The organism is Agrobacterium sp. LAD9, assembly GCF_003031125.1.
Classification (GTDB): domain Bacteria; phylum Pseudomonadota; class Alphaproteobacteria; order Rhizobiales; family Rhizobiaceae; genus Agrobacterium; species Agrobacterium radiobacter.
The window spans coordinates 114,531-222,243 of sequence record NZ_PHGS01000018.1; the positions used below are offsets into that span (position 1 = coordinate 114,531).

Here is a 107,713-nt window from a genome sequence, read left to right on the forward strand (position 1 = left end):
CTGGATCAAGCCGAGACCGGCAAGGCAGCAGGCGATATAGGCCTCGGCATTGTTGACGGTGACGCGGCCGCGCATGGAAAGCGAATGCAGCGCCTCGCCTTCCACCCACTCCCAGTTTTCCACCCGCCCGCTGGAGGGCGACGCATAGTTGACCGCCCAATGGCGGGAGAGCTCATGAGGCATTTTCGGCGTTCCATAACGCGCGAGATAAGCGGGGCTTGCGACATTGATCAACGGCAGCTTGCCGATCGGCCGTGCGATCAGGCCGGAATCGCTGAGCGGGCCAACCCGCAGCACACAATCGATATTATCCTCCACCAGATCGACGGCGCGGTCGGTAACGCCTAGACTGATGTCGATCTGCGGATAAAGATCGAGAAATTCCGGTAGCGCCGGCGCGATCACCAGTCGACCGATCCGGCCCGGCACGTCTATCCGCAACCGGCCGGAAGGCTGCGCCGCAGTTTGCCGGAAGAGATTTTCCGCATCTTCGACATCGGCGATCAGCCGCTGGCAGCGCTCGTAAAAAGCCGAACCATCCTCCGTCGGCGAGACCTTGCGCGTGGTACGGTTGAGCAGACGTGCACCAACACGTCCTTCCAGTTCCTGTACGGCTGCCGAAACCGATGAGCGTGGAATGCCGAGCGTATCGGCGGCCCGCGTGAAGCTTGCGCAATCGACAACACGCGTGAAGATGCGGAACAGGTCGATACGGTCCAACCGAAAACACCCTATTGTGCGGATTTTCTGACATGTCATATCAGAATGAGCGCCTTTATCACAAAATGCTAGACGATATCCTGCTGCAAAGAAAGCGGTCACCAGCGTGACCGAGCACGGCAAAAGGAGGCCGACCCATGACAGACCATACTCTCAAGGGCAAAACCGTCATCATCGCTGGCGGCGCAAAAAATCTCGGTGGCTTGATTGCCCGCGATTTTGCCGGCCAGGGCGTCCGCGCCATCGCCATCCATTACAACAGCGCCGCAACCAGGGCCGATGCCGACGCAACCGTGGCCGCCGTGAAGGCGGCCGGCGCTGAGGCCGTCGCCCTTCAGGCCGATCTCACCACCGCAGGTGCGGTTGAAAAGCTGTTTGCCGATACCGTCGCCGCCATCGGCCGCCCGGATATCGCCATCAATACCGTTGGCAAGGTGTTGAAAAAACCGATCCTCGACACATCGGAAGCCGAATATGACGAAATGACTGCCGTCAACGCCAAATCGGCCTTCTTCTTCCTGCAGCAGGCGGGTCGTCATGTCAGCGACAACGGCAAGATCTGCACGCTCGTGACCTCGCTCCTGGGCGCTTTCACACCGTTTTACGCCAGCTATGCCGGCACCAAGGCGCCGGTGGAACATTTTACCCGCGCTGCGGCCAAGGAGTTTGGTGAACGGGGCATCTCGGTGACGGCAATCGGTCCCGGACCGATGGACACGCCGTTCTTCTACGGCCAGGAAACGCCGGAGGCACAGGCCTATCACAAGAGCGCCGCCGCTCTTTCCAGCTTCTCGAAAACCGGTCTCACCGACATCGAGGACGTCGTTCCCTATATCCGCTTCCTTGTCACCGACGGCTGGTGGATGACGGGCCAGACCATTCTCGTCAATGGCGGTTACACCACAAAATAGTCGCCGCCGGATCACGCCGGTGGCTTGATACCGCCCGGCATGAGACGGGTCCTGGAACCACGACGCCAAAAAAACACCAAACGCCATCTGGCCTGAAATACACGCACCGGTGTAAAACCCCGTCATCCTGTTGATGGAAACCGGGGGCATCGGATGAATTCAGGGCGTCGTGGAGTTCTCGCATTTCTGGGCGGCCTTGTGCTGGCAAGGCCGTCTCTCAGCGCAGCATCGAGCAAGCCGGCAGCCTTTGCCGCATCCCGCTCCAGTTACAAGCCAAGGCATATCCTCTGCTTTCTCGGCGTGGAAAATGGGCTGGAGGCGCTCCAGAAGAGCGCCAGCGCCGCCATCAATGATTTTGCGCCGGATTTCAGCCTGGATGATGATTATTCACAGGATGAGCCGGACGACCGAATGGAGCGCTCGTTCAATGTCTGCTGGGATCGCGTCGACCCCGACGCCTACCAGCCGGAGGATGAGGAAGCCGTCGCCGGGCATGGCTCGGTGCTTTACGTGCTCAGCCCGCCCATGGATGCCGAAACAGCCGTGAAGACATCCGCAAATGCCCTCAGATTCGTACAGCACATGCTCGATCACGGCGCTGTCGCCGTGAAGGGTGAAAGTGCGGGCGTCGCCCATGGGGCAAGACGCTGGAAGCAGCTCTTCGAGCGGTCGCGTGGCGAGGCGGCCGCCGATGACGGGATGGCGCTTGCCAGAACCTGCCGCCTGGCTTTCGCACGCCGCCCCATAGGAGACGATGCCGAAGGAATGACGAGCGTCGGGTTTCACCTGATCGGCTTGCCCGATGTGCAGGTCCGCTTCATCAAAAAAGACGAAGATCAGCCATCGACGAACGCCGAACAGTTAAAGATCGCCGCGTTGATGGATGATGTTGCCGAGCAAATGTCGCGTGAAGGCGTTGAAGCGGCCGTGAAGGGCCGTCACGCCACCCTCGCCGACGACGACCGGTATGAGGAAGACGAATATAAGTTCAATCCTTTCGGCGTCGTCAGCATTGACGGCTACAAGCTTTAACGCCCCCCCGCGCAGCGGCCTTATGCGGCGGGGGCAGGATCGCTCTCGCCGGCCACCAGAAGCATGGGCCATACGCAATGGCGAGCCTGATCGGGGTAAAAGGGCGCGTAGGCCGGCATGGTCGATAGTAGCGTCTGGGCGACCGTCACACCGAGATCATGCAGGGACATGCGGAAACTGGTGAGGCGGGGTTCCAGAAACTGACCGCGCGGACCGTCGCGGAAGCCGATGACGGCGAGATCGCGCCCCGGTTTCAGGCCAGCTTCTGCAAGCCGGCGATAAAGACCAACCGCCATCAATTCGTAAATCAGCACGATCGCCGTTGGCCGGGGCCGCATCTGCAGCCATTCGCTGGCGGCGTGATAACCGCCCTGCTCGCTTGATTTCGCCCGGATGACCAGAGAAGAATCGTAGGCGATGCCATTGTCTTCCAGCGCGCGCCTGTATGCCTCCAGAAAAACGTAACCGAGATTGATGTCGCTGTCGGGCACGGCAACCGCGATCGAGCGGTGCCCGGCAGCGGCAAGGCGGTTCACGGCGTTTCTCGCAACTCCCTCGAAATCGAGGTCGATCCAGGCGTGACTGTCGCTGGAAGCGGTGCGTCCGAGCGACACGAAAGGCAAGCGGGTCTGCTTCAGGAAATCCACACGCTTGTCAGTCCGCCGGGTCGCGGAAATGATCATCGCATCCACCATCCGGCGCGCCACCATGCGCTTCAAATATTCATCCGGATCCTCTTCCCCCGGACAAGGCAGAACGATGAGATCGAGATTATGTCCGGAAAACACGCTTTGCAGACCATCCGTCACACCCAGAAAGAAGTTGTCGGAGTTTTCAACAGTCTGCGCGTCGCTGCCGGTCATCAGGCCGATGACATTAGTTGTTCCCTGCCGCAGGCTGCGGCCGGACTGGTTGGCGACATAACCCAGCTTTTCCGCCGCTTCGAGAACCCGCCGCCGCGTCTCTTCGTTCACATCCGGCTTGCCGTTCAGGGCACGGGAAACAGTGCCTATCGATATCTCGAGATAATCGGCAAGCTGACGAATTCCTTTCATGCACTCCCCTCCCAGGCCCGACGCGCAATCGACGCGCCCCTTAACGGTCTTGACATATCTAACATCATTGGCATAGTCTCGTAAACGTTTACGACGCTCTGCGCAAAGAGGAGTTTGCCAAGAGCCCGGGGAGATGAGATGACTTTTAATGCCGTTTTATGCGGGTGCGGAGCCATGGCCAAAGGCTGGTTGCGCGCCATTCAATCAACGCCGGAAATCGCCGGTGCAATCAAAATCGCCGGTCTGGTGGATCTGAACGAGAACACGGCCCGCGCGCTGGCCGAAGAATTCGCCCTCACCGACGCGGTCATCGGCACGGATCTCCGCAGGGTTCTCGCTGAAACGAAAGCCGACATCCTTTTTGATATCGTCATCCCGCAGGCGCGTTTCGCCGTGGTTGAGGCCGGTCTTGAAGCCGGGTGCCATGTGCTCAGCGAAAAGCCGCTTGCCGCCTCGATGGAGGAAGCCGCAACGCTGGTGGAACTGGCGAAGAAATCAGGCAAAATTCATGCTGTGGTGCAAAACCGGCGGTTTGTGGCCGGTATCCGGCGGCTGCGCCGCGCGCTGGAGGACGGCGTTATCGGCGATCTGACGGCCATCCATTGCGATTTCTTCCTTGGGCCGCATTTTGGCGGCTTCCGCGAGGAAATGAAGAACGTCCTGCTTCTCGACATGGCGATCCACACCTTCGATGCGGCCCGTTTCGTCGCCAACGAAAAACCCCTCTCCGTCTTTTGCGTGGAGAAGAACCCGGCCGGTTCCTGGTATGCCCATGGGGCAAGCGCCAACGCCATTTTCGAGTTCTCCAACGATGTCGTCTTCACTTATCGCGGTTCGTGGTGCGCCGAAGGCGAGCGGACCAGCTGGGAAGCGCGCTGGCGGCTGATCGGCTCCAAGGGCATGATCCTTTGGGACGGGGAAGACAATTTCGCCGCCTCCGTGGCCGGCGACGAACAGGGGCTTCTGCGCGGCTTTAAGACCGTAAACGTTTCCGAAACCGTTTCCGAGAAGGACACGCGCGGCCATGCCAGCGTCATTCTCTCGTTCCTCGAATCCATCCGCACCGGCCAGATGCCGGAGACAGCCTCCTTCGACAACATCAACAGCCTTGCCATGGTGATCGGCGCGATTGAAAGCGCCCGCCTCGGCCAGCGTGTTTCAATTGCAGCATAAGGACTGAAAGACGTGAGCAATCCGGCAACATCCATCCGCATCGGCACCATGGTCAGCGCCACCAAGGGCCAGGCGGCCGAACGTATCGGCCAGATCGCCGATCTCGGCTTTGAAAGCTTCGAGCCGTTCTTCTGGCAGACCACCAACGGTCAGGACCTTGCCGAGCTCGGCAAGCGCTGCCTTGACGCGATCGGCGAGCGCGACATCACCATCAGCACGCTCGGCATGTTCGGCAATCCGCTGGAAGAAACCGAGATCGACCTTGAGACATTGCAGGGCTGGAAAGACTGCATCGACAATGCCCACCATTTCGGCGCGACCTGCGTTGCGGGTTTCACCGGCAGGCTTCGCGGCAAACCGCTGCCGGAAAGCCTTCCCCGATATAATGAAATCTGGAGCGAGCTTGCAAAACGCGCCGCCGACAAGGGCGTGAAGATCGCCTTTGAAAACTGCGCCATGGACGGCAACTGGCAGACCGGCGACTGGAACATCGCGCACAACCCTGATGCCTGGGAACTGATGTTCAACGAGACCCCGGACGACCATATCGGCATCGAATGGGAACCCTGCCATCAGATGGTCTACCTGATCGACCCGCTGCCCCAGATCCGAAAATGGGCGGACAAGATTTTCCATGTGCACGGCAAGGACGCGACCATCCGCTGGGACGTCATTCGCGAGCACGGCATTTTCGGCAAGGAAAAATTCGTCTTCATGCGCACGCCGGGCTTCGGCGACAGCAACTGGACGGACATTATTTCCGAACTGCGCCTCGCTGGCTGGTCCGGCTCCATCGACATCGAAGGCTGGCATGACCCGGTCTACCGCGATGCGCTGGAAATGACGGGCCAGGTGCATGGCCTGAACTATCTGAAAAAATGCCGCGGCGGCGATTTCGTCGTCGACCCGACATAACGGAACCCTTTTGGGAGAAGGTTTCCGAGAATTGCAGAGACGATAACCAAGAGGAGGAGATTATGGGTATCGCGAAATGCATGATGGCCGGCGCAATTTTGCTGGCGGGCGTATCCGCCGGCACCATTGCCGCGCAGGCAGAAGATGTGACGTTGACCCTCTGGTCGCTGGATCGAGATATCCAGCCCGCGCCGAACCTCATCAAAGAGTTCAACGCGCTCAATAACGGCATCAAGATCGAATACCGGCAATTGCAGTTCGATGATGTGGTGAGCGAATCCATGCGCGCCTATTCGACCGGCAATGCGCCCGACATCATCGCCATCGACAACCCCAACCACGCCATGTTCGCCGCACGCGGGGCCTTTCTTGATGTGACCGACATGATCGCCAAGTCTGATGTCATCAAGACGGAGAATTATTTTCCGGGGCCGCTGAAATCGGTAATGTGGGACGGCAAATATTTCGGTGTGCCGAAGGCCACGAATACGATTGCGCTTTATTACAACAAGGACCTGTTCAAGGCCGCCGGGCTCGATGCGGCAAAACCGCCGCAGACCTGGGATGAGCTGGTGGATGCAGCCCGCAAGCTGACCAATCCCTCGAAGAACGTCTATGGCATCAGTTTCAGCGCCAAGGCGAATGAGGAAGGCACCTTCCAGTTCCTGCCCTGGGCGCAGATGGCAGGCGCGACCTACAAGCACATCAACACCGAGGGTGCGGTAAAAGCGCTCGAAACCTGGAAGCTGATGCTGGATGAAAAGCTGGCGTCGCCGGATACGCTGACGCGCAGCCAATGGGACTCCACCGCCACCTTCAACGCCGGCAATGCCGCCATGGTCATTTCCGGCCCATGGGAAATCGACCGCATGCTGAAGGACGCCAAGTTCGACTGGGGCGTGGCCCTGCTGCCGGTGCCCACACCCGACGCCCCACGGTCTTCGGCCATGGGCGACTATAACTGGGCGATCTTCTCCAAGACGAAGCACCCGGAAGAGGCCTTCAAGGCAATCGAATTCTTCGCCTCGAAGGACAAGGACATGTTCAAGAACTTCGGCCAATTGCCGGCGCGTTCGGATATTCCGGTTCCGCCCACCGGCAATGCGCTGAAGGATGAGGCGCTGAAGACCTTCGTCGAGCAGTTGAAATACGCCCAGCCGCGTGGTCCCTCACCCGAATGGCCGAAGATTTCCAAGGCCATCCAGGACGCCATCCAGGGTGCACTTTCGGGTCAGATGACGCCGAAGGCTGCGCTTGATCAGGCCGCTGAAAAGATAAAGCTGGTCGAAGGCTGATCCGGGCAGGCGGCCGGGGTTTCTCCGGCCTCCACCCAAGGGTTCCTCCCGGTGGGGCTGCCTGTCGCGACAAGCGGCGGCGGCCCCGACTGGAGCTTGTGAGGATGTTTCATGAAAAAACTGTTTTCCAGCGTCAGTGACGGTCGCGGTTTCGACATCGTCCTTGTCGCCTTTCCTTTGGGCTTCCTGTTCGTCATGGCCGGGCTGCCGCTCATCTACAATATTGTCATGAGCTTTCAGGAAGTCGACATGTTCAGTCTGGGCACCTTCGTGCGCCCCTTCGTCGGCTTCAAGAATTATATCGACCTGTTCCGGCAACCGGAAACATTGCCGATCCTTTTCAACACCGTCACCTTTGTCGTGGCCTCGATTGCCGGGCAGTTCGCGATCGGCTTTGGCCTGGCGCTGTTCTTCTGGGTAAATTTCCCCGGCGCCACCTGGCTGCGCGGCCTGTTCCTCGTCTCCTGGGTCATGCCCGGCCTCGTCGTCGGCGCGATCTGGAACTGGATTCTCTCGGGCGATTTCGGCGTCTTGAATTTCTTCCTGCGGGAAAGCGGCCTGATATCGGGCAATATCTTCTGGCGCTCGGATGCGAATTTTTCGCTCTGGGCCGTCGTCATCGCCAATATCTGGCTCGGCACCTCCTTCAACATGATCCTGCTGTCAGTCGGCCTCGCCTCCATTCCCGGCGACCTCTACGAAGCCGCGGAACTGGATGGAGCCAATGCCTGGCAGCGCTTCTACACCATCACCCTGCCGATGATGCGTTCGACCATCGGCGCGATCGTCTCGCTCGGCCTGATCTTCACGCTGCAGCAGTTCGATCTTTTCGCCGCGATTACCGATGGCGGACCGAACAACAGCTCCAACGTGGCGCAATACTGGGCCTGGGACCTGTCCTTCCGGCAATATGATTTCGGCAAGGGCGCAACGATATCAGTCATCATGATCGTTTTCGTCATGCTGGCCTCCATCGTCTACGTGCGCTCGACACGGCATGAGGTGCGCGGATGAGCATCACCAACCGCAATCGCCTGATGCTGGCAATCGCCATCATTCTCGCCATCATTTACCTCTTCCCGCTCTACTGGATGTATCTGACTTCGCTCAAAAGCGGCTCGGAGATGTTCGCCAATCCGCCGTCCTTCTGGCCCAGCGATCCGCAATGGCAGACCTATGCCTATGTCTGGAACAGCCGCAACATGGGTCGCTACCTGTGGAATTCGGTGCTGATCGCTTCCAGCGCAGTGCTGCTAATCACCGTTCTCGGCGTCGGCTGCGCCTATGTTCTGGCGCGGTATCGCAATGTCTGGGTGGATATCGGCCTGTTCCTCATCCTCATGCTGCAGGTTCTGCCGGCATCGCTGATGATCACGCCAATCTTCGTCGGTTTCTCGCAATTCGGATTGCTGGATTATCCGCGGCTATCGGTCATCCTCGCCATTGCGGCGAAAAGCATGCCCTTCTTCGTCGTACTGGTACGCGCCACTTTCATGGCCGTGCCGCAGGAGCTGGAAGAGGCGGCGCTGGTGGATGGCAATTCCCGGGTCGGGGCCTTCTTCAACATCGTGCTGCCGCTGGCCAGAAACGGTATTCTCGTCAGCGCCATCCTCATCTTCATGCAGGCCTTCGGGGAATTCGTCTATTCGAAATCGATAATCCAGGCGGCCGAATTGCAGCCCGCCAGCGTCGGCCTCAACTCCTTCATGGGCCCCAACACCAGCGAATGGAACAACATCATGGCCTATGCGACCATGTATGTGACGCCCATTCTCGCCCTCTTCATTCTCTTGCAGCGCCGCATCGTATCCGGCCTGACCTCGGGAGCGCTCAAATGACCCTTCAGATCGAACTATCAGGCGTCAACAAATATTACGGCGCCTTCCATGCGCTGAAGAACATCAACCTTTCCATCAAGAAGGGCACCTTCGTGGCACTTGTCGGCCCATCCGGCTGCGGCAAGTCTACCCTTCTGCGCTCACTCGCGGGCCTGGAGACCATATCGGCCGGCGACATGCGCATTGCCGGCACCCTCATGAACGGCGTACCGCCACGCAAGCGCGATGTGGCCATGGTGTTCCAGTCCTATGCGCTCTACCCGCATATGACTGTCGAAGAAAACCTGACCTATTCGCTACGCATGCGTGGCGTGGCCAAGGCCGAGGCCCGCAAGGCGGCGGAAGAGGTTGCGGCCACGACCGGACTCTCCAAGCTGATGAAGCGTTATCCCCGCGAACTCTCCGGCGGCCAGCGCCAGCGTGTGGCCATGAGCCGGGCGATCATCCGCAATCCGCAGGCCTTCCTGTTCGATGAACCGCTCTCCAACCTCGATGCGGCCCTGCGCGTCCATATGCGCAAGGAAATCCGCGCCCTTCACGACCGCCTGCATGCAACTTCAGTCTACGTCACCCACGACCAGATCGAGGCGATGACCATGGCCGATCATGTCGTCGTCATGCGTGACGGCGTCATCGAACAGCAGGGCACGCCGCTGGAACTTTACGACCGCCCGGTCAATCGTTTCGTTGCGGGTTTCATCGGCTCACCGGCCATGAATTTCATTCCGGCGACCGTCAGTCCGGACGGCGCTTCGCTTCTGCTGCAGTTCGGCGAAGGTGATCCACAGCAGCCGATCAGGGCGCCGGCCGCCCTGCCGCCGGGAAAACATGTCATTGTCGGCATCAGGCCTGAACATATCCGCCCGGTGGCGGCAGAGGGGGCGGCATTGACGCTGCCTGTTTCCGCCGTGGAAACAACCGGTTCGGCCACCTTCCTCACGCTTGGCGGCTCCACCGAACTGGTTATCGCGGTACAGGGACGCAGCGCAGTCAAGGCTGGCGAAGCCATTGGCCTCGATATCAACCCGGCCGATATGCACCTCTTCGACGAGGCAACGGGCATTGGCCTTGCGAGACAATAATCCATATCCGTAGAAGGGCTATGCTCGCGGGCCGCATGACGGCCCGCTGTCCTTGCCGGGGCACCAAACCTGTTCTTACCCGGTCCTGCTCTTGCCGTGAGTGGTTTCAGCGCGATTTGAAGATATCGAACAAGCTACGGCGCGCTGTCGCGGAGGTGGCGGTAGCCCGACCAGCCTCGCGGGAGGCGATTGCCGGCGCAGCGGGCCCTTCTATATCCACCCAGCGACCGGCATGATCGGTGGATTGGCGTTTCAGATAGGTATAGGCCGTTTCGTCCCAGCGCAAAACTTTCGCCTTCATATTGTCGAGAATGAAATCTCCCCGATCGGTTCTGACTGTCAGGATGGCGTGGCCCTCTCCCCGTTCGTCTCGCACCACTGTTATCAGGAGATTTGAAACCGCAAAACCGGACTGCATCAGGCGCCTGCGCTTCTCCAGCGCAAGGTCTTCACAGTCGCCCGCACCCTTGTAGGGATATTCCCAATAATCTTCATAACCCCAAACCTCCATGTCGGTGCGCTGGTCGATCTCGACGTTAACGGCATTGTTCACCGAAACAATCGTTGCCCAGGCATCGGGAGTGAGGGTGAGAGACGGCATGGCCGTCACCGGCTGACATTCAACCGAATGCCGCTGGCAGAAATCATAGTGGCCGACAGGCTGCGACGTGATCTTGCCAGTCTGCATGAAAGGAGACGCCTGAACCGGCGTAGCCAGGCAGGTCGCAATCAGAATGAAACAGGCTTGCAGCAATTTGATGGAAAGGGTCATGGTCGTCTCCTGACGACAGACCTATCGGCGGCGATTTGCGTTCACATGAAACAAAAAGCTCGATTTTTAACGAACCGGGGATTTCGGTTTCGATCATGCGGGACGTCGATCAGAACGCGCATCAAACGACGCCCAACGGTAATGTGAGCGATGCGAACTTGTCAGCTATGGCCGGCCTGCCTATGAAGGAGCCGTCGCCGCGATAACAATCCACATTACAGAGAACGCTGCATGAGCCTGTTTGCGAAGACCACCCGCGCAGCCGCCGTCATCCTGACGCTGGCCTCCCTTCCTTCCTACGCGCTGGCGCAGCAGGTGACCGTCGTTCCTCCCGGAAACCGCTCCGCCGAGCAGCCGGAAATACCCAGAGCCTCGGCGATCCGCACCAGGGCCTCGTACACGACATACGACGAAAAGTTCCGCAAGACGGTCGATCTTTTAAACAGCGAGCCCGCCCTTCTCGGCAAGATCAAGAAGGCCGCAGCGGCCTATGGCATAGACCCTGTCCATATCGTCGGCGCCATCGTCGGGGAACATACGTTCAACGTCTCGGCCGTGGATCGCCTGCAGACCTACTACATCAAGGCCATTTCCTACGCCGAACTCGATATAAAGTTCAGCTATGACGGCGTTTCCCTGAAGACATTTCTCCAGCGGCCCGAATTCCGGTCCTGCGAAACGCTTGCCACCACGTCGGAACAATGGAGCTGCCGCGATACCGTCTGGGAAGAGAGTTTCCGCGGCAAGGTGGTGGATGGCGTGAGCTATGAAGCCATCTCCTTCCAGCGCGCTTTCTTCCAGCCCTTTTATGCCGGGCAGACCTTCGGCCTTGGCCAGATCAGCCCGTTGACGGCCCTGCAGGTGACCGATCTCGTCAACAGAACGAGCGGCCTGCCGAAACTGTCGGCGGACAGGCCGAAAGATATCTACCGTGACGTCATGGATCCCGACCGCAGCATCATCTACATCGCTGCCATCCTCAGGGATTCCATCGATGCCTACAGGGAAAAAGGTTTCGACATTTCCGGCAATCCCGGCATCACTGCCACGCTTTACAATGTCGGCCAGCCAAGGCGTCGCGCCGAACGTCTGCGGACTGCCGTGGATGCGGGCGCAAAAAAACTGCTGCCGGTCGAAAACTATTATGGATGGCTGATCAACGAACGCCTCGACGTCCTGAAAAGCATTCTCGACGGCAAGGCCATTGACCAGCGGACGACCTCTGATATCGGCGGAAAAAAGCAATAACGGCTTTCTATCGTCAAAACAATCAGGCAATCGCCCAGATTGCACATCGCGCGCATTTCTCGGGAAATAATCACTTATTTACGCGCAAAGATTGCTCAAACGCATCGTTATGGCATCAAGAAATCGAAAATCGCTTTTCCAGCGACCGGAAATTTGTTAGGTCAACCGGCACAAGAATTTACTGACAGTGGGATAAATCAACCCGATGCCTGACGAAGGCGACAGTACCGACAGTAGTCGACACCGAACGAGGCTGGCTCGCGCAATGCGAAGCCAGCCTCGGATTTTCTTGTTTTCCTCAACGCGACGACTTCCAGCCTCGGATGTTCCATCCGGGGCTTTGCGCGTTCGCACCCATTCCCATAAAGGCTCCTGAACATGGAATTCCTCGCAGATCCGAATATATGGATCGGCCTCGTCACCCTTATCGTTCTCGAAGTCGTCCTCGGCATCGACAATCTCGTTTTCATCGCGATCCTTGCCGACAAGCTGCCGCCGCACCAGCGCCACAGGGCTCGAATCGTCGGTCTGTCGCTGGCGCTGATCATGCGCCTCCTGCTGCTGTTTTCCATCTCATGGATCGTCACGCTGACGCGGCCGCTTTTCACCGTCGCGGATTTTTCCTTCTCGGGGCGCGATCTCATCCTCATCCTTGGCGGCGCCTTCCTGCTCGCCAAGGGAACCATGGAGCTGCACGAGCGGCTGGAAGGTGACCAGAAGCCGAAGCAGGGCAAGGTGGTGCATGCGGTCTTCTGGCAGGTCATCGTGCAGATCGTGGTGCTCGATGCCGTGTTCTCGCTCGACAGCGTCATCACCGCTGTCGGCATGGTCAATAATCTCTGGGTGATGATTACCGCTGTCTGCGTGGCCATGGCCGTGATGATGGCAGCATCCAGGCCGCTGATGGCTTTCGTGTCGAAACATCCGACCGTGGTCATTCTCTGCCTCGGTTTTCTCCTGATGATCGGCTTCAGCCTGATTGTCGAGGGTTTCGGCTTCCATCTGCCCAAGGGTTATCTTTACGCCGCCATCGGCTTTTCCGTGCTTATCGAGGCGGCGAACCAGCTTGGCAGGCGCAACCGTGAAAAGCGCATCACCGCCGGCGATATGCGTGAGCGCACCTCCGACGCCATTCTGCGGCTTCTGGGCGGCCGGGTCGGCGAACAACCATCCCTCGGTGAGACTGCCGACGTCATCGCTGCACAGGCGGCACAAAGCGATCTGTTCAAATCCGAGGAGAAGGACATGATCCGCGGCGTGCTCACGCTTGCCGAGCGTCCCGTCGTCTCGATCATGACGCCACGAACGGAGATCGACTGGCTCGATGTCGACGCCGACCACGACACGCTGAGACACCGCCTGCTGGAACTCGACCATTCCCGATTGATGCTGGCGCAGGGCAAGCTGGATTCATTCCTCGGCGTCGCCGCGACCAGAGACCTGCTGCGCGATCTTCTGCACGACGGAAAACTGAACCTTGAGCGCTCGCTGCGTGAGCCGCTTGTGGTGCATGAAAGCGCCACGGCGCTACAGGTCATGGAACAGCTGCGAAAATCACCCCTGCAGATGGCCGTCATCATTGATGAATATGGCACGTTGCAGGGCATAGCAACGCCGACGGATATCCTCGAGGCGATTGCGGGCGAGTTTCCGGATGAGGGCGAGGAATCACAGATTTCCGAACGGGCGGAGGATGGTTCCTGGCTGCTTGATGGCACTGTGGATGTCAGAAGGGTATCCTATCTCCTGGATATCGATCTGGTGGACGAGGCCGACCGCTACTCCACAATCGCAGGCTACATCCTCTGGCGCCTCAATCGACTGCCCGAGGTCGGCGAACGTATTGCCGGCGATGGGTTCGAGTTCGAGATCGTCTCCTGCTCCGACAGAAACATCGAGAAGCTCCGGGTGTGGAACACCACCCTTTCCGATGAATGATCCCGGCGCGGGAAGTGGCCGGCAGGGGCACCTCCCGCGCAAATGTTGGATTGGAATAGGCGACGCCCTATGGCCTGTGATATCAGACCATGATTCGCAACGGGGGAGTTGAATGGCGAGAGGGTTCGTGACAGCCGAAGAGGTGGCGAAAAAGGCCGGGGTCTCGCGTTCCGCCGTCTCGCGCACCTTCACACCCGGCGGCAGCGTATCGAAGGCGGTGCGGCGCAAGGTGCTGAAAGCCGCACAGGAACTCGGCTACCGCGTCAACCGTCTGGCGCAGGGTCTCAACAATGACCGCTCCAATCTCATCGGCGTCGTCGGCGCCAATCTCAGTTCTCCCTTCATTTCGAAACAGCTGGATCTCCTCAGCATCGGGCTTCTGCGCCGTGGCCTGCAATGTCTGTTGCTGAATGCGGCGGATGCCCGCAAGGACATTGCGCCGCTGATCGAGCGTCTCTTCGAATTCCGCGCACAGGCCATCGTCGTTCTCTCCGGTGAACCACCTGCCTCGATCGTCGACGAATGCATCGCCAATGGCGTGCGCCTCATCCTCATCAATCAGCGTCTTGATCGCACCGATACGAACATGGTGCTGAGCGACGATTCCCGCGGTGCCGATCTTGCCGCCATGCGGCTTGTCCAGGCAAAGTGCAAGAAGGTCGCGGTCATTTCCAGCGGCAGCCAGACGCCGGCACAGTTACGCCGCGCCAGCGCCTTCACCCAGCGCATGAGCATCGAAGGCGTCGAGGTCGTGCCATGGTCCGGCGGGCCGACGAGCTATGACAGCGGGTATCAGGCCGGCCGCGAGTTGCTCACGGACAAGACGATAGACGGCGCCTTCTGCGTGACCGATCTTCTGGCGCTTGGTTTCATGGATGCCGCCCGGCTGGAAATGGGCCGCCGGGTGCCGGAAGATATCTCGATCGTCGGTTTCGACGATATTCCGCAGGCCGCCTGGAAAAGCTACCAGCTGACGACCATTGCCCAGTCCTTCGACGCGCTGACCGAGAAGGTCTTGACCGCGCTCGATAGCGATGAGCCGGAAACCCGGCTTCAGGTCGTGCCCGTTTCCATGGTCGAGCGCATCACCGCGCGCTAGACCAAATCTCCTTCCGGGCAAAACTCTTCAGTTCAAACCGCAACGCGTTCATGGTGCGGCGCGAGCCGAAGCTCCAGATCGCGCGGGCTGCCTTCGGCACGCTCAAGAAACAGGCCGAGTGCTCCGAAGAAGATTTCGAGAAAGCTCTCCACCGAGCCATCGTGATGATCCGGCTCACGACCAAAGCGTTCCGCCAGCGTTCGATAAAGGGAAAGCCGTTGCGGCGCGATATGCGGCAGCGAAAGACCTGCGCCCTGGCGCAGGCAATACCAGTCCGCAATCAGCTCGAACATCGGCAGGTCTGAGGACAGGACAGCATCATCAGACGAGGATCGGTCTTCGCCTTCAAGCAGGTCGAGAACGTCCCGAACGCTTTTGTCGGCGATTGCCCTGACGACCTCGGCCGGCCATTCCCTGGTGAAATAACGATGCCTGATCAGCGCCCTGTTGTGACCCAGCAGAAAATCACCGTAATTACCCGCCGCGAAAGCCCGGTCGTTTTCCTCACCCGCCAGTGCTGTTTCCTGTGCGTAACCATGGCAAATGCGGCCATTGACCGGCAGGGCGGCCATCTCCACCGTCTCGACGCGGATTTCCTGACGCGACGGGTGCACGACCTTGAAGGCGGGCGGAAAGGCGACGAGCGACGGCACGGCGATATTGGTGAGCAAATTTTCGCCCTCACCGCGCCGGGTTACGCCTTCCACATGCAGGTGCCCGCTGAAATGGACGGCAAGCCCGGCCTGCAGCAGCGCATCCTCCACCGCCTTGCGCGGCGTGCGGCGCACGACATTGGTTTTTCCGAACAGGGCGCCTTCCGCACCGCTTGCGCCGTCGAAAGGATCGAGCGCCGGATAGTGGGAAAAGCCGAGCAATGTCTTGCCAAGCGCCTGCGCCCTGCGGCGCACATCAGCGATCCATTCAATGATGAAGGGCTTGCAGCGCAAAAGCGCGTTCCAGCCGCCGGAGGTGCTGTCGGTAAAAGCCGCGTCCTCACCCCTTTCAAACTCGCCATCGAGTGGTTCAAAAATATTGGCGTCGATCATCAGGAGCCAGAGGCCCGGCTCGGGCTCAACCAGATAGGAAGCATCCATCAGGCTATAGACATTGCGCCCATCGGGTGAGCGCACCTCGTACAGCCGGTCTTCCGCCGCATCGGAAAGACCGAAGGGGGTTTCCCAATGCAGATAATCCGGCTGACGGAAATAACCGAAGGCCGCCATCGGGCCAAGGCCCGCCGGATAACCCTCGCAATACATGCGATCGCTGATAATGACGCGCTCGCCGGCCCGCCGTACATCGCTTGAAACGGAAAGGCATCTGCCGTTCTCCGTCAGAAATTCCTTGGTATGGTGCCGGCCACGTGGGCCGAAAATATCGTGATTTCCGGGCAGTGCATAAAAGGCGGTGCCGTGGGCATGGCTGTGGCGCTGCAGAATGCCCTTCAGCGTCTCAGTCGTTTCCCGCTGGCCGTCATCGGTATAATCGCCAAGCAGCACCACGTGGCGAATGCCGCGCTGGCGCACTTCTTCAAGCACCGCGTGCAACGCATCGGTGCTTTCGTTGAAAACCCGGGTGGATTCGCGTGTATCGGACCAGCTGCGCATGGTGATGCGCTGGCCATCGATCTCGATGCCGGGAAACCCGAAATCGGCTGCCGTGTCGTGAAAATGCGCGTCGGCGATGACGGCAACCGAGGGAAGAGTGCGTGTCAGCATGAGTGAGCAGTCTTTCTGCCCTCGACCATGTCGATCCATTCGGAAGCACGGCGAGCGGCGGCATAAAGTATTGGTTTCGGTGTCTCGAACCATTCATCCGGCCGCAATTCCCGTTTCGTGCGGATCACGGCCAGTGCATCGTCGAGGGTGGGATAGAGATCCGGCCGCTGCTTGTGCAGGAAAAGCGCCACCAGTGAAACGGAGCGGCTGCGGCCGCCGCGGCAATTGACGAGCACATTGCCGCCATCGGCAAAGGGATAGGTTTCCCGCTTCGGCATGGTCTGGCGAAGCGCGCCGTCGAGAATGTAGTAGGCGCCCAGCATCATGGTGTCGGGGCTACCCTCGCCATCAATAAGGCCGAGCTTGTAATAACGAATGTCGCCATAACCTACCGCGCGCCTGTCGCCCTCTTCTGCCGTGGCCTGCACGAGATTGATATCCAGATTGACGGCGCAATTAACGACGATGGTGATGCCATGCCGGCGCAGGAGCCCGAGATCACCCGCACCATCGCTGCCGCCAATGTAAAGCGCAGTATTGTGCGGGCCCAGCCCTTCCGCAATCAGGCTGATTGCTGGCCGGGCATAAACGGGTCCATCCATTTCATTCCTCCACATGCACGGAGCCCCCTTTAAAGGGTCTCCGTCATAAATCATCCCGCCGCAGCTACCGCGCGGCAAGGACTATGTTCGACGCCTGGCTGACGCCTTTGGCAACACCGGCGGCTGCAGCCAGCACCGGCCCGCCATCCCGCAAACTGCCGATTTCCAGAAATGGGCACACGTCGCCGCCAGCTTCGCTGACGAGTAGCAGGCCCGCAAGACAATCCCATGAATTCATATGCAATTCGAGATAGCCATCGGAACGGCCATCGGCCACATAGGCAAGCGCCAGAGCACCGGAGCCGGCGCGGCGGACATTCGCGCCCATATCGAGCAGCTTGCTTACCACATCGAGATAGGTGGCATTCGCGACGCGGGTAGACCACCCCATCTCGATCGAAGCCGCATCGAAACGCTCCGTTTCCGACGTCCGGATCGGCTCCCCATTGCGGGTCGCACCTTCGCCCCGGCGGGCGAGATAAAGCTCGCCGAGGGCGGGGTTGTAGATCGCCCCGATTTCGATCCGGCCGTTTTCGACATAGGCGATGGAGATGCAGAAATGCGGAATGCCACGGGCAAAATTCGCGGTGCCATCGATTGGATCCACCACCCAGACGCGCTCACCGATCTCGCCGCCGCCCTCTTCGCCGAAAAAACTGTCATCCGGGAAAGCCGCCGAGATCGCGCCGCGAATATGCGCTTCGGAAGCCGCATCCGTCACCGTCAGAAAATCCTGCGGCCCCTTCATTGAAAAACTGCGCGTGGCCTCGCCCTCGAAGCCTTTCAGCACCAGCTCCCCGGCGGAAAGAATAACGCTGCGGCACAGTTCGGCTCTCGCGGCCAATGTGTCGGGATAGTGGATTGAATCCATGTGTAAGAACCATTTCTAGAAATTTGAACACGCGTTCATAATGCACGCGCGTTCAAACTTTTCAAGGGAATCTAAAAAGGAACTCATGAATATCGAGGGCGAGAAGCCTCATGCTGCCAGGTCAACAGATTTTCCAGGGCGTATGGCAAGAAGCGAAGGGTTTTCTCGCCCATCGGAAATACCAATGCAGGAAACGCTTAATAACGAAAATAATGAAATGTTGCGAAATGCAGCGCCTGCATCTTGCGGTTGATACAGTTTTATGTCGGTTAACCCTGTGCATTTCCAATGATGTAACGGGAATTATGTTACAAATGCCGCTCTGTACTTGAAGAGCCATAAATGAAATTACTGACCGTCACACAAAAATTGCAGGACTTCGTGTCCGTCCGGTCCGACAATCCTGATCTGCTGAAAGCGCAGTACCGCGCTTTCACCCGACAGATGCCGATGATGTATTTCATTCTGCTCTCAAGTACATGGGCGCTTGCCGTGACGCATATGCAGGTGGCGCCGCTCTGGCTCACCGTTGGAATTCCCGGCCTCTTCACCCTCGGCTGCACGCTGAGAGTCACCTTCTGGTGGAGGACGCGTGGTATTGATCCAGCTCCACAAGTGGCTCATGCCGCCCTCCGGCGTACAAACCGCCTGGCTGCCGGCATCGCCATGGCATTCACGCTCTGGTCTTTTTTGCTGGTGCCCTATGGGGATGCCTATACGCGATCCCATGTCGCCTTCTATATGGCGATTACCGTCATTTCCTGCATTTTCTGTCTGATGTATGTGCGCTCGGCCGCCTTCATGGTGACGGTCATCGTCAATGGTGCCTTCATCGCCTTCTTTCTGGCGTCGCGGCAACCGACATTTGTTGCCATCGCCATCAACGTGCTGCTGGTCTGTACCGGTATGATGTCCATCCTGCTGACCAACTACCGCAATTTCGAGCGTATGGTCATTTCACAGCAGCGCACGGAAGCGCTCAGCAATGAAAACCTGCTGCTTGCCAATATTGACAGCCTGACGGAACTGCCCAACCGCCGCGCCTTCTTCGCCCATCTTGAAGCCGAACTCGAAAAGGCCAGGGCCAACGGAACCCGGCTGGCGCTGGGGGTCATCGATCTGGACGGGTTCAAGCCGGTCAACGACCTTTATGGACACTCCGTGGGAGACAGGCTGCTGATCAATGTCAGCAAGCGCCTCACCGCCAATCTGAAGGCCAGCAAGGCGTTTCGACTGGGTGGCGACGAATTTGCCATTGTCGCGCCTATCATACCTGATGATGCGCAACTCGTGGCAAATGCCAATGCGATCTCCGAGCAGCTGAGGGCGCCTTACCATATGCCTGAGGGAACGGTGCATGTTTCCGCATCCATGGGAATAGCGGTCTTTCCACACCTCGCCTCCACGCTCGAGCAGCTTTTCGACAGGGCCGATTACGCCCTTTACCACGCGAAGAAAACCCGCCGTGGCGATGCCGTTCTGTTCGATGCAGAACACGAAAAGCAGATCAACATCGAAGCCCGCATCGAACATCTGCTCAAACAGAGGGATATGGAAAACCAGCTTTCAGTCGTGTTCCAGCCGATTGTCGATATACGCGACGGCAGAACGGCGGGTTTTGAAGCGCTGGCGCGCTGGCACAGCCCGGTTCTCGGGCATGTGCCGCCTTGCCAGTTCTTCTCCATCGCGGAACGGGCCGGCATCGTCAGCTCACTGACACGGCCGCTTCTCAAGATGGCGCTCGCCTCCGCCTCGAAATGGGAACCCTCCCTGCGCCTGTCGTTCAACCTTTCGGCTCAGGACCTCAACTCCCACGAGGGCGTATTATCCCTGCTCGGCATCATTGAAAACAGCTGTTTCGATGCACGACGTCTGGACCTTGAAATTACCGAGACGGCTTTTGCCCATGATTTCGAACAGGTCAGGCAGTCGGTCGAAATGCTGCGGCGTCTCGGCTGCGGCATTTCGCTGGACGATTTCGGCACCGGTTATTCCAGCCTCACCCGGCTGCACGCACTGCCGCTGACCAAGATCAAGATCGACCGCAGCTTCGTCACGGATCTGCACGAAAAACCGGCCAGCTACAAAATCGTAAAGTCGCTTCTCACCCTTAGCCGGGACATGGAACTGGAATGCGTGGTGGAAGGGGTGGAAACACCCGCCGAACTAGCCGCGCTTGAAGGCCTCGGCGCCACGCTGGTACAGGGCTATATCTATGCGCCGCCGCTTAAAGAAGAGGATGTCGATGGGTTTCTTTCGGGACAGGCGCGCGTAAGCTGCGCGTCCATGGGCGAAGTCTAAAGACAGGTTCTGCTAAGCACCTAAGCGAAGCCGTTTCGTGAATTCAGTAGCGCCAAGGCAGCGCATCCGAAGCAACACGCGGGCAAGTCAATGTCTAGGGACCGTGAGGGGTATACCTGGATGTAACAGCTTAACACCTCAGCGCTCGAGCCCATATAAGAAGAAAACTACTCAAATGAAATCCACGAAACGCCCTGAACCAACGAGCCACCATGTGCACAAGGGTCCCCCTGGCGCGCTACCGCCTTGCCATCAATCTTCGCGATGGCGGAGCCGCCTGTAATTCGATCCGATGTCGTCGGCACGCCAGTACAAAGTAAACTGTCTCCTACTGTGGCAATCGGCACGCCCTCGACTGTAACGAAACTTTGCTGTGTCGAGGCAACCGGTCCGCCGACATGCGGCTTAGGCCCTGGATCAATCATGGGGCAGACGTGCATATGGCCTTTAAGAGTAACTGCGCGACCAACCATTGTGAAACCTCATTTTCGCGGAAATATTGATCCTTGCATAAGCCCAAATTGCTGGTTGCCTAAATGGATTGAGTATCAGGCTCTCTCAAGGAGGTTCTGTCGCATAAGAACACAATCCCGCTTTTCTGATGAAACTTGCGGATGCACTCTGTGACGCGGCAGTATTTTCTCGACGTGAAAATCGACCTTTTCAAGCAGACGTATCAATGGCGCAACCTTCGCGTCGATCAACGTCCACGCTTTTGTTAGCCCAAGCTCAGAAATCAGCACACGCATGATCTCTTCCGATAGCCCTTGACCTGAAAAATCATGCATCAAAGCGCCACCAAGCTCTTCATCCGGTCCGATGTTCACAAACCCGATAGGCTCATCCACTAGTTCCTTCCGCACAACGACGTAAGTGTTCAGGCCCTTGTCCCAGCCCTCGTCCCACTCAACGATTATGTGCTTCACGTCAGTCAGTGTGCCGGTAAACGGCACCGGGCTGTAGCGGAAGAGATCCGGATCAGTGAGCATAGCATATAATCTGCCAGCGTCGCTCAGCACCGGTCGCCGGAGCACGAGCCTGGCGGTCGTGATTTTGTCCGGTGCTTGCTGCCGGGCCGACTGTTCAGACATGCCTTACTACTCCAAAACAGAGTGGACGATAAATCGCTCCATCTCTTCCTCTGGGAGATATGGCTTTTCGCGCAGAGTTACAGTTCGGCCCTGAAAACGCTCATCAGCGCCGCTGAGTGTTTGCACACCTGCGGCTTTGTCTGTGACGCAGAAACCGTCAGTCGAAATGGCGAGTTGGTCAAATGCTGCTTCTGTGCTGGCATACCGACCCGGTCTGCCGTTCAGACGTTCCAGTAGCGCCAAAGCCTCAAGCGCGCTCAATGATAATAAGTCGACCCCATCCAGAAGCAGAGGCCGCTGTCCGATTGCTGGCATGATCTCGACAAGTCTCTCAGCTTCATACCTCAGAACCAAGCCGGGTTTGCCCCGCGTTTCCGTGACACTATCTGGAGAGGGGCCGCTCTCTGCATATGCGGCTATGAAAGCCTGCTTCTCCTCTTCGCTCATTGCTCCACCAAATTTCTCCAACGTGTCGCGCAAAAGTCCGTCAGAAGCCCGGTCGCTCCCTCGACCCATTATTGCGCCGTAAGTTTCGGACCAGGCATCGACCTCCGCTGGAGACATGCCAAATTCGAGCCTACCAAGTCCTTTGCGTGGAAAAATCTTCCAGTCATCCCCTGCGGTCATCATGTTTCCATTCCTATTTCATCAATCCGTTTCGTCTCAGGCACTCGGCATAGGCCGTCGCCTGCGCTATGGCCACATCGTACTTCGTTGGGTTCCCCTGCAATGTCGCCACCCTGCGGGCATCTAGGACATCAGCCATAAAGGCGGAGTACGTCTGGCCGCGTGCAAGAAGCCCCCTCTGCAAGGCATAACTTGGTCCATGGACGCGGCTACCATAAGAAGCCGTAAGGCGATGATCAACCGGATCCATTTGTATCGCTGGCCCCACAGGTCTGGGCAATGGTGATTTGGAATCCGCAGGCATATGGTGGCTGTCAAGTCCGTCCCCCAGCGTCTCGGGTGTATCAGTCATGCAGCCGTGGGCTCCGCCTCGGTAGGTGCTGCCAGGCACTCCACAGGCGAGGTATGCGCAGGGATTCTGGGCGCAGCGAGCGCAGGTTACGGTTCGAGTTGCAGGCAGTGCCTGATCCTGTGCCTGTGCTTCAGTTTGGGCGTTTGACATCGCGCCGCTGACGCCGTTAACGATGTCGTCGCCATAGACGATTGCTCCCGTGGTAACGACAGCGCCTCCGAGTAGCCACGCCGCAGTACCTGCAGAAATGGTGGCCCCGCCTGCCGCGGCCGTTCCCCCGCCGGCGAGCGCAAGTCCGCCTCCTACTGCCAGTAAGGGAGGCATCAGCCAGCCCTCCTGTGGACGCGAACAACACTTTTCGTCTTACTGAAAAGGACAGCAAAATTCCGGTCAGGATCACTCGGACCAGACCGGATATATGTGCGAACCTCCGGCGCCTGGCCGCTTTTCTCACCAGAAATTAGCATCAGGAACGCCCATAATTTTCGAGAGTATTCGAGCTTCAATCCAAGTTCCTCCGCCTCAGCATCCTGCCGTCGCACAAGATCGCGCAATTCCATGTCACTCCTTGCGGCGGTGAAGTCCGGTGCGACCTTTTGCAGATAGGCCACGCGCTTGCTGACGACTGTTTCTCGACGCCGATCCTCAATTTCATCGATATTTCTCGTAGTGAAAGTCAGAGGACCCCTTGGCGCACGGGCGGCCCCATCCTTGCGACTGGCCCGCATTATATTGTCGCCCCACTCATCGTCCGGTTGGAAGATGATGGCGTTTGCTGGTCCGAGCAGTCGAAGATACTGACCTTGGCTGAGTGTGGGTATGATCTGAGCCATGACGTTAGGGTCGCTGTGGCGCAGAACGACCCGCTTCATTTGACCAAGCTGTGCAACGGGTCGGTCCTCGTCGGGGCGTGGATCGGCCTCATAGCTTTTGCCTTGATCTACTTGCGCATCCCTCGGAAAGAGCACCATATTGATTTTGCGCAAATGATGATAAAGTTTCTCTCCACCGGCTTCACACTCCCAAAAAACACAGGCGTGTTTGCCATTGATCAAGTCGATCAGCCTATCCAATGAAACTTGATCCACCGGCCTAGCGGTTGCTCCCGAATTTGCACGACGCCCGCGGTCAAGCCATACCAATTGCGGCGCGCACCGGTCCTGGTCCTGGCCCCCTTTCGGAGACGCACGGTAGAGAGATCGATGAAAGAACTCTCCATCAGACAGTGTTGTCGGAAGATCGGGAAATTGCGCGCCGTCAAGGACTGCAAACAACGGCCTTTGCGACCGCAGGAGAATTTCTCGGAGTTTAGCTAGATCAGCCATCGTAACTATCCAACGAACGGCGTTGAAGTTGCCGTCATGTTTCGCAAGCAAGACGGAGCTTCGCCAGGTCCGCCCTTTTTGAAGTTAATCTGATTGCCTTCGATATCGATCTTCAGGGCAAATAACTTAATGCCGCTCTTGGTCAGAGAAATGTATCCACCCGGCGTCGAAAGACGAATTTCATCGTCAGCGAATATTTCCCAGACCTTCGCCTCGCCATGATACTTCTCCTCAGAGACGAGATTGTAGAGCTTGCCGACATTGACGGTGATCTTTTCGCCGACACGCGTGTATTGGCCCGTACCGATCTCGACGAATTGCTCTTTACCGATCGTCAGGTTCTGCTGTTTTCCAACCTGTCGAACTTCCGTCTGCCCGATATTCGTGACCTTGCTGACCCCGACCTGCTCAGCCTTCGCCACTCCAACGGATGTGGATTGAAACGCACCGATAATCGTGTTCATGATGCCCGGCAGCGGAAATAGCCCCGAAGCGTCTGACCCGACGCCCGAGCCGGAGCCGGCGAGCGCCGTACCCGCATCCGCACGCGGGCTCGGGCCGGAAACGACGCCCTCGCGCGAGGAAATACCGCCAGCACCAAGAAAACCGAGCGCGGACGAGGCAAGCGTGGTGGCGAAGGCTGCGACACCCGGGCCACCGCCGCCGGCGATCTGGGCGGCCTGTGAAAGGAGACCCGCTGTCTGCCCGGAGAGCGCCTGCACACCCGCCATGGCCATCATCGCCATCGGCCCCGTACCGCCGACGACGGTGTTCACTGAACCGCCGATCTCGTGTTTCTGGTTGCCGGAAACTTCCACCGCACGGTTGCCGCCGACCGAGGCGACCTCGTGCCGGTCGATGCGTTTGGTCCGGTCGTTCAACACCCGGGTGGTCTGGTCCTTCTGGGCGTGGAAGAACTGGTTCTCCTTGCCGGCCTCATCCTCGAAGGTGATTTCGTTGAAACCGTCGCCCTTGTGACTGTTGGAGCGAAGCACCATGCGCGTCTTGTTGGCGGGCAGATCGTAGGGCACGGAATTGGCGGGATTGTTGACCACGCCTATGACCAGCGGTTTGTCCGGGTCACCGTCGACAAAGGCCACCATCACTTCCATGCCGATGCGCGGGATAACCTGCGCACCCCATGTACCGCCGCCCCATGCCTGACTGACCCGCACCCAGCACGTATCCGTCCCATCCTTCTTCGCCTTGCGGTCCCACGGGAACCACAGCTTGATGCGGCCATATTGGTCAGGGTGGATTTCTTCGCCTTCAGGGCCGGCGACGATCGCCACCTGCGTGCCTTCGATGCGAGGCCTTCTGGTGGCCCGGTGCGGCGTCAGCGGCACACGAGCCGGGATCGCTTCGAAGCGATTACGATATTCCGGCTCGTTGCTGTTTGTCTCATAGGAGAGATCAACAATGCTATGGCTTGCCCTAATGATCACATGCTCTTCATAGGCATGCTCTGGATGGGCAACCTCGAAAGGCGTGAAACGGCGGCCGGCCTCCAGAATGCGCGTGGTCGACGAACCGAACACCCGGTCGTGATCGGCCTCGATGGACTGGGTTCTGAGTTTCTGCGCCCGCTCGGCCTCTTCCACCGTCTTGATGCGGGCCGGATATTCGTAAAGCTCGCGCTTCGTCGCATCCGGCATCTGCACCAGCGATGGCGTCATCGTGCCCGGCACCATGCCCGGCGTCTCGAAATTCCAGTCTGCGCCCGCGCGCTGGCCCGAGACATAGGAGAAACGCCGCGCCCAGTCGTTGATGTGGTTGCGATCCGACGAGCCCTGCGCCAGACGCACTGTCCCCTCACCCTGCGCGGCCGGCGACGGCCCAAGCCAGCCGCTGGCGCTATCGGCCACATGCAGCTTGTGGGAACCATCCTCGTGGCTGAACCAGTAGAACAGGCCGTCCTCTTCGAAACGGCGGGTGAGATAATCGAGATCGGTCTCATTCCATTGAACACTGTAGTGCTGTGCAGGCGGCGGCGAGATGATGCCTGACGTATCGGGTGCGGGAATGCCGTGTTCGGAAAACAGCGTCTCGACGATCTCGACCGCCGTCTTGTCCATCCAGATGCGGCAATCGGAACGGCGTGACAGAAGCCACATTTGCGGGCGGATCGTCAGCGCATAGGAGCGCATGCCGCGTGTGATAGGCGGGCCTTCATGCAGCTCCGTCACCAGGCCGTTGAACGGGCGGCGAACACCGCCGCCGTCACCCTCGCCCTGGCTGATCTCGATGGAGATATCGACCAGCCGTCCGATCAGCTCTTCGGGCTTGACCGCTTCTTTCTTGGCCCGCACGGTCAGGCGGATGTCGAAGAGCTGCGACACGCCCTCCTCGACCGTCAGGCGCTCCGGCAGAAGCTGATCCTCGCCGAGAGGCGAAGACACCTTCAGAACACGGCTCGCCTGAACGAAATCAGAAAAAGACGGCTGGTCGGTCATGGGACACTCCTAATCAGGACCCGCGGCTGGACTGCAGGGGCCAGAACCAGATCGTTTCCGAATTGTAGTAGCAGGCAGATGCGCATTGGGTGGCTTCCGAGCCGCCCCGCACAAGATCGATATGACCGCCGCCGGTGTAGCCGGGGATATTGTTGAACGCCACGACGCCATTGCGCGCGCCGATACCGTTGCGCGCCGTCGCGGGCGTGAAAGGCTCGGGCTCGCCGAGATAGCTCGTCCGCTTCATCAGGTTGGCGAGGCGGCGCATGTTCACCTCTATGCCCTTTCCGGCATAGGGGCCTTTCTGGATGCGGTGCGAGGCAGGCACGATGTTGATGCCCGACTTCACGAAAGCGATGCTGACGCGAATGGCGCAGGTATTGTGATAGTTCGGATTGCCGATGAAATCATCCCAGCCGATTTCCGTGAACAGATCACGCTGGCTGATATAGTTCGGGTGCGACGGGTCGCTGCTCGGATAGTTCTTATAGAGAGTGTCAAAGTTAACACGCATGGTTCGTCCCACTAGTTACTTTTCTGCTCACAGGGAAAGGAGACCTTGAGCGCCTCCCGCACGAGAGTGGCTGCCTGTTCATCCAGTTTTTCCGCAGGAAGATCGCCGAGATAGGTGTAGATCCGGTCGGTGAGTTCATGGGGCGCCACGGCGCCCGCACCACACCAGTCCGATCCGCTTGTCAGATCGGCCACACCGGCGATATAGGCGCTCGATTTTGCAACGGAAACCAGCCGCCGCATTTCCGGATCAGACACCTCAGGGGCAAGTTTGCCCTCGATGGCCTGCTTGAGTTCGGTACCGGAGAATATCCATGTCCGTTCCTCGGCACCGGCCGGTGAAAGACCGGACAGAGCCAGAACAACCGGCACGGAAGCAAAAAACGCATATAGGGAGCGCATGATTAACCCGCCTCGTCCAACGTGGATGAGAAACATCACGACGTGAGCTGCAAAACTGCAATGAAAACGTTCCGGTGCCGGCCGAGGCCGGCACCGGGTCGCGTCGCTATCAAGCGGCCTTCGTCGTCGCCAGATCGTAAGAGGCGATCATCGGAGACTGCGGCGAGTTGTTGTCGTCGAACGGCGTGTACTTCACTTCCATTTTGGTGAAGTTGAGCTTGATGGTTTCCACCGGACGATCACCGCTGGAATCCACCGAGTAGCTGGCGATGAGTGTGTTCGTCAGCAGGTACTCGATATAGGTGTTGCCCGGATTGCCCGTGGTCACCAGATGGATGGTTGCGAGCTTGCCAGTGCGGCCGGCGCAGGCCTCCTGGAAAAGCTTGGTGGAAGAAGAATCGCTGACCTTGGTCAGAATGACTTCCGAAATAGTCGGTTCGGATGCTTCGCGGTTTGCAGCAGAACCAGCAGATGTGTTCATGTTGCGTGCCACGTTCCAGTGAATGGCTTCGATGTCCATCCACTTGCGGTGCTCCTCATGCGTGGCGTCGCCCTGGATACCGTCAATCTGCAGATAAATTGGCATGCTGTAAGCTCCTGTAGCTGAAATGACCTCTTGCTTCGAGGCCGCGTTACCCTTCGTTTAATGCCGCATGCGTCGGGTAGCCCCTTCCGACGCGGCAACTTTATCCACCCCACCCTCTTCGGTTGCGGCGAATTCATCTGGCTCCCCAGCCACTTCGGCACGAATACCGAACCGATTTTCATCAAAATCGACAACGATCTTGCCCACCCGTTCTCCCGCGATCACCTTCTCGAGGAAGAAGCTGGAAAGAGGCGGCAGGAGATCCTTGCCGATCATGATTTCGATGGCGCGTGCGCCAATTTCACTTGCACCGGCGCGCGCCACCAACGCGTCGCGCGCGGCATCGGACAGGGTCAGGTCGGCGCCATATGTTGCCAGAACACGCTCCCTGATCTTGCCGATCTGCATGTCCACGATCCTTGCAAGCTCTTCCGCACCGAGCGGCATGAACGGCAGGATGATCGTACGCCCGAGGAAAGCGGGCTTGAACTGTTTGGTCAGCTCCGGCATCAGCAGCGCTTCCAGCGCCTCGCCGTCCGGCATCGTATCCGGATCGGCCGAAAGCGCGGTCAGCAGTTCCGATCCGGTATTGGCCGTCATGAAGATCGTGGTGTTCTTGAAATCGACGTCGCGGCCTTCGCCATCGCGAAGCACACCCTTGTCGAACACCTGATAGAAAATATCCTGAACGCCGGGATGGGCCTTGTCGATCTCGTCGAGCAGGAGAACGCCGAACGGCCGGCGGCGCACCGCTTCCGTCAACACCCCGCCTTCACCGAAACCGACATAGCCCGGCGGCGAGCCGAGAAGCAGCGAAACCTTGTGCTCCTCCTTGAACTCCGACATGTTGATCGTCGTCAGATGGCTGTTGCCGCCATAGAGCAGATCGGCCAGCGACAGCGCCGTCTCGGTCTTGCCCGTTCCCGACATACCGACGAGAAAGAACACGGCCGGCGGGCGGCGAGGATCGGACAATCCGGCGCGCGCGGTTCGCATGGCATCGGCAATCCGGCCGATTGCGGCATCTTGCCCCACGACCCGCTGGCGCATGCGCGCATCCAGAGTGCGGGCGCTTTCGATCTGGTCGGCCAGAAGTTTACCGAGCGGAATTCCCGTCCACCGCGATACGACGCATGCAATTGCTTCACGATCAACCACCGTCGGCACAAGTCTTTCGGCATTTGCCGGCCTGGTCTCAGCCGCACGCCGCAGGGGCGACACATTCGATGCACCGGTTTCAGCCGGCTGCTCTTCGTTGAGTTCAGCCATTTCCGCATCGTAACGGCTGCGCAGATCGTCAATCCCGCTCTCGAGCTTTTCGACTTCGTCGCGTATCGACTGGATACGACCCTCAATCTCTTCGTCCTGCGGTTCACGCAGAAGCCAGTTCAATTCATCTGACAGAAGACGCCGCTCGCTTTCCATGGCGCGCAGCCGTTCCGGCAGTGTCTGCCGCGCCAGCGAAACGGCAGCCGCGGCCGTATCGAGAAGGCTGACGGCCTTGTCCGGCAATTGCCGCGCCGGCATGTAACGCGCGGATAATTGCACCGCCGCCACGATCGCCTCGTCACGAACGACAACGTTGTGATGGCTGACGAAGCTGTCGGCGACACCGCGCAACATGCGTATCGCGGTTGTTTCATCAGGCTCGCGCACATGCACGGGTTGGAAACGACGCGTCAGCGCCGCATCCTTTTCGAAATATTTCTTGTATTCGCTCCAGGTCGTCGCCGCGACGGTGCGCACTTCACCCCGCGCCAGAGCTGGCTTGAGAATATTGGCCGCATCGCCTTGGCCAGCCGCACCACCTGCGCCGACAAGGCCGTGCGCCTCGTCGATGAACAGGATAACCGGTTCGGCCGAGCGCTTTACGGCATCGATCACACCATGAAGACGGCGCTCGAACTCGCCCTTCACACCGGCGCCGGCCTGCAGCAGCGAAATATCGAGGTTCAGCAGGCGGACGTTGCGCAATTTTTCCGGAACATTCCCGGAAGCGATCTCCAGCGCCAGCGCTTCCGCAACCGCCGTTTTACCGACACCGGCCTCGCCCACGAGAATGGGATTGTTCTGACGACGGCGTGTAAGAATATCAACGAGTTGGCGCAGTTCATCGTCGCGCCCAATCACCGGATCGACCTTGCCGTTCCGGGCATCGGCGGTCATGTCCTGAGTGTAAAGGCGCAGAAAATCGTTCTGGCCGGCGGCTGGCGCTGTACCCGCCGTCGTGGAAGGAACGCCGTTCCCGGCGGTCTCTTCAACGGAACTGCGAAGGCGCTCGAGAGCCGCGCGATCCATCGCCTTCAGCGACGGAAAAGCGGAGCGGACGAAAGAGCGGAGCGAGGTTTCCTCGTCCATCGCCAGAAGCAGGTCGCAGAGCGTCACGCGGTCGCGCGCGGCCTCCAGCGAAGCAAGAACCCATGCCTCGCGGCCCGCCGTCAGAATGTTCTGGGAGAGCGACAAGGCCTCGCCGTCGCCAATCACGGCCTCTTCAAGGCTGCGGCCGATTTCTGCCTGCAACACCGGAAGTGGAATTTTTAATTCCTCGAATGTTTTCGCATAGATGCCGGCATCTACAACCGCCAGCAGCCAATGCGGGATATCCACGTACCTGTGCCCCATACGCACCGCGACAGAAGCCGCAGCTTCAAGGGTGACGCGCAGGTCAGGCTCAAGCGCTTCAACGAGGCGATTGAGATCGATATGCGACATGCAATGAGCCTCCTGCCCGGGTTCATTCCACAACGTGACGTGGAATAACTATGATGATGAAACCGGGTTGTCCACCCCGAAGTTTATTTTTTATCGGGTTAGATTAGACACTAGACGCCACAATTTAGACACATTTTGAATAAGTCTGTCTGATCAATAGCCTCACGTAAGGGAAGTAACTACAAAAAATCCATTACTATTTTCTGGGGATAGACTACCTTTGGATACGAAGCATGTTAAAACAGATGCAGAACTTTTAGGGAATTGCGGAGATAATATCCGCAATGATTCAAGAACGCGTGAACTATACTATAGAATTAAGGATGAAAGAAACCAGGCACGCACAGAAGAGCGCGCCACCTCCCCTCAGGATAACTTAAAGATCTCCAGTAGCTGGGACAGTGTCAGCAATCTTGGATTGCAGATTATATATTCCGAAAGCAAGGACATAGAAATATTGGCGTGGCTTTCCGAAGCAAGCCTGCGGTTGCGCGGCTTTCCTGGACTGCGCGAAATCTATGAGCTTTGTAATGATCTTTTTTACAACCACTGGGACTCATTGCGCTCGATCAGCGACGATAATGATGAGGAAAAATTTGCACCTTTTGCGGGATTGAACGGCATCGGCACCGAAGGAACACTTGTTCAGCCGCTCCGGCTTGCGCCGCTGATCCCCGGAGGGAAATTTGGCGAGCACAGCCTCTGGGATTTCCAGCTGGCGCAGCGGCCAACCGAGAGCAAAAGGCGCGAAGAACTGTATCGGCTGGCATCAGAAGCGGGCGTTGCCGCCATGTCTTCCCATCTGGCCGAGGTCAACGCCTGTCTCTCCAGCTTCGACGCCATCATGGCGGTTCTTTCCGAACGCTGCGGCCAGTTCGCGCCGCCCAGTTCCAATATCCGTAACACGCTCATCGAAGCCGCCGCCGCCATCCGCACGTTGGGCGGGCGCGAGAAGGAGCCGGCACCGGTTGAGCAGGCGGTAACCGCTGTTGCGGGCACTGACGAGAGCGGGCAGTCGGCCGCTCGGGCTCCCGCAACCTCGCCGGAGGGCATATCTTCACGCGATGAGGCATTTGAAACTCTTCTTTCGGTTGCGCGTTACTTTCGCCGGACCGAGCCGCACTCACCGATCTCGCTCTCCATCGAAACACTGGTTCGCAGGGGGCGCATGGATTTTTCGGAACTGCTGGCGGAGCTTCTGCCCGAAACGCAGGCCCGAAACGCAGTTCTGACGGCCGCCGGGATCAAGCCCGGCGGAGAAAACGGAAAATAACGAGCAAGGGACGGGAAACGCCGTCCCCTAACAGTCAGCCATGCCAAGGGGCATCAAGGAGGTTGAAATGGCAAGTGTACATGAAAAGCTGGAGCGGGTTCGCAAGCCCCGCGTTCACATCAAATACGAAGTCGAAACCGAAGGCGCGATGGTGGTCAAGGAACTGCCCTTCGTCGTCGGCGTGCTGGGTGATTTCTCCGGCAATCCCACCCAGCCGCTGAAGCCGTTCGGCGAGCGCAAGTTCGTTCAGATCGACCGCGACAATTTCGACGAGGTGATGCGCCGCATGACCCCGGGCCTCAACATTTCCGTTGCCAACACGCTGCAGAAAGACGGGACGGACATGCAGGTCAATCTGAAATTCGAAAGCATGGACGATTTCGAACCCGGCGCCGTCGTGCAGCAGGTTCCTGCCCTGAAGGCGCTTCTGGACGCCCGCAACGAGCTTCGCGACCTGCTTTCCAAGGCTGACCGTTCTGAAGATCTGGAACGCATGCTGGAAGATATTCTGCAGAACAAGACCGATCTCGCAACGCTGGTTTCCGAACTCAAGGAAAAGAACGGCGCGAGCAAATAATCGCCTGTGCGGAGGAAAACCTCCCCGAACGGCCCCCATTGCGGGGCTTCAACTGTTCAAGCGGCATTTTCCAAAGCCGCATGTGGAAGGACTGAAACATGAGCGCTGAAAGCCTGCTGAAAAACGAAGCACAGGCAACGACCGCCGAAGATCAGGGACTGCTGTCCAGGGTGGTTGCCGCAACCCGCCAGACCGAACCGGACCGCGCGCAAAATCTTCTGCGCACGCTGACCGACCAGGCGCTGAAGGGAACGGTCAAATACGACCGCAACCTCACCGTCACCCTCAACCACGCCATTGCCGAACTGGACCGGACGATTTCCGAACAGCTTGCCGCCATCATGCAGGCGCCGGAATTCGCGAAGCTCGAAGGCACCTGGCGCGGGCTCAACTATCTCGTCAAGAATTCCGAGACGAGCGTCAACCTCAAGATCCGCGTCATGAATTCCGGCAAGCGGGAACTCGCGCGCGATCTGGAAAAGGCCGTGGAATTCGATCAGTCGCGCCTCTTCAAGGCGATCTACGAAGACGAATTCGGCACCCCCGGCGGCGAGCCGCTCGGCGCGATCATCGGCGACTATGAATTCGACAACTCCTTCGATGACGTGCAGCTGCTGCAGGGCGTCTCGTCGATTGCGGCGGCGGCTTTCGCACCGTTCATCTCGGCGGCAAGCCCGCATATGTTCGGCTTCGAGGATTACCGCGATCTCGCCCGTCCGCGCGATCTGGAGAAAATCTTCGATACGGTGGAATATGCCAAGTGGCGCAGCTTCCGCGAGAGCGACGATTCCCGTTTCGTGACACTCGCTTTGCCGCGTGTGCTGGCGCGCATGCCCTATGGCCCCAAAACCAACCCAATCGATGATTTCGCCTATGACGAAACCAAGGGTGCGGTGAATGGCGACCTGCAGCATGACGAATATTGCTGGATGAACGCCGCCTATGTCATGGGCACCAAGCTGACCGACGCTTTTGCAAAGAGCGGCTGGTGCACGGCGATCCGTGGCGCGGAAAATGGCGGCCGGGTGGAAAATCTGCCCATGCACGTCTTCTCCAGCGATGACGGCGATCTCGACCTCAAATGCCCGACCGAAGTAGGCATTACCGACCGCCGCGACGCCGAACTCGGCAAGCTCGGCTTCCTGCCGCTCTGCCACTACAAGAACACGGATTATGCGGTGTTCTTCGGTGCCCAGACGGCGCACAAGCCGAAGCTTTACGACAAGCCGGAAGCAACGGCCAACGCCGCCGTTTCGGCCCGCCTGCCCTACATCATGGCAACATCGCGTTTTGCGCACTATCTCAAAGTGATGGGCCGCGACAAGATCGGCTCCTTCATGGAAGCATCGGATTGCGAAGTCTGGCTCAATCGCTGGATTGCCAACTACGTCAACGCCAATGACGAAGCGGGCGAGGAAAGCCGGGCGAAATATCCGCTGCGCGACGCCAAGGTGACCGTGCAGGAAGTACCGGGCAAACCCGGCGCCTACAATGCGGTCGCATGGATGCGGCCCTGGTTGCAGATGGAAGAACTGACGACGTCGCTACGCATGGTCGCCCGTATTCCGTCCAAGAACTGAACCCGGACCGGGGTGGTCCGGCCACCCCGGCCCCGTTCTTCACCCGGAGCACGCTCATGGCGCATCAGTCCTTTCCGGACGCCCGTATTTTTGCCGACCAGCTCATCGCCCTCATCGACGATGCGCTGACCGGCCAGGTGAACGCCATTCTCCATCACCCTGACTTTCAGGCGATGGAAGCGAGATGGCGCGGGCTTGCCATGGTCGTGCGCGAGGCTGGCCGCGGCACTGACGTCAAGGTGAAGCTGCTGAATGCCAGCTGGCGCGACCTTGCCCGCAACACGGAACGCGCCACCGATTTCGACCAGAGCCATCTTTTCGAAGTTGTCTATAACCGCGAATTCGGCATGCCGGGTGGCGAACCGGTCGGTCTTTTGATCGGCGACTACGAATTTTCCCCTGACGATCTCGAGGGTGCCGATTCCATCACGACGCTGTCGCAGATCGGCATGGTGGCTGCGGCCGCCTTCTGCCCCTTCGTGGCGGCGGCCTCGCCTTCCGCCGTCGGCCTGCAGGACTTCTCGGAGCTCAGCCGGGTCCACGATTTTTCCTGGCTGAAACAGGAGAAATCGCGGCTGCGGTGGAACGCGCTTCGTGCACGTGACGATTCCCGCTTCGTCGGTCTTGTCGCGCCGCGGGTTTTGCTGCGCTCGCCCTACAGGCCCTATGCGCGCGGACGCGATGACGGATTTCCATTCCGCGAGCATGTGGCGGAAAGCGGCGAGACCCTGCTTTGGGGCAACGCCGCCTTCGCTTTTGCCACGGTGGTGGTGCGCAATTTCGTCGATTCCGGCTGGTTTGCGGATTTGCGCGGTGTAACGCAGGACGCCGTGGATGGCGGCATGCTTTCTTCCCGGCAATTGCCGCCGCTTGATCTTGGCATCGAGAGCAACGGCCTTTCCGCGCAGCCGCCCGTCGAGGTGCAGCTGACGACCGGGCAGGAACAGCAATTTTCCGATCTCGGCATCGTGCCCGTCTCCACCACCTATCTCTCCGGCATGGCGATCTTCAACGCCAACCAGTCCCTGCATGCGCCCGGCCACTATTCCAGCGAAGCGGCAAGACAGAACGCCCGCCTCGCGGCCATGCTGCAATATGTGCTGTGCGCCTCCCGGTTCTCGCATTACCTCAAGGTCATCATGCGCGACGATATCGGCCAGCTGAGCGATGCATCGACGATAGAACGCAAGCTGGAAGGTTGGCTTTCCTCCTACACACTCGGCAATGACGATGCGGAATCGGCGCTGCGCACGCGCTACCCGCTGCGCTCTGCCGGGATCAACGTCTTCGAGGTTCCCGGCAAGCCCGGAACATTCTCCTGCACCGTGCGCCTTCAGCCGCATTTCCAGCTCGACGACGTCTCCACGAGCTTCCACCTCATTGCCGAAACCATGATGCCGCCGGCGGCCGCATCCCGATCTTCGGCCGAGCCGCAAAGGATATCCGCATGACGCTGCGCGACGACATTTCCCGCCTTCTCGATGATGACCGGCTGCAAGAGGCGATCGGGCTTGCGCGCGAACACGTCAAAACCAGGCCCACCGACAAGGATGGTCGCCATTTCTATATCGACCTGCTGGTCCTTGCCGGCGACTATGAGAAGGCCGATGCGCAATGCAATCTGGCCGCAACATTCTCACCGCAGGAAAGCGTCGGCTTTTCTCTCTTTCGCCATCAGCTGCGCGCCATGGCCGCACGCAATGCATGGTTCGAAACCGGCGCGGTGCCGGATTTTCCAGGCGGTCCGTCCGAACTCGATCAGCTGGCCATCCGAGCGAATATCGCCGCACGCAGCGGTGACGCGGATGCTGCCAGAACCGCACTGGCTGAACTCGATGAAAAGCGTGGCAATGTGACGATCGGCCATAATGGCAAAAGCGCCGGCGATATTCGCGATCTGGACGACCGGATTCCGCACGCGCTGGAAGTGCTGACCAATGGCGGCCGCTATCTGTGGATCGATTATGGCCGCATCGAGAGCCTCACCATCGACCCCATGAGCCGCCCGCGTGACCTCGCTTTCCGCGGTGCCGAACTGACGTTGCGCGACGGCGCGATCGCATCCGTGCTGCTTCCGGCCATCTATTACGGCGCAAAGGACGATCTCGGCCTTCTCCTTGGCCGGGAAACGCGCTGGAGCGAGGAAGACCAGCCACTGGCGACCGGGCAAGGCCAGCGCTGCCTCCTGATTGGCGACGATGTGGTGCCGTTCCACGAGATCGGCTCCCTCTCCGCCGCCTCCGACGATGAAAGGCAGATCGCCCGTGGTTGATCCGCTCGAGCAATATCGCGCACGGCAGAGAACCCTGTCACGCTCCGTTCTGGACCGGCTGCTCGATGACGCGCCGGATGCGGAAACGGATGCGCTCGTTAGCCTGAAGGATCAGGCACGCGAAATGCGTGAGGTGATCCGCCGCGATCTCGAGGCATTGCTCAATACCCGCCGTAACCCCGCCGGCCCGCCGGTTGCGCTGAAGGAACTGTCCGACGCGCTGGTGAGCTATGGCGTGGACGGTATTCTCTCGGCCAATCTGGTGACGGATGCCTCCAAGGCGCGGCTCGCACGCAGCATTGAACGGCGGATTTCCCTGTTCGAAACCCGCCTTGGCGATGTGCATGTGACAATCCTGAAGAACCGCACGGATGGCGACCGGGCGCTTCGCATGCGTATACAGGCAAGCTTCCGCCTTCAGGAAGGCATGCCGCCAATCAGTTTCGAATCCCGGATCGATCCGTCCACGCAGCGTTTCCTGGTGGAGGCGACGAATGGCTGACGGCTTTCTCGAAAAATACAATGATGAACTTTTTGCCCTGAGAAAGCGGGCATCGCGTTTCGCGGCGGCGTTTCCCAAGATTGCCGGCAGGCTGCGCATGACGGGCGATGTCGCCGACGATCCGCATGTCGAGCGGCTGATCCAGAGTTTTGCCTATTCCGCCGCCCGTGTGCGTCAGAAGCTGGACGACGAGTTTCCGGAACTGTCGGACAGCCTGCTGGAAACGCTCTATCCGCATTATCTTGCGCCGATCCCGTCCATGAGCGTGGTTCAGTTCACCCCAAGCACGGCGCTGGCAACCGTGCAGACGCTTCCGCGGCACAGCGAAATCCTCGCCGAACCCGTCGGCGGTGAAAGCTGCCGTTTTCGTACCACGCAGGAGGTGGCGATTGCGCCGCTGCAAATCGCAGCCGCAACGCTTTCCGGCCAGCCGATCGACGCGCCTTTTTCGGCCTCCTTCGCCGGTGCCGCCAGTTGCCTGCGGCTTTCACTCCGCAGCACGGCGCCGCGCGGCGGCACTTTCCCGGAAATGGGCCTGACGAAACTTCAGATTTTCCTGTCCGCCGCCTGGCAGCAGGCCACGGCGCTTTACGAGCTTTTGACCAACCATTGCGTGGGCATGGCGCTTGCGCGTCACGCCGAGGACAAGGAAGCCGTTTTCCTGCCCGCCGGCAATCTCAGGCCATCCGGTTATACGCGCGATCAGGCCATGTTGCCCTATCCGGCCAACAGTTTTGACGGATACCGGCTTCTCACCGAATTCTTCGCGTTGCCGCAGAAATTTCTCTTTCTCGACATCGACGGGCTGGGCAAATGGAGCGGCGGCGATTGCGAACTTTACATCTATCTGGATGCGGCGGACACGCAGCTTGAGCGCATGGTGTCGGTCCGGGATTTCGTGCTGAACGCCTCGCCGGTCATCAACCTGTTCAAACAAAGCTGCGAACCGTTGAGCCTTGATGGCACGCGCACGGAATACCGCCTTCTGCCGGACGCACGACGGCAGCGGACCCGCGAAATCTATGCTGTCGAAAACGTCCAGCTGACCAGCCGCTCCGGGCAGACCGAAAAGACCTCCCCGTTTTTTGGCCGCACACAGCGCAATAACGGCGCGAACGTGTTCTGGCAGATACAGCGCCGGTTCGATGACGATGGTTCTTCCGATACGGACATCGCCTTCGTGGATCAGAAGCGCGGACCGCTTGGACCGCTCGACATGGTGGCGAGCATCGATACGCTGTGCATCAATCGCGAGCTGCCAAGCCAGCTCCCCTTTGGCGGCGGACACCCGTTCCTGCAGCTTTCGACCGGCAACGAGGCGGTGAAATCCATCCATGCGCTGATGCCGCCGACAGCGGCGATCCGTGTCAACGAGCGTTCGGCGCGTGAATGGCGGCTGATCTCGCATCTCCTCCTCAACCATCTGTCCCTCACCGACAGCGGCGGCGCGCCGCTGAAGGACATCCTATCGCTATATTCCTTCAGGGACAGCCCGGAAACCCGGCAGCTCGTGGAGGCGATCAGCAATGTCGAGGCGCAGAATTCCCATGCCAGGATCGGCTCGGCCATGGTGCCGGGAACTGACATCACCGTGGAGTTCGATCCCGCGCTGATCGCGCGACCTGCCGCATTTGTTTTCGCCAATGTCCTCAACCATTTCTTCGGGCTCTACACCTCGATCAACAGTTTCACGCGGCTGACGGCGACGATGCGGGGCCACTCCAAACCGATTGCCCGCTGGCCTGCCCGTGCGGCCGACCGGCCGCTGCTCTAGGAGACCGGGATGGAACAGCAAACGCCAACCATGAAAGACCGGCAGGCGGCGCTTCTCAGCGACGATCCCGGTCGTTTTGAGCCCGCCACTGCGTTTCGCGTCGCCCAACTCGTTTCCGCGGATGACGGGATCGTCATCGGTGCCCATGGCGGAACACAGCCGACCCCGCTGGCGATCAGCGGTTTCAACCACAAACGCGGCCAGGCCGAACTGAAATCCGCTTTCGCGCCCACCGTCGGGCCGCTCGGTTCGCTGCCGCCGGCCTATGGCGAATTGCTGCAGCGGGAGGAACGCAATCGCTCCGGCGCGCTGGCAAGCTTCTTCAATCTGTTCGCGGCAAGGTTCAGCGAATTATTCGTATCCGCGACGGAAAAATACCGCCTCGCAAGGGGATTGCGCTGGTCGGTCGAGCAGCGGGAGAATGGTTTCCGTAAAACGCTGCTCGCGCTCACCGGTTTTCGCACTGCCGGTCTGGTCGAGAAGGCAGGCGTGAGTGAAGATGCGCTCCTGCGTTTCAGCGGCCTTTTGGCCGGCCGCAACCGCAATGTTTCGGCCCTGACATCAATGCTTTGCGAATTCACGGGACTTCCGGTCAATGTCGAACAGTTTCGCCGGCGGTGGGTGGCTTTGCCGCTTCATGAACAAAGCCAGCTCGGGCAGGCATCCGGACTGAGGCTCGGACAGAACACGACGGCGGGAAGCGCTGTCGAAGATATGAGCGGCGGTTTCCGGGTCGTGATCGGTCCTGTCGCCTATGCGGATTATCTGGCCCTGACGCCCGGATCGAAGCGGCTTGCGGAGATATTTTCGCTGACGCGCCTGTTCGTTGGAAGCGCATTGCATTTCGATGTGCAGGTGATCCTGAAAAAGGAGGACATTCCCTTTTGCCGCCTCGGCCAGTCCGATGCTCCCGCCCGTCTCGGCTGGAACAGCTGGGCTCGTGTGGCGCCCGCCCAAAAAGACAGCGCCGATGCTGTGGTGACCGAGCCGGAAGGCTCGGCGATTTCCGCATGAGGGCATGGATATGAAGCTTGCACTCAGGGACACACAAAATATCGGAGCCACAAGAGCCAACCCATGGAGCTTTGAGCGCGGCCGCCGCGTCATCGGCCGATCTGGCGATTGCGACTGGCAGATCGACGACAATGAGCGGCGCGTTTCCAAGCAGCACTGCACGCTCAGCCGCGATGGTGAAGGTTTTACGATCCTTGACCAGAGCGCGAACGGCACGCTGGTCGATGGCCGCCTGCTGCTCGAAGGCGAAAGCGCGCGTCTCCGGGACGGTTCGCAAATCAATATTGGCGGGCAGATTTTTCAGGTTGCCATCAGCGGTGATGCCGAGCTGGATTTTTCCGATCCCGACGCATCCCTGCGTATGAGTGACGAGCCGCTGACCATTTCGGCGATCCTTGCCGACATCGCCCCGAACGGCCGTTCGGCCGGCGGCGTGATGGGCAACACAGCCGCTTCCGATGAATGGTCCGAAACATGGCGCGAGGGCGCGAACCGGAAGGCAAAATCCATTTCACGAAATGTTGAGATCGGCTGGAGCGAACCGCCTGCGGCGCGTGGAATAGGCACCGTTCTGCCTGATAACTGGGACGACGAGCCGGTTGCAAGCAGCGAGCACGAACATACCGACGCATTGAACACGCCGGTCATGATTTCACGCCCGGTTTCGGCCGCAGGTAGCGAAGATTTCAACAGTGTTTTTCCGGAGGCAAGCGAAGAGCCGACCCTGGAGAAAGCATCAACTGCTGATAATTCGACCGCGCAGGAGATCGGCGATCTTCTGACCACGCTGGAGCGGGAAAACGCCGATTGTCTGGCCATTCTCGACATTGAAAGCGAGCGCGCCGGCCACGGTTCGTCAGCCTCCCTGAGCGAGCGGATGGAAACGCTCATCCGCCAGCAGCGGCGTCTCGCCGCCTCTCTCGAAACCTTGATCCATAACTGCACGCAAAAGCTCGAGCCAAGGCTTCTCGAAGCCTCCGTCGATGCCGGCAACGATCTCCGGGCGAAAATCGGCCGCAGGGACTGGCAGGGCCTGATCATGAAGGCCGATTACTGGTCCACGTACAAAAAGCAATTTGAGGAAAACGGCCGTCCATTGCCGATCAGACAGTTCCTGCAGCGGGCAGCGCGCGGTGAGACCGCGCCTACACGGGAACCTGACGCGATTGCGGCCGATGCAAAGGGGGTAAACAACCACAATGAGACATGAGAACCGTGTTGCCTGGAGCGAGGGCATGTTTCTTCGCGTCCAGCATTTTCAGCAATCCGACCGCTGGACCGAACGCCTGGTGCGCAACACCACGCGCAACCTCTCGCCTTACCCCTGGGGCGTCGCCGAAATCGGCGTGGACCGCAGCGCATTGTCGATAGGGCAATTCGCCCTATCGAACCTGCGAGGCGTCCTTCCCGATGGAACGCCCTTCGAAGCGCCTGAAGATTCCGACTTGCCGCCGCCACTCGATCTCGACGAAAGCGTCAAGAACGCCGTCATCTATCTCGCCCTGCCAGCGCGGCAGCCGGGCAAGGCGGACATGTCCGCCAGCGGCCGCAACGATGCGAATAATGTGCGCTTCACCGCCTCCAGCTATGAGGTCTCCGACACCAATATCGAGACGGATTTCGTGGCCCCCATCGATGTCGGCCGTCTTAGCCTGAAATTCCTCAAGACCGGCGACGATCTTTCCGGTTACGATCTCATCGGTCTGGCACGCGTGATCGAGGTCCGTTCCGACCGCGCGGTCATTCTAGACCCGGATTTCATTCCTCCGAGCCTCAGCTGCGCGGCGGCACCCCGCCTCAACGAATTGCTGACGGAACTTCTGGGGATCGTGCGCCACCGTGCGCAGGCGATTGCCGAACGCATCGGCGACCCGACGATCCGGGGAACCGCGGAAGTAGGCGATTATTTCCTGCTGCAGATCCTCAACCGCGCCGATCCGCTGCTGGCGCATCGCTGCGCCAACGCCACGCGTTTTCACCCCATCCGCTTTTACGAAGACTGCATCCAGCTTGCCGGCGAGCTCGCCACCTTCACCACGGACAAAAAACGCGCGACGGATTTCCCGCCCTATCGGCACGAGGATCTGAAGGCCACCTTCGGCGCGGTTTTTGATGATCTGCGCACATCGCTGTCGGCGGTTCTGGAACAGGCCGCCGTGGCCATCGAACTGGTGGAGCGCCGCCATGGCGTCCGCGTCGGCACCATCCACGATCGCACATTGCTGCGCGATGCCGGTTTCGTGCTTGCCGTGCGCGCGGATATGGCCGCCGAGGACATTCGCCGCCGTCTGCCGGCTCAGATCAAGGTCGGGCCGGTGGAGCGGATTTCCGAACTGGTCAACGTGGCGCTGCCGGGCATTCCCGTGCGCTCCCTGCCGGTTCTGCCGCGGCAATTGCCCTATCGGTCCGGCACCGTCTATTTCGAGATCGACACGCAATCACCACTCTGGAAGCAGCTTGATACATCAGGCGCCATCGCCCTGCATCTGGCGGGAGAATTCCCCGGGCTTGAGATGGAAATGTGGGCGTTACGCGAATGAGCAAGGAAAAGCCCTCCTCCTGGCAGGATTTGCCGACGGTGGTCGAGATCACCGAAGAAAGCCGCCGACGCAACCAGAACGCCCGCAACATGGCGGCTATCCTCGAGGACATTGTCGAAGCCGACGAGCCGGCCGGGCGGCCGAAGGGAAGCGCGGCCGCCATGCCGGTCGATCAACTGCTCTCCGGTTTCCATTTCGGCGGCGACGATGTGCCGACGCTCGTGCAATCGGCCGCCCCCCTTCTCAACCTCGCGCATCTCCTGCGCTTCAGCGATGCCGAGCCGGATCCCGATCAGCTTCGCCGCGCCTGCGTTGAGGCTATCACCCGCTACGAACGCGATCTCGCTTCCGCACGCATCAGCCCCGAACGGGCAAGGGCGGCGCATTATGTCGTATGCGCCACGGTGGATGATGTCGTTCTGAGCAAGCCCTGGGGCGTGCGAGCAGGCTGGGCGCGCTCCGGCCTTGTCTCCACCTTCCACAATGACGTTACCGGCGGCGACCGGGTTTTCGACATTCTCGACCATTTCCACCAGTCACCCGGCGCCAACAAGGATCTGCTGCTGCTGATCTATCTGTGCCTGTCACTGGCTTTCGAAGGACGCACCCGCGTTTCGCCAAAGGGTGCGCTGGAGCTCTCGCGCATCCGCGACAGCCTCTACAAAACGCTGATCGGCCAATACGGCACCTTCGAACGGGAGCTTTCGCCGCACTGGAAAGGCGTCGATGCACGGCATACGCCATTGCGCACGATGGCTGCGCTGTGGACCCTGCTTTCGCTGATGGCGCTTGCCTTCGCGCTTGGTTATCTCTTCTTCACGCTGTCGCTCAACAATGCCTCCGATGTGACCTTCGAGAGGCTCGCCCATCTGCCGCCGAACGAAACACCGAGCGTGCTGATCGCAAACCCGCCGCCACAGCCACCGGCGCAGGTCGAAACGCCCAAGGTCGTGGAACCGCCGAAGACGGAGCCGCGGCAACCGTCCCGGCTTGAAAAGCTGATGGCCTTCCTTCAGCCGGAAGTCGAAAAGAAGCTTGTCACGCTGGCGGATGTGAACGGGCGGCTGCGCGTCCGCATCAACAATTCGGGCCTGTTCTCCACCGGCAGCGCCGATGTCAGTCCGCAGTTCCGCGATCTCATCCAGCGCATCGGCGGGGCGCTTGCGGCTGAAAAATTCCGCGCCGTCGTCATCGGTTATACCGACACCGTGCCGATCAAGACGGTGGAGTTTCCGTCGAACTGGCACCTTTCCGAAGCGCGCGCCAAGGCGGTCGGAGACATTCTTTCACAATTCACCGGCCCGGAAGCGATCCTGACGGAAGGCCGTGCCGACAGCGACCCGATCGCCGACAACAAGACGGAGGAAGGTCGTCAGATCAACCGCAGAACAGAAATCATGGTCCTGACCAATCCCGATGAAAAACTGAGCGACGCCGGCATTCTCTCGCCGACCATCCAGAACAGTTCGGGACAGCAGCCGCGAGAGGTCCAGCCATGAATCCGCTAAGCTATTTTTATACGATCCGCTCCTATGTCGAGAGCTATGCGGCTCTCATCGGCCGCCGGTTCCTGTCGCTGCTGTGGGTGGTCGCGCTCTGCATCGTCATCTGGTTTTACGGCTATCTGGTCGCGCTGGGCGATTTCAAGCCTTTGGGAACGACACAGGCCCGGCTGATCGCCATCGGCATCATTCTGGCGATATGGCTGGTCTATATCGTCGTCACGATTTATCGCGGTCGCAAGCAGGACAAGGAACTCGTCGACAGTATCGAGCGCGAAGCCCTGGCCAACCGCCAGGCCGAAGTCGGCGAAATCCAGACGCGTCTCAAGGAAGCCTTGGCGCTGCTGCGGCGGGTCACGAAAAAGCGTTTCGGTTATATTTACGACCTGCCCTGGTATGTCATCTTCGGCGCACCGGGCTCCGGCAAGACGACGGCGCTCACCAATTCCGGTCTGCAATTTCCGCTTGGCGATGCGCTCGGCGAAAACGCAGTGAAGGGCATCGGCGGCACGCGCAACTGCAACTGGTGGTTTGCCGACGAGGCGATATTGATCGACACCGCCGGCCGTTACACCACGCAGGACGATCTTGATGGCTCATCGAAGGCCGGCTGGGAAGGATTCCTTGGACTTCTGAGACGATATCGCCGCTCGCAGCCGATCAACGGCGCATTGGTGACATTGTCTATCCCCGATCTTCTCACCCGTGATCCCGAGGAACAGCGGCAGGAACTGCGCTCCATCCGCCAGCGGCTTTCGGAACTGGACGAGTATCTGCGTGCGCGCGTTCCGGTCTATATCGTGCTGACGAAGGCGGATCTGCTGCATGGTTTCGTGGAATTCTTCGACGGTTTCAACAAGACCGATCGCCAGCAGGTTTGGGGCACGACCTTCAAGCTGGATGAGAGCTATACCGCCGAGAACCTGCCGCAACGCCTGACGGAAGAGTTCGAGCTGCTGCAGCAGCGGGTCGATGCGATGCTGATCGAGCGCCTGCAGCAGGAGCAGAATGCCGAAACGCGCGGCCGCATCTTCCGTTTCCCGGCTGAACTCGCACGGCTGAAGGACCGGCTCCATGAAGCTCTGACCGAGCTTTGCGCAAGTTCTCCCCTCATCGAAGCCCCACTTTTGCGTGGCGTTTACCTCGCTTCGGGAACGCAGCCGGAAACGGAAAGGTCTCCCGCAGCGTCCCGAACCCGCCGAAGCTATTTCCTGTCGCGGCTGTTCAAGGACGTCATCTTCCCCGAAGCCGCACTGGTGATGCGTGACAAGCGCCTTTCCAGGCGACAATTGCTGGTGCGGCGCATTGCCTATGGCGTATCCGCCGCCGCGGTCGCCATTGTCTTCACCGGCTGGATTTTCACCTATTTCGCCAATACGCAGGCGCTGGCGGAAGCCGATCGCAAACTTGGCGCTTATGAACAGCTCGTTCAGGGCATTCCCGTGCGCGATGTTTCCGACGCCGATTTTCTCCGTATCCTCCCGGCGCTCGACAATCTGCGCGATGTCAATTCCGGCTTTGCCCGCGAGAGAGTGTGGAACGTCAGCTTCGGGCTCGATCAGGAAGACAAGATCGCCGGACGGCAGCGTGACGCCTATCAGCGCGCGCTCAATGCCCTGCTCCTGCCCCGCATGATCGTGCAGCTGCAGAAACAGCTGAAGGACGAAAGGGATGTCACGCGCACCTTCAATTCGTTGAAGTTCTATGGAATGCTCGGCGGCATGGGTGCACTGGACCCCGATTTCCTGACCGTGCAGACGCATCAGATGTTCGCATCCCTTTATCCCGGCGACGGAAGAGCGGCGGCGAGAGAGGCGCTCGACCGGCACGCAAAAGCGCTGGCGAATGGCGTGCTCGCCCCGATCGAGCTCGATGCGCGGCTCATCGCCACCGCCCGCGAAACCATCCGCAACCAGGCTGTCGGCACGCGTGCCTATGATATTCTCGCCGGTCTTCCGCAGGCGCGGGAACTGATGGAATGGACACCCGCCACGGCTTTCGGCCCGCTTGGCGAGCGTGCCTTCGAGCGCCGCAGCAAGGCGCCAATGGCGGAAGGCATCGAAGGTCTTTTCACGGCGGAAGGATATCGCAGCGTTGTCATTCCGCAGGTCGCCCATGCGGCGCGCATCGCGCTTTCCGAAGGGTGGGTGCGCGGTTCCGATGATGCCATCAGGGGCGCCACGGTCGAGCAGGTGGCGCAGGCTGCACTGCAAATCTATTTCGACCGTTTCGAGAAAAAATGGGCCGATACGCTGGCCGACCTTCGGGTCAAATCGTCCCAGACCCTTGGCGACGCGGTGGAAACGACCCGCGCACTTGCCAATGAGCGCAATATCGTGGTGGAAGCTGCCAGATCGATCGCGGATGCGACCGATCTACGTCCCGGAGCAAACCCGGCCACCCTCGCCCCCACCGCGGAAGGCGACGCAACCGCAGCCGTTCTGGCCGCCACGGTGAACGCGGCCGATCCCTATGCGAGACTGCGGGACATGCTGGCGGCGAAAGGCGCGGCCGCAGCAGGCGAGCAGGCCAATGGCGGCAAGGCCGGGGGTTCGCCATCGGAACAGTTGCTCGCGCATTTCAAGATGCTGAACGAGCAGCTTGCCCGCTCGGCAACCACCTCCGACGAAGTCGCCAAGGTGTTCGACGTGGATAGCCAGCTTACCAAAGCAAATCAGGATCTGTTGCAGCAGGCCCGCGATTTGCCGGCGCCGCTGGATGTGTGGGTGGCGGGCGTGGCGGCGGATGTCGGTTCGCTTGCGGTCAAATCCGCACGCAGCCGCATTGCCGAACTCTGGGCAGCCGATGCGGCATCCCTGTGCTCTTCCATCGTGACGGGCCGTTATCCTTTTGACAGGTCATCTTCCCGCGATGTCGCCATCGCGGATTTCACCCGTCTCTTCGGGCCATCTGGTGTTTTCCAGAGCTTCTTCAAACAGCGACTGGAGCCGTTTGTCGACAGGACGACCAACCCCTGGAGCTGGAAAGGCACCTTCGGCGCCGCCGGCATTCCCAGCAGCGCCATTGCCCAGTTCGAAAATGCCGACAAGATTTTGCGCGCCTTCTTCCCGAATGGCAGCGAGACGCCGGCGGTGTCGATCAATGTCAAACCCGTTTCGCTCACCAATGCCTCCAGTGCCGTCATGCTGGAAATCGAGGGTGAGCGGGTCGTTTATTATCACGGCCCCATTCAGGCGAAATCGATCACCTGGCCGTCGCGCGAAAACACGGCCAGCCTGTCGCGCATCGCCTTCCAGCCGGGCGGCTGGCAGCAGGCGAAAACCGAAAACGGCGACTGGTCGCCATTCCGGCTGTTCGACGGCGCCGACATCGAAAACCAGTCGGGTGATCTGCTGCGGGTGCGATTTGCGAATGGTGCTCAGGCTGCCGAATTCGATATTCAGTTCGGTTCGGTTCTCAACCCATTCAGGCTGGACGCCATCGCCGGCTTTGCCTGCCCCGCACAGTTTTAGCGGCGGGGCGGCACAGCGTTTTTTTACAGGAGGGGATCTATGATGAAAGCAACGACGAAAAGCACCACGGTCAATAACAACTGATGGCCAATCAGGCATCGAGGCCCGCGGAAACCGCAGCGGAAAGCGACCGCATCGGTTTCTTCGGCAAGGTACCCAGCCATGGCGACTTCATCTCCGACGGGCTTGAACGAGAGTTGATCGGGACGTTTGACGACTGGATGCGATCCGGCCTGCACGCCTGCGCGGACATGTTCGCGGGCCGATGGTCCGAAATATTCGCGTCATCGCCTCCCATACGTTTCATCATCGAAAGCGGCATATGGGGAAACTGCGCCTATGCCGGCGTGCTGGTGCCCAGTGCAGACCGGGTGGGGCGAAAATATCCGCTTGCCATCATTGCCCAGCTCAATAACTTCCGGAAACATCCAAGAACGCTCTATCTCGACGACACCTGGTTCATGGCCGCCGAGGCGCTGGCCGAAACATCCATGACGGATGATTTCAACATGTCCCGGTTCAACGCCTCCGTCAAAAAACTGCGCCCGCCGAAGCCACGGGAAGAGGATGATGCACCGGAAATGGTGCGTAACCGTGTACCGACGAGCCTCTGGTGGCGCATTGATCCCGTCAGCCGCCGTGCACGCGGCCTCAAATTTGACGGCAAACCCAAAGCTTCCGATTTCCTGCGCCTCTTCAGCGACATGGCAGGCAAGGGCGATGAGGACGGTTCAGCACCTGCGCAGGCGTCGGAGAGTGCGAGACAGAAAACCCCACCCATTATCTCGCCCACACCCTCAACCGAACAGCCCACGCCGGTTATCTACAGCTATGCCACGCACCCGGGAACACGGGTTTCCCTGAACGCGGATTCGCTCTTCGTTTCCCAGACGCCCGCCCTCTTCGCCATAGCGGATGGACAGGGTGACACGCACAGCGCCGTGGAAGCCGCCCGTCTGGTCACGAATATTCTTGCCGAGACGCCGGACGCCGAAAATCCCGAAGTGATGGCGCAGCAGATTAGGGGGAAGCTCGGCACGGTCAACAGCCTGCTTCTGTCCCGACAGGCCATGGGCGCCGACGGCAGGCCGATGGCGAGCGTTATCATAGCCTCCATTTTCGGCCGCAGGCTGAGCGTGTTGTGGTCTGGCGACGCGCGTGCCTATCTCCTGAAAAACGGAACCATGCACCAGCTTTCGCGCGATCACGTCGTTGTCGGCATGAAAAAGCAGCTCTCGCAATGTGTCGGCCTTTCCCAGCAATTCCGGCCGGATATCGTCGGGGAAGAGTGGAGTTCGCAGGACAGGCTGCTCCTGTGCAGCTATCCGCTGGTGCAAATCCTGAAGGAGCGCGCCATTGCCGAGATTGTCGGCAACACCCCGATCAAGGACTGCGCCAGCGCCCTGATCCAGGAAGCGCTGATCGACGACGCACGCGAGAATGTCAGCGCGATCGTGATTGGAAACCGGCTTGAGCAAGGGTAAACAACCGGGCGATGGGCCTGCCTACCCGCAGGTTGCCGAGCGCTTTTCCGATCTGTGGGAAAGCATCCGCCACGATGGCACTGAGGAGAGGTCGGCCGAAGACCGGAAGGATCTGATCGACCAGATCAGGAACGCGCTGGATCGGAAAGTCTCGCATTTTTCCGAGGCAAAACCCGACTGGATTGCCGACAGTTTTTCCCTTGAACGGATTGCCTACGAAAGCGAAAACACGCTGCTGCTGCAAGTGCGGCACCGCGATCTCGGCACCCTTCATGCGCTGAAGACCGTGCCACCAGCGTTGAGAAACGACGCGGCGCTACTGCAAAGATTGCGGGAGGAGGCACAGGTCGGACTGACACTGCGCCATCCGTGCCTGGTGGAAACATCGGCGCTGCTGAGACTGCCCGATGGCCGGCCGGGTCTGTTGCAACCATGGCTGCCGCGGTCATTGGCATCGCTGCGGCCGGTTACCGCATCGCATACGGTCACAATCCTTCGCCGCCTGCTGGAAGGGCTAAGCGCCATGCATGCACGGGGTTATATCCACTGCGATGTCACGCCAGCCAATATTTTTCTGGAGGACGGCGATTTCGAAACAGGTAGGCTTGGCGATTTCGGTATTACGCTGGAGATCGGCCAAAGACATGCGGAACGGGGCATGAGCTTCGCCGCCTCGCGCGAATTTGCGGCGCCGGAACGGATGCGGGACGCAGCGGCAAAGCCGGATCAGGATATATTTTCAGTGGGACGGCTTGCCCGGCGGCTTGCTGGGTCAGATGGGGCGCGAGCAACGCAAAGCTTGGCGGATTTTGCGGACGCCTGTTGCTATGACAATCCCGCTTTGCGTCCGCAATCGGCGATGGAAGCGCTACAACTTCTGTAGCGCCCAATCGTCAGTTGCCGCTGCCGGGAAGCGGTGCTGCCGCCGTCGGCACGCTCTTCTGGAACACGGTCAGGAGCTTGGCCGAATCCACCAGCGGCGCGTTGCTGGCATAAAGCACATCACCCTTCTGCATCTGGAAAAGCTGCATGAGGGCAATGCTGGAAGCGTCGCGCATATTGACGTGATAGATTACCGGCCGCATGGTCGTGGCTGTCGCGACCGGGCCTTTCGCGCCCGATGCCGTTGCGGCGGGAACCTGAATAATCTCATTGCGGAAGACATAGACATTGCGTGCGTCCGCACGGTCATCCAGCAACCCGCCAGCGCGGCCGACAGCCTGCGCCAGGGTGAGTTTCCCGGCTTCGAACTGGAATTCGCCAGCGCTCTTGAAGGCGCCGAGCGCCGTGTAACTCGCCGCATCGCCATCGATCATGATCTGATCATCAGGTGACAGTCGGATATTCTGGCGGTCTTCCCGCATGACGCGATCAAGCGGCGCACTGGCCCTGTGCGAGCCGCGAACCACGGTGACCGTGGCCGCGCCCGGCGCGACAGTCGGGCCGCCGGCCTGATTGAGCGCATCAAGCACCCGCTCCTGACGGGCGGTGAGCGTTATTTTTCCGGGGTTCTTCACCGCACCGCCGAGCATGACGGCGCTCGTCGGCTTATCTACGACGGTAACGACGGCCTGCGGGTTCACGGCCGATCCCTTGAGCCCGGCGACGACCTGCGATTGCAGCCCCTCGGGCGTCGAATCCACCACCCGCTGTTTGCCGACGAAGGGAATATTCACCGATCCGCCCTGATCCACGGTAAAGCGGCCGAGATTGAGCGTCTTGCTTTGCGTCGGGGAGAAAAGTCCGTCTTCTCCCGTATCCAGCACGGTGATGTCGATCACGTCGCCGCGTCGCAATCTCTGGGCATTGTAACCGGTGTTGCGAAGCGCGGTAAGGCCAGGCCCGGAGGCGCCCTGCAGGCTTCCGGCGGAAACCGTGGCCGCCGGTGCATTCGCCAGTTCGATGACGGGGATTTTTTCGTTGGTTCGTGGGAAAGTCGCAGATCGGATATTGCCTGCGGTCGGTCCGTCAGATGGCTTTGCACATGCGCTCAAAAGCGCCACCAGCAAAACCGCACCCAACTTTTTCATCCCTCATCCCCTCGATGATTCAACCTGACGCAGAGATAACATCCCGACACGTCATCGCAACAACTTTAGCGGTTGCAATTTAGCGAAAACTTGTCTTCCAAAGAAAAGGTGTGACCATTCCGCAACCTTTTCGGAAGCGCCCAAAAGCAAACCCCAACAATGTACCGATGAGAAATAGGCAGCGGTCCCGCGCTCGCCAGCATGGGGGATTTTGGATGGAACGGTTTTGCGGTGCGGGAGTTTGTTTTGTGCAAACCCAAGACAGGAGGAAGAACAATGGACCACAGCAATCACGTCCGTCTGGCTGAAACCGAACTCACGCCGTCCGTTCTGGAAGGCGCCACCGTTTATGGCGCGGATGATCACAAGGTCGGTAAAGTTGATCATGTGCACGGTGTCGGCGCCAACACGACAGCCATCATTGATGTCGGCGGTTTTCTCGGCATTGGCGCAAAGCCCGTTGCAGTGCCGATCAGCGACCTTGATTTCATGCGCGATGAAGATGGCGACGTCCATGCCGTTACCTCGTGGACAAAGGACCAGCTGAAGGACATGCCCGAACATCGTCACTAAGCCTGTCCCACCAGACTTCAGAAGCGCCCGGCCATGTGCCGGGCGTTCGTTTATATGGGCCGCTCCCTGCACCGCTCCCCCTCCGCCGGCAAATGGAACACTTGCGCATGTCAGGCATTTTCATGGCGCGCAATAATTGGGCGCAAGGCATTCAAGGGGACGACAATTGCACAATCAGATTCAGGCCAGCCCGCTGAGCATTGACGACGTGACCGTCATCGATGACGAAAAAGTCAAGAAGGCCGTAACGGCCGCAGCCCTTGGCAACGCCATGGAGTGGTTCGATTTCGGCGTTTACGGTTTTGTCGCTTATGCCGTCGGCAAGGTCTTCTTTCCCGAGGCGGCTCCCGCCGTTCAGACCGTGGCGGCACTGGCGACATTTTCGGTGCCGTTTCTCATTCGTCCTCTCGGTGGCATTTTTTTCGGCGCGATGGGTGACAAGTTCGGACGCCAGAAAGTCCTTTCGCTCACCATCATCATCATGGCGGCCAGCACCTTCTGCATCGGCCTCATTCCGGGATATGCGACGATAGGCATCTGGGCGCCCGTCCTGCTGTTGCTCTGCAAACTCGCCCAGGGCTTTTCCGTCGGCGGCGAATATACCGGCGCGGCGATCTTCGTGGCGGAATATGCGCCGGACCGCAAACGCGGCTTCCTCGGCAGCTGGCTCGATTTCGGCTCAATTGCCGGCTTCGTGCTTGGCGCGGGCTTCGTCGTGCTGCTCAGTAGCGCCATGGGGGAAGCAAAGTTCCTCGATTGGGGCTGGCGCATACCCTTCTTCCTTGCCGCACCGCTCGGGCTCATCGGCCTTTATCTTCGCCACGCCGCGGAAGAGACCCCGGCTTTCACCGAACGGCTGCAGCGCGCTGAAGAAGAGGACCGCCAGTCGCTCAAGGAGCGGCCGATGGTGCCGATCGCGGAAATCGCCAGAGAGCATACCCGATCCCTGGCGATCTGCATCGGCATGGTTCTCGTCACCAACGTGACCTATTACATGCTGCTGACCTACATGCCGACCTATCTGTCGAAAACGCTGAATTACAGTGAGGATCACGGCGTTCTCATCATCATCGCTGTCATGGTCGGCATGCTGTTCGTCCAGCCGGCAATCGGCTTGCTGAGCGACCGGATCGGCCGCAGGCCGTTTCTCGCCGTCGGCAGCACGGCGATCCTTTTTTTCTCGCTGCCGGCCTTTCATTTCATTGCCAGCGGTCAGGTGGTGCAGATCTTCTTCGGGCTGCTCATTCTCGCAGTCGCACTCAATTGCCTGATCGGCATCATGGCCTCCACCTTACCCGCCCTCTTCCCGGCCCGCATCCGCTACAGCGCTTTGGCAATCGCCTTTAATATCTCGATCATCGTCGCGGGGCTGACACCAACGGTAACCGCCTGGCTGGTGGAAGTGACCGAAAACATCTACATGCCGGCCTATTATCTCATGGTCGCAGCCGTTTTCGGCATCGTCACGACCTTCTTCCTGAAGGAAACGGCCAACCGGCCGCTCTATGGCGATACGCCGAATGCCTCCAGCCGGAAGGAAGCAAAATCGCTTCTTGCCGAGCAATATCTGCACATCGAAAAAAGCGTCGAGGAGATCGACGAGGAACTCGTCAAGCTGGAGGAGCAGAAGAAAACCCTCCAGGCGAAACGCGAGGAACTCGTCGGCCGGCATCCGGACCTGAACTGACAACTGCGCGTCAAAAAGTAAAATGCGCGGCGGTGCATCTTGCACCCCGCGCATCAGGTTTGATGGTTTTCAGCAATCCGCCTTGATATCCGCCGTTGCCTGTCTCAAACGGCGAGGAAACCGCCATCGACGGGCAAGACGGCGCCGGAAATCATCTTGCTGTCGTCCGAGAGCAGCAGCGCGATGCTCTGCGCCACTTCTTCCGCTTCGGCAAAACGGTTGAGCGGATGACGAACCATCATCGGCTGGCTCTTTACGGGATCGTTCCAGGCTTCGGCAGCGAGTTCGGTCAGCGTGATGGTCGGCGCAACCGCGTTGACGCGGATACCATGGGGGCCGAGCTCCTTGGCGAGAACACGAGTTGCGCCTTCAAGCCCTGCCTTGGACGCTGCATAACACAGGTGATCCTGAAAACCGCGATGGCCGGCGATAGACGTGATGTTGACGATGGCGCCACCACCGCCATTTGCGATGCGGGCGCGGGCAAATTCCTGGCAGGTGACGAGGGCCGCGCGCAGGTTGATGCCCAGCACGGCCTCATAACCCGCATCGCTCATGTCGAGCACGCTTTCCAGCACGTTGATGCCGGCGCTGTTGATCAGGAAATCGCAGGGGCCAGCCTCCGCCATCGCGGCGCGGGTGGCGGCGACATCGGCAAGATCGACACGGATCGAACGTCCGCCGATTTCGCTTTTCAGGCTGTCGAGATCGGACTGCGTGCGGCTGATCGCCACCACTTCCGCACCGCGCGCGGCCATCAGCTGCGCGCAGGCGCGGCCGATGCCTTTGCCTGCGCCGGTGATGATGACGGATTTTCCGGAAAACTGCATGGAACCCTCGTTATTTTGCGGCCCTGAAGGCCGGATGATCTAAGCTTCTGGAGCCAATCAATAGCTGGCGGAACGAATGGCGCGCGCCGCATTTTGCAGCGCCAGAAACGCGTCGTAACGCGCCTGATGAACCTTTTGAAAATCAGGATCTGGCGCTGCCCTGCTGGCGATACGCGACATCGCCGGCATAGCGGCGATGAGGTCGGGATAGGTTCCGGCGGCAACGGCACCCAGCATGGCCGAACCGAGAAGCACCGGCTCCTCGCATTCGGTCAGTTCAACCGGAAGACCGGTCGCATCCGCCAGTAACTGCCGGGCAAGCGGATGAGCGCCCGCCCCACCGCTGACGCTGATCGTTTCCACCGGCGCACCATTGCGGGCCTGCGTCTCGATAATCTGACGAAGCCCGTAACCGAGGCCGAGAAGCCCCGCCACATAAAGCGCGACGAGAGAATCCACGCCCGTCTCCATGCCATAACCGGCAATGACCGCGCGGGCATGCGGATCGGCGAAGGGCGCGCGGTTACCGAGAAATTCCGGCACCACATGAAAATCCTCGGCGATCTCAGCTGCGGCGGAAACGGAAGCGGCAAGGCTGAGGGCGCGGTCGGCAAGCCAGACCGGCAAGGCTTTGCCATCCTTCTCGGCAAGCGCCTTCGCCTCGGCAGAGGCCGGGTGCAATTGCACCAGGTAATCGATGGCCGCGCCGGCGGCGGACTGGCCGCCTTCATTGAGCCATGCGCCGGGAACCATGGCGGAATAATAGGGACCCCAGACGCCAGGCACAAAGGCGGGTTCGGCTGTGGTGGTCATGGTGCAGGAGGAAGTGCCGAAGACATAACCGAGGCATCGCGAGGCATCGCCACCCGCTGCCACCGTGCCAACGCCGCCGGCATGGGCGTCAATCAGGCCTGCGGCAACGGCGGTGCCTGCAACCAGGCCCATGGCTTTTGCAGCGTCTTCGGTGAGACCCTTGCCCAGCGTCGTGCCGGGGTGAACGACGCTTTCACCGATGCGGCGGAAGCCCTGTTCCGCAAGATCACCAAGCCCGATGCGGGTGAAATAGTCCGCATCCCAACGGTTCTCATGGGCGAGATAGGTCCATTTGCAGGTGACCGTGCAGGCGGAGCGATCAAGCGCGCCGGAAGCCTTCCAGGTCAGAAAATCCGTCAGGTCGAAGAAGTGCTCGGCCCGGGCGTAGATTTCCGGCCTGTTTTCGCTGAGCCACAGCAGCTTCGGCGTCTGCATTTCCGGGGAAATACGCCCGCCGACATATTTCAGGACGGCATGCTCGCCCGCATTGATGCGCTCCGCCTGTTCGACCGCGCGGTGATCCATCCAGACGATGATATCACGCTCGGGATGATCGGGAGCGCCCACCGGCAGCGTCTCATCATCAGGCCCGCGCACGACAAGCGAACAGGTCGCGTCGAAACCGATGCCGGCAACCTCAGCCGGATCGATACCGGCGCGTGACACGCTTTCCCGCACACTATCACAAACGGCCTGCCACACCTCACCACTCGATTGTTCGGCAATGCCCCCATCTTCGCGGTGCATGGTGATCGGGCGCTTGGCGGTGGCGAGAAGCTTGCCCGCGACATCAAAGACACCGGCCCGCGCCGAGCCGGTCCCGACATCGACGCCAACAAGATAGGAAGCCATTTACGATACTCCTCGGAGCGGATCATCCGGTGCTTGAACAGATTTTAAGCGGCGGGGGCCGTTTCCGGTTTTCCCGCCGCTCCAGAAGTTTTTAAACGCGGTCGAAGTTGGTCGGCAAGACCAGCATGTCGCGGATGGTGACGGTGCGCTTGCGCGTCAGCATGTAGATGACGGCATCGGCCACTTCGCTCGCATCGATCAGGCTGCCCGATTCCTTGGCCTTGCGGAGGTTTTCCTCCGGCCAATCGGCCAGAAGTGCGGAAACGACCGGGCCGGGAGAAACCTGCGCGACTCGCACGCCGTGCGGGATCATCTGGCGGCGCATGCCCTGCACGAAGCTGGTGATCGCCCATTTCGAGCCCGAATAGACCGGCTCCCAATAGGTCGGGAAATGGCCGGCGATGGAGCAGGTGACAATGATATCGCCGGTCTTGCGCTCCGACATATGCGGAACGACGGCATGAACGTTCTTCATGACGGCGTTGACGTTGAGGTTCAGCATCTTGTCGATGGCTTCGGGCGTCGTCTCCGTGAGATCGCCGCCGATATAGGTACCTGCGTTGCAATAGAGAATGTCGATATGATCGACCTTCGCAAGTATTTCCGGGATCATGGCGTTGCAGCTGTCGGCATCGAGCAGGTTCGTGACCTGCGGGATGGCGCGGTCGCCAAGCTTGGCCACCAGATCATTCAAGGCTTTCTCGTTCCAGTCGACCATGACCACGGTCGCGCCCTGTTCCAAGAGGGCTTCCGTGGTGGCAAGCCCGATGCCGGATGCGGCGCCGGTGATGACCGCGATCTTGCCTTGCAGCGATTCAGACATTTAGTTCTCCTGCGTTTATGAAGATGTTTCCGGGCCGGCTCAGCGCCACTCGCGCCCGATATAGATGGCCAGCAGGATGATGCCGCCCTTGATGACATCCTGCAGATAGGGGTTGATGCCCATCAGATTGAGGCCGTTATTAAGGATGCCGAGCAGCACCGCGCCGATGAGCGTGCCGAGAATGAGACCCCTGCCGCCTGCAATCGCCGTGCCGCCGAGAACGACCGCCGCAATGGCGTCCAGTTCGAAGCCGACACCGGCATTGGGCTGACCGCTCATCAAGCGGCCGGTGAGGATGAGCGCGGCAAAAGCTGCCGTGACGCCCGAGATGCCATAGACCGCAAGCTTGACGCGCTGGGTCTTCACGCCCGAAAGACGGGCCGCCAGCTCGTTTCCGCCAAGTGCATAGACATGACGGCCGAAAGCCGTGCGCTGCAACAGCACCCAGGCGATGGCATAAATCACCACCATGATGACGACAGGCACCGGAACGACGCCGATACGGCCGACGCCGAACCAGGAAATCCAGCTCGGAATGCCGCTGACCGGGTAACCGCCGGAATAGATGAGGCCGAGACCGCGCGCCATGCCCATGGTGGCAAGCGTCACGATGATGGCGGGCATCTTGCCCCAGGCGACAAGCGCCCCGTTGAAGATGCCGATGCCGAGACCGATGAACAGGCCAGCCGGCAGCGCAACCGCGGGAGACAGGCCGGTATTCACCATCAGGCCGGCCGACAGCGTGCCGACAAGCGCCATGACCGCGCCGACCGAAAGGTCGATGCCGCCGGTGAGGATGACGAAGGTCATGCCCACGGCGAGAATGCCGACGACGGAAACCTGCCGCAGCACGTTCATGATGTTGTTAACGCTGAAGAAATTGTCGCTCGCAAGCCCCATGAGGATCGATACGACGATGAGACCCGCCAGCGGCAGGGCGAGCGGCGAACGCAACATGGCGCCGAGACTGAAACCGCCCGTTTTCGCGGCTGTGCCGGTGTTTGCATCAAGCGACATGTTCAACTCTCCCGGTGGTGGCGTTTGTCATTATTGTTTCTGAATTGATGTCTTCGCCCTCGACCGTGGCGACGATGCCGCCGGAACGGAAGACGCAGACCCTGTCGGACATGCCGATCACTTCCGGCAGCTCCGAGGAGATCATGATGATCGAATGGCCCTTGGCGGCGAATTCACGCATGAGCGAATAGATTTCCGCCTTCGCGCCGACATCGATGCCGCGTGTCGGCTCGTCGAAGATCAGCACGCGCATGTCATGGTTCAGCCAGCGCGCGATGACGATCTTCTGCTGGTTGCCGCCGGACAGCGTGTCGACGCGGGCAAAAGGCCCCTGCGCCTTCACCTGCACCTGCGCCATGGCCTTCGTCGTGTGCTCCAGTTCCTTTTTGAGATCGAGGAACCAGTGGGCCTTGCGGTATTTGCGGTAATTGTTCAGCGAAATATTCTGCAGGATGGAGAAGCTGGTGATCAGCCCCTCCTCCTTGCGGCTTTCCGGCAAGAGGCCGATGCCGCGCATCAACGCTTCATCGGGGCCGGAAAAACGCGTGTCCACGCCATCGACCTTGATCTTGCGGCGCGATGCGGAATGCGCGCCGAGCATGGCCAGCACCGTTTCGGTGCGGCCTGAACCGACAAGCCCGGCAAAGCCGAGGATTTCACCCTTGCGCAGCGCAAAGCGCGAGACGGGGCCGCCCTTCTTCAATTGCAGCTCTTCCACTTCAATCACGCTTTCGGCGGAAGGATCGAGCTGCGGCTTTGGCGGAAAGCTGGCTTCGATGCGTCGGCCGACCATCATCTCGACGAGACGGTCATTATCGACCTCCGACGTCAGGCAGGAGCCGATCAGTTCACCGTCGCGCAGAACGGTGATGCGGTCGCAGATCTCGAATATTTCTTCCAGATGATGCGAAATGAAGATGATCGCCACGCCCTGACGACGCAGTTCGCGCATGACCTTGAACAGATGCTCGGTCTCAGACGGGGTGAGCGTCGCGGTCGGCTCGTCAAGAACAAGGATGCGGGCATCCAGCGACAGCGCCTTGGCGATTTCGACAAATTGCTGCTGGGCAACGGAAAGACGATGCACCGGCACGTCGAGCGGCACATCCACGGCCAGCCGGCTCATGATCTCGGCCGCGCGCTTGCGCATCGCGCCCTTGTTGAGAAGGCGCAGCGGCCCGCGGATTTCGCGGGCGAGGAACATGTTTTCCACGGCATTGAGATAGGGGATCAGGCTGAATTCCTGAAACACGATGCCGACGCCGGCGACAATCGCCTCATCATAATTGGCGAAGCGGCGATCCTTGCCGTCGATGCGGATCGTCCCTTCCGAGGGCTGCAGAATGCCGCACAGGATCTTCATCAAAGTCGACTTGCCAGCGCCGTTTTCGCCTAGAAGCGCATGCACCTCACCGGCGCGCGCCTGAAGGTCGACGCCACGCAGGACTTCGATCTTGCCAAAGCTTTTTCTTATTCCATTCAGTTCCAGCATTTCACCCTCCTCGATGGTCGGGACTGCCCCGCCCCCGCACGAAGCGGGGACGGGACCTGGGAGGAGATCTTACCAGCTGAACTCGCCGGCGTTTTTGCTGTCAACGACCATGACGTCGATCGGCACTTCCTTCGGCACGACGCGTGCGCCCCACTTCTGGGCGAGCGCCATGGCAAGACCGACACGAACCTGGTCACGCGGGAACTGCGCGGTGGTTTCGATGAAAGGGCCACCGTCGGCAATTGCCTTCACCGCTTCCGGCGCACCGTCTACCGAGGTCAGCTTGATGTCCTTGCCGGAACCCTGGATCGCAGCGAGTGCACCCATCGCACCGCCATCGTTGACCGAGAAGATACCGGCGAGGTTCGGACGCGACTGAATCATGTTTTCGACGACGCCGAGAGCAACGGAGCGGTCCTGACGGCCATTCTGCGTGTCGACCAGCTTGATGTCTGCAAATTCGGCAAGTGCCGCCTTGCAACCTTCGACGCGCTGCAGGATCGGCACGACCGGAATGCCGTCGAGGATAGCAACCTCACCCTTACCACCGAGGGCTTCACCGAGATATTTGCACGACTGGTAACCCGCGTCGCGGTTCTTCGAGCCGACGAAGGTGTCGACCGGGCCATTGGCGTTGGCGTCGACGGCAACGACAGTCACGCCGGCGGCCTTGGCAGCGTGAACGGCGGCTTCGATGCCGGCGCTATCGGTCGGGTTCAGGAGCAGGATGTCGATCTTCTGCTGAAGCATGTCTTCAACATCGGAAATCTGCTTTGCCACATCGTGGCCGGCATCGGTGACGACGACATCTGCGCCAATGCTTGCGGCGGCTTCCTTCAGGGCTTCCTGCATCGATACGAAATAGGGGTTGTTCAGTTCCTGGAAGGTCATGCCGATCTTCAGCTTTTCCTGCGCCAGCGCCGGAGCGGCCATCATTGCAATTGCGGCTGTCGCCATCAGAAACTTGGATTTCATTTTCATCTCACTTTTCCTCCCGTTTGGAAAGTTGGGGCAACAGGTGCCCGTTTCCGGACAGCCCTCTGCCCGAATTGGTAAAAATCGACGTTGTGTCGCTGGTTTACTCCGCCATGACCGCTGCCTTCTGGGCTGCGAATATGGTTCGGAACCTCGACGGCGACATTCCCTTCAGTTTCAGGAAATGCCGGTTGAAATTCGAAAGGTTGGAGAAGCCCACATCGTAGCAGACCTCCGCCACCTTCACATCCTGATCCGCCAGGAGCATCTGGCAGGCAAGATCGATGCGTAACTGATTGCGATACCGCACCAGCGTCGTTCCCGTGTGGCGCTTGAAGGCGCGGGAAAACGCGCTCGGGCTCTGGCCCACCATGTCGGCGAGATCGATTTCCTCAACCTGCTCGGTCAGATGCTGGCGCAGATGCGACAGAGCACGGTTGATGCCGCTGTCGCCGATGCCGGTCAGATCCAACTCGTAGCTAAGGCTCGCCAGCACCTCTGATGTCGGGGCATTGACCAAGAGATCGAGAATTTCCCAGAAAAGCGCCAAACGCGTCAGTCCCTGCGCTTCGATCAGCCGAAGGATCAGCGGGCGGACGCGGTCGCTCGTCTCATCATCGAAAAGAATGCCGCGGCGGCTGCGATCCAGGAGGCCGCGCACCACGTCCATTTCCGACATGGAAGTGCAGGCATCCTCGATAAAGCTCTCCGGAAACTGGATCACGAGGGAACGTGTCGGCACGATTTCGTCCGGCTCGATCTCGCTGATCCAGTTCTGGGGGAGATTGGGACCGGTCATGATGAGCTGACCGGGGCCGAAGCGACCGACGAAATCACCGATATAAAACGTGCCCGATGTGGCGACGACGAGGTGGATTTCGTATTCGGGATGATAATGCCAGCGCACGGTGCGGAACGGATAGCCATGCCGCCAGGCGGCGAAGGATTCGCCCTTGCGGATGTGCACCAGTTCCAGATCGGGCTGCATCATGGTTCCTCCCATCAGTCGCGTCCGCCGTATTTGCGGACAGGAGCCATTTCCTCTTTATGGCTCGTCCCAGGCGTTGATGAGGAGCATATGGCGGGCGGCTGCGGTACATCCACATCACGCCGAAGAAATTACCGATACTTTTTTGACTCTTTTTTGTCGAAAATTGAAGAGTCGCCCGAAAGGGCTGACCATAAACACGGCGATGGGGCCGATTTTTCCGCTCAATTTGGCGTGATGCGCTCAAACAATGCGCAACCGGAAGCGATTTTCGTTGAAATTTTGACGTGTAGCCTGCCGGATGCCGGCAGGCTACACTCATACTTTTCCGCAACGTCTCTGCCGCTCAATCATCAGCGGCTGGCTTCGTTCGTTACTGCGGCATCACGATCTGCAGTTTCACATCCGTTTCCCGTGCTTCAACCGCACGGTCGAAACCGGCGATGCTATCTTCGAAGGGGATGGTGGCCGAAATCAGCGGCTTCAGGTCCACCTTGCCGGACGCAATAAGCGCCACGGCGCGGTCATAGACATTGGCGTAGCGGAAAACCGTCTCCACCCGAAGTTCCTTGGCCTGCAGGCCGACAATATCGACCGGAACCGGATCGACGGGCATGCCGACCAGCACGATCGCACCGCCCGGCCGCGCCAGCTTCGCCATGCCAAGCACGGCGGGTGCGGCGCCCGAGCATTCGAAGACGACATCGCAACCCCAGCCGTCGGTCGCAGCCGAAACGGCCTCTGCGAGATTGCGTTCGCGAATGTTGACGGTTTCGATGCCATCATAGGAGCCGATGATATCGAGCTTCGGCTGGGCAAGATCGGCAACGATGACCTTCGCGCAACCGCCGGCAAGTGCTGCGAGCGCCACCATCATGCCGATCGGGCCTGCACCCGTTACCACGGCGATATCACCCGGCTGGATACGCGCCCGGAGCGCCGCCTGCATGCCGATGGCGAAGGGTTCGACCATGGCGCCTTCGGCAAAGGACACGTTGTCGGGCAGCTTGTAGGTGAAGGCGGCAGGATGAATGACCTCAGGCGTCAGGCAGCCATGGATCGGCGGCGTCGCCCAGAAGCGGACAGCGGGATCGACATTATAGATGCCAAGTTTCGAGGCACGCGATGTCGGATCGGGAATGCCGGGCTCCATGCAGACGCGATCACCAGCCTTCAGGTGTGTTACCTCGGCACCGGTTTCGATCACCGTTCCAGACGCTTCGTGCCCGAGCACCATGGGCGCATTGACGACGAAATGACCGATCTTGCCATGAGTATAATAATGGACATCAGAGCCGCAGATGCCGACCGTATGTGTGCGGATAAGCACATCCTTCGGCCCGAGTTCACCGGATCCTGCTCCACCGGGAATATCAAAATCCCTGAGCGAGAGCTTGCCTTTTTCTTCCAGCACCAGTGCCTTCATCTCATCCTCCGTGGTTTGCGATACGCCTGGCAGCGAGTTCAGCAAGCGTGATGGCGTGCAACATCGGCAAAAGTAAACAGAAATCGGCCGGATCGGCCGGTTTTTCTTCGCGACGGAAAAACTGTATCGAGGAGCCTGCGATTTCTCATCATCCCCAGCACGGCGCGGCCTTTGAAGGTGAGGAAAGACGGCATGATTCGCCGCCGCATTCCGCGATCTTCACCCGATCCCAAGCCTGCCGAGCCGGCGAACCAAATCGCTCACATTTTTTCGCCGGGCAAGGCGCTCGCCTGCCGCACCCAGTCGGCAAACTGCGCTTCATCAAACGCACCCTCATGGATATCGAGGTAACGAACCTTCGGATGTTTGGAGGTGCCGGGGGGCAAAGGCTGTAAAGACACGCCGTTGAGAAAGGTCACTTTGATATATTTCGTAAAACAGTGAAGGCTGAGAAACCAGACGTTGTCTTCCATGCCGTAAAAGGGCGAATTCCACTTCACGGCCTTGCGCACACCGGGCACGAGGCTTTCGATCAGCGCATCGATACGCGCTCCGACCGGACTTTTCCAACCCGGCATGGCGGCAATATAGGCCTGCACCGGGCCGTCGCCACATCCCTTGGCAATCTGCGGATTGCCGCCCGAAAGAAGTGTCGGTGCGGTAGCGGGCGGCTCGGTTTGCGCGATTTCGGCAGATTTACCCGGCTTCTTTTCGACCATCTCGGTTCCCTCCCGGTATTACGCGGTTCCCGCTGTTTTCCCAAGCCTCGACGCAAGCCTGCCATAAAAAGCGGCCACAGTAAAAAAACTATATTTTATGTGCGTGCTCATGCTTTACGCCTTGGAGGGCATATTTGAGGCCGAAGCGTCGATGTGTCGGCGTGGCTATCAAAACGCTGACGGACTAGACCGTGCCAATCGCCCGGACTTGCACGCCATTCGATCAATCCAAAAAAAGCGCAGGCTGCGGCACCCTGCCCGAGGCCTAGGCGCGGAGGGCGGCGGCTGGAGACTGACGATAGGCGAGCAAAGCCGGTATCGCCGAAAGAACCGCGGCAAAGCCCAGCAGGAACAGTACAAGACGCAAATCTTCGCGGGTGAAGCCAACCGGCAGGATGACGCCGCTTTTTGCGGTAAAGAGTTGTGCGCCGATATGGGCAGCGCCCAATCCGACCAGAAAACCGATGCCGACACCGAGCACCACCAGCAAGAAAAGCTCCAGCCAGACGATGGCGAATACCGAGCCGCGCGGCGCGCCGAATGCCCGCAATGCGCCGATCTGCCTGCGTCGTTGCCCGACATGGATCACCGTCACCAGCACCAGCGCCGCCGCCACCAGCCCCTGCGAACCGGCGGCAACCGCGCTCAGCACCATCTTGGCATCGCCGAGCGTCGCATAGAGACCCGTCAGAACTTCGCCCGGGAAAACGCCAAGCGTATTACCGGTCCGGTATTCCTGCCGCAGGCGATAGGCGTCGGCGATCGTTTTGGGCTTGACGAGAATGGCCGGCAGGCCGGGCGCGCCCTCGCCAAAAGTCTCCACGATTGGCGCATCCGCATCGATGCCGTCTTGATGGTCAGACTCCACATGCGCCGAAGTGGCGGGACCGAGGGCCAAAGCATGCTTTTGTCCCTGCGAGACCACCAGCTGAACAGCGGCTTCGGCATGATCCGCCTCACTTTCGGCATGCGTATCACCATCTTCGTGATGTTCTTCGCCTTCATGGGCGTGATCGTGACCGTCCCCGTGGTGATGTTCTTCATCATGCGCGCCCGCATGGCCATCCTCATGCCCTTCATCATGGCCATGATCATGACCGAGACCATGGACGTGCCACACGGCCTGTATCGGCACGAGAATGGCGCGATCCCAGGGCGTGCCGGTGGGCTGCAATTTGCCGACGACTTTATAGGCGATCTCGGTATGGGTGTGGCCGCCGGTCTCGGCGGTGCCATGCATCGGCTTGATCTCAGCACCGAGAGACAGATCGACGGCAGCCCCGAGTATGGCTTCGCCTTCCAGCGCGAACATCCTGCCCTCGGCAAAACCTGATGTCGTGTTGCTGACAAGGCTCATCGTCGTGCCGACTATCGGGTATCCGGCAAAGGAATCGCCAAACCCGACAGGTGCCGCCCAGGCAACGCGCGGATCGGCGGCGAGCTTCGTCAGAACAGCGCCGTCCACAAGCGGCAGCGGTGCGGCCTGCAGAAAAATGGAGGAAAGGATCAACTGGGTTTCGCTGCCGGCCGCGCCGATAACGAGATCGAATTTATCGGCGGCACGGGCGCTGCCGAGACGCAGCGAACGCTCCTGCAGCGTGACCGCAACGCCAAGCGCGGTGGCAAGCGCAACCAGGAGAACCACGACGATGCCACCCAGCCAAAGACGGCGCAGGTCGGCAAGGATGAAGCCGATCATGCCGCAATCTCCTTCCGCTCGGTATCGGCGACGATACGGCCGCCGCTGAGGGTGAGACGCCGGTCGAGGCGGCCGATAAGATGCTGGTCATGGCTGGCGACGATAAGCGTGCTGCCGGTGCTGGCCGCAACGGAAAGCAGGAGATCACCGACAGCCTCGCCGCTTTCGAGATCGAGGCTTGCGGTCGGTTCGTCGGCAATGATGACGCCGGGACTGCGCAGCAGCGCACGGGCGATAGCGACACGCTGCATTTCACCGCGCGACATGGTCTCAACGTGCTGCCCCGGGCGTTTGAGGCCGACAGTCGCAAACAGGGATTCCGCGCGCTTCATGAGGTCCGCATTTGCCGCACGCGACAGGCGGGCGGGCAGCAGGATATTATCCAGCGCGGACAAGCCGGGAAAAAGATGAAACTCCTGCATGACGAGGCCGATATTGGCGGCGCGCCAGCGATCGCGGCGACCCTCGGGCAAATCCGCAATGTTCTCTTCTCCCCAGACAACGCGGCCGGCCTGAACACGCTCGAGGCCGGCGATGATGTTGATCAGGGTGCTCTTGCCCGAACCGGAACCACCCGTCAGCGCAACGCGGCTACCGGCAGCGATTTCCAGACCGTCGAGAACGAGAACCGGCGCTGACAAACCGGGAAAGGATACGGCAAGATCATCTATCTTCAGGGGCAGCATGGTCTCAAACCGTCGCGTATTCTGCCTGGCGAATGCGCAGCAGGCTGACGAAGCCGGTATCCGGATCGGTCCAGGAACCCGTTTCCAGCGTGCCGCGCACTTCGATTGTCTGGCTCGGCTGGGTAAAAGTCTGTTTTTTGCCGAGATAAACGACGACGATGTTGTCCGGCCAATCTGCATCCGTGGAGCAGAAGGGGCAGATCGACATGGGTATTTCGGTCAGCACGAAAAACTGCGCTTCGGCCTTCAGCGGCGGCGCCATGAAACCGCGCATGGCGATCTCCTTGCCGTTCAACTGCTTGACCTTTTCGGAAAACTCCAGTCCGAGGACGCTGACCTTGCCATAGAGTTCGTCGAAGGTGATGTCGCTGTTCGCCTGCGCGCGCGTGCCGGCGGCCAGCAGCGGTAGACCGGCAATGAGACCCAGGGTCTGGCGACGGTTGAAGTGCGCCCGATCAGCCTTGCTCATGACCATTCTCCTTCTTGAAAAGGTCTGCCATCGTCCGTCGTCAGAATGGACGATGAAAGACCTGAAACTATTGTGAGGGCACGCGATAGCGGCGTGCCCTCACAACATTCATATCTTAGTTGGTCTGCTTGGCGCCAAGTGCGAAAGCTTCGGCGAGACCCTTGTAGACGTCGCTCTGTTCCATGTAGCCACGGAAGCCTTCAGCGCCGGGGCCTTCAGCCTGCAGAACGACGTCATCCACTGCGTGGACGCCGCTATCCGAGCTTTTCGGAATGATGCCGGGTACGAACACAGCACCGGGAACGTCCTTGTACTGCTCGTTGGCGACATATTCCTTCTTTTCGTTCTGGACGGCCGGTGTGAACGGGCCATCAAGCTTCGGACGGAAGGTCTCGTAATGGTCAGGACCGTTATTGGCGTTCAGGAACAGACGACGGGAAACGTCGACCCTGTCAGGATAACCGTCACCGTCCTTGTCTTCATAGTTCGGGAAGCCGGCCTCGGCATAGGTGCCGACCTTTTCGCGCATTTCGGTGCCCGGCTTGTCATCATCGACGGTGCCGATGATGGAAACGCCATGCGTATGGTCGCCGGTGACGACGATCAGCGTATCGGGGTTCTTCGCGGCGAATTCACGGGCGACACCGACGGCCTTGTCGAATTCGATCGTGTCGACGACAGCGCGATCCCAGTCGAGCGGATGGGACATCTTGTCGACGTTGGCAGCTTCGACCATCAGGAAGAAGCCGTCCGGGTTCTTCGACAGTTCGCCGAGCGCAACCTTGGTCATTTCAACGAGGCCCGGCTGATCCGGGAACTTCGCCGTGGTGCCCTTCTTGAGGAACTCGCGGTCGAGCGCTGTGTCCATGTTGCCGGTGTGGAACAGGCCGAGGATCTTGCCGGTGTTGGTGCCGGCGGCCGTGGCGAGTTCCGCCTTGCTGGTCGCCAGCGTGTAGCCAGCTTCCTTGAACAAAGCGATATAGTCCTTGTCATCCTTGCGCTTGGAACCCGCCGTCGCCTGCGGCAGGAAATAAGCGGAGCCGCCGCCGAGGAGGACATCCGGCTTCACGTCGAACAGCATGCCGTTGATGTCGGCCTTGTCGCCGCGCTTGCGGGTGTGGGCAACGACGGCAGCCGGCGTGGCGTCCTGCAGTTCGGCGGTCGAGATGATGCCGATCGACTTCTTGGTCTGGCGGCGCAGGGCTTCCGCGATCGTTTCGACCTTCGGATCGTCGAGCGAGGCCGGGGTGCGGTCGGCATAAACGCCAATGGCGTTCACGGCGGTCTTGTGACCGGTCATATAGGCCGACATGGTGTTGGCGCTGTCGGTGGCCACGGCGTCGGTGGCGGAGGTGCCGATGAAGGCGACCGGCGGCACATCATCCATGTTGAGGCGGCCATTGGCCTTACCCTCGGTCATGCCCTTGGACATGATGCGGGCAGCAGTGCGGTGAGCGACGGACAGGCCATCGGCGATCAGGAAGATGACGTTCTTGGCTTTTGCCTGGGCCGGCGTGCCATAAACGGTCCAGGTGATCGTCTTGGTTTCGGAACCCGCAGAAACTTCAACCTTGTAGTCACCGGCGCTGGCGAGCGTGACCCCACGCAGGATGACGGCCGATCCAAGGACCTTGTCCTTGTTCTTTTCTTCGGCGACGAACTCGGCATCCTTGCCGAGAGCGGCCTTGTAATCCTGGCCGTTGACGGTGACCTTGACGTCTTCCGGCTTTACGACGGAAGCGAACTCGACTTTGAAATCGAACGGCGAACCGGTCAGGATCGTAGCACGATCAAGCGGATAAACCTCGGCAGCCTGAACGGCGCCGGCAAGAAAGGTCGTGGCGACCAAAGCAGCAACGATTTTGCGCATATTCCCCTCGCGAAACGTGTGAAAACCACACTTTCTCCTAGACCCGCGATATGACAGTTGCATGACTTGCAGGCAGCATATCCGGGCTCATGGGAAATTCGCGGGGGACGGTTTCAGCACGCCGTCCTCCTGTCGGGCGAATGTAGGATATGCTGTGGACCGAATGATCGGGCTGCCCGGCGCGCATGGGCAACCGCGTAAAGCCCCGGATCAGTCTTTCCTGATCCGCAATCCCTCCAGAAAGGCCCGGAAGCTTCCCACGGCCCGTTTCGAGGTCATTTCGGGGTCGTCGGAATTGGCGATCCACTGGGCGGCGGCGCTGCTTGCCGCGTTGATGAAACGGGCGCATGCCTCCGCATCGATATCGCCGATGGTGCCTTCTTCCTTCAGGGCATCGAGGCTTCGCGCGACTGCCGAGATGCAGCCGTTTGCATTTGGCCAGCGCGACGGATCGCCGAGCACCGCCGGCCCGTCACGAAACATGATCCGCTGGATTTCCGGTTCGAGAGCCATGCGCACATAACCGAGATTTTCCTCGACAAAACCCTCCCACCGGGACTCGGCCCTCGAGGAGATGTCACAGAGCCTCTTCGTCATTTCCGCGTCGATTTCAGCCACCACCGCCAACAGCAGGCCTTTTTTATCGCCAAAATGGTGATAGAGCGCGCCGCGGGTGAGACCGGCCTCGGCGGTGAAGTCATCCATCGACGCCTCCGCATAACCGATGCTGCCAAAGGCCTTGCGGCCGGCGGCCAGAAGCTTCGTCCGCGTCTCGGCAATCATTTCACTGCGAGGTTTGCGCATTTTTTCTCCATTTTCCACATACGACGCGTATATTAGTTGACATACGCGCCGTATGCAATTATCTCATTCACATACGCCACGTATGTATGTGGTGGACACCCTCTGAACAAGGTGCATCCCGATGGCTAATCCATACAGAGAAATTTTCCGGGCTCCAGGCGCAAAAGGCTTTTCCGCCGCCGGTTTCTTCGCCCGCCTTCCCATTGCCATGGCCCCGATCGGCATCGTCGCCATGCTTTCGCAAACCCATGGCGAATATTGGCTGGCCGGCGCCGTCTCCGCAACCTTTGCGCTGACCAATGCCGCCGTCTCCCCACAAATCTCCCGGCTGGTGGATCGCAAGGGGCAGAGCAAGGTCCTCATCCCCGCCACCATCGTCTCGGTCATCGCCTTTGCGGCACTGATTATCGCGACAAACCAGAAATGGCCGGCCTGGACGCTGTTCCTTTCCGCCTTCCTCGCCGCTGCCATGCCGAGCATTCCGGCCATGATGCGCGCCCGCTGGACGGAAATCTTCCGCGACCAGCCGGAACTGAACACCGCATTCGCCTTTGAATCCGCCGCCGACGAACTCGTCTACATTTCAGGCGCATCGCTTTCCGTCGGCCTGGCAGTCTCGCTCTTTCCGGAAGCGGGCATGATGATCAGCACCACCTTCCTGGCGCTCGGCACCTTCGCTTTCCTTCTGCAACGTTCGACCGAGCCCAAGGTACGCCCGGTTGAAAGCGGTCGCCGGCAGCGTTCGGCCATCTCCCTGCGTCCGGTCCAGATCATCACGCTTGCGCTGATCTTTGTCGGCTCCACTTTCGCCACTGCCGAGGTAAGTGCCGTCGCAATCACCAAGGAACTTGGCCAACCGGAAGCCGCCAGCCTCGTCATCGGCGTTTATGCCATCGGGTCCTTCGTGGTCGGCCTCATTCTCGGCGCGCTCAATCCCAAAATGCCGCTGCAACGCCAACTGCTGATCGCCGTCAGCGTGCTTGCACTCACCGCTCTGCCGCTGCTTGTCGCCAGCACTTCTGTCGCCCTTCTGGCTTTTGCCGTTTTCCTCAGCGGCGTTGCAATCTCTCCGATCTTCATCACCTCATTCGGCCTGATCGAGCGCCGTGTGCCTGAATCGATGCTGACGGAAGGCGTGACCTGGGTGATGACCGGCATCGGTATCGGCATGGCGCTCGGGGCATTTCTCTCCGGCTGGGTCATCGATAATTTCGGCCCGGATAACGGTTTCTGGGTGTCAGTCGCCGCAAGCCTTTCGACCGTTGCCATCATCACGCTCGGTCAGCGCAGCCTCTCCGGAGATCGCGAAAGATCCGGCATAGAGGCCGTGGCGCAGCCCGCCGAATAACAACTTTTACTCGTAGTCTGCCTCATTCATCGCGGTAATTGATATGTGAGCAGGAAAGGTCACAGACTAATCTATAGTACAGCGATTGTTTTACTTTGCTGTCGCCCCGCAAGCATGATACCGGCAACATTAATGGCCGATGATATCATGCCTGCGGGGCGATCCTGCTTATCGACGCTGTCGCTTCGCATATTCTCGAATTCGGCACCGATTGCGCATAATCGACCGACGGCTGCATCGTTCGACACGCCGACCGCCCGCTCGCCGGGCCGGCACGGAGGTCGATTACCGGAAGGCAAGGCTCTTGAGTTGGGATCTGCAGGAATTGTTCCGGCTATATGCGAAGGGCATTGTCAGGTCCCTGCGCAGCAGGGGCATCGATCCTGAAACGGCATCCGATCTGGCACAGGATGCGTTCCTGAAGGTGCTGGCCTCCCCGCCGCCGGCGAGTGCTGCTTCCCACAATCCAAAATCCTACCTCTATACGGTAGCGCGCAATCTCAGCATCGACCATTATCGCCGCGAACGCAGCCTGCGCCGTGTCGATCTGCCGCAAAATGCCTTCGATGCCATCATCGATCCGTCGCCATCGGCCGAAACCATCGTCTACGACCGCCAGCGGCTGCAACTGGTGGAGCAGGCGCTGGCGGAACTGCCGCGCCGGGTGCGCGAGGCATTCCAGCTGCACCGGATGGGCGGCCTGACGATCAGCGAAGTGGCGCAGAAGCTCGGTATGTCCACCACCCGCACCTGGGTTTTGATCCGCGATGCCTACGAACATATCGAGGACCGGCTGAACGGCCTCTAGAGGACGAAAGCCATCCATCTTGCCCTGCTGCGCAATAAACTTCTTTTCATCCGGAAATATGCCGCCTCTCATTCGTATATATCAAAGGCTGTGACGTTTTCCGATCTCCGGCAATTCTGAAAGGCTCCCTATGAACGAAGTGTCGGAAGAGCGGCGCCTGTTTCGTGAAGCTGCGGATATTGCCATTCGTCTGCAGAACGACCCCGGCAATCCCGTCGCCATCGAAACGGCGCGCGCCTGGATAGAGCGCGGACCGGCCCATGCGGCCGCCTGGGCGAAGGTTGCCGCAATCCACGGCATGACCGGCCAGGTTCTGGCCGAGGAGGCACGCTCCTCGCAGAAGGGCTTTGATCCCAACCGGCGTCTTTTGCTCGTCGGGGGCGTGCTCTGTCTCGGCGCGGCCGCGGGCGGTTCGGTGCTGGCGCCCTATGTGACGCTGCGCGCCCGCGCCGACTATCTGACCTCGACGGCCGAGATCAGAAAAATTCCCCTCGAGGATGGCAGCATGGTCACACTCGGGCCGGACAGCGCAATCGCGGTTGATTTCGGCGAGCGGGCAAGACGGGTGAACCTCCTGTCCGGCATGGCCTACTTCGATGTCATGTCCGATCGTTCGCGCCCCTTCTCGGTCGCCTGCGGGCCGCTGACAGCCACCGCGCTCGGGACCGCTTTCGACGTTTCGGGCGATGATCTCTCCATCTCGGTCTCCGTCGATCGCGGACTTGTTCTTGCCACCTCGCCCGATCTGCCCTCTCCCGAGGGAGAGAAATTGGCGGCAGGTGACTGGCTGACCTACGATCAGGCATCGCGCCGCATGGATCGCGGTGTCAGGGAGGCTTCGGAGATAGCGGCATGGCGCACCGGCATGCTCATTGCCGAGAAAGAAACCGTCGCGGCCGTGGTCAATCGCATCGCCCGCTGGCAAAAGGGTAAGGTGGTCATCGCTACCCCTGCCCTAAAAAACAATGTCGTCAGCGGCGTATTCGACCTTACCGATCCCCTGCGCGCGCTCGATGCCGTGGTGCGGCCGTTCGGCGGGAAAGTGCGGACAGTCACGCCATTTTTGACCATTATTTCTTCCGTCTGATAAAACTTGAGGAAAAGAGGAAAATTTTCGAACGCCATTCGTATTGTCCTCAGGGAGCCCGCTGGCAGCATCCGCCGGCCGGTCTCCGGGGACATATCTAATGGAGTGGCTTTCACATGGGGAATGAGTTCTCATCGGCTCATAAGGGTAACAACAGAGGGCGCAACAGCCGCGCGCTGGCCTTCGCTTTTCTGGCGACAACATCGGCGCTCGCCGCCGGCATCGCGGCACGGCCGGCCTTTGCACAGGCGGCTTATTCGGTTCCGGCCGGCCCGCTGAACAAATCGCTGGCAAGCTTCGGGAAATTGTCGGGAACGCAGATTTCCTACGATGCCTCGATTGCGCGCGGAAAACTTTCGCAGGGCGTCAGCCGCGCGACCACCCGCGAGCAGGCGATCGTGGAACTCCTGCGCGGCACCGGCCTCGTTTATTCCTTCACCGACGCCACTTCCGTCATCATCGCCGCGCCGGTCAGCGCCGCGAGCGCTGCGGCAGCCGGAAACTCCACCCTTCTCGAGCCCATTACGGTTCTGGGCACGCGCGGCGCATCCGTGCTGCAGCAGGACGGGCTCGCACAGGATGGCTACCGGACGGAGACCCTGTCTTCCCTGGGCCTGCTCGGACAGACGGCCATTCGCGATACGCCGTTTTCAGTCACCGTCGCGCCAAGGGAGCTGATCCAGAATATCCAGGCGCAATCCCCGGAGGATATTTACCGCGTCCTGCCGACCATCCGCAGTCAGACTCCGCAGATGTCCGGCTGGGCGCCGATGGCCAATATTCGCGGTTTCACCACCTATGACACCGCCGAAGACGGCTTCCGCCGCTCCTATAGCCATGCGACGGTGCTGGAGGACAAGGAACGCACAGAGGTGCTGTCAGGCCTTTCCGGCTTTCTTTATGGCGCGGCCTCACCCGCCGGCATGATCAACTATGTTTACAAGCGTCCGACACAGGAACGTTTGAACAGCGTGACGGTCGGCAATTACGGCGGCGCGCAGGCCTTCGTCCACGGCGACTTCGGCGGCCGCATCGACCCGGAAGGCGATATGGGCTATCGCCTCAACATCGTCCGCTCTGCAGGGGACACCGCCATCGATGACCAGAATGTCGACCGCTTTCTGGCAAGCGGCGCTTTCGACTGGAACATCACCGACCGGCTGAAACTGGAACTCAATGCGTCATACAGCAAATACAAACTGGACGCCGCCAACTCCTATTGGGCTTTCGCAGACGGCGTGCTGCACGGCGATGCGCCCGACGCCAGCAGAAACTGGAGCCAGCCCTGGATTCACGACGAAATCGAGAAAAAACGCTACTCAGCCAAGCTCACCTATGATGTGAACGACGCCACTACCCTGCGCGGCGGCTATATGCGGGAATATATCGACCGGCCGGTTCAGGATCATACGATGAACTCCGTTGAAACGCCGGGGGAATATTCCCAGATCGCAATTCGCTCCGGCAGGACAAAAAACGTATTCGACGCCGCAAACTTTTTCGCTGACGTCTCTTTCGACACTGGCGCGGTTTCACACAAGCTGACTGCCGGATATTACATGTATCAGGGCAAGGACTGGGGTACGACTTACAACCCCAACACCGGCTGGCAGCCGTCCTTCCCCATGTCTTCTCCCCGGCACATTGCCGAGCCGACTTTCCCGCCAAACACCGGCACGCTCTACAAGTCCGGCTATGTCCGCAATCAAAACTTCGTCGTCGGCGACCAGATCGAGTTCGACGAACAATGGTCGGCCCTCGTCGGCGCCAATTACAGCATGATCCAGAGCCAGTCGCTGGACAGCAGCGGCGCCCGCTCCGCACCGGATTACGATGAAGCAAGGCTCTCGCCCTCGGCATCGCTGCTGTTCAAGCCGATAGAGGCGATTACTCTATACGGCAGCTATATCGAAGGCCTCGAACAGGGCGGCGTTGCGCCGGATACGGCCGCAAATAGCGGACAAATTCTCGCCCCCATGGTCAGCAAGCAAAAGGAAATCGGCATCAAGGGCGACGTCGGTGACATGTTGCTGACGGCGGCTCTGTTCGAGATCACCAAGGCTTACGAACTCACGACGGACAACAACGTCTACACGCAGGACGGCCGCCAGCGCCATCGCGGCGTCGAGTTCACAGCGACCGGCAAGGTGACGGATGACCTTACCATCCTCGGCGGCGTGACATTCCTCGACGCCAAGGTCGAAGGCGGAACCTATGACGGCAAACGCCCCATGAACGTCGCCAATGTTCTGGCGAAGGTCTATGCCGAATATGAGGTTCCCACCGTCGAGGGTCTCTTCCTGACCGGTGGCCTTTATTACACCGGCAAACAATGGGCGACATCCGGAAACAACGATCGCCTTTCCTCCTATGTCACCGCCGATCTCGGTCTGCGTTACACCACCGAAAACTTCGGCAATCCGCTGACATTCCGGCTGAATGTCAGCAACATCACCGATGAGAACTACTGGCAGAACAGCTATTATCTCGGAGCGCCGAGAACCGTCTCCTTCTCGGTTCAGGCGAAATTCTGATGATGCTGCGCAGTTGCCTGTCCCGCAGGGCGTTGCTCTGCGGGGCGGGATCCTTTTTTCTCACCCACCGCCCATCATCCGCCACCCGTTCCGGCGGCATCGCCGCCATGGACTGGGTGAGCGGGCAGAACCTGCTGGCGCTCGGCGTGCAGCCCGCCGCCATGCCGGAACTCGAGCGCTATGGCAGTCTCGTCGTTGAGCCCGCCCTGTCACCATCGGTCGCCGAGCTTGGATTGCGATCCGAGCCTAATCTGGAATTAGTCGACTACCTTCGGCCAAGCCTGATCCTGCGTAGCGATGATTTCACGATAGCCGCCGACCGGCTTGCCGCCATCGCGCCCATCCATCTTTTTGACGCCGGTGTAACCGCAGGCGAGAGCCATCTGACCAGTGGCAGAAACGCTCTCATGGCGCTCGCCGCGCGGATCGGCGAGCCTGGCCGATTTGACGCGTTTCAGGAAAGTTTTGACGCGGAAATGCAGCAGGCACGCACACGGCTCTCCGCCTATGACGGACGGCCTCTCCTGCTCGCGACAGTGATAGATGGCAGACGTCTGCTGGTTTTCGGCAAAAACAGCCTTTTCCAGAATGTTCTCGATCAGTTCGGCATCAGGAACGCCTGGGAGGGTTACACCTCTAAATATGGTCATACGACGGTGACGGCCGACCAGCTTTCCCTCCATCCGCAGGCGCGGCTTCTATGCATCGGCGATACCAGCAGCGAGAAGCTCGATACGCTTCTCGCCGCGCCCGTCATCAAAAGCCTGCCCTTTGTTCGCGAAAACCGATTGGTACGTATCAAGGACGTGTTGTTCTACGGCGGATTGCCGCCGGCAAAACGTTTCGCACGCCTCGTTTCCAAAGCCCTCGCCGGTGAAGCGTCGCAATGAGGACGGCGAACATTTCAACGATCGTCGTCACATCGCTCGCCATCGTCTGCGCCGGCCTTACCGGCCTCAACCTGTTTCTGCGCATGCCCGAGGGAACGCCGCTTGCGGCCCTGTTTTTTCCCGATCCGGACGTGACGGCGCAGGTACTGCTTCACAATACCCTGCTGCCGAGGATCGTGGTCGCGCTGATGACCGGCGCGACGCTCGGTCTTGTCGGGGCGATCCTGCAAAACATCCTGCGCAATCCGCTCGCCGAACCGGCGACGCTCGGTATTTCGGCCGGTTCCTATCTGCTGCTTGCCATTGCCACGCTCTGGTTCCCGCAATGGATGGGCGCACAGGAATGGATCGCCTTTGCGGGCGCGGCGCTGTCGCTTCTGGCGATCCTCGCACTCTCCTGGCGTAAAGGCCTGTCGCCCGTCACGGTCACGCTGGCGGGCATGATCGTCAGCCTCTATTGCGGTGCTGCGAGCGCCGTTCTGGTGCTGTTCAACCATGATTTTCTCGTCAGCATCTTTTTATGGGGCGCGGGATATCTCGATCAGCAGGACTGGAGCGCCGTCTCGTTTCTGGCCCCTCGTCTCGCCGTGCTCATCCTTGCCGTAGCACTTCTTCTTCGCCCCCTGACGATCATGACGCTTGAGGACGCCAATGCCAGAAGTCTCGGCCTGTCGCTTGCCGCCTACCGCCTGCTGACGCTGGTGGTGGCATCAGCCTTGACCGCGGTTGTCACCACCTCTGTCGGCATCATCAGCTTTATCGGTCTCGCCGCACCCGCACTGGCGCGTGCCTGCGGCGCAAGACGAATGGCGGCGCAGCTTGGTTATTCGGCAGCGCTTGGCGCATTGCTGCTAACCTTGACCGACCAGATCGTGCTGTTTTTCCCCGTCACCTATCGACTGTTCCCGACCGCCGCCGTCACCGCCCTTTTAGGCGCACCGCTGATGTTCGCGCTGATACGGCGGCTGAATATGCCGGCCCCGCCGCAGCCGGGCGCACAGCCGGCGGTGGCGCGCCTTGCCCGGCCCATTTCGGCTTTGTTCGGCCTCATCGCCATTCTCTGCATCGCCGCAGGCATCGCACTCTTCGTCGGGAAGAGCACGGAGGGCTGGTCCTTCTCGGGACTTTACGATCTGCATGGCCTCGGCTGGCGCTGGCCAAGGGCGCTCGCGGCCTTCAGCGGCGGGGCGATGCTGGCGCTTGCCGGTGCCATTCTGCAGCGCGTGACCGGCAATCCCATGGCGTCGCCGGAAGTGCTGGGCGTCTCTTCCGGGGCGATGCTTGGCGTCATCGCGGTTCTTCTCACCATTGCCGCACCCACCCGCGCCGCGCAAATCCTCGCCGGTGCGGCGGGGTCGCTCACGGTTTTGCTGCTGATGCTGACCCTGTCGCGCAAGCCGGGTTTTTCCGGTGACCGGCTGCTGCTGATCGGCATCGCGCTCAGTTCCGTCTCCGGTTTCGTCATGGCCGTATTGATGACATCGCAGGACCCGAGACTCGGTCAGCTTCTCGCCTGGCTTTCCGGCTCCACCTATGCGGTCGCGCCGGGCGAGGCCGTCATGGCAGCGATCCTGCTTTCTTTTGGGCTTGCCTTAACCCCCTTCATTCGCCGCTGGCTGGAGGTGCTGCCGCTTGGCGAAGACATCGCCAGAAATACCGGCGTCTCAATCGTGGCAAGCCGCTACAGTCTCTATTCGCTTTCCGCCATTCTCACGGCGAGCGCCACGATTCTCGTCGGCCCGTTGAGTTTTGCCGGACTGATGGGGCCGCATCTGGCGCGGCTTGCGGGTTTCCAGCGCGCCGGTACGCAACTGCCGGCAGCGGCGCTGATCGGCGGGCTTATCTTGCTCACCGCCGACTGGCTGGGACGCAACCTTATTTTTCCGTTTCAGATACCCGCAGGCCTGCTGGCGACGGTGGTTGGCGGACCGTTCCTGCTTGTACTTATCGGAAGACGCGCATGACCATATTCGCAGATGAGAGTTTTCGGATCCTGACAGTGGTAGACAGCCAGCGCATCGCCCCCTTCATGCAGCGCCTGCGATTTTCCGGCACCGGGCTTCACCGTTTCAATACGCTGAAGAACCTGCATGTCAGGCTTTATTTCTCAAAGCAGACCAAAAGCTTCGACCACAATCTGTCCGCCGCGAAAAATGTTGAGGAACCCACGGATGCCTTCGACGTCCGCTACTACACGATCCGGGCTATAGACCCCGATAGCGGTTTTATCGACATCGATTTCGTCCTGCATGAAGATGCAGGCCCGGGATGTTCCTTTGCCCGAAACGCGCGGCCTGGTGCGCTTTGCGGCATGTCCGGCCCGTGCGGGCTGGGAATGAAGCCGGCAAAAAACTATCTGCTGGCCGGAGATGAAACGGCCTTGCCCGCCATTGCCCGCATCTGCGAGAACCTGCCCGAAAATGCCGTGGGTCAGGTCTTCCTGCGGGCCGCGAATTGCCGATATGACATCGCCGCACCTTCGGGAATACAAATATACTGGCTGCCGCGCTCGGCCGTGTCCTCCGCAAAATTTGTTGAACGCGTTTGCGATGCGGCAATGGAGACAGCCGCTTCCACCAATGATTATTTCCTGTGGCTCGCCAATGCATTCTCCCAATGGCAGGGCTTTCGGGGCAAATTATCCGTCCTGTCCAAAAAACGTTATCTCAACGCCTGCTACTGGCGGGACGACATGACGACGAACCACTGACGAAGGACACAAATCACGGCTCCGCGCGCCCCCGCATTCAACCCATGCGCTCGGACACGTGTTCTCCGGGAGACGCGGGAAAGACAACCGTCCTGTTTCCATTCAGGAAGACCCGGTGATGAATATGGGCGTGGATGGCCCGGGCAAGAACCTGGCTTTCCACATCCCGACCCAGGCTGACATAGTCCATCGCGCTTTGGGCATGGGTTACGCGGATCGTATCCTGCTCGATGATCGGCCCTTCATCGAGATCGGCGGTGACGTAATGGGCGGTCGCGCCGATCAGCCTCACCCCGCGTTCATATGCCTGTTTATAAGGGTTGGCGCCCTTGAAAGATGGCAGGAAAGAATGATGGATGTTGATGATGCGGCCAGACATTTCCTGACACAGCCGGTCCGACAGGACCTGCATGTAGCGCGCAAGCACCACAAGCTCCGCTCCGGTATCCCGCACCACCTGCAGGATCGCGGCTTCCGCCTCGGGCTTCGTTTCCGGCGTGACGCGAATGTGGTGAAAGGGAATGTCCTCGTTCACCACCTGCTTCTGGTAATCGAGGTGATTGGAAATCACCGCGACGATCTCGACCGGCAGCGCGCCGATGCGGGAGCGATACAGCAGATCGTTCAGGCAGTGACCAAAGCGCGAGACCATGATCACGACCTTCGTCTTTCGCGAAAGGTCATGAATATCATAGTCCATATCGAAATCGGCCGCGACGGGACCAAAGCCGTCGAGCAGCGCATCGCGTCCCGATCCCTGTTCGGAAACGAAGCTCAACCGCATGAAAAAGCGGCCCGTCTCCCGGTCGGTGAATTGCGAACTGTCGTTGATATTGCATCCGGACCGGGCGAGATAACCGGATACGGCGGCGACGATGCCGCTGCGCGCCGGGCACGCGACTGTCATTATATAGGTGCTCAAATCCTGCTCCCCTGGGTCTTTGCCGCGCGGACGGATCGCCCGCGCTTTCGCGCCGATTGCCTATCAACCGCCGGCCGTGGTCAGGACGGCGATTGAGACTTGCCGAAGCCCGGCAGGGCCGCTTACGAACCGTAGATCGGAAAGGCCTCGCAAAGTGCAGCAACCTTTCCCCGCACCTCGGCTTCGACCGCGGCATCCCCTTCGGCATTCGTCGCCAGCGCGTCGATGACACGCAGGATCAGCGCGCCGATCTGTTCGAATTCGGTCACGCCGAAACCGCGCGTGGTGCCGGCTGAACTGCCGAGCCGGACGCCCGAGGTGACGAAGGGCTTTTCCGGGTCGTTGGGAATGGCGTTCTTGTTGCAGGTAAGCCCCGCCCGCTCCAGAGCGATTTCGGCAACCTTGCCGGTCACGCCTTTCGGCCGCAGATCGACCAGCACCATGTGGCTGTCGGTTCCACCCGAGACGATGCCCAGACCACCCTTCGTCAGCACCTTTGCCAGCGCCTGCGCATTGGCGATGACCTGGCCGGCATAGTCGGAAAATTCCGGACGCAAGGCCTCGCCGAAAGCCACGGCCTTGGCGGCGATGACGTGCATCAGGGGGCCGCCCTGATTGCCGGGGAAGACGGCCGAGTTCAGCTTCTTCGCCAGATCGGCGTCATTGGTAAGGATCACGCCGCCGCGGGGGCCGCGCAGGGTCTTGTGGGTGGTGGAGGTGACGACATGGGCGTGCGGCACCGGGTTCGGATATTTGCCGCCGGCGATCAGACCGGCATAATGGGCCATGTCGACCATCAGATAAGCGCCGACTTCGTCGGCTATTCTGCGGAAGCCGGCAAAATCGATCTGGCGCGGATAGGCCGATGCGCCCGCCACGATCAGCTTCGGCTTGGTCTCCAGCGCCCGCGCCCGCACCTTCTCCATATCGATCAGATGTGTATCGGCATCGACCTCATAGGAGACGACATCGAACCACTTGCCGGACATCGTCACCGGCGAACCGTGGGTCAGGTGGCCGCCATGGGCAAGTGACATGCCCATGATCCGGTCGCCCGGCTGCAGCAGCGCCAGAAACACCGCCTGATTGGCCTGCGCGCCGGAATGCGGCTGCACATTGGCGAATTCCGCACCGAAGAGCTGCTTCAACCGGTCGATGGCGACCTGTTCGACCTTGTCGACAAATTCGCAGCCGCCGTAATAACGCTTGCCGGGATAGCCCTCGGCATATTTGTTGGTCAGCACCGAGCCTTGAGCCGCCAGAACATCGGCGGAAACGATGTTTTCCGAAGCGATGAGCTCGATCTGCGTTTTCTGGCGGTCGAGTTCCTCGGCGATGGCGTCAGCGATCACCGTGTCCGAAACGGTATTATGTGACAGGCGGTTGAGCATTGTTTTCTCCTCCCAGATCAAGCGATATCAGCCGCAAGTTCCTTGCAGCCGGTTTCAAGCAAATGGCCAAGATGCGACACGAAACTGTTCCAGATATCCATGCGGAAACGGTTTTCCGCATCGCGCCAGAGCACCACGGTCACGCCGTCGAAAATCGTTCGGCGCGCCTCACCGACAGCAATGGTGTCGATATCGCGGGCGCAGCCCAGCGTCAGCAGTTCGCCAGCCTGTGGCCCCTCGATCGAGAGCGTCACTTCCCGGCCGGAAATATCGACGAGGCTGTGCGGGTGGCTGGCATAGACAGCGCCGCAGGCCGTAATCAGTCTATCGGCTTCCCCTGTCGGAGCAAGGATCGTCCATTCGTCGGGACCGAGGCGCACGGCCTCGATTTCGCCTGCGGCGGAGCGGGTGCCGATCCGGTCGGGCAAGGCAAGGCCAAGGGCGGCGCTGAGCGGGGTGAGATCACCCCGGGCGCGTAGCGACAGCCGCGTCTGCGCCGGCAGGATGCTGACCCGGGCCGCTTTGCTCTCGGCCAAAGTGCCGGAAACGAGGGAGGAAACGCGCATGTTCATTGTCATCTCCGGGTCAGATTTTCAGGCGGGTATTTTCGGGATCGACAAAGACCATCCCGGTGATTTTCGCGGCAATGGTGCGGTCCAGCATGGGGATATAGACGGTCTCGCCCATCCGCTCATGGCCACCCTCCACCAGAGCCAGCGCGATGGGCTGGCCGGCGGCATCCGAGTGATAGGACGAGGTGACGTGGCCGACCATTTTCATCGGGATCGGCTGTTTCGGATCAAAGACGATCTGCGCGCCCTCTTCCAGCTTCGAGCGGTCTTCGGTCAGAAGGCCGACGAGGTGGCGGCGATCCTTGGCGACGAGATCGGGGCGGGCAAGGCCACGCTTGCCGACGAAATCCGGCTTGTTCTTGCCCACGGCCCAGCCCATCGCGGCGTCATAGGGCGTGACGGTACCATCGGTATCCTGACCGACGATGATGTAACCCTTTTCGGCACGCAGCACATGCATGGTCTCGGTGCCGTAAGGCGTGATGCCATATTGCTGGCCGGCCTCCCACAGGATTTCCCAGAGCTTGCGGCCGAGCGGTGCAGGGACATTGACCTCGAAACCGATCTCGCCGGTGAAGCTGACGCGGAACAGCCGCGCCGGCATGCCGGCCACCGTGCACTCCACGCAGGACATATGCGGGAAGGCCTCTTCCGTCAGTTCGACGCCTTCCACCAGCGGCACGAGCAGCTTTGCCGCGTTCGGGCCGTTCAGCGCAATGGTGGACCATTGTTCCGTCGTCGAGGTCAGCCAGACATTGAGATCCGGCCACTCCGTCTGGAGGTAATCCTCCATCATGTTCAGCACCCGGGCGGCGCCGCCTGTCGTGGTGGTGACGTGGAAACGGTCTTCGGTCATGCGGCCGATGACGCCATCGTCGCGAATGAAGCCGTCATCGCCGAGCAGCAGGCCATAACGGCAACGGCCGGCGGCGAGCTTCGTCCAGGGATTGGTATACATGCGGTTCATGAACTCGACCGCATCAGGCCCGACAACTTCGATCTTGCCGAGCGTCGAGGCGTCGAAGATGCCCACACTCTGGCGCACCGCCCGGCATTCGCGGCCGACAGCCGCGTCCATGTCTTCGCCCGGTTTCGGGAAATACCAGGCGCGACGCCATTGTCCGACCGGCTCGTAGACCGCGCCATGGGCCTCAGCCCACCCGTCGATCTGCGTCTTGCGCGTCACCTCGAAATGCACGCCGCGGTGATAACCGGCGAAGGCTCCGAAGGTCGTCGGCGTATAGGGCGGGCGGAAGGTGGTGAGACCCACCTGAGGCTGGCGTTTGCCGAGTGCTTCCGCCGCGATGTTGAGGCCGTTGATGTTGGACATCTTGCCCTGATCGGTCGCCATGCCGTTGGTGGTGTAGCGCTTGACGTGCTCTATGGAACGCATGCCCTCACGCACGGCGAGCCTAAGATCCTTGGCAGTCACATCGTTCTGGTAATCCACGAAAGCCTTGGCCTTGCCGGCATCACGGTCGCTCGGCAGTTCCGTGTGCGAGACGCCGCTGCCGGTGCGGTCATGTTCCACCACAAGGGCGGAAGGGTTGGCGGCCTTGCCGAGCGCTACTGCAACTTCGCGACCCCGTTCAGCACCGTCCTTCAGCGCCGCTTCGATGCCCCAGAGCCCGCGTCCGGCCCCGGCAATCACGCAATCCTCGTTGGTGGCGGCAGGAAGAAACGTAGTCCGCTCGTCATCCCAGGCGATCTTGCCCTGCGTATGGGAAAAGAGATGCAGCGACGGCGTCCAGCCGCCGGACATCAGCACCGCGTCGCAGGCGATTTCCTGCCCCGCACCAACCGACGCACCATTCACCGGATTGACCCGGACTGACTTGACGCGCAGCCGCCCCGACGTCGCCGTGACCGTATGCGACAGCTTGACCGGAATGCCGAGCGCACGCGCCTCGTTCACCAGTTCTTCCCGCACCTTGGCGCGGGTATCGACAATGGCCTGAACGCGTGCGCCCGCGCCGTGAAGATCAAACGCCGCATACCAGGCGCTGTCATGGCTCGTCACCACCACCGGCCGGTTGCCGACCTTGACGCCATAGCGGTTGAGATAGGTCTGCGCGGCACCCGCGAGCATCACGCCCGGCCGGTCGTTGCCGTGGAAAACCAGCGGCTTTTCCAGTGCGCCCTGCGCCAATACGACCTGACGCGCCCGAACGCGCCACAGGCGTTCGCGCGGCGTATCCTTCGGCACGGTCTCCAGATGGTCCGTGAGCTTTTCGCAAAGGCCTATCATGTTCTGGTGGTAATAGGCGATGGCCGTCGTGCGGGTCATTACCTTGACGCCGCGCTCCTTCAGCGCCGTCAATTCATCCGCCAGCCAGTTCCATACGGGCTTGCCATCGATCTTCGCCTGCGGCTCCGACAGCAGCGTGCCGCCGGCTTCGGCATTTTCATCGACCAGCACGACCTTGAGACCATCGACCGCCGCCGCACGCGCCGCCGCCAGACCGGCCGGACCAGCGCCGACGATCAGCACATCGCAATGCAGGTTGCGCGAGGCATAGATATCCGGGTCTTCCTCGGTGGGGGAAACGCCGAGACCCGCGGCCGCGCGAATGAAGGGCTCATAGACCTTGTTCCAGAAGCTCTTCGGCCACATGAAGGTCTTGTAATAGAAACCTGCTGAAAACAGCATATAGGCCATGTCGTTGACAGCGCCGATATCAAATTTCAGGCTCGGATATTTGTTCTGGGAGGTGGTTTCCAGCCCGTTCCAGATTTCCTGCACCGTGGCGCGGGTGTTCGGCTCGAAACGTCCTGCGCTGCGGCGGGTGCCGATCAGCGCATTCGGCTCTTCGGAACCCGCCGCCACCGGGCCGCGCGGGCGGTGGTATTTGAACGAGCGGCCCATGAGATGCACGCCATTGGCGAGAAGTGCCGAGGCGACCGTATCGCCCTTCACGCCGCGATAGGTCCTGCCATCGAAGGTAAAGCTGACCGAGCGGGTGGCATCCACACGGCCACGGCCGGAAACGCGATAGGAGTTCATTTCGACACCTCGGAACTGGCTGGTGCACGGGTCAGGGAAGAAAGTTCTGGACGCGGTTCACCCGCACGATAGGTCGTGAGGAACCGGTCGCTCACCGTGTCACGCACGGCGTTGAAGAAGCGGCCGCAACCATGCAGATGCCGCCAGCGCTCGAAATGCGGGCCTTTCACGTTTTCGCGGATGAACAGGAATTCTTCCCATTGCTCATCGGTCTGCGACGAAGGATCGGCGGCGCGGGTAATATGGGCCTGCCCGGCATAGGTGAATTCGGCTTCGGGCAGCGTTTCATTGCAATAGGGGCAGCGGATCAAAAGCATGGGGTCGGCTCCTCAATGCGCCACGGCGGCGGCGGCGGCCTCGTCGATCAGGCGGCCGGAGCGGAAGCGTTCCAGCGTGAACGGCGCGTTGATCGGGTGCGGTTCGTTTTTGGCAATGGTCCAGGCGAAGGTGTGGGCAGCGCCCGGCGTGGCCTTGAAACCGCCCGTACCCCAGCCGCAATTGACGTAAAGCCCGTCAACCGGCGTCTTGCCGAGAATGGCCGAGCGATCCGGCGTCACATCGACGATACCGCCCCATTTGCGCAGCATCCGCATGCGATTGAAGATCGGGAAAATCTCGACGATGGCCGCAATCGTATGCTCGATCAGCGGCAGGCCGCCGCGCTGCGAATAGGATGTATATTGGTCCGTACCCGAACCGATAACCAGCTCGCCCTTGTCGGACTGGCTGATATAGGCGTGGACCGCATTCGACATGACAACGCAGGGGAAGATCGGCTTGATCGGCTCCGACACCAGCGCCTGCAAAGGATAGCTTTCGAGCGGCAGGCGCACGCCGGCCGTGTCCATGACAACTGAGGTGTGGCCGGCGGCGGAAACCGCGACCTTCTTCGCCTTGATGAAGCCCCTCGCCGTCTCGACACCAGCGACGGAGCCATCGGCATTGCGACGAATGGCGGTGACCGGGCAGTTCTGGATGATATCGACGCCACGGGCGGCAGCGCCGCGCGCATACCCCCAGGCGACGGCGTCGTGGCGCGCAGTGCCGGCACGTTCCTGAAGCGCACCGCCCATGACAGGATAACGCGCATTCGGCGCAATGCTGAGCGGCGGGCAATATTCCTTGCATTCTTCCGGGGTGAGCCAGCGATTGTCCACACCGTTCAAACGGTTGGAATGGATATGACGCTTGAAGCTCTGCACATCGTGCACATTGTGGGCCAGCATCAGCACGCCGCGCCTTGAATACATGACGTTGTAGTTCAGCTCCTGGCTCAAGTTCTCCCACAGATCGACGGCGTGATCGTAAAGACGGGCGCTCTCGTCATAGAGATAGTTCGAGCGGATGATCGTCGTGTTGCGGCCGGTATTACCGCCGCCGAGCCAACCCTTGTCGATGACGGCGACATTGGTGATGCCGTGCTGGCTGGCCAGATAATAGGCGGCACCCAAACCATGGCCGCCGGCGCCGACGATGACCACGTCATATTCGGCTTTCGGCTGGCTGTCCGGCCACTGCTCGTCCCAGTTCTTGTGGCCGGTCAGGGCATTCCGCAAAAGATTGAAAGCATTAAAACGCGTCATGAGCGGACCCGATGGTTGGAAAATCTCGTGTCGTAAACGCTATGAGCATTTGCCGCGCCCCGGCTGGACAATCGCGTCTGTTTGCATGAATATTTGCGTCATGACTTCACACCGCGCCAGAAAACGCCTCAGCGTCGCCTTCCTGCTTGCCGACCGCTTCACGCTGTCAGCCTTTGCGAATTTCGTTGATGTGCTGCGTCTTGCCGCCGACGAGGCGGACCGTTCCCGGCCTATCCTGTGTGAGTGGTCGGTGCTCTCGGCAACGCTGGGCAGCGTGCAATCGAGCTGCGGCGTGAAGGTGCAGCCGGATACACGGCTGATGGACGCCGGGCATTACGACTATATCGTCGTTGTCGGCGGCTTGATCAGCGATCACAGCGCCCTGCCGCAGGAAGCGCTGCGGTTCCTGAAAGACCGGGCGGCGGCGGGCATTCCCATCGTCGGGCTCTGCACCGGTGTCTTCATTCTGCATGAAGCGGGCCTGCTTGATGGTTATCGCTGCTGCGTGAGCTGGTTCCACCATCAGGATTTTCTCGACCGTTTCGATACCGTCCAGATGATCTCCGACCAGATTTTCGTCATCGACCGTGACCGGCTGACCTGTTCCGGTGGTCACGGCGCAGCCCATCTGGCGGCTTTCCTCGTCGAGCGCCATGTCGGCCAGTCCGCCGCCATCAAAAGCCTCAACATCATGATGATCGACAGCGCGCTGAGCGGCGAAAAACCCCAGCCCGGCCAGCAGAGCGCGCGAAAGGCCAATGATCCTCTGGTCAAAAAAGCGATCCTGCGGATGCAGCAGAATATCGAGGTTCCGAAAACAGTGCTGGAACTGGCGAACGACCTTGGCCTTGGCCGCCGCAGCCTCGAACGGCGTTTCCTCACCGATCTGAACGCGACGCCGTCCAAGGTCTATCTCGAGCTTCGGCTGGACCGTGCGCTCTCCCTCCTGCGCACCACGCATGACCCGATCACCCAGATTGCGCTCGCCACCGGTTTCTGCGACGCGCCGCATCTTTCCCGCACGCTGCGAACCGAGCGCGGTTTCACACCCAGCGAATATCGCAAGACGCAGGCCGGCCACACAGCGACTGACGAGGAATTCGCCGTCGGCGTGCTGCTTCCGCAAGCCTGAAATATGTTGCAGCGGCCTAGGAACCCGCAGTCATAAAGGTCAGCCGGGTGAAAGCCGTATAATTGGATTCCGACACCATCAGGGCGGCGAAGACAAGCACGAGGACCGGTGGGAGCAGGATGACGTAGATCAAGACGAGCCGTTCCCAGGCCAGATGCATGAAAATCGCGATGATCAGCCCCGCCTTCAGCAGCATGAATACGATGATCAAAGACCATCGGGGATAGCCCTGAATGCCGAGATAATCGACCATATAGGAGAACGTGCTGAGAACAAAAAGCAGTCCCCAGGCCACCATGTAAAGTCTTATCGGATGCTGCTGCGATTGTTCCTGTGCCATGATGCCATCCTCACTCACCACAGATAGAAGAATGCGAAGATGAAGACCCACACCAGATCGACGAAGTGCCAATAAAGCCCCATGATCTCGACGACCTCGTAATGCCCCTTGCGGCTAGTGAAAAATCCGCGCCTTTCCTGATCGAAATCTCCCCGCCACACCTTGCGCGCAATGATGAGGAGGAACAGCACGCCTATCGAGACATGGGTGCCGTGAAAGCCCGTGATCATGAAGAACGTCGAACCGAATTGCGCCGCACCCCATGGGTTTTCCCAGGGACGCACGCCTTCCTCGATCAGTTTAGTCCATTCGAATGCCTGCATTCCGACGAATGTCGCGCCAAGGAGGGCCGTTACCACCATCAGCGCTGCGGTTTTGCGACGGTCACGGCGATATCCGAAGTTGACGGCCATGGCCATCGTGCCGCTGCTGCTGATGAGGACGAAGGTCATGATGGCAATCAGGATCAGCGGGATATCCTTGCCGCCAATCGTCAGCGCAAAAACCTCGCTCGGATTGGGCCAGGCGACGGTGGTCGACATGCGCGCGGCCATATAGGCCAGGAGGAAACAGCCGAAAATGAAGATGTCGCTGAGGATGAAGATCCACATCATCGCCTTGCCCCAGGAGACGTTCTTGAACGCCCGCTGGTCCGATGACAGATCGGCGGCAACGCCGCGCATTCCCGTGGGGCGCAGATGCGGATCGCTTGCTGGCCTTTCCATGGATGCGGTCATGATCGACACTCCTTAGAGGATTTCCAGTAAAAGTACGTAGCGTCCGGAAAATCTGATGCTTAGATAAAACTTAGAGCGGCGGGACCTGCTCCGGTTCATCTCCCGCCGCTCTAGCTGACCAATTGACGGCATAGATCGACAAAACTATTCGCCCAGCCGGCGAAGAGCGCAAAAAGGATCAGCCACACCACCAGCATGAAATGCCAGTAGATGGCGCACAGCTCCACGCTCAGGCGCATCCTTGCCGACAGGGGTCCGCTGCGGGCGCGGATTGCGGTACGTCCAAGCACACAGAGCCCGCCCACTATATGCAGGCCGTGCAGCCCGGTGATCATGTAAAAGAAGCTGTTGGATGGGTTATCCGCCAGTACATAGCCTGCGGAGGTGAGTTGCCACCATGCCAGGAACTGTCCGGCGACAAAGAGAACGGCCGTCGCAAAGGCTGCCGCGAGAGCCATATTCAGCCTGTCGCGGTGACCGGCGCCGGCTTCGGTTTTTGCCCATTGCAGCGCCAGACTACTGGCGGCGAGCGCCGCAGTATTGGCCCATAACAGCCCGGGAATGGGGATGCCCCACCAGTCCGCGCCACCCATGCGGCCGAGATAGGCGCTGATAAGCAGCGTGAACAGCGCGCCCACGACACCCAGAAAAATGCCGAGCCCGAGTTTCGCTATTGTCGCCGACGATCCCTGCATCTGCGGTGCATCGCCTGCCACCCCCACTTCCAGCCATGGCTTTGAAGTGAGCCGCTGCCCCGCCATCCACCAGGCGATGATGCCGGCAATACCCGCCATGAAGATGAGAATGGCGATCATGACAGGGCCCTCTCCGACGACCCGGCCGCAGCCGGCTGGTTTTGCGGCAAGAAGTCCTCATCCGCGCCGGGCACGCTGTAGTCATAAGGCCAGCGATAGACGACCGGCAGCTCCTTGCCCCAGTTTCCATGAACCGGCGGGGTCTGCGGCGTTTGCCATTCCAGTGTCGTCGCCCGCCACGGATTGCCGCCCGCCTGTTTGCCCCAGCGAAGGCTCCAGGCGAGATTGAACAGGAACAGCAGTTGTGCGGCGCCAACGACCAGTGCTGCAACGGAGATGAACATGTTCAGGGTGTGTGCCGAGGGTGGAATGAAAGCGGCCTCGCCCAGTTCGTAATAGCGGCGTGGCACGCCCATCAGGCCGAGATAATGCATCGGGAAGAAGATGGCGTAAGCGCCGAGAAAGGTGATCCAGAAGTGGATATGCCCCATCGCCACGTTCAGCATGCGTCCCGTGACTTTGGGATACCAATGGTGGATCGCGCCGAAAATCACCATGATCGGCGCGACCCCCATCACCATATGGAAATGCGCGACGACGAACATCGTATCCGAAAGCGGAACGTCTACGACGACATTGCCGAGGAAAAGACCGGTCAATCCGCCATTGATGAATGTGACGATGAAGGCGAGCGCAAACAGCATCGGCAAGTTCAGATGGATATCGCCGCGCCAGAGCGTCAGCACCCAGTTATAGACCTTGATCGCCGTCGGCACGGCGATGATCAGCGTCGTGGTCGCGAAAAAGAAGCCGAAATTCGGGTTCATGCCGCTGACATACATATGATGCGCCCAGACGACGAAGCTCAGCGCCGCGATGATGACGATCGCCCAGACCATCATCCGGTAACCGAAGATGTTCTTGCGTGCATGGGTGCTGATGAGATCCGAGACGATGCCGAAGGCCGGAAGTGCCACGATATAGACTTCCGGGTGGCCGAAGAACCAGAACAGGTGCTGGAACAGAATAGGACTGCCGCCCTCCTGTTTCAGCTGTTCACCCATCTCTACGATGGCGGGCATGAAGAAGCTCGTGCCGAGCAGCCGGTCGAACAACATCATGACGGCGGCAACGAGAAGCGCCGGGAAGGCGAGCAGCGCCATGGCGGTTGCCGTGAAGATGCCCCATATCGTCAGGGGCATGCGCATCAACGTCATGCCGCGCGTGCGCCCTTGTAGCACCGTGACGACGTAATTCAGCCCGCCCAGGGTAAAGCCGATGATGAACAGGATCAGCGAGGACAACATCAGGATGATGCCCCAGTCGCGCCCGCCCGGCGTTCCCGATAAAAGCGCCTGCGGCGGATAGAGCGTCCAGCCAGCGCCCGTCGGCCCGCCAGGCGCGAAGAAACCGGCGACCAGCACGAGGACCGCGAGCAGGTAGAGCCAGTAGCTCAGCATGTTCGCATAGGGAAACACCATGTCGCGCGCGCCGAGCATCAGCGGGATCAGATAATTGCCGAAACCGCCGAGAAACAGCGCGGTAAGCAGGTAAATCACCATGATCATGCCGTGCATGGTGATGAACTGATAATAATGTTCCGCGTCGATGAAAGAGAAATAACCGGGAAAGCCGAGTTGCAGGCGCATCAACCAGGATAGCACCAGCGCCACCATGCCGATTGCCGTCGCGGTCAGGAAATATTGAATGGCGATGATCTTGGCATCCTGGCTGAAGACATATTTCGTCCACCAGCTTTTCGGGTGATAAAGCTCGACATCCTCGACCTCAGCGGGCTGGATGACCTGCCCCGCGCCGGATCCAATCTCGACCATCTTCCGTCCTCCCTGTTTCCTCCGACGCGGCTTTTCCCTTCAACGACGCATGGCGCTCATCTGGCTGCCGACTTTTCCGCCAAAGCCAGCGATTTCGAGAAAGTCGGTTGCTGCTGTAGCCAGGCCTGATAGTCAGCCTCGGTATCGACGACGACGGTGCCGCGCATCTGCGGATGGCCGACGCCGCACAATTCCGCGCAGAGAACCTCGAAGGTTCCTGTCCGCGTCGGGGTGAACCAGTAGTAGGTGACCGAACCGGGGATCATGTCCATCTTGGCCCGGAACTCCGGCACGTAGAAATCATGCACCACGTCAACCGCGCGCAGCAGCATCTTCACCGGCCTGCCGGCGGGTAAATGCAACTCGCCGCCTTCAACGATGACATCGTCCATTCCGGCGGGGTCGTTTCTGTTCAAACCGAGCGGATTGTCCGGCGCAATGGCGCGCGTGTCGGCCCGTCCGAGCCGGCCGTCCGCGCCGGGCAGCCGGAAACTCCATTGCCATTGCTGACCGACGACTTCCACCTCGCTGGCGCCATCAGGCACGGTCACGAACTGGTTCCACACGAAGAGGCCCGGTAGGAGCATGGCAGCCACCCCGACCCCGGTTCCTCCAGCAAGCCACCCCTCCAGGCGCTTGTTTTCAGGCTGGTATGCCGCCCGGTTTCCCGTGCGATGCCTGAAACGGAACACGCAATAGGCGACGAACAACACGATGGCCGAAAAAACGAAACCGGTGATCCAGAAGGTGATGATGATCGTATTGTCGATATAGCTCCAGTTGGAGGCAATCGGCGTCCACCACCAAGGGCTCAGCAGGTGGAATACGATCGATCCCACCACCAGCAGAACGAGAACCACAACGACAGCCATCGTCTCCTCCCCTGACACGGCCGCGACTATTTCTACAATCCTATCGCGAAACGTATTAGCATTATCTCATGAACAGTTCGGGCGAGCAATTGCGGCAACAGCAGCGGTTCGCCCCTCATTCGGCCCTGTCCTGCCGATCCACCCCGGCGAGAAACAGCTCTTCAGCTCGCATCATTTCGCTACTTGGAGTATTGCTTCAGATAGGCGATGAGATTGGTGATGTCGGTGTCGTCCTTCACCCCGACAAAGGCCATTTTTGTGCCCTTCACCTTCGCTTTGGGGTCGTGCAGATAATCGCGAAATGATGTCTCGTCCCATACCAGCCCGGCCTTGCCCGCATCCTGCATCGCCTGCGAATAGGCGAAATCCGGATGGGTGCCGGCGGCTCTGCCGAACAGGCCGTTCAGTGAAGGTCCGACCTTGTTCTGGTCGGTTTCGGCGACATGACAAATGCCGCATTTTTTGAAAACGGTGGCGCCGGCGGCAGGGTCCCCCTCCTGTGCGTGCGCATCAAGCGGAAGGGTCGTGGCGAAAAGCAGACAGATGGCAAGAAAACGATACGACATGGCATCCTCACGCGCTCCATCGCCATCCCGGCCGCAACGGCTCCCTCAGGAGAGCCGCAACAGCGGGAAGGATGATCGACAGCTAGATTTCCGTTATGGGTTCAAGGCATACGGTTTGGATAAACGGGGACGATCAATTTCCGATAGAGGTGCCAGGTTGCATGTCCGAGGATGGGCATGATGACTGCAAGGCCGACGAAAACCGGGATTGTGCCGACGACGAGCAGCGCCGCGACGATCAACCCCCAAAGCGCAACTGGAACCGGATTGGCGAGCGTGGCGCGTATGCTCGCATCCACCGCCGCGACTGCGCCGACATCCCGGTCAAGCATCAGCGGGAACGCCACCACCGTTGTCGCCAGCACAATGACCGCGAAAACGAAACCGGCAAGATTCCCCCAGATTATCAGGGAAAGTCCCTCCGGGGTGGTCAGCACGTCTGACAGAAAGGTTGAGAGTGAAGCCGGACCGGCCGCATCGAACGTCGTGGTGTAGAGGTACTGCGCAACAATCAGCCAGAGGGCGAAAAGCACGAACAGCATGACGGCGACCGCGATAATCGACGGCAGGGCCGGAGAGTGTCGAACCTCCAGCGCATGACGCCAGGAGCTATCCAACCCCTGCTCGCGTCGGCGGCTGATTTCATAAAGACCGATGGCCGCGATCGGACCGATCAGCGCAAAACCTGACATCAAGGGATAAATCAGCGGCAGCAGATTGGCGCCGGAACTCCACATGACCAGAAAAACACCCGCAATCGGATACATAAGACAGAGAAAGACATAATGGGACGGCTTCTCTTTGAAGTCATCAAGTCCCAACTTCAATGCATCGACAATATCCGCGAAACCAATCTTGCGGACTTCGGGGCGAGTAAATTCACCGGTCGCACCGGCCATGACATGGAATGCCGTCATAGCACTTCTCCTCCTGCGCCATGATCCGGCTGGCGGCGTGGAAACGCCTGGAGACTTTATCTGCGCGTCAAACCGCAACCGGCTAAATTGCAATTTATCAAATCCGGGCGCCTTTGTCGCCTGTTCTTTAAATTAGGGAAATTAGATGCGCGCCGTCGGCGTGACCGGGGGGGCGACGCCGGTCCTTCGAAGACAATCCCGCCGGGGGCTCCTCGAATTGGCAAACTGGCCAGCCATGAGGAAAACACCTCCACGGGCAGAGGCTGATCCGCTTCTTCATTTTTCTCTCGAAAGGCGCTTGGTTTGCGAGCGCGAGGACAGAGTGCTGATCGGCCGTATCGAAGGCGTGAATGGGTCCCGCCCGGACATAATTCAAAACGAATTCAGTCTTCGGCGCATCCTTCTCTTTCGCCGAGATCATAGATGCGTCCGGTGAGCCAGGCGGGCCAGTCCCGTTCAAAGAAGGATTTCTGGCTTTCATCGAAGACGCGGTTGGGACGCGTCGATGTCGCCATATCCTTACCTTCGAGCCTGACGACGATCTGCTCGCTTCGATGGTCGTCTTTCTCCCTGCGAAAGCGGAATTCATGCAAGGGTCCCGCGGTGACGTTCGGAACCAGTTCACCGTCAGCATCGCAGATCGCGCGGGCGCCTCGGCTGCCGCCGCCATCGCGAATGAAGTAATCCAACGCCGTGAGCACGGCCTCGGACGCAATCGCCATCTGTTGCCACTGAACGGCGCGAACCGCCTCGGCAACCCGTCCGTAAGCAATCCCGTTCGAGCGGATCGTCGCATTGAGCGAACGCGCCCCGGCAAGCGCCTGCGAAACGCTTTCGGCATCGCATATCATCCCCGCCTTATCGCTCATGCGGGACTGGATTTCGGTGCGGATGTCCTTGGCGGACAGGCGACTATCCTCCTTCAGAATGGCGAGAAGATCATTGAGCCCCGCTAACGCAGCCGCCTCAATATTTGCCGATGACGGGGATTTCGCGCGATGACTTGCGCCGACGTGTTCGGCCGCGCGTGTACCGAACACCTGCCCGGCATTCAGCGCCGCTCCGCCCGGACGTGTCACACCATGCGTACCTGCGGCCTCGCCGACAGAATAGCAGCCCGTCAGGTTGGTCCGCCCCCAGGTATCGACCATGATGCCGCCGTTCATGTGCTGGTTGTTCACCGCAAATTCCAGCGGCTCGCTGGCGATGTCGATCTTGTAGCGCCGGTAGAGTTCGATCGCGAGCGGGTTCATATGCTTCAACCGGTCGATCGGCCGTTCCTTCATCGCGCCGGCGTTTTCGATGTAGCTGCTGACGTCTGCGTCGAGACGGTCAAGGCTGAACGGAAGATCGCCGGGCACCGCCAGCGGATTGCGATTGAAGTCCATAAAGACCCGCCGCCCGGCCGCCGACTCGCGGAAGATCGCAAGGTCGACCAGACTTGAACCGAAATCGAGCATACGGGTCGAATGGAAGGGCCATTGATAGCCCTTTCGGAAAATGTTGGAGGCCATTTCCTGCGTATTGCGATAGTAGTCCGCCAGAAAATGGTGCTCTTTGCCCTCGGCATCCAGCGAATAAATGTGAGGAATGGCCTGCACATAGGTTCCCGACAGATTCCAGGGGAACCCCTCCCGCCGCGTGCCGATGCCGAACTGACTTTCCGTGAGGTTTACGAGGTCTATCCCTGCCTCCAGCGCCAGCCCCAGAGAGCCGAAGCAGCCATTGGGATAGACGCTGTCGCGATAAAGTTCGCCCGGTCCTCCGGCTGCAAGAACTATCACCGGACAAACGAAGAGAGCGATCCCGAACGGATTGGTATCGCTGCGCTCATGAGGCTGCATGGCGAGAACGCCGACGACCCGTCTTTCGTGCCTCAAACCTTCGGTCAATATTTTGACGACGGTGGTATGATTGTGAAACGGGATATTCAGACGGATCGCTTCATCCGCAAGCACCTTGACCATCAACCGCGATGTCCTCGGACCGCAACTGGTCGCGCGGCCGACTTCGTCGTGGTCGGTCTGATATCTCAGCGTCCCGCCCAGCGGGTCCTGCGGCAAGGGCAGCCCAAGGAATTGCAGCGAGGCCATCATGCGCACGGAGCCGACCGCCTCGACATAGGCGGTATCCTCGTCCATGGCGCCACCGCTGCGGATAGCGCGCGCCATCGCCTTGAAGTTGTCGCCCTGATCAGCCGTGTTCGCGGTGTGGAGCGTTTGTTTGTCCGATCCGGAACAGGCGGATGTCCCGCCCCACGCGCTCTGGCTGAGGATGACGACGTCATCGCCGCGCCGCTTCATTTCCACCGCGGCCCGCAGCCCGGCAGCACCGGAGCCGACAACGACACAGCCAGCCCGATGAACCGGAACATCGATGCCGCCGAGCACGATCATTTCCCTGGGGCCGGGCGCATTCGGCAAACGCGGCATGTTCACATCCGTGAGCGCGTCAAGAATATGCTGCGGGACGGTCGCGTCCATGAGCGTTTTACTCCTCGTGTTGCCTTTCAGGCTTTGTCTTAGGTTCGCATCAGGACCGCCTGATCGCGGAATGACTACCGAACCTGCGCTCGCGCCCTTGGACGCGTTTCATTGCGTTCGTGCGAGAAAATCGCAGGCGCAAGGGGCCCAAGTCCTCTTATCAGGTCCGCACCTTTCTCTCCGACCATGATCGTCGGCGCATTGGTGTTGCACGAGGGGACACGCGGCATGACGGAGGAATCGCAGACGCGCAGCCCTTCAAGACCGTGTACCTTGAGATCAAGGCCGACGACGGATTCCGGCCCGTTGCCCATCTTGCAGGTGCCGACAGGATGGTGATCGGTCTTGGCGTTCGCGCAGCCGTAGTCGAAAAGCTCATCATCCGTCATAACCTTGGGGCCGGGAAGACGTTCCGCCATGATGTATGGCTTCAATGCCGCCTGCTGGAATATCTCGCGGGCGATCTTGAGACCTTCCAGCGACATCTTCCGGTCATGCGGATCGGACCAGTAATTGGGATCGATCAACGGCGCGGCAGCCGGATCGGAGGATGACAGCCGCACGGTTCCGCGCGATCTGGGATGAAGATAGGCGGAATTCAGCGTGACCCCGGCGTTTTTCAGCCGCTCCACGCCCGCCTCGATACCCGACCCCAATCCCAGATGGAACTGGATGTCCGGCGAGCGCGCATCCGGGTCCGCATACCAGAAACCGCCCGTTTCAAACAGCGAGGAGGCGACCGGGCCGGTGCGAAACAGAATATACTCAAGCCCCGCCCATATCGTCCGGTGAAGCTTGGCGACGCCGTCATAGGTATGGTCGCCGGTGCACTCGGCAATCACGAAAAGATCGAGATGATCCTGAAGGTTCGAACCGACGCCGGGCAGGTCATGCAGCACCTTCACGCCCACGGATTTCAGATGATCCGCCGGGCCGATACCCGATTGCAGCAGAAGCTTGGGCGAACCGATGGCTCCGGAAGAGACGAGGACTTCCCGTTCGGCGCGGATGATTTCCGAACCGGATTTTCCGACCACCTCAACGCCGATGGCGCGTTGTCCTTCCAGAACGATGCGGGAGACGCGTGCACCGAGTTTGATCGTCAGGTTCTTGCGATGGCGGATCGGATTGAGATAGGCGAGAGATGCCGAAGACCGGCGGCGGTTGCGCTGGGTGAGCTGATAAAAGCCGACGCCAGCCTGCTGCCTGCCGTTGAAATCGTGATTATAGGGTATGCCGAGTTCCTGTCCGGCCCTGATATAGGCATCGCAGATAGGCAGGGCCGAAACCGGCATGGAGACCCCAAGCGGCCCGCCATAGGAATGATAATCATCGGCAAAACGCTGATTGTCTTCAGCGCGTTTGTAGTAGGGCAGGATGTCGCGATAGCTCCAGCCATAGCAGCCATCCTCAGAGACCCATGTATCGTAATCGGCCGCATTGCCGCGCGTATAAAGCTGGGCATTGATCGATGAGCCACCGCCCAGCACCTTGGCCTGGGTGTACCGCAACACCCTGCCCTTCATGTGCTTTTGCGGCACGGTCTCCCAGCCCCAGCTCGCCACACCTTTCGTCATTTTGGCAAAACCGGCCGGCATATGGAAAAGCGGGTTCCAGTCTCCCCCACCGGCTTCGAGCAGCAGGACGTTGACATCGGGATCTTCGCTCAAACGGTTGGCAAGCACACATCCTGCGGGGCCGGCACCGGTGATAATATAGTCGAAACGCATCGAACTATCCTGTTACACTTGAGTAATCTGGTGACCGCCATCGGCATAAAGCGACATCGCGGTCATGAAATGCGGGGTCGTCAGCCTCATGGGGCGAGGTCCTCCGTCGAGATATGATGGGCAACCCTCAGCGCCTGGCTCGCAATGGTGAGCGCCGGATTGACGGCTGCCGACGTCGGCAGAAAGCTGGCATCGACAACGAAAAGATTGCGGTGGTAATGGGAACGGCAGAAGGGGTCGAGCGGTGCAGCCGCCGGGTCGTTGCCCATGCGGATCGTGCCGCACTGATGCGACGGCGTGCGTTTATCGAAAGGTTTCGACAAGACGATCGGGAAACCGACCGATTTGAGGATGCCTTTGAGTTTCGCAACCAGCGCCAGATGAGCGTCCCAGTTGGTTCGCCGCCAGTGAAGGACGATGCGGTTTCCGTCAACCATTATCCGGCTGTCCGGATGAGGGATATCTTCGCTCATCGCGTAGAAATCGATCGCGTGTCCGGTCAGTTGCCGGAGCAACCATTCCGGCACGCGGGGCATTGCCCCCTTCAAGATCGCCGGAGAAATCTTGCCGAGCAGTTGGACGTTGCCAAGAGGCGGCCCGCCCTCACCGTCAGACAGATAGAAATCATTGAAGCCGAATGTCTTTTGATAGACGGCCGTGTTGCGGAAGCTTGGCGACACGGCAACTACAGCCGACGAATTGTGGTTCATGAAGTTTCGCCCGACCTGATCGGAGGAATTCGCAAGACCCTTCGGATATCGTTCATCCGCCGAGCGGAGCAGCAGCACGGCCGACTGCACGGCTCCCGCAGACAGGATCACCAGTTTTGCCGTAACCGAGCGGGCCTCGCCGTGCTGTTCATAATGGACGCGCTCAATGCGGCCGCTCGCGCCGGCCTCAAGTCTGGTTACTCTCGCGGATGTTTCGATTTTGACGTTCGGGTATTCAAGGGCTTTGAGAAGTGCCGCGGTCTCCGCATCCATCTTGCCATCGCGAGAATTCGGATGGGCATCCCACGGCGTCTGGCCTTTTGAGAGCCATTTCTCGATATCGATGGCCAAGGGCAGGGAGAACGGATGCAAACCCTTCGCCTTCAGGCGTGCCCGCACATCCGCCACCGGCGGCTCGTCCGCAACGGGGGAAAATGAATATGCGGCGGAATGTTCGGGTTCGGTCGGGTCCGCGCCCAGCTCGCCGCGAACCTGATACATTGCCTCCGCCTTGCTGTACCAGGGTTCCAGCTCCTCGTAAGCGAACGGCCAGGCGGGCGAAACGCCTTCCCTATGCCTGATCTCGCTGAAGTCTTCCTTGCGATAACGGGACAGCACCGCGCCGTAGAATTTCGAATTTCCGCCGACATTGTAATAATTGCCGGGGTTGAACGCAGCGCCATTGGCCTCGTACCAGCTCTCCTTGGGGCGAAAATGGCCCTTTTGAAAGATGGCGCGCTGGTCGCGATTGACCGGGCTGTCGGCGATGTAATCGCCGGCTTCAAGGATCAGGATGTGGGCACCTGTCGCCGCAAGCCCGGCGGCAATCGTCGCGCCGCCGATACCGGAGCCGATAATGACAATGTCTGGACTGTTCATCATGCTGCTACCAAATACTTCAGGCGATACGCGCCTGGCTCGTCGGATCGAAGAACACGGCCTTGTCGAGGTTGAAGGCAAGACGGGCGTTCTGGCCGGCGTGAATGCGGGCATCGGCGCGCAGGCGGGCAACGACCTCCTTGCCGCCGAGCTTGGTGACGGCGAATGTGTCCGATCCGGCCGGTTCCACGACCTCGATGTGGCATTCTCCCTCGGCAAGCGTTCTGGCGTTCCGGTCCGCCCCTTCCGGGTCTGTCAAAGCCTCGGGTCGAATGCCGAAAATGACCTGCCGGCCGGTATGAGACGCCAGCGCCTCCTTGCCCGCCGCGACGGGAAGACGCATCGGCTCCCCATCGGGTCTGGCAAGAGAAACGGAAAGACCGGACGCGTCCTGCTCGATGGTGCCCGTCAGAAGGTTCATGGCGGGCGAGCCCATGAAATCGGCGACGAACATGTTTGCCGGATTATTGTAAATCTCGGCGGGCGATCCGAATTGCTGCAGAATGCCGTCCTTCAGCACCGCGATCTTCGTTGCCAGCGTCATCGCCTCGATCTGGTCGTGGGTCACATAAACGATCGTGGTCTTCATGCGCTGGTGAAGCCGCTTGATCTCGGTGCGCATATCGACGCGCAGCTTGGCGTCGAGGTTTGACAGCGGCTCGTCGAAAAGAAAGACCTGCGGATTGCGCACCAGTGCACGCCCCATGGCGACGCGCTGCCGTTGACCGCCCGACAATTGGCTCGGCTTACGGTCGAGGAGATGGCCGATCTGGAGAATATCGGCGACCTGCCTGATCGCTTTTTCGCGCTCTTCCTTCGGAACCTTGCGGATCTCCATACCAAAGGCGATGTTCCCGGCGACGGTCATGTTGGGGTAAAGTGCGTAGGACTGGAAAACCATCGCGATATCGCGCTGCGACGGCGGCAGGCCGGCTACGTTGCGCCCGTTGATCGAGATCGTGCCTGATGTGATGGGTTCCAGACCGGCAATCGTGTTGAGCAGGGTGGATTTGCCGCAGCCGGAAGGCCCGACAAGCACCAGAAAACCGCCCTCCTCGATTTCGATATTGATGTCCTTTAGAATTTCCAGCGCGCCATAGGACTTGCGCAGATGAGAGATTTCGAGAAACGACATGGTTTATCCTTTCACAGCGCCGGACATGAGACCCCGTACGAAATAGCGACCGGAGACGATGTAAACGATGAGGGTTGGGAGGGCGGCCAGGATCGCGCCCGCGAAATGGACGTTGTATTCCTTGACCCCCGTGGACGAGGACACGAGATTGTTGAGCGCCACCGTCATCGGGGTCGAAGACGCACCCGAAAACGAGGCGCCGAACAGGAAGTCGTTCCAGATATTGGTGAACTGCCAGATGACCGAGACCACGATGATCGGTCCCGATGACGGCAGCAGGATGCGGCGGAAAATCTGGAAGAAACTCGCGCCGTCGATCTGGGCCGCCCGAACGAGTTCCGTCGGGAAGGCTTCATAGTAGTTGCGGAAATAAAGCGTGGTGAAGCCGAGGCCATAGATCACGTGCACCATGATCAGGCCCCAGATCGAACCGGCCAGACCCAGCGTGCCGAGGATGCGCGCCATGGGGATCAGTACGATCTGGAACGGGATGAAGCATGAAAGCAGCAGCAGACCGAAGAAGACGTTCGAACCGCGAAAGCTCCACTTGGTCAGAACGTAACCGTTCAGTGCGCCAACGATGGTGGAGATCGCTACAGCCGGAACGACCATCAGGATCGAATTGATGAAGAACGGCTTGAGACCTGTCGGCTGAACGCCGATCTGCGCCGTGGACCAGGCGGAGAGCCACGGCTCGACGGTCCACACCTGCGGCAGGTTCAACATGCCGCCCTGCCGGATTTCGTCCAGTGGTTTCAGCGAATTGACCACCATTACGTAGAGCGGCAGCATGTAGTAGATGGCGAAGAATATAAGCGCCAGATAAATCAGTCCGCGCGTCAGATGGCCATGGCTGATTGCATTTTGTTGGTTTGGAGCGCCGCTCATCAGCGTTTTCCTCCGCGAATTTCCGAATAGAGATAGGGCACGATGATCGAGAAGATCATGATGAGCATGATGATCGCCGAGGAGGCGCCAATGCCCATGGAATTGCGCGTGAATGTGTAGGAATACATGAATGTCGCCGGCAGCTCGGTCGCCTGCCCCGGCCCGCCGCCGGTCAACGCGACCACAAGGTCATAGGCTTTGATTGCGAGGTGAGCGAGAACGACGAATGCGGACAGGAAGACCGGGCGCATCAGGGGAATAATGATGCGGCGGTAGGTCATGACGGTCGACGCGCCGTCGATCTGGGCCGCCTTGATGATTTCATTGTCGACACCGCGAAGGCCGGCCAGAAACATCGCCATGACAAAGCCCGAGGACTGCCAGACCGCTGCGATCACCACGCAGTAGATGGCGTAGTTGCGGTCCTTGATCCACGCAAACTGGAAGCTTTCCCATCCCCACAGATGCATGGTGTTCTGCAGACCGATGCCGGGGTCGAGAAACCATTTCCACGCCGTGCCCGTGACGATGAAAGACAGCGCCATGGGATAAAGATAGATCGGCCGCAGGAAACCTTCGCCACGGATTTTCTGGTCGAGTAGGATCGCCAGAAACAGGCCGAGAACCGAGCAGATGATGATGTAAAGCGACGCGAAGATCGCGAGGTTGCTGATCGCCCGCCACCAGTGTGGAAGCGCCCAGAGCCGCTGGTAATTCAGAAGCCCGACGAAATTGTAGGAGGGCAGCATCTTACTGTCCGTCAACGACAGGAAGCCCGTATAGGCGATGAAGCCGTATACGAAAATGATAATGACGACGAAGCTTGGAGCCAGAACAAGCTTCGGTAACAGCTCCTGAAGTCGACTACGACCAGTCATCGCGCAGATATCCTTGATCCTTGAAACAGCGCCAGATGCTTGCCGTTTCCGTCAGTGAGAGCATTTCCAGGAAAAGTGGACCCCGGTTTTCCGTTCGGAAATGCGACAAAACAAAGAGTTAGAGTGTTTTCGCAATTCGAAGAAAAGCGAAACGCTCTAGGTAGCCGAAGACGACAGGCTGCCTGCAAGGCGCCCGGACCGGTTCGACTGCGATTTCATGCGAGCATTGGTGCGGTGGGGGGATGCCCCCACCGCATTTTTCCACGTTTACTTTGCGGCTGCGACGGCAGCCGGCAGTTCGACGATTGCTTCATCCGGCGTCAGTTCGCCGTTGAATTCACGGGTAACGACGTCATAGATCGCGTTCTTGACGGCGGCCGGGTTGGCGTGACCGTGGGCCATCGAGCCGAAGAGCTTGCCGCTCTTGTCAGCCTCGGCAAGGTCGGCAATCGCCTTCTTGCCGCAGGCGTCAAAGGCCTCGTTCGACACGTCGGACCGGGCCGGAGCCGAACCCTTGACGACATTGAATGCCGACTGGAAGGTCGGGCTTTCGATTGCCGCCGCCATTTCCATCTGCGCCGGCACCTTGTCGGCAGCGACCTTGAACATGGCGAACTGGTCGGAGTTGAAGGTCACCGCACCCTGCGTTTCAGGATAACGGACGCAGACAAAGTCCGTGCCCGGCACCTTCTTCGCCTTGACGAATTCACCCTTCGCCCAGTCGCCCATGAACTGAACGCCGGCCTTGCCTTCGATGACCATGGCGGAAGCAAGGTTCCAGTCGCGACCGGAGAAGTTGTCATCCACGTAGGAGCGAAGCTTCGTCATGCGCTCGAAAGCGGTCTTCATCTTCTCGCCGCCAAGTGCTGCCGGGTCGAGGTCGATGAACGCCTGCTTGTAGAAATCCGTGCCGAGCGACAGCACGACCGCGTCGAAGATCGTTGCGTCCTGCCATGGCTGTCCACCGGCGGCGATAGGCGTGATGCCCTGCGCCTTGAAGTTGTCGAGCATGGCGATCAGTTCGTCCCAGTTCTTGGGCTCCTTGCCGCCGGCCTTGTCGAGCGCCGCCTTGTTGATCCACATCCAGTTGGTCGAATGCACATTCACGGGTGCGGCAATCCAGTGGCCGTCATATTTCGAGAAGCGCTGCAGGGCTTTCGGAATGACCTTGTCCCAGCCATCCTTGGCCGCCAGTTCATCGAGATTGCCGAGAGCGCCTTCTTTCGCCCAGTCCTGAATGTCGAAACCGAGCATCTGGACGGCGGTGGGCGCGTTGCCGGCGGTAACGCGGGCGCGCAGCACCGTCATCGCTTCCGTGCCGCCGCCACCAGCGACAGGCATATCGGTCCAGGAAATATTCTTCGCCTCTAGGTCCTTCTTGAGGACGTCGAGCGCGGCAGCCTCGCCGCCGGACGTCCACCAATGCAGGACTTCAACACTCTCCGCCGCCTGTGCGGCGCCGGCCATCATGGACACTGCCAATGCAGTGCCTGTCAGAAATTTGCGCATATGTTCCTCCCATTGTCGCAAATTAAAGCGAGGAATACCCCGCCCCGTCACCCGTCCTCCTCGGACGCAGTCAGTCTAACCGGCTAGAGCGGGATGGCGAAAAGTGTGTGCGGTTTTCGCCTGAAATCCCGCTCTAATTCTATGATCTACGCCGGTTTTCAGTCCGCGGCATCCACCAGCTGGTTCGGCCGCCGATATGCATGTTCAGGGTCTTTGTTTCCGTATAGTCCTCGACCGCATGGCGGCCGAGTTCCCGGCCGAGACCGGACTGCTTGTAACCTCCGAACGGCAACTCGCTCGCGCCATCCATGAAAGTGTTCATCCACACCGTACCGGCCCGCACGCGGCGTCCGATCGTCAGGCACGTATCGAAATCGCGGCTCCAGACGCCTGCGGACAGGCCGTAATCGACAGAGTTGGCAATCTCGATGGCTTCTGCGGTTGTCTCAAAGGTCAGAACCGAAAGGACCGGTCCGAAAACTTCTTCACGCGCAACGGCCATTCCAGGCGTGACGTCGGAAAGAATGGTAGGCGACATGAACTGCCCCATTCCCAAGTCCAGCTTTTCTCCCCCATGAGCGATCTGTGCGCCGCTGTTTTTCGCATCTGAAACGTAACCGGAGATTTTTTCAAGATGCTGAGGCGTAATGATCGCGCCGACCTGTGTCGTCGGATCCAGAGGATCGCCCACCTTGACATTTCTGGCAAGTTCGCCGACGCGTTTGACCACGTCCGCCGCGATGCTTTTGTGAAGAATGAGGCGCGACCCGGCATTGCAGCACTCGCCGGCATTAAAATAGGCCCCGAAGACAGCCGCGTCGATGAATGCATCGAGATCGGCGTCCGGAAATACGATCTGCGGGTTCTTGCCGCCCAGTTCCAGCGAGACCTTCTTCAGGGTCTGCGCGGCATTGACCATGGTCAGCCTGCCGACGCCCGTGGAGCCGGTGAACGAGACCATATCAACCGACGGATGCGAGGTCATGATCGAACCGACCTCGGCACCGGTTCCCGTCACGATGTTGACGACACCCTTGGGCACACCCGCTTCCTGCAGGATTTCGCCGAGAACGAGGGTCGAGCCGGAGCTGAGTTCCGAGGGCTTGACAACCGTGGTGCAGCCGGCCGCCAGCGCGAAAGGCAGCTTCTGACCGACGATCAGGAAAGGGAAATTCCACGGCGTGATGATCGAAACGACGCCGATCGCTTCGCGCAGGACAACGCCGAGTGTGCCGTCGCCGAGCGTATTGTAGCTTTCGCCATGCAGATCTCTGGCGAGTGCGGCGGCATAACGCCAGATATCGACGGAACCGGCGATTTCACCGCGCACCTGCGTAATCGGCTTTCCGGCCTCGACGGCGTCCAGATAGGCAAGTTCTTCGGATCGCGCGGCGATGAGGTCCGCAGCCTTCAACAGAATAGCCGAGCGTTCGGAAGCTGTCATGCGAGGCCATGGTCCGGTATCGAAAGCCGCGCGTGCCGCCGCTATCGCCCGTTCCGCATCGGCCTTCGTTCCTGATTGAAAACGACTGACGACGGAGCCATGGCCGGGTGCTATCCGCTCGATCGGATCGACATTGCCTTCGACCCAGTGGCCGTCGATGAACATCTTGAAATCTCTGGCCGTCCGGTCACTCAGCATTTTCGGATTGATCAGAACCGTCATCACCATTCTCCGTTGAATATTGCCGGGCGCTTTGCGCTAAATGCCGCCACGCCTTCTTTCAGGTCGCCGGTCTTGGCAGCCAGGATGGAACCCAATGCTTCAACCGCCGTGCCGTTGTCTTCACCGCTTGCCGAGGCGATCATCAGTTTGACGATCTCAGACGCGGCCGGGCCACGCGCGGCAACACGCGCCGCATAGTCCTTCGCAGCGATCAGAGCGTTGCCAGTTGTGGTGACGGCATCCACAATCCCAAGCGCCAGCGCCTCCTGCGCGCTGAACACCTCTCCCCCAAGCGCCATCCGGCGCACGGGCTGGGCCCCGAACCGCTTGACCAGCCGCTGCGTGCCCGACCAGCCGGGCACCATTCCGAGGCTGGTTTCCGGCAGACCGATCTTGATCTGCTCTTCGGCAATGCGAATGTCGGCGATACCCGCCAGTTCAAGGCCGCCACCAAGCGCATGGCCGTTCAGCGCGGCAATCAACGGCACCCGCAAGGTCGCAAGACGTTCGAAAACCCGGTGGCCGTGACGAACCCAGCCGTGGCCAAATTCCTGGGGCTGCATGCCGCCCCATGCCTTGATGTCGCCGCCGGCCGAAAAGCCCTGCCCTTCGCCTGTCAAAATCGCCACACGGACCGCATTGTTTGCCTCCACCTCATCGGCGGACGCCATCAGCGCGCCGAGCATATCAAGATCGAGAGCATTGCGTTTTTCCGGCCGCGATACCGTCATGATCGCGATGTGGCCGTCGATCTCGACGCGAACCGTGCCATTAGCCATGGAAGGTTCCCTCCAGCACGCGGGCGCTTTTTGTCGGAAGCACAAGGCCGATATTGGCCTTGGCAAAAAGCGAGCGGTCCATCACCTTGAGATCATCGGCAACAATGAGTTCGAACTCGGACTGATCCAGGATTTGCGTCTGCAAATCGATGCCCGGCGCGATCTCGGTCAACACGACGCCTTCCGGCGTCAGCTTCATGACACAACGCTCGGTGACATAGGTGATGTCCTGGCCCTGCTCGATCGCCCTGCGGCCCGAGAAGGTCACATGCTCGACCTCATTGACGAGCTTCTTCAGCTTTCCTTCTTTTTCGACAACCAGCTTGCCGTCATTGACCGACAGCTTTGCCCCCGCATTGAACATGCCGGAAAAGACGATCTTCCTCGCCCGCGCCGTGATGTCGACAAAACCTCCGGCCCCGGCGGTCACATGTGGACGGAAGGAAAGCTTCGAGACGTTGACGGAACCGTCTTTGCCTATTTCGAGAAATGACAACAACGATGCATCAAAGCCCGCGCCCTGAAAATAGGTGAACTGATAGGGCGACGGCATATAGGCGTCGGCGTTCGAGGCGCAGCCGAATGCGAAATCCAGCAGGGGAACGCCGCCGACCGCCCCCTGCTCGATTACCCAGGTCACCGAGCCATGCAGACCTTCTTCCAGCAGAATTCTCGGCACATTCGCGGAAATGCCGAAACCGAGATTGACGCAGCTGCCAGCCTCAAGCTCCTGAGCCACGCGACGGGCAATCACTTTCTGGATATTGAATTCCGGCACCTCGAATGAATCGAGCGGATGGAAGACCTCTCCCGAAATCGCCGGATCATAGGCCGTCTGTGTCGTCTGCTTTTGATCGGGATCGACCACGACGTAATCCACCAGCATGCCGGGCACCCGCACATCGTGCGGTTTGAGCGAGCCTTGCTTGGTGATGCGCTTTACCTGCGCAATGATGATGCCGCCATTGTTTCGGGCGGCCAGCGCCTGATCTAGACCTCCGAGATAAGCGCCCTCATGTTCGTAGGAGAGATTGCCGCGCTCATCGGCAGTCGTCGCGCGAATGATCGTCACCTGCGGAATGATCGAGGGAAAATAAAGCCAGTCCTCACCCTCGAAAGTGACGCGCTTGACGACCGGCTCGGACGCTGCCGAGGCATTCATCGCACAGCCCTGTCGGGCCGGATCGACAAAGGTATCAAGGCCGATTTTGGTGAGGACGCCCGGACGCTTTGCGGCCGCTTCGCGATGCATGTCGAACATGATGCCGGATGGGATATTATAGGCCGGAATTTCATCGGCGGTGATCATCTGCCAGATCAGCGGCGGCTCGGCGCTGGATGGACCGGACGGATATGAACCGCCGATGATCCGCTTCAGCAGGCCCTTCTTAGCAATGTGATCGACGCCCTTGATACCGCTCATATCACCGGCGGCAATCGGATGAAGCGTCGTGATGTTCTTCGGATGTCCGGTTGCATCGAAGCGGTCACCGATCGCCTTCAACATCAGATCGGGGCAGCCCAGACCGCTGGACGACGAGACGGAGACAATAGCATCGTCTGGAATGAGATCCGCTGCCTGCGCTGGAGTGATGTGTTTTTTCATGACCGGCTCTCGATTCCTGTTTTGACCCGAACAGCGGTTCCGCTTTTTGAAGCTTCGACGACGGCAAGCCCGGTCGCCAGCGACCAGATGCCGTCTTCAGCAGTCGCGGCAGGTTTGCCGCCCGTGATGGCCGAGTGAAACGCTTCGAGCGCCACCTCATAGAGATTGTCGGAACCCGTTTTGATGTCTTCCTCGCCAGCCTCGGTACGCAGCACGACAGTACCGACCGACTTCTGGGTCATCACATTTCTGGCGATCAGGGAGCCTTCGGTGCCATGAACCTCGAAACCGGTCTCGGCATATCTGGTCGTGAAGCCATCGTGGAACTGCGCGATAACACCGTTTTCAAAACGGATGACACCCATGACAGCGTCTTCAAGTCCCTCCCGGCTCATGCCGCCGGCCTGAGAAAACGCGATGACCTCGACCGGATCGGCACCGAGCACGAAGCGAAGCGTGTCGACATCGTGCACGGTAATGTCGAGGATGACACCGCCGCCCGCAGACGGTTTGTCCAGCCGCCAGCCCTGCAGATGCGGCGGCAGGTAAACCGCATGAAAGACGCGCGCACTCAGCGGCGTTCCGATCCTGCCGGCGGCGATTGCATCGCGCATCGCACGGTGAGTGGGCGCATTCCGGAGATGATGATTTGTCGCCAGAACGACGTTTGCCTCGCGGGCCGCGTTTGTCATCGCGTGAGCCTCTTCGAGCGACAGGGCGAGAGGCTTTTCGCAAAGAATGTGTTTTCCCGCTCGGGCAGCAGCAAGGGCCTGCTCGCAATGCAGATCATTCGTCGTTGAAATATAAACCGCATCGATGGCCGGATCGGCAAGAAGCGAGGCCAGATCGGACGCGACGTTCGGGATGCCGTTTGCCGCCGCATATTCCGCCCCGCGAACAGGGTTGGAACTCAAAACGGAAACAACCTCACCGCCGGTTTTTCTGATCGCGTCGATCACCCATTCGCGCGCGATCGTACTTGCGCCGATCAATCCCCAACGCACCGTCATGCCAATGTCCTCCCGACTTCATTTCGTTGCGCTCCGCAACTCTCCCGCACAACGAGCCGAAC

General features: G+C 59.9%; 90 protein-coding genes (1 of these 90 running past the window's edge). 36 read left to right on the forward strand and 54 right to left on the reverse strand.

Going from position 1 to position 107,713, the window contains the following annotated elements:
• Positions 1–720, reverse strand: the 5' portion of a protein-coding gene (locus DA915_RS19475) for a LysR family transcriptional regulator (protein WP_107676991.1). It extends 180 nt beyond the left edge of the window; only the first 720 of its 900 coding nucleotides appear in the window; it begins with the start codon at positions 718–720; its stop codon lies off the left edge, out of view.
• Between the two features lie 137 nt (positions 721–857).
• Here DA915_RS19475 and DA915_RS19480 point away from each other — a divergent pair, with 137 nt between their 5' ends.
• Both DA915_RS19480 and DA915_RS19485 read left to right on the forward strand, forming a co-directional pair.
• Positions 858–1,631: an SDR family oxidoreductase gene (locus tag DA915_RS19480; protein ID WP_003504605.1), complete on the forward strand. Its 774-nt coding sequence runs from the start codon at positions 858–860 to the stop codon at positions 1,629–1,631.
• A 153-nt stretch (positions 1,632–1,784) separates the two neighbouring features.
• Positions 1,785–2,663, forward strand: a complete 879-nt coding sequence (locus DA915_RS19485) for a hypothetical protein (RefSeq protein ID WP_107676992.1) — start codon at positions 1,785–1,787, stop codon at positions 2,661–2,663.
• Positions 2,664–2,683: 20 nt separating this feature from the next.
• Here the strand turns inward: DA915_RS19485 and DA915_RS19490 are convergent, their stop codons facing one another.
• Positions 2,684–3,718, reverse strand: a complete 1,035-nt coding sequence (locus DA915_RS19490) for a LacI family DNA-binding transcriptional regulator (RefSeq protein ID WP_003504602.1) — start codon at positions 3,716–3,718, stop codon at positions 2,684–2,686.
• A 138-nt stretch (positions 3,719–3,856) separates the two neighbouring features.
• On the opposite strand from DA915_RS19490, the gene DA915_RS19495 reads away from it, so the two are divergent.
• The 6 genes from DA915_RS19495 (at position 3,857) to DA915_RS19520 (ending at position 10,021) form a co-directional block, all read left to right on the forward strand.
• Entirely contained in the window at positions 3,857–4,891 is a 1,035-nt protein-coding gene (locus DA915_RS19495) for a Gfo/Idh/MocA family protein (RefSeq protein ID WP_107676993.1), read from the forward strand.
• Positions 4,892–4,903: 12 nt separating this feature from the next.
• Entirely contained in the window at positions 4,904–5,806 is a 903-nt protein-coding gene (locus tag DA915_RS19500; RefSeq protein ID WP_107676994.1) for a sugar phosphate isomerase/epimerase, read from the forward strand.
• A gap of 62 nt (positions 5,807–5,868) precedes the next feature.
• Positions 5,869–7,101, forward strand: a complete 1,233-nt coding sequence (locus tag DA915_RS19505) for a sugar ABC transporter substrate-binding protein (protein ID WP_003504596.1) — start codon at positions 5,869–5,871, stop codon at positions 7,099–7,101.
• 111 nt (positions 7,102–7,212) lie between these two features.
• Positions 7,213–8,115: a carbohydrate ABC transporter permease gene (locus DA915_RS19510; RefSeq protein WP_003504594.1), complete on the forward strand. Its 903-nt coding sequence runs from the start codon at positions 7,213–7,215 to the stop codon at positions 8,113–8,115.
• Positions 8,112–8,939, forward strand: a complete 828-nt coding sequence (locus tag DA915_RS19515; protein ID WP_060724251.1) for a carbohydrate ABC transporter permease — start codon at positions 8,112–8,114, stop codon at positions 8,937–8,939. Before DA915_RS19510 ends, DA915_RS19515 begins: the two co-directional genes overlap by 4 nt.
• Positions 8,936–10,021, forward strand: coding sequence for an ABC transporter ATP-binding protein (locus DA915_RS19520; RefSeq protein ID WP_107676995.1), 1,086 nt, complete (start codon positions 8,936–8,938; stop codon positions 10,019–10,021). The genes DA915_RS19515 and DA915_RS19520 overlap by 4 nt, the downstream gene beginning before the upstream one ends.
• 106 nt (positions 10,022–10,127) lie before the next feature.
• On the opposite strand, the gene DA915_RS19525 is transcribed toward DA915_RS19520, so the two are convergent.
• On the reverse strand, positions 10,128–10,793 hold the full coding sequence (locus DA915_RS19525) for a transglutaminase-like cysteine peptidase (RefSeq protein ID WP_107676996.1): 666 nt from the start codon (positions 10,791–10,793) through the stop codon (positions 10,128–10,130).
• Positions 10,794–11,024: 231 nt separating this feature from the next.
• On the opposite strand from DA915_RS19525, the gene DA915_RS19530 reads away from it, so the two are divergent.
• From DA915_RS19530 to DA915_RS19540, 3 genes are all read left to right on the forward strand, one after another.
• Positions 11,025–12,041 carry a DUF1402 family protein gene (locus DA915_RS19530; protein WP_107676997.1) on the forward strand — a complete coding sequence of 339 codons (1,017 nt, stop codon included), beginning with the start codon at positions 11,025–11,027 and terminating at the stop codon, positions 12,039–12,041.
• A gap of 378 nt (positions 12,042–12,419) precedes the next feature.
• The gene (locus DA915_RS19535) at positions 12,420–13,979 is read left to right on the forward strand and encodes a TerC family protein (protein WP_107676998.1); all 1,560 of its coding nucleotides are present in this window, start codon (positions 12,420–12,422) and stop codon (positions 13,977–13,979) included.
• 112 nt (positions 13,980–14,091) lie between these two features.
• Positions 14,092–15,078, forward strand: a complete 987-nt coding sequence (locus DA915_RS19540; RefSeq protein WP_080867210.1) for a LacI family DNA-binding transcriptional regulator — start codon at positions 14,092–14,094, stop codon at positions 15,076–15,078.
• A gap of 32 nt (positions 15,079–15,110) precedes the next feature.
• On the opposite strand, the gene DA915_RS19545 is transcribed toward DA915_RS19540, so the two are convergent.
• From DA915_RS19545 to DA915_RS19555, 3 genes are all read right to left on the reverse strand, one after another.
• Positions 15,111–16,796 carry a metallophosphoesterase gene (locus DA915_RS19545; protein ID WP_107676999.1) on the reverse strand — a complete coding sequence of 562 codons (1,686 nt, stop codon included), beginning with the start codon at positions 16,794–16,796 and terminating at the stop codon, positions 15,111–15,113.
• A complete protein-coding gene (locus DA915_RS19550; RefSeq protein ID WP_107677000.1) occupies positions 16,790–17,398 on the reverse strand; it encodes a dual specificity protein phosphatase in 609 nt (202 codons plus the stop codon). Before DA915_RS19550 ends, DA915_RS19545 begins: the two co-directional genes overlap by 7 nt.
• 64 nt (positions 17,399–17,462) lie before the next feature.
• On the reverse strand, positions 17,463–18,269 hold the full coding sequence (locus DA915_RS19555; RefSeq protein ID WP_107677001.1) for an inositol monophosphatase family protein: 807 nt from the start codon (positions 18,267–18,269) through the stop codon (positions 17,463–17,465).
• A 342-nt stretch (positions 18,270–18,611) separates the two neighbouring features.
• Between DA915_RS19555 and DA915_RS19560 the strand changes: the two genes are divergently transcribed.
• Positions 18,612–20,570: a bifunctional diguanylate cyclase/phosphodiesterase gene (locus DA915_RS19560; protein ID WP_192886612.1), complete on the forward strand. Its 1,959-nt coding sequence runs from the start codon at positions 18,612–18,614 to the stop codon at positions 20,568–20,570.
• A gap of 167 nt (positions 20,571–20,737) precedes the next feature.
• Here the strand turns inward: DA915_RS19560 and DA915_RS19565 are convergent, their stop codons facing one another.
• The 9 genes from DA915_RS19565 to tssH all read right to left on the reverse strand — a co-directional run bounded on the left by DA915_RS19565 (position 20,738) and on the right by tssH (position 30,631).
• A complete protein-coding gene (locus tag DA915_RS19565) occupies positions 20,738–21,043 on the reverse strand; it encodes a PAAR domain-containing protein (protein ID WP_052820248.1) in 306 nt (101 codons plus the stop codon).
• Between the two features lie 75 nt (positions 21,044–21,118).
• Complete coding sequence (locus DA915_RS19570; protein ID WP_107677002.1) at positions 21,119–21,661, reverse strand: GNAT family N-acetyltransferase; 543 nt, start codon at positions 21,659–21,661, stop codon at positions 21,119–21,121.
• 6 nt (positions 21,662–21,667) lie between these two features.
• Positions 21,668–22,291, reverse strand: coding sequence for a hypothetical protein (locus DA915_RS19575; RefSeq protein WP_236760093.1), 624 nt, complete (start codon positions 22,289–22,291; stop codon positions 21,668–21,670).
• A gap of 672 nt (positions 22,292–22,963) precedes the next feature.
• Positions 22,964–23,965, reverse strand: a complete 1,002-nt coding sequence (locus DA915_RS19585; protein ID WP_107677004.1) for a DUF4123 domain-containing protein — start codon at positions 23,963–23,965, stop codon at positions 22,964–22,966.
• Between the two features lie 5 nt (positions 23,966–23,970).
• Complete coding sequence (tssI, locus tag DA915_RS19590) at positions 23,971–26,418, reverse strand: type VI secretion system tip protein TssI/VgrG (RefSeq protein WP_107677005.1); 2,448 nt, start codon at positions 26,416–26,418, stop codon at positions 23,971–23,973.
• A gap of 13 nt (positions 26,419–26,431) precedes the next feature.
• The gene (locus tag DA915_RS19595) at positions 26,432–26,932 is read right to left on the reverse strand and encodes a type VI secretion system amidase effector protein Tae4 (protein WP_003504563.1); all 501 of its coding nucleotides are present in this window, start codon (positions 26,930–26,932) and stop codon (positions 26,432–26,434) included.
• Between the two features lie 11 nt (positions 26,933–26,943).
• Positions 26,944–27,333 (reverse strand): Rap1a/Tai family immunity protein, encoded by a 390-nt coding sequence (locus DA915_RS19600; protein ID WP_003504562.1) that lies wholly within the window; start codon positions 27,331–27,333, stop codon positions 26,944–26,946.
• Between the two features lie 109 nt (positions 27,334–27,442).
• Positions 27,443–27,919, reverse strand: a complete 477-nt coding sequence (locus DA915_RS19605; protein ID WP_003504561.1) for an Hcp family type VI secretion system effector — start codon at positions 27,917–27,919, stop codon at positions 27,443–27,445.
• A 57-nt stretch (positions 27,920–27,976) separates the two neighbouring features.
• Complete coding sequence (tssH, locus tag DA915_RS19610) at positions 27,977–30,631, reverse strand: type VI secretion system ATPase TssH (RefSeq protein ID WP_107677006.1); 2,655 nt, start codon at positions 30,629–30,631, stop codon at positions 27,977–27,979.
• Positions 30,632–30,851: 220 nt separating this feature from the next.
• Between tssH and tssA the strand changes: the two genes are divergently transcribed.
• The 14 genes from tssA (at position 30,852) to DA915_RS19680 (ending at position 49,505) form a co-directional block, all read left to right on the forward strand.
• Positions 30,852–31,904 carry a type VI secretion system protein TssA gene (tssA, locus tag DA915_RS19615; protein ID WP_107677007.1) on the forward strand — a complete coding sequence of 351 codons (1,053 nt, stop codon included), beginning with the start codon at positions 30,852–30,854 and terminating at the stop codon, positions 31,902–31,904.
• A 67-nt stretch (positions 31,905–31,971) separates the two neighbouring features.
• Positions 31,972–32,481 carry a type VI secretion system contractile sheath small subunit gene (gene tssB, locus DA915_RS19620; RefSeq protein WP_020010212.1) on the forward strand — a complete coding sequence of 170 codons (510 nt, stop codon included), beginning with the start codon at positions 31,972–31,974 and terminating at the stop codon, positions 32,479–32,481.
• 98 nt (positions 32,482–32,579) lie between these two features.
• Positions 32,580–34,061 (forward strand): type VI secretion system contractile sheath large subunit, encoded by a 1,482-nt coding sequence (tssC, locus tag DA915_RS19625; protein WP_107677008.1) that lies wholly within the window; start codon positions 32,580–32,582, stop codon positions 34,059–34,061.
• A gap of 56 nt (positions 34,062–34,117) precedes the next feature.
• The gene (gene tssC, locus DA915_RS19630) at positions 34,118–35,512 is read left to right on the forward strand and encodes a type VI secretion system contractile sheath large subunit (protein WP_003504543.1); all 1,395 of its coding nucleotides are present in this window, start codon (positions 34,118–34,120) and stop codon (positions 35,510–35,512) included.
• The gene (locus DA915_RS19635; RefSeq protein WP_107677009.1) at positions 35,509–36,333 is read left to right on the forward strand and encodes a type VI secretion system accessory protein TagJ; all 825 of its coding nucleotides are present in this window, start codon (positions 35,509–35,511) and stop codon (positions 36,331–36,333) included. Before tssC (DA915_RS19630) ends, DA915_RS19635 begins: the two co-directional genes overlap by 4 nt.
• Positions 36,326–36,835 (forward strand): type VI secretion system baseplate subunit TssE, encoded by a 510-nt coding sequence (gene tssE, locus DA915_RS19640; RefSeq protein WP_087746585.1) that lies wholly within the window; start codon positions 36,326–36,328, stop codon positions 36,833–36,835. The genes DA915_RS19635 and tssE overlap by 8 nt, the downstream gene beginning before the upstream one ends.
• Complete coding sequence (gene tssF, locus DA915_RS19645; RefSeq protein ID WP_003504536.1) at positions 36,828–38,609, forward strand: type VI secretion system baseplate subunit TssF; 1,782 nt, start codon at positions 36,828–36,830, stop codon at positions 38,607–38,609. Before tssE ends, tssF begins: the two co-directional genes overlap by 8 nt.
• 9 nt (positions 38,610–38,618) lie before the next feature.
• Complete coding sequence (gene tssG, locus DA915_RS19650) at positions 38,619–39,623, forward strand: type VI secretion system baseplate subunit TssG (protein ID WP_107677010.1); 1,005 nt, start codon at positions 38,619–38,621, stop codon at positions 39,621–39,623.
• A gap of 4 nt (positions 39,624–39,627) precedes the next feature.
• Complete coding sequence (locus DA915_RS19655) at positions 39,628–40,833, forward strand: FHA domain-containing protein (protein ID WP_192886613.1); 1,206 nt, start codon at positions 39,628–39,630, stop codon at positions 40,831–40,833.
• Positions 40,823–42,163: a type VI secretion system baseplate subunit TssK gene (tssK, locus tag DA915_RS19660; RefSeq protein WP_035212756.1), complete on the forward strand. Its 1,341-nt coding sequence runs from the start codon at positions 40,823–40,825 to the stop codon at positions 42,161–42,163. Before DA915_RS19655 ends, tssK begins: the two co-directional genes overlap by 11 nt.
• Complete coding sequence (gene tssL / locus DA915_RS19665; protein ID WP_087746583.1) at positions 42,160–43,662, forward strand: type VI secretion system protein TssL, long form; 1,503 nt, start codon at positions 42,160–42,162, stop codon at positions 43,660–43,662. Before tssK ends, tssL begins: the two co-directional genes overlap by 4 nt.
• Positions 43,659–47,138: a type VI secretion system membrane subunit TssM gene (tssM, locus tag DA915_RS19670; RefSeq protein WP_107677011.1), complete on the forward strand. Its 3,480-nt coding sequence runs from the start codon at positions 43,659–43,661 to the stop codon at positions 47,136–47,138. The genes tssL and tssM overlap by 4 nt, the downstream gene beginning before the upstream one ends.
• An 83-nt stretch (positions 47,139–47,221) precedes the next feature.
• Positions 47,222–48,622 (forward strand): type VI secretion system-associated protein TagF, encoded by a 1,401-nt coding sequence (gene tagF / locus DA915_RS19675; RefSeq protein ID WP_107677012.1) that lies wholly within the window; start codon positions 47,222–47,224, stop codon positions 48,620–48,622.
• The gene (locus DA915_RS19680; RefSeq protein ID WP_107677013.1) at positions 48,609–49,505 is read left to right on the forward strand and encodes a protein kinase; all 897 of its coding nucleotides are present in this window, start codon (positions 48,609–48,611) and stop codon (positions 49,503–49,505) included. The genes tagF and DA915_RS19680 overlap by 14 nt, the downstream gene beginning before the upstream one ends.
• A gap of 10 nt (positions 49,506–49,515) precedes the next feature.
• On the opposite strand, the gene DA915_RS19685 is transcribed toward DA915_RS19680, so the two are convergent.
• Positions 49,516–50,652, reverse strand: a complete 1,137-nt coding sequence (locus DA915_RS19685; protein WP_107677014.1) for a polysaccharide biosynthesis/export family protein — start codon at positions 50,650–50,652, stop codon at positions 49,516–49,518.
• A 276-nt stretch (positions 50,653–50,928) separates the two neighbouring features.
• Here DA915_RS19685 and DA915_RS19690 point away from each other — a divergent pair, with 276 nt between their 5' ends.
• Together DA915_RS19690 and proP are read left to right on the forward strand one after the other, a co-directional pair.
• Positions 50,929–51,225, forward strand: a complete 297-nt coding sequence (locus tag DA915_RS19690) for a PRC-barrel domain-containing protein (protein ID WP_003504518.1) — start codon at positions 50,929–50,931, stop codon at positions 51,223–51,225.
• A gap of 166 nt (positions 51,226–51,391) precedes the next feature.
• A complete protein-coding gene (gene proP / locus DA915_RS19695; RefSeq protein WP_003504517.1) occupies positions 51,392–52,912 on the forward strand; it encodes a glycine betaine/L-proline transporter ProP in 1,521 nt (506 codons plus the stop codon).
• Between the two features lie 104 nt (positions 52,913–53,016).
• Here proP and DA915_RS19700 read toward each other — a convergent pair whose 3' ends face one another.
• The 14 genes from DA915_RS19700 to DA915_RS19765 all read right to left on the reverse strand — a co-directional run bounded on the left by DA915_RS19700 (position 53,017) and on the right by DA915_RS19765 (position 68,375).
• Positions 53,017–53,742, reverse strand: a complete 726-nt coding sequence (locus tag DA915_RS19700) for an SDR family oxidoreductase (RefSeq protein WP_107677015.1) — start codon at positions 53,740–53,742, stop codon at positions 53,017–53,019.
• A gap of 57 nt (positions 53,743–53,799) precedes the next feature.
• Positions 53,800–55,407, reverse strand: coding sequence for an FGGY-family carbohydrate kinase (locus DA915_RS19705; RefSeq protein WP_107677016.1), 1,608 nt, complete (start codon positions 55,405–55,407; stop codon positions 53,800–53,802).
• 91 nt (positions 55,408–55,498) lie between these two features.
• The gene (locus tag DA915_RS19710) at positions 55,499–56,230 is read right to left on the reverse strand and encodes an SDR family oxidoreductase (RefSeq protein WP_003504511.1); all 732 of its coding nucleotides are present in this window, start codon (positions 56,228–56,230) and stop codon (positions 55,499–55,501) included.
• Positions 56,231–56,269: 39 nt separating this feature from the next.
• Positions 56,270–57,247, reverse strand: a complete 978-nt coding sequence (locus DA915_RS19715) for an ABC transporter permease (protein ID WP_020813000.1) — start codon at positions 57,245–57,247, stop codon at positions 56,270–56,272.
• A complete protein-coding gene (locus DA915_RS19720) occupies positions 57,237–58,739 on the reverse strand; it encodes a sugar ABC transporter ATP-binding protein (RefSeq protein WP_107677017.1) in 1,503 nt (500 codons plus the stop codon). Before DA915_RS19720 ends, DA915_RS19715 begins: the two co-directional genes overlap by 11 nt.
• Positions 58,740–58,808: 69 nt before the next feature.
• Positions 58,809–59,720, reverse strand: a complete 912-nt coding sequence (locus DA915_RS19725) for an ABC transporter substrate-binding protein (RefSeq protein WP_020813002.1) — start codon at positions 59,718–59,720, stop codon at positions 58,809–58,811.
• Between the two features lie 97 nt (positions 59,721–59,817).
• Positions 59,818–60,702 (reverse strand): helix-turn-helix domain-containing protein, encoded by an 885-nt coding sequence (locus DA915_RS19730; protein ID WP_003504503.1) that lies wholly within the window; start codon positions 60,700–60,702, stop codon positions 59,818–59,820.
• Positions 60,703–61,075: 373 nt separating this feature from the next.
• The gene (locus DA915_RS19735; protein WP_060724217.1) at positions 61,076–62,128 is read right to left on the reverse strand and encodes an NAD(P)-dependent alcohol dehydrogenase; all 1,053 of its coding nucleotides are present in this window, start codon (positions 62,126–62,128) and stop codon (positions 61,076–61,078) included.
• A gap of 260 nt (positions 62,129–62,388) precedes the next feature.
• Complete coding sequence (locus DA915_RS19740; protein ID WP_107677018.1) at positions 62,389–62,847, reverse strand: DUF1801 domain-containing protein; 459 nt, start codon at positions 62,845–62,847, stop codon at positions 62,389–62,391.
• Between the two features lie 265 nt (positions 62,848–63,112).
• Positions 63,113–64,546 carry an ABC transporter permease gene (locus DA915_RS19745; protein WP_107677019.1) on the reverse strand — a complete coding sequence of 478 codons (1,434 nt, stop codon included), beginning with the start codon at positions 64,544–64,546 and terminating at the stop codon, positions 63,113–63,115.
• Complete coding sequence (locus DA915_RS19750; RefSeq protein ID WP_107677020.1) at positions 64,543–65,232, reverse strand: ABC transporter ATP-binding protein; 690 nt, start codon at positions 65,230–65,232, stop codon at positions 64,543–64,545. Before DA915_RS19750 ends, DA915_RS19745 begins: the two co-directional genes overlap by 4 nt.
• Positions 65,233–65,236: 4 nt before the next feature.
• On the reverse strand, positions 65,237–65,701 hold the full coding sequence (locus tag DA915_RS19755; protein ID WP_107677021.1) for a hypothetical protein: 465 nt from the start codon (positions 65,699–65,701) through the stop codon (positions 65,237–65,239).
• A 115-nt stretch (positions 65,702–65,816) separates the two neighbouring features.
• Positions 65,817–67,571 carry an alkaline phosphatase gene (locus DA915_RS19760; protein ID WP_107677022.1) on the reverse strand — a complete coding sequence of 585 codons (1,755 nt, stop codon included), beginning with the start codon at positions 67,569–67,571 and terminating at the stop codon, positions 65,817–65,819.
• A 210-nt stretch (positions 67,572–67,781) separates the two neighbouring features.
• Positions 67,782–68,375 (reverse strand): TetR/AcrR family transcriptional regulator, encoded by a 594-nt coding sequence (locus DA915_RS19765; RefSeq protein ID WP_020813009.1) that lies wholly within the window; start codon positions 68,373–68,375, stop codon positions 67,782–67,784.
• A gap of 121 nt (positions 68,376–68,496) precedes the next feature.
• On the opposite strand from DA915_RS19765, the gene DA915_RS19770 reads away from it, so the two are divergent.
• From DA915_RS19770 to DA915_RS19800, 7 genes are all read left to right on the forward strand, one after another.
• Complete coding sequence (locus tag DA915_RS19770) at positions 68,497–69,723, forward strand: MFS transporter (RefSeq protein ID WP_107677023.1); 1,227 nt, start codon at positions 68,497–68,499, stop codon at positions 69,721–69,723.
• A 304-nt stretch (positions 69,724–70,027) separates the two neighbouring features.
• Positions 70,028–70,531: an RNA polymerase sigma factor gene (locus DA915_RS19775; protein WP_020812324.1), complete on the forward strand. Its 504-nt coding sequence runs from the start codon at positions 70,028–70,030 to the stop codon at positions 70,529–70,531.
• 130 nt (positions 70,532–70,661) lie between these two features.
• The gene (locus DA915_RS19780) at positions 70,662–71,618 is read left to right on the forward strand and encodes a FecR family protein (protein WP_107677024.1); all 957 of its coding nucleotides are present in this window, start codon (positions 70,662–70,664) and stop codon (positions 71,616–71,618) included.
• 116 nt (positions 71,619–71,734) lie between these two features.
• Positions 71,735–74,152: a TonB-dependent receptor gene (locus DA915_RS19785; protein WP_107677025.1), complete on the forward strand. Its 2,418-nt coding sequence runs from the start codon at positions 71,735–71,737 to the stop codon at positions 74,150–74,152.
• Complete coding sequence (locus DA915_RS19790; RefSeq protein ID WP_107677026.1) at positions 74,152–75,042, forward strand: ABC transporter substrate-binding protein; 891 nt, start codon at positions 74,152–74,154, stop codon at positions 75,040–75,042. Before DA915_RS19785 ends, DA915_RS19790 begins: the two co-directional genes overlap by 1 nt.
• Positions 75,039–77,006, forward strand: a complete 1,968-nt coding sequence (gene fhuB / locus DA915_RS19795) for a Fe(3+)-hydroxamate ABC transporter permease FhuB (RefSeq protein WP_107677027.1) — start codon at positions 75,039–75,041, stop codon at positions 77,004–77,006. The genes DA915_RS19790 and fhuB overlap by 4 nt, the downstream gene beginning before the upstream one ends.
• Positions 77,003–77,752, forward strand: coding sequence for a siderophore-interacting protein (locus DA915_RS19800; RefSeq protein ID WP_107677028.1), 750 nt, complete (start codon positions 77,003–77,005; stop codon positions 77,750–77,752). The genes fhuB and DA915_RS19800 overlap by 4 nt, the downstream gene beginning before the upstream one ends.
• A gap of 37 nt (positions 77,753–77,789) precedes the next feature.
• Here DA915_RS19800 and purU read toward each other — a convergent pair whose 3' ends face one another.
• From purU to DA915_RS19830, 6 genes are all read right to left on the reverse strand, one after another.
• On the reverse strand, positions 77,790–78,674 hold the full coding sequence (purU, locus tag DA915_RS19805) for a formyltetrahydrofolate deformylase (RefSeq protein WP_107677029.1): 885 nt from the start codon (positions 78,672–78,674) through the stop codon (positions 77,790–77,792).
• A 122-nt stretch (positions 78,675–78,796) separates the two neighbouring features.
• Positions 78,797–80,065, reverse strand: a complete 1,269-nt coding sequence (glyA, locus tag DA915_RS19810; protein ID WP_107677030.1) for a serine hydroxymethyltransferase — start codon at positions 80,063–80,065, stop codon at positions 78,797–78,799.
• Positions 80,066–80,082: 17 nt separating this feature from the next.
• Positions 80,083–80,637 carry a sarcosine oxidase subunit gamma family protein gene (gene soxG / locus DA915_RS19815; protein WP_162693461.1) on the reverse strand — a complete coding sequence of 185 codons (555 nt, stop codon included), beginning with the start codon at positions 80,635–80,637 and terminating at the stop codon, positions 80,083–80,085.
• A gap of 13 nt (positions 80,638–80,650) precedes the next feature.
• A complete protein-coding gene (locus DA915_RS19820) occupies positions 80,651–83,641 on the reverse strand; it encodes a sarcosine oxidase subunit alpha (protein WP_107677032.1) in 2,991 nt (996 codons plus the stop codon).
• Entirely contained in the window at positions 83,638–83,958 is a 321-nt protein-coding gene (locus tag DA915_RS19825; RefSeq protein WP_003504489.1) for a sarcosine oxidase subunit delta, read from the reverse strand. The genes DA915_RS19820 and DA915_RS19825 overlap by 4 nt, the downstream gene beginning before the upstream one ends.
• A gap of 12 nt (positions 83,959–83,970) precedes the next feature.
• Positions 83,971–85,224 (reverse strand): sarcosine oxidase subunit beta family protein, encoded by a 1,254-nt coding sequence (locus DA915_RS19830; protein WP_059761129.1) that lies wholly within the window; start codon positions 85,222–85,224, stop codon positions 83,971–83,973.
• A gap of 85 nt (positions 85,225–85,309) precedes the next feature.
• On the opposite strand from DA915_RS19830, the gene DA915_RS19835 reads away from it, so the two are divergent.
• Complete coding sequence (locus tag DA915_RS19835; protein ID WP_020813016.1) at positions 85,310–86,356, forward strand: GlxA family transcriptional regulator; 1,047 nt, start codon at positions 85,310–85,312, stop codon at positions 86,354–86,356.
• 16 nt (positions 86,357–86,372) lie between these two features.
• On the opposite strand, the gene DA915_RS19840 is transcribed toward DA915_RS19835, so the two are convergent.
• The 18 genes from DA915_RS19840 to DA915_RS19925 form a co-directional block, all read right to left on the reverse strand.
• Positions 86,373–86,696 (reverse strand): cytochrome C oxidase subunit IV family protein, encoded by a 324-nt coding sequence (locus DA915_RS19840; protein ID WP_020813017.1) that lies wholly within the window; start codon positions 86,694–86,696, stop codon positions 86,373–86,375.
• A gap of 14 nt (positions 86,697–86,710) precedes the next feature.
• Positions 86,711–87,433 carry a heme-copper oxidase subunit III family protein gene (locus DA915_RS19845; RefSeq protein ID WP_020813018.1) on the reverse strand — a complete coding sequence of 241 codons (723 nt, stop codon included), beginning with the start codon at positions 87,431–87,433 and terminating at the stop codon, positions 86,711–86,713.
• A 110-nt stretch (positions 87,434–87,543) separates the two neighbouring features.
• Positions 87,544–88,248, reverse strand: coding sequence for a cytochrome c oxidase subunit 3 (locus DA915_RS19850; RefSeq protein ID WP_107677033.1), 705 nt, complete (start codon positions 88,246–88,248; stop codon positions 87,544–87,546).
• Complete coding sequence (locus DA915_RS19855) at positions 88,245–90,023, reverse strand: cbb3-type cytochrome c oxidase subunit I (RefSeq protein WP_087746519.1); 1,779 nt, start codon at positions 90,021–90,023, stop codon at positions 88,245–88,247. The genes DA915_RS19850 and DA915_RS19855 overlap by 4 nt, the downstream gene beginning before the upstream one ends.
• Before the next feature lie 56 nt (positions 90,024–90,079).
• Entirely contained in the window at positions 90,080–90,895 is an 816-nt protein-coding gene (locus DA915_RS19860) for a cytochrome c oxidase subunit II (RefSeq protein ID WP_020813021.1), read from the reverse strand.
• A 179-nt stretch (positions 90,896–91,074) separates the two neighbouring features.
• A complete protein-coding gene (locus tag DA915_RS19865; RefSeq protein ID WP_107677034.1) occupies positions 91,075–91,461 on the reverse strand; it encodes a cytochrome c family protein in 387 nt (128 codons plus the stop codon).
• A gap of 101 nt (positions 91,462–91,562) precedes the next feature.
• On the reverse strand, positions 91,563–92,378 hold the full coding sequence (locus tag DA915_RS19870; RefSeq protein WP_060724338.1) for a DUF2189 domain-containing protein: 816 nt from the start codon (positions 92,376–92,378) through the stop codon (positions 91,563–91,565).
• Between the two features lie 383 nt (positions 92,379–92,761).
• Positions 92,762–94,861 carry an FAD-binding protein gene (locus DA915_RS19875; protein WP_107677035.1) on the reverse strand — a complete coding sequence of 700 codons (2,100 nt, stop codon included), beginning with the start codon at positions 94,859–94,861 and terminating at the stop codon, positions 92,762–92,764.
• Positions 94,862–94,935: 74 nt separating this feature from the next.
• On the reverse strand, positions 94,936–96,591 hold the full coding sequence (locus DA915_RS19880; RefSeq protein WP_107677036.1) for a GMC family oxidoreductase: 1,656 nt from the start codon (positions 96,589–96,591) through the stop codon (positions 94,936–94,938).
• 86 nt (positions 96,592–96,677) lie between these two features.
• The gene (locus DA915_RS19885; protein WP_107677037.1) at positions 96,678–98,183 is read right to left on the reverse strand and encodes a GMC oxidoreductase; all 1,506 of its coding nucleotides are present in this window, start codon (positions 98,181–98,183) and stop codon (positions 96,678–96,680) included.
• A 16-nt stretch (positions 98,184–98,199) separates the two neighbouring features.
• Positions 98,200–99,315, reverse strand: coding sequence for an ABC transporter ATP-binding protein (locus tag DA915_RS19890; protein ID WP_107677038.1), 1,116 nt, complete (start codon positions 99,313–99,315; stop codon positions 98,200–98,202).
• Positions 99,316–99,318: 3 nt separating this feature from the next.
• Positions 99,319–100,203, reverse strand: coding sequence for a carbohydrate ABC transporter permease (locus tag DA915_RS19895; RefSeq protein ID WP_003504336.1), 885 nt, complete (start codon positions 100,201–100,203; stop codon positions 99,319–99,321).
• Entirely contained in the window at positions 100,203–101,081 is an 879-nt protein-coding gene (locus tag DA915_RS19900; protein ID WP_003504335.1) for a carbohydrate ABC transporter permease, read from the reverse strand. Before DA915_RS19900 ends, DA915_RS19895 begins: the two co-directional genes overlap by 1 nt.
• 267 nt (positions 101,082–101,348) lie before the next feature.
• On the reverse strand, positions 101,349–102,590 hold the full coding sequence (locus DA915_RS19905) for an ABC transporter substrate-binding protein (RefSeq protein WP_020813028.1): 1,242 nt from the start codon (positions 102,588–102,590) through the stop codon (positions 101,349–101,351).
• Positions 102,591–102,729: 139 nt separating this feature from the next.
• Positions 102,730–104,256: an aldehyde dehydrogenase family protein gene (locus DA915_RS19910; protein WP_192886614.1), complete on the reverse strand. Its 1,527-nt coding sequence runs from the start codon at positions 104,254–104,256 to the stop codon at positions 102,730–102,732.
• On the reverse strand, positions 104,256–105,035 hold the full coding sequence (locus tag DA915_RS19915; RefSeq protein ID WP_107677040.1) for an enoyl-CoA hydratase/isomerase family protein: 780 nt from the start codon (positions 105,033–105,035) through the stop codon (positions 104,256–104,258). Before DA915_RS19915 ends, DA915_RS19910 begins: the two co-directional genes overlap by 1 nt.
• Entirely contained in the window at positions 105,028–106,641 is a 1,614-nt protein-coding gene (locus tag DA915_RS19920) for an acyl CoA:acetate/3-ketoacid CoA transferase (RefSeq protein WP_107677041.1), read from the reverse strand. The genes DA915_RS19915 and DA915_RS19920 overlap by 8 nt, the downstream gene beginning before the upstream one ends.
• Complete coding sequence (locus DA915_RS19925) at positions 106,638–107,651, reverse strand: Gfo/Idh/MocA family protein (RefSeq protein ID WP_107677042.1); 1,014 nt, start codon at positions 107,649–107,651, stop codon at positions 106,638–106,640. Before DA915_RS19925 ends, DA915_RS19920 begins: the two co-directional genes overlap by 4 nt.
• Positions 107,652–107,713 lie beyond the last annotated feature (62 nt).

Coding starts and splice junctions, on each gene's coding strand:
- tssG (WP_107677010.1), top strand. CDS start 38,619: ATGGAACAGCAAACGCCAACCATGAAAGACCGGCAGGCGGCGCTTCTC.
- soxG (WP_162693461.1), bottom strand. CDS start 80,637: ATGAACATGCGCGTTTCCTCCCTCGTTTCCGGCACTTTGGCCGAGAGC.
- tssB (WP_020010212.1), top strand. CDS start 31,972: ATGGCAAGTGTACATGAAAAGCTGGAGCGGGTTCGCAAGCCCCGCGTT.
- DA915_RS19655 (WP_192886613.1), top strand. CDS start 39,628: ATGGATATGAAGCTTGCACTCAGGGACACACAAAATATCGGAGCCACA.
- DA915_RS19830 (WP_059761129.1), bottom strand. CDS start 85,224: ATGACGCGTTTTAATGCTTTCAATCTTTTGCGGAATGCCCTGACCGGC.
- DA915_RS19820 (WP_107677032.1), bottom strand. CDS start 83,641: ATGAACTCCTATCGCGTTTCCGGCCGTGGCCGTGTGGATGCCACCCGC.
- DA915_RS19915 (WP_107677040.1), bottom strand. CDS start 105,035: ATGGCTAATGGCACGGTTCGCGTCGAGATCGACGGCCACATCGCGATC.
- DA915_RS19525 (WP_107676996.1), bottom strand. CDS start 10,793: ATGACCCTTTCCATCAAATTGCTGCAAGCCTGTTTCATTCTGATTGCG.
- DA915_RS19715 (WP_020813000.1), bottom strand. CDS start 57,247: ATGTCGCTTGATGCAAACACCGGCACAGCCGCGAAAACGGGCGGTTTC.
- DA915_RS19850 (WP_107677033.1), bottom strand. CDS start 88,248: ATGATCGCCATTCTCATCTTCATGGCGGGTATTGCCGGCATCATCGCC.
- DA915_RS19540 (WP_080867210.1), top strand. CDS start 14,092: ATGGCGAGAGGGTTCGTGACAGCCGAAGAGGTGGCGAAAAAGGCCGGG.
- DA915_RS19685 (WP_107677014.1), bottom strand. CDS start 50,652: ATGAAAAAGTTGGGTGCGGTTTTGCTGGTGGCGCTTTTGAGCGCATGT.
- DA915_RS19760 (WP_107677022.1), bottom strand. CDS start 67,571: ATGCGCAAAATCGTTGCTGCTTTGGTCGCCACGACCTTTCTTGCCGGC.
- DA915_RS19750 (WP_107677020.1), bottom strand. CDS start 65,232: ATGCTGCCCCTGAAGATAGATGATCTTGCCGTATCCTTTCCCGGTTTG.
- DA915_RS19550 (WP_107677000.1), bottom strand. CDS start 17,398: ATGGATGGACCCGTTTATGCCCGGCCAGCAATCAGCCTGATTGCGGAA.
- DA915_RS19720 (WP_107677017.1), bottom strand. CDS start 58,739: ATGCTGGAACTGAATGGAATAAGAAAAAGCTTTGGCAAGATCGAAGTC.
- tssM (WP_107677011.1), top strand. CDS start 43,659: ATGAATCCGCTAAGCTATTTTTATACGATCCGCTCCTATGTCGAGAGC.
- tssK (WP_035212756.1), top strand. CDS start 40,823: ATGAGACATGAGAACCGTGTTGCCTGGAGCGAGGGCATGTTTCTTCGC.
- DA915_RS19545 (WP_107676999.1), bottom strand. CDS start 16,796: ATGCTGACACGCACTCTTCCCTCGGTTGCCGTCATCGCCGACGCGCAT.
- tssI (WP_107677005.1), bottom strand. CDS start 26,418: ATGACCGACCAGCCGTCTTTTTCTGATTTCGTTCAGGCGAGCCGTGTT.
- DA915_RS19890 (WP_107677038.1), bottom strand. CDS start 99,315: ATGTCGTTTCTCGAAATCTCTCATCTGCGCAAGTCCTATGGCGCGCTG.
- DA915_RS19840 (WP_020813017.1), bottom strand. CDS start 86,696: ATGGCACAGGAACAATCGCAGCAGCATCCGATAAGACTTTACATGGTG.
- DA915_RS19790 (WP_107677026.1), top strand. CDS start 74,152: ATGATGCTGCGCAGTTGCCTGTCCCGCAGGGCGTTGCTCTGCGGGGCG.
- DA915_RS19505 (WP_003504596.1), top strand. CDS start 5,869: ATGGGTATCGCGAAATGCATGATGGCCGGCGCAATTTTGCTGGCGGGC.
- DA915_RS19875 (WP_107677035.1), bottom strand. CDS start 94,861: ATGGACGCGACCGTCCCGCAGCATATTCTTGACGCGCTCACGGATGTG.
- DA915_RS19740 (WP_107677018.1), bottom strand. CDS start 62,847: ATGGTCGAAAAGAAGCCGGGTAAATCTGCCGAAATCGCGCAAACCGAG.
- DA915_RS19730 (WP_003504503.1), bottom strand. CDS start 60,702: ATGCAGCCCGATCTGGAACTGGTGCACATCCGCAAGGGCGAATCCTTC.
- DA915_RS19735 (WP_060724217.1), bottom strand. CDS start 62,128: ATGAAGGCACTGGTGCTGGAAGAAAAAGGCAAGCTCTCGCTCAGGGAT.
- DA915_RS19605 (WP_003504561.1), bottom strand. CDS start 27,919: ATGCCAATTTATCTGCAGATTGACGGTATCCAGGGCGACGCCACGCAT.
- DA915_RS19845 (WP_020813018.1), bottom strand. CDS start 87,433: ATGACCGCATCCATGGAAAGGCCAGCAAGCGATCCGCATCTGCGCCCC.
- DA915_RS19575 (WP_236760093.1), bottom strand. CDS start 22,291: ATGATGACCGCAGGGGATGACTGGAAGATTTTTCCACGCAAAGGACTT.
- DA915_RS19745 (WP_107677019.1), bottom strand. CDS start 64,546: ATGATCGGCTTCATCCTTGCCGACCTGCGCCGTCTTTGGCTGGGTGGC.
- tssC (WP_107677008.1), top strand. CDS start 32,580: ATGAGCGCTGAAAGCCTGCTGAAAAACGAAGCACAGGCAACGACCGCC.
- DA915_RS19780 (WP_107677024.1), top strand. CDS start 70,662: ATGAACGAAGTGTCGGAAGAGCGGCGCCTGTTTCGTGAAGCTGCGGAT.
- DA915_RS19895 (WP_003504336.1), bottom strand. CDS start 100,203: ATGAGCGGCGCTCCAAACCAACAAAATGCAATCAGCCATGGCCATCTG.
- DA915_RS19700 (WP_107677015.1), bottom strand. CDS start 53,742: ATGCAGTTTTCCGGAAAATCCGTCATCATCACCGGCGCAGGCAAAGGC.
- DA915_RS19480 (WP_003504605.1), top strand. CDS start 858: ATGACAGACCATACTCTCAAGGGCAAAACCGTCATCATCGCTGGCGGC.
- DA915_RS19800 (WP_107677028.1), top strand. CDS start 77,003: ATGACCATATTCGCAGATGAGAGTTTTCGGATCCTGACAGTGGTAGAC.
- DA915_RS19785 (WP_107677025.1), top strand. CDS start 71,735: ATGGGGAATGAGTTCTCATCGGCTCATAAGGGTAACAACAGAGGGCGC.
- DA915_RS19865 (WP_107677034.1), bottom strand. CDS start 91,461: ATGTCGTATCGTTTTCTTGCCATCTGTCTGCTTTTCGCCACGACCCTT.
- DA915_RS19770 (WP_107677023.1), top strand. CDS start 68,497: ATGGCTAATCCATACAGAGAAATTTTCCGGGCTCCAGGCGCAAAAGGC.
- DA915_RS19765 (WP_020813009.1), bottom strand. CDS start 68,375: ATGCGCAAACCTCGCAGTGAAATGATTGCCGAGACGCGGACGAAGCTT.
- DA915_RS19690 (WP_003504518.1), top strand. CDS start 50,929: ATGGACCACAGCAATCACGTCCGTCTGGCTGAAACCGAACTCACGCCG.
- DA915_RS19600 (WP_003504562.1), bottom strand. CDS start 27,333: ATGCGCTCCCTATATGCGTTTTTTGCTTCCGTGCCGGTTGTTCTGGCT.
- DA915_RS19595 (WP_003504563.1), bottom strand. CDS start 26,932: ATGCGTGTTAACTTTGACACTCTCTATAAGAACTATCCGAGCAGCGAC.
- DA915_RS19515 (WP_060724251.1), top strand. CDS start 8,112: ATGAGCATCACCAACCGCAATCGCCTGATGCTGGCAATCGCCATCATT.
- tssL (WP_087746583.1), top strand. CDS start 42,160: ATGAGCAAGGAAAAGCCCTCCTCCTGGCAGGATTTGCCGACGGTGGTC.
- tagF (WP_107677012.1), top strand. CDS start 47,222: ATGGCCAATCAGGCATCGAGGCCCGCGGAAACCGCAGCGGAAAGCGAC.
- DA915_RS19905 (WP_020813028.1), bottom strand. CDS start 102,590: ATGCGCAAATTTCTGACAGGCACTGCATTGGCAGTGTCCATGATGGCC.
- DA915_RS19855 (WP_087746519.1), bottom strand. CDS start 90,023: ATGGTCGAGATTGGATCCGGCGCGGGGCAGGTCATCCAGCCCGCTGAG.
- DA915_RS19710 (WP_003504511.1), bottom strand. CDS start 56,230: ATGTCTGAATCGCTGCAAGGCAAGATCGCGGTCATCACCGGCGCCGCA.
- DA915_RS19860 (WP_020813021.1), bottom strand. CDS start 90,895: ATGGCTGTCGTTGTGGTTCTCGTTCTGCTGGTGGTGGGATCGATCGTA.
- DA915_RS19705 (WP_107677016.1), bottom strand. CDS start 55,407: ATGGCTTCCTATCTTGTTGGCGTCGATGTCGGGACCGGCTCGGCGCGG.
- DA915_RS19495 (WP_107676993.1), top strand. CDS start 3,857: ATGACTTTTAATGCCGTTTTATGCGGGTGCGGAGCCATGGCCAAAGGC.
- DA915_RS19755 (WP_107677021.1), bottom strand. CDS start 65,701: ATGAGCAAGGCTGATCGGGCGCACTTCAACCGTCGCCAGACCCTGGGT.
- DA915_RS19880 (WP_107677036.1), bottom strand. CDS start 96,591: ATGCGTTTCGACTATATTATCACCGGTGCCGGCCCCGCAGGATGTGTG.
- DA915_RS19910 (WP_192886614.1), bottom strand. CDS start 104,256: ATGACGGTTCTGATCAATCCGAAAATGCTGAGTGACCGGACGGCCAGA.
- DA915_RS19560 (WP_192886612.1), top strand. CDS start 18,612: ATGAAATTACTGACCGTCACACAAAAATTGCAGGACTTCGTGTCCGTC.
- DA915_RS19555 (WP_107677001.1), bottom strand. CDS start 18,269: ATGGATTCAATCCACTATCCCGACACATTGGCCGCGAGAGCCGAACTG.
- DA915_RS19885 (WP_107677037.1), bottom strand. CDS start 98,183: ATGATGAACAGTCCAGACATTGTCATTATCGGCTCCGGTATCGGCGGC.
- glyA (WP_107677030.1), bottom strand. CDS start 80,065: ATGCTCAACCGCCTGTCACATAATACCGTTTCGGACACGGTGATCGCT.
- tssF (WP_003504536.1), top strand. CDS start 36,828: ATGGCTGACGGCTTTCTCGAAAAATACAATGATGAACTTTTTGCCCTG.
- DA915_RS19490 (WP_003504602.1), bottom strand. CDS start 3,718: ATGAAAGGAATTCGTCAGCTTGCCGATTATCTCGAGATATCGATAGGC.
- DA915_RS19925 (WP_107677042.1), bottom strand. CDS start 107,651: ATGACGGTGCGTTGGGGATTGATCGGCGCAAGTACGATCGCGCGCGAA.
- tssH (WP_107677006.1), bottom strand. CDS start 30,631: ATGTCGCATATCGATCTCAATCGCCTCGTTGAAGCGCTTGAGCCTGAC.
- DA915_RS19870 (WP_060724338.1), bottom strand. CDS start 92,378: ATGACGGCATTCCATGTCATGGCCGGTGCGACCGGTGAATTTACTCGC.
- DA915_RS19920 (WP_107677041.1), bottom strand. CDS start 106,641: ATGAAAAAACACATCACTCCAGCGCAGGCAGCGGATCTCATTCCAGAC.
- DA915_RS19485 (WP_107676992.1), top strand. CDS start 1,785: ATGAATTCAGGGCGTCGTGGAGTTCTCGCATTTCTGGGCGGCCTTGTG.
- DA915_RS19725 (WP_020813002.1), bottom strand. CDS start 59,720: ATGAAAATGAAATCCAAGTTTCTGATGGCGACAGCCGCAATTGCAATG.
- fhuB (WP_107677027.1), top strand. CDS start 75,039: ATGAGGACGGCGAACATTTCAACGATCGTCGTCACATCGCTCGCCATC.
- DA915_RS19900 (WP_003504335.1), bottom strand. CDS start 101,081: ATGACTGGTCGTAGTCGACTTCAGGAGCTGTTACCGAAGCTTGTTCTG.
- DA915_RS19510 (WP_003504594.1), top strand. CDS start 7,213: ATGAAAAAACTGTTTTCCAGCGTCAGTGACGGTCGCGGTTTCGACATC.
- tssC (WP_003504543.1), top strand. CDS start 34,118: ATGGCGCATCAGTCCTTTCCGGACGCCCGTATTTTTGCCGACCAGCTC.
- DA915_RS19520 (WP_107676995.1), top strand. CDS start 8,936: ATGACCCTTCAGATCGAACTATCAGGCGTCAACAAATATTACGGCGCC.
- DA915_RS19835 (WP_020813016.1), top strand. CDS start 85,310: ATGAATATTTGCGTCATGACTTCACACCGCGCCAGAAAACGCCTCAGC.
- DA915_RS19825 (WP_003504489.1), bottom strand. CDS start 83,958: ATGCTTTTGATCCGCTGCCCCTATTGCAATGAAACGCTGCCCGAAGCC.
- DA915_RS19585 (WP_107677004.1), bottom strand. CDS start 23,965: ATGGCTGATCTAGCTAAACTCCGAGAAATTCTCCTGCGGTCGCAAAGG.
- DA915_RS19635 (WP_107677009.1), top strand. CDS start 35,509: ATGACGCTGCGCGACGACATTTCCCGCCTTCTCGATGATGACCGGCTG.
- DA915_RS19535 (WP_107676998.1), top strand. CDS start 12,420: ATGGAATTCCTCGCAGATCCGAATATATGGATCGGCCTCGTCACCCTT.
- DA915_RS19570 (WP_107677002.1), bottom strand. CDS start 21,661: ATGTCTGAACAGTCGGCCCGGCAGCAAGCACCGGACAAAATCACGACC.
- DA915_RS19530 (WP_107676997.1), top strand. CDS start 11,025: ATGAGCCTGTTTGCGAAGACCACCCGCGCAGCCGCCGTCATCCTGACG.
- DA915_RS19565 (WP_052820248.1), bottom strand. CDS start 21,043: ATGGTTGGTCGCGCAGTTACTCTTAAAGGCCATATGCACGTCTGCCCC.